Genomic DNA, 115,343 nt, shown 5'->3' with positions numbered 1-115,343 from the left:
TCAACCCATTTTGAAATGATGGGACAACTTTTAGCACAAATGATTTTAAAAGGTAAAAAAGAGCAAATAGAAAACAAAAGTGATTTGATATTGAGGAACTCGTTGTGATATAAAACAAAAAAACCGCTTCTTTCGAAGCGGTTTTTGTACCCGGAGCCGGAGTCGAACCGGCACGGTTTCCCACAGGTGTTTGAGACCAGCGCGTCTACCAATTCCGCCATCCGGGCTTAGCAGACAGAAACGACAACAGTCGCTTCACGCAATAAAGAGATATTTAGTAGTATCTAACTATCTTTTCCTTTAACACGGTGCAAATGTAAAAAAATTAATTAAATGTTCAACTAAAAATACTTAATTTTTTCCTTTCAGTGTTAAATATATTTTATAAATTTGCACCTCGTTAAAAAACGAAACACACAACTAACTACATCTTAGGTAAATAGATTTATTTTTAGTTTAAGCAACAGCTTAAGTCAAAACTATCTTGCAACCACAGATAAAAACAACACACAATAATGTCACACCTAGAGCCAGAAGCTAAAATTTTTGCTTGTTCACAAAGTGTTTATCTTGCTGAAAAAATTGCAAAAGAATACGGAATACCACTAGGTAAAATCACTACATCAAAATATAGTGACGGGGAATTTCAGCCTTCTTATGAGGAATCTATAAGAGGATTGCGCGTATTCATAGTATGCTCAACATTTCCTACTGCTGATAACTTGATGGAATTACTGTTAATGATTGACGCCGCAAAGCGTGCATCAGCTAGGCACATAACAGCTGTGATTCCTTATTTTGGATGGGCAAGACAAGATAGAAAAGACAAGCCAAGAGTTCCGATAGGAGCTAAACTTGTAGCAAACTTACTAGATGCTGCAGGTGCAACAAGAGTAATGACCATGGATTTGCACGCAGATCAAATTCAGGGTTTCTTTGAAAAACCTGTAGATCACCTTTTTGCCTCAACTATCTTTTTACCATACGTAAAAAGCTTAGGACTGGACAATTTAACGATTGCTTCGCCTGATATGGGAGGTTCAAAAAGAGCTTATGCGTATTCTAAATTTTTAGAATCAGATGTGGTTATTTGTTACAAGCAGCGTAAAGTTGCAAACGTAATCGATACCATGGAATTAATTGGTGAGGTTAAAGGTCGTAATGTGATTTTGGTAGATGACATGATTGACACCGGAGGAACATTGGCGAAAGCCGCAGATTTGATGATTGAAAAAGGAGCTTTGAGTGTAAGAGCTATTTGTACGCACGCTATACTATCAGGCGATGCTTATGAAAAAATAGAAAACTCAAAATTAAGTGAGTTGATCGTAACAGATTCAATTCCGCTAAAGAAAACATCAAGCAAAATACGCGTATTGAGTTGTGCACCTCTATTTGCTGAGGTAATGCACATGGTTCACCACAACAACTCAATAAGCGGAAAATTTATAATGTAATGCACTAGGCGCTGAGTCAAATGCCATATATTATAACGAGTGCTGAAAGCCAAAAGCTTGACGCCAAATAAATAATAATATTATTTAATAACTATATTTTTTTTACAATGAAATCGATTACAATTAAAGGATCAGAAAGAGAAAGCGTGGGCAAAGTAGCTACTAAAGCCTTACGTAATGCTGGATTGGTTCCTTGCGTATTATACGGAGGAAATCAAGCAGTTCATTTCTCAGCAGAAGTTATGGCTTTCAAAAACTTGATTTACACTCCAAACGCTCACACAGTTGAGATCGATCTTGGTAACGGAAAATCATACAACGCTGTACTCCAAGACATTCAAGTACACCCAGTATCTGACAAAATTTTACACATTGACTTCTTTCAAATCTTTGAAGACAAAGAAATTACTATTGAAGTTCCAGTAAAAATTGTTGGAAAATCTAAAGGTGTTATGGCAGGTGGTGATTTACGTATGAACAACCGTAAATTAAAAGTAAGAGCGCTTCCTAAAAATCTTCCTGATTTTGTTGAAGCTGACATTACTCCACTTGATATGGGTAACAAATTATATGTTACTAAAGTACCAGCTGAAAACTTCAAAATCATGCACCCAGACAACACTGTTATTTGTCAAGTGAAGATTTCTCGTGCAGCTATGAAAGCAGCTCAAGAAGCAGCAAAAGCAGCAAAAGCTCCTGCAAAAGGAAAGAAAAAATAATTTTTTTCAATCAAAATTCAAGAAAGCGTCAGTTACACAACTGGCGCTTTTTTTTGCCTTTATTTTTTTTATATATAAGAAGCAGCTAAAATACTTTTAAAACTATTTTGTCCCGCTTTCCGTTGCAATCTTTTTGCACGCAAAAGAAGCGTACAAAAAGGATTTTCACTACAATCGGGGCTATTACACCCTATTTTTTGCATCTCAGACATGAGCCACATAAACCCTTAAAATATTAGCTACAACATAGTCATTTTATTGAATTAAGCTTACTTTTGTACCATGATAAAATGGATTTCAAACCTATTCGCAACCACAAAATCAGAGCACAGTAGCACCATCATGAAGAAATTTTTAATAGTCGGACTAGGCAACATCGGGGCTGAGTACGTAAACACAAGACATAACATCGGGTTTAAAATCGTAGATTTTCTAGCCCGCAAAGAAGGAGTTTCTTTCGAAACCGTAAAACTTGGCGCACTAGCTGAATACAAATTTAAAGGAAGAACCTTTTTACTTTTGAAACCCAACACTTATATGAATTTAAGCGGGAAAGCGGTTCAATATTGGATGGAAAAGGAGAATGTTCCACTTGAAAACATTCTGGTTATTACAGATGATTTAAATCTGCCGTTTGGAGCCATCCGCATTAGACAAAAAGGAAGTGACGGTGGACATAATGGACTTAAGAATATTAACTTGGTACTAAACACACAAAACTACGCACGATTCCGTTTTGGCATAAGCGATGAATTCAAAAAAGGAAAACAAGTTGATTATGTCCTTGGTGACTGGGACGATACTGAAAAAACTACACTTCCGGAACGATTAGAAATAGGATCAGAGATTATAAAATCTTTTGGTACTGCGGGATTAGAAAACACCATGACTTCCTTTAACGGAAAATAAAAAAAGGGAAACGTTTGTAAAAACACTTCCCTTTTTTAGTAATTCTATTTTACTTATTCAATTACAATCTTTCTGATTTGTTTTCGCTCTCCTTCAATAACTGTTAACATATAAACTCCTGGATAAAGATTTTTCAATTGTATATTTTCATTAAAATTTGACTTGCTTTTAAAGTCATTTTCAAAAAGCTTTCTTCCTAATAAATCATTAACCATCACCTTTACTTCTGCATCGGATTTGGTGGTGAATTGAATATTAAAATTCCCTTTATTTGGATTAGGAAAAACAACAAAATCATTGAGTTCAAAATCCGGTGTTGCTAAGGTGTATGTTTTTGTGCAAATTGTTATTGATGCTGAATCTATTGTGCCAAAGTCACCGGAATCTAAATCACGTACACGCAACGTCCAATTTCCTTGCGGACTTAGCCCATTAAATTTAGACAATAATTCAAATGGCGCTACGGTTTGGGCTGTTTTCACTGAGCAATCAAGAGCAACTCCCAAATCATCATAGCTCAATACTAAACTATTGCTTGTTGACCCACAACTTCTTTCAAATAATTTCACAACAGTCCCTTGTGGATTTAGCACTTCTATTTGCACATCACTCAAATAAGTATGAGTAAAAGCAATAGCTAAATTCACATCAGAAATCACTTCAGTTGTAGCTGGAACAGTTGTTGTTACAGCACGATACGTTGTTGATTCTGGTATAGAAAATGGTGTTGCAAAAGCATACGTATTACAAGATGAAACAACAGAATACCCAATTGCAAAAGATGTACTGTTTACTGCATAATAAATATTTGCCGTAGGCTCAATTAAGATTCTGCAATCTCTAGCCGTTACATTTGGAACCATAATTGTTTGCGAGCCGTCATTCGGAGTATTTGCAGCCAAAACGGTATTGAAATTTAATCCACCATCCGTTGAAAGTTTGATATTCACATTCGCAGAACCGGTTAAAGTATTAGAATTATTTACGTTCCATGTAATTGTTTGCGTTGATCCCTGCAACCAACTTGAATTTTCAGTATTTTGTGATGTTACTTCAAATGGACCAGCTGCCCCACTTACGTTTACCATCATCACATCAGTATTTGTTTGCGCTGTTCCAAGAGCAGCATTGTCCCTTCCCGTTAAAGTAAAAGCAAGTGCTCTTTCAATTGTAGAAACGGATTCCCAAGTCGTTGTTAATTCATTAGCCAAAACCGAACTTAAAGCAGGCATGTATCGAACCGGTGAACTACTTGGATAAAAAGATCTAAAGTTTGGCCCAAAGCGTTTTGTAGGTGATGCAAAACTGAAATTACCATCTTCGTTTACCGCAGGGTCTACTGTATTTATAGCCGTATCATTTTGCTCCCAACAATAAGTAATCACATCACCATTCAAATCAGAACCAGAACCTTTTAAGATAAATGCTGTCCCTTTAGGAATAGTGTAATCTATACCTGCATTGATTGTTGGTGGACTATTAGTAAGAAGAGTACTTACAGGACAGGTTTTAGTCGATAGATTATCTTGTATTTGCTTTATGCTTGCATAGGCAAAATAATCATCTGAATTATTTTGGACATTATAACCCGATGTAATTCCTGCATACGCCATAATGGTAGAACCACTTCCTGGCTCCACATTAACACCAGTATCCTCAATATCGAAAGAAAATGTATGGTTTGCTCCTAATTGATGTCCCATTTCATGGGCTACAAAATCAATGTCAAAAGTATCTCCTTGAGGTATACCATCACTTGGCGAAGTAAAAGCACTTCCTTTTCCCTCAGGAACAACATCATTAGGATTAACACACACACAGCCTATACAACCAGCATTTCCACCACCACCATTTGCCCCAAACAAATGACCTATATCATAACCAGGATTTGTTATTGTAGCGGTTAAATTTTCTTGCAATTCCAAGTTCCATGTACCCGCCGCTCCTTCTGTGGAAGCTGAATACGGATCTGTAGCGGCATCCGTATAAATTATAAGATTGTTATTGGCAATAATACTCAGTTTTATGGCTAAATCTTTATTGAAAATACCATTAACCCTTGTCATGGTAGCATTCATGGCAGCCAAAGCATTTGCAACAGTCCCTCCATGAAATGCGGTATACTCGCCAGTACAAGACAACGCTAATCTAAACGTTTTGAAAACTTTATTATTTGCAGCTATTTTACCTGTTTTGTTTAAAAGTTCTTTATTCAAAGCTACATCTTCTGTTTTGCAAGTGAAAGGCAAACTTCCGCGAACTCTACTTTTTGAATCAAATAGAACATAAACAGTATGATCTTTCGAATAGGGCTCTATAAATTCAGAGCCGCTTTCCCCTCTAAGAATCATAGTCTGAATACCTTTTGGTGACAAACTAAAATACAACGAAGCTTTTCGATCAGTAATCCCAATACCGTTGTAGGCTCTTATATCTGGATTCTGTGCTTGCAATTCGGGTTCAAAATTAGAAGATTCCCAAACCCAAAATTTTTCTAACTCACCTTTCATGTTGGGTATCGTAATTTCAATTCTGCTCTGTTTTGAAGTCTTATTCTGAAGTGTTTCTAAAGATTTTTTTATTGCAACTTCGTTTAAATTAAACAACAACTGCTTTTCAGTAAGAGGTTTATCATTAATTCTATCATAAACTGCAACTTTCTCTTGAACAATTCTTTTCCAAAAAGAGCCATCTTGTGCATGGATTGCAGCACTGGAAAAAATAATTATAAAAAATAGTATAATTCTTTTCATAATATCGTGATTTTAAGTTTCAAAATTAAAGCATTTATAGTAATGGTTGCTTCAAAATATTTAATAATTTAAGTCAAATAATAGAAAATTAAGTAGTTTACTGTTTTAAATCCCATTTTTTATATTTTAATAAAAAATTATATATAATTCAATTAGTCATACCGCTTCTTTTAAATAAGATACCTTAAATTTGCACGATTATAAAACACTTGCTTTGAAGATTTTTCATTCTATAAACGACTTCCTGATTACCAAAAAAACAATTCTAACACTTGGTACGTTTGACGGTGTACACATAGGTCATAAAAAAATCCTGCAAAAGCTCACGCAAAATACGCCTAATGAAGAGTATGAAAGTGTTGTTCTTACTTTCTTTCCCCATCCAAGAATGGTTTTACAAGAAGACTCCAACATTAAACTACTCAATACGATTCAGGAAAAACAAGAATTACTGGAAGAAATTGGGATAGAAAACCTAGTCATTCACCCATTTGACGAAGCGTTTTCACAATTAACCGCCGAGGAGTTTGTAAAAACAGTACTGGTAGAAAAATTTCATATTAAAAAAATTATCATTGGGCATGACCATCGTTTTGGGAGAAACAGGACCGCTAATATTGATGATTTAATAGATTTTGGAAAAGAATATGGTTTTGACGTAGCTCAAATATCTGTACAAGAACTCAATGAAATTTCAGTAAGTTCAACAAAAATTCGCAACGCAATTCTTAATGGGAAGATACAACTTGCCAACGACTATCTTGGCTATTCCTATTTTATTACGGGGACTGTCGTACAAGGAAAACAACTAGGACGCACTATAGGTTTTCCTACCGCTAATATCAAAATAGAGGAGAACTATAAGCTGATACCACAAAACGGAGTATATCTTGTACAAGCAAGTATCAATTCTCAAATTATAAATGGCATGATGAACATAGGCACAAACCCTACTGTAGGCGGCCAAGAACAGTCAATAGAAATTCATTTTTTAGACTTTCAGGCTGATTTATACCATCAAGAATTAAAAATTTCAATTTTACATCGAGTTCGAGACGAAGAAAAGTTTAGTTCCATACAATTACTACAAGAACAATTGCAAAAAGATAAAATAGTTGCAAAAAATTATTTTAAAAAATAATAGGTTAACATATTTATTGACTTTTTTTAATTAAATTTGAGTGTTACACTTTGTTTATCAACATGATATATTAATTTAAAAATTTGCAATATGAAACTTCCAAAAGAATTATTAAACGGATTGATTATTATTTTAGGAATAGGCCTTTATTTTTTAGTGATGGAGCTACTAGGATTAGCAGACAACCCTATATTGAGAGTTTTTAATGTCCTTTTTATTTTTTATGGCACCAATAAAACTTTAAAAGAAAATTACGCTGAAGGAAACATAGTTTTGGTTTCTAATGCTGCATCTGCCTTTGGAACTGCATTCACAGGGGTTATTCTTAGCATTGCAGCACTTATTCTATACAGCTATGCAAAAGGGGGAGAAGCCTATATTGGATCACTATCAAAAACATTTCTATTTGGTGGAGAACCTACCGTTATGACGTATTCCATTTCTCTTTTATTTGAAGGAATCAGCTCAGCTGTCATAGTAACATTTATGCTGTTATTGTACTGGGATACCCGATACTCCAGCGATAAACATGGAGCTAAATCATAAAAAAACATTCTTTATAAGTACAGGAACAGTAATGATTAACTTTTTTAAATCCAGCAAAGTACTGAATTGAGAGGTAAATTAGTATGTTTTTACGTTTATTGTAAACAACTTCAAACAAATTTTGAGTCAACGAATTGCTTTTCTCTTTTCGAAAGGTAAGCATTGTTACTTTAGAACAATTTAACTACTTTTGATGCATCAAAAATATGTATCGATGAGCATTAAAAGACACAATTGGACAAAAGACGAAATAATCGCAATATATAACAAACCCTTAATGGATTTGCTTTATGAAGCAGCCACTATTCACAGAGAACATCATGACCCAAATGTAGTTCAAGTATCTACACTATTATCTATAAAAACTGGTGGATGCCCTGAAGATTGTGGTTATTGCCCACAAGCAGCACGCTACCACACTGAGATTGAAGGTAACGACTTAATGTCTGTAAGCCAAGTAAAAGCACAAGCATTACGTGCAAAATCTAGTGGTTCATCAAGAGTTTGTATGGGAGCTGCTTGGAGAAATGTAAAAGACGGACCTGAATTTGACCAAGTTCTTGAAATGGTTCGTACAATTAACAAACTTGACATGGAAGTTTGTTGTACCCTTGGTATGATCACTGAAAATCAAGCCCAACGCCTTGCTGAAGCAGGATTATACGCCTACAATCACAATCTTGACACTAGTGAAGAATATTATAAAGAAGTAATATCTACACGTGGTTTTGAAGACCGCATACAAACCATTGAAAACGTTCGTAAAACTAACGTTACAGTGTGTAGCGGTGGTATTATAGGAATGGGAGAAAGCATTGAAGACAGAGCTGGTATGCTTGTCGCGCTTTCTACATTAAATCCGCAACCAGAATCGGTGCCAATAAATGCGTTAGTTGCCGTTGAGGGAACTCCGATGGAGGAAGAAAAACCAGTAGAAATTTGGGAAATGATACGAATGGTAGCCACTACCAGAATCATCATGCCAGAAACTCAAGTACGACTATCAGCAGGTAGAATGAATATGAGCCGTGAAGGTCAAGCCATGTGCTTTTTTGCGGGTGCCAATTCTATTTTTGCGGGTGACAAATTATTAACAACACCTAATCCTGATGTAAATGAGGATATGAAAATGTTTGAAATGTTAGGTTTAAATCCTCAAAAACCATTTACGAAAGTTTCACAACCTCAAACAGTAGAGGCCGAAGACTCTCAATATGCACCTCTTGGAGAAAAACCTAAATGGTCAAGACCAGGACACACTATAGAAAGAAACCTTGAAGCTTCTGGAAAAGAAAAGTAACAAGTTACATATTATTTTTACCCATAAAAAAACTCCATTTCTTAAGAAATGGAGTTTTTTTATATGAAATATTCAATGTGTATTTTTTTAGTAGACAATTTTATTAGTGATTACATTTCCGTTTTGTAAAACTGTTTTTACAATCAACACTTGCTGAGCTACAGGCAAACTTGATATAGAAAACGTCAAGGCATCTACTTTTTGTTTTTCATAGATAGCAGTTCCTGATACAGTGTACACATAAATCTTATCAATAGACTCTATTCCCGAGTCTACTTTGATTACCTTATTCTTTACTGAAACAAGGACTTGATTTGACTTAACATCAACATCATCAACACCTAGCGTTTTATCAGTGTAACGCAATACAAATCTTTCGTTAAAAACACCTTTAGCGGTTTCAAAAGTGTAAGGCCCTTGATTTAAATTATGTGTTGTGTTTTTAATTTTATCTTCAAGATAAATTTTTCTAGAAGCCAATAACCCATCAACCTGATCTATACTTATTGAAAAAGTCCCCTCAATTGTTGAGCTATACCCTAACGGAATTTCGTCATTTTCCTCAAAAGGCAAAGCTCTTCCTTGTATCGTTAATTTTTTGTTGTCATTAACACTGTAAAAATCTACAAATCTATTCCCATTATAACTTACACCATCATATGTGGTATCATAACTATTTGTAGCACCTGTAATATAACCCACAAGCATTTGCTTGAAAGCACCTTGTGTATTGGTTAGATTCAACCATAAACGGTGTTTTTCAAAACTTGAAGCAGTATTTGACTTCTTTGAAGCAATTTTAAAAAACTGACTATTATCTAAGATTGCGTTAAGGGCACCTAAGCGCATCCTATTGTTAAAAACAATTGTCGAACTAGTCATGTTTTCTAGAGTACCAGCAAAAAAGGCCTGTCCTGCGGCAATTTTCCCTGTTGGCCTATAAGGGTTTGTTACTGCTTTGTTCGGATCACTCTTTGCAACAGCAACTCCTCCTGTGGTATTGTAAGTAGCGTAATCATCTGCTGAATAAGCATAAAAACCTGTTCCTGGGTTACTTACATTCTCGCCACGAGCAGTATTATGTGTCCAAAAATATAAGGTTCCAAAAAGTGCTTTAGAATTTGCTGCTAAGAACGCATCTGCATCAATCGCTGATGGGTAAGGATTGCCTATCAAATAAGGTTTATTAGGTACAACAGCACTAACTGATATCGGTCCGTTATCAGGAACGCCAATAAAAGATGCTATAAATGAACCAAGCGGTGTAGGAGGCATTGCTGTGCCCTCTGGAGCTCTAATGATGTAACCCACTCCCCTTTTCATTTGATTTTGCGGATTTTCAGAAAAATAATTATCCGTAGAAGGATCAAATGAATAGTAACTACCCGGGTCAGTATTAGGTGAAACATCAATTAACTTCTGGCCTAGAACTGGAGATGACCAATACGTATAATCAAATCTTTTTATCGGTGTTGTCTCTCTTATATATGTTATGTTACCAATATTAGCAACATCATTTATTTGTATTAAACTAGCGTTATTTTGAAAGGTTAGTGTACCATTAACGGTAAGTTTGTCCTGAAGTATTACACTAACTCCTGTTGACACAACTGCATTTATACCCGTGTTAACAGTACAGTTACAAAGCTGAACATTAGCCGTTATTGGCGTATTTGAGTTGATAACACCTATCATATCAATTGTAGGTGATACTGACCATGTAGATCCTGTGTATGTAGTAGTAGTTACCGGATCAATTACTACATTTCCGGTAGGAGATGAGGTACAACTCCCACTTTTAACAGCAAATTGATAGGTTCCTGGTGCTAAACCGGATATTGTAGTTTCTGAACCTGTACCATTAATTGACAGGCCTGACGAACCAGTTCTTATTAATGTCCAAGAACCCGAAGGTAAACCACTTAATCTTACGCTTCCTGTGGGTGTAATACAATTTGGCTTTGTCATTACTCCAATTAAAGGAGTTGTAACATTATTTGTAGCACCAACAGTAAAAGGAGTTGTTCTTGAACACCCTTGATTAACTGTAATGTTTAAATTATATACCCCAGGTTTAAGTCCTGTTAAAGACTTACTTGTTGAAGGAGTAAAACCTGATACACTAGATGTCCAATTGTAAGAACTTTGATCTACCCAAAGAGGCAATGTTACTCCACTAAAAACTCCATTACTAGGAGCGGGTGTTGTACTACTTATTGGAGCAACAGTTGTTCCCGTACCTTCAGTAAAATTATATCCAGCCAACAATCCTACTTGTTTAGAATTATATAGTATAAACCCCGAAGCCAAACCTTTTATTTCATCAATAGAGAGTGCTCTACCCCAAAAACCTACATTTGAAATCTCACCTACAAAACCAACACCACCAACATCTAAAACCCCCCAACCTATTTTTGTTGAATAGGCTGTGTTACTTCCATAATTTGACGTTGTACTATTTACAGATCCAACTTCATTTCCATCAACATAAAGCTTTAAAGATGTACCATTCCCCACAGCTGCAATATGATGCCAAGCGTTATCACTTGGATAATTTGCTAATGGAGATGTAACAGTTCCACCTCCAGCAGTATAACACAATAAATTATTACCCTCAAAGCCAAACTCAACAACATCGTTTTGCCCAAATAATGACATTCTGTTTCTATACTTGGTCTTATCAAATTTTATCCAGCCTTCTGCTGAAAACCGGCTTCTATTAGATAATAATCTGCCACCCAAATCAACGTGAGGATCTGCTGGAGTTGCAGCTGTTGTTGTCTTCACACCATTAAACAATAAAGATGATGGATAAAATTGATTCGTAATAGCTATACTACCATTAGAATCATCAGGACAAGAGGCATTAGTTATGTTTGCCGTAGGAACGGCTGGAACTTTATAAAACAAAACACTTGTATTTGGATTTTGTAAAGTAGCTGGACAACTGTTACTTGCAGTTACCGAAACCAATGTAAATGGTGTTGTTTGAGTAAGTACATCATTGATAATGATATCAGAATTGCTTGTGTAATTAAGAACCGTAGTCTGTACATTTGTTATTTCATTTCTATAAACTACTGTAAAAGGACTTACCCCACCCAATATTGTAACTTTCAATTTAATTGCTCCAGGAGAAATTATATTGCAAGATGAATTTGTACTTGAAATTGAAGCTGTATAACTAACACATTGTCCAAAAGCTGGAAGTAAAATAAAAAGGAAAAAGATTGTGCTGAGTATTTTTTTATTCATGTGGTATTATTATGAGAGGTTAATCTTATTTTATATTAGCGCTCAGAATTTAATAAAATCTAAATTTTTTAAATATACAATCACGTTTTAAATTAAAAACAAATTAATCGATATACTACTTGTTTTAACGATGAAGTGCTCTAAATTCAACATTAGTAATACCTTATCAAAGCCTCCATTTAATTAAGGTTATCTAAATAATAAATTTAGAATTTGATACAAAAAAATGCTCCTCGATATCTCTTAAAATGAATTCAAAATTGTTTTAAACTTAATCTTATTTACGAATAATTTTACCAATCGGATTTAGAATGGAATCGCTGCCATTAAAATCTATTTCTAAACAATTTATAGTTTAATCACATCTTTTTTTATGTAAGGTTATCACATAAAGTTAGTTTTTACAAAATTTGATGCGCTAGGTTATTAGATACTATTGTTGCATTTTTGTTTACAAATTAACCTCAATCATGAAAGAAGTATTCTCTATAAAAGAAGCTATTAAAAAGATAGAGCATTATTGCGCTTATCAGGAACGATGCCATGACGAAGTAGTTCAAAAACTGCGAACCATGAAAATGGATTCTGACGAAATAGACATCATCATTGTAAAACTTATACAGGATAATTTCTTGAATGAGAGTCGGTTTGCCTGTAGCTTTGCTAGAGGAAAGCATCGCATAAAATTTTGGGGTAAAAACAGAATTGTAAATGAGCTCAAATTCCGAAACATTGGTCAATACAACATCAATCTCGCGCTAAAAGAAATATCAAATGAGGAATATTTAGACACTTTTGAAAAAATAGCCATAAGAAACTGGGACAGCATCAAAGAAACTAATCTTCAAAAAAAGAGAAAGAAATTTTGTGATTACTTACTCCGAAAAGGATTTGAAAGCAACTTGATTTATGAAAAAGTAAAAGAATTAGAGGCTCAATAAAACACTTACCGCATTACCGCCAAAACCTACTGCATTCACTAAAACTTTTTGTACGGGCCTTTTTTGTTGCTGCGCTTTCGCAAAAGGAACTCTGACAAACGTATTGTGCTGCATCATTAAAATAGCGAACTCCATGCTTAGAATTCCTGATGCACCAAAAGTGTGACCGATTTTCCATTTATTAGTAGTTAATAATGGCAAGCTTTCGCCAAAGACTTTTTGGATCGCTTTATACTCTGTCAAATCCCCTTTTATAGTTCCTGGCGCATGCATGACAATTACATCAACGTCTGACAAAGCAGTATCTTTTAAAGCCATTGCCATCGATTTTTGAAAGCAAACAGCTTCAGCAGAAATGGAAATATTATGCTCTAAAATTTCAGTGGCATAACCAATTCCTTCAATGTATGCTAATGCGTTTTCTTTTTTACCCATTTCAAGACAACAAACTCCTGCACCTTCACCTAGAATCATGGTGTTTTGTGTTTTATCTAAATCTAAAGCGCGGTTTGGGTATAACTCATTAGATCTGGAATAAATCTTTAATGCTTTCATTTGGGCAATTGTAAAATCAGTCAATGGAGCTTCACTACCTCCAACCAAAAATTTATCAACCATTCCTGATCTCAGCCATGCTACACCATTTAAAACAGCGTGCAAAGCAGTAGAGCAAGTAATTGAATGCGAAATTTCAGGTCCTGCACTTTGTAAATCATGTGCTACCCACGAAGAAATATTACCCAAAGTAGTGGTTGGTGATGCTAGGGTTTGCGCTTTACCAGTTTCTAAGTATTCTTGATGGTGCTTTTCAAATAAATCAGTTGCACCACGTGATGATCCAATATTGATTCCGAATACATCATTTTCACCCCAGCCCGCTTGCTGTATTGCGGCTCGGGAAGCTTCAATAGCATATAAAACTGATTTGTCAAGGAATTTATATTTTGGATCAGACTGTTTTAATTGCTCCACTTTATCAGCCGAAACGCTATCTAAAGGCGCTACAAAAGCTGGTGTTTTATCAATTACCTTATGTACAAAACAGTGTTGTTCCTTTAGATAATTCTCCCACACCATTTTAAGATTATTCCCTAACGGGGAAACGGACGAAAGCGCTGTAATGGATATAATTTTTGACAAGATACTATTGATTTGATTGCAAAGGTCGCAAAGTTTTATACAAACTTCGATAAGGTTTAGGCCTAAATAACAATTTCGAAGCTTTTTGTGACTTCATTTATAATTAAGAAAAACATTTACCCCATACCTATACTATTTCTAGGACTTCTTCTACTACGTGATAAATTTTTTGCAACTGTTCATCACTGATGATGTAAGGAGGCAAAATATAAACAATGTTCCCAACAGGTCTTAAAATCACACCATTTTCGATAAAAAAATCATAGAGTTTGTTTCGCAATGATCCATAGTAACTAGCTTCACCCTCTGTTTTGATTTCTAAAGCAAATATAGTACCCAAGACTCGCGTAGTTGTTACCTTAGAGTGTCCCTTGATTTTACTTTGAAAATCCAAATGTTTTTGATTCACCCGAACCAAATTAGCTTGCATCTCGAGAGTATTTAACAACTCTAAACTGGCTAGAGCAGCAGCACAGCCCGTAGGATTTGCTGTAAAGGTGTGTCCGTGAAACAATGCCTTATTAATATCATCATCATAAAAAGCTTCGAAGATATCTTGTGTAAAAGTTGTTATTGCCATAGGAATGGTACCTCCAGTCAGCGCCTTAGACAAGCACATGATATCTGGTTTTGTTACCACATAATCCATTGCGAAGTTTTTACCTGTTTTTCCAAAACCAGTCATGACTTCATCAGCAATGGTCAAAACCTGGCTTTCATTACAAATTTGCAACAATACATCTAGTGTTTCCGGTTCATACATCACCATTCCCGCAGCACCTTGCACTAAAGGTTCAAAGATAAAAGCGGCACACTTGTTATTTTTTAGATGCTCGCGTAAAGCTTGGTAACTTTCTTCCTCTTTTCCGGGAACGGGCACAGGAATTCTCACTACATCAATAAACATTCCTTCAAATGCTTGAGTGTAAAATGAAATTCCGCTAGCAGCCATCGCCGCAAAAGTATCACCATGAAACGCATTTTCAAATGCAACGATCGTAGTACGTTGCTCTCCTTTGTTAAAAAAATATTGCAACGCTACTTTGATACCAACTTCAACAGCAGTAGAGCCGTTATCTGAAAAGAATACTTTTTGTTGATTTTTCGGCAAAATCTCAAGTAACTTTTCCCCTAAAATAATGGCGGGTTCATGAGTAAAACCGCCAAAAAGAACATGTTCTAGAGTTGTTAATTGCTTGTAAATAGCATCGGCAATAAATGTATTACTATGTCCATAAGGATTCACCCACCATGAGGCAATAGCATCGATGTATTCTTTGTTATTTTCGTCCCAAAGCAAAGCTCCTTTTCCTGTTTTAATAGCAATAGGAACCGCGGCCGTTTTGTGTTGTGTATAAGGATGCCAAAGATGTTTTTGGTCTCTTTCAGTTAATGTCATTTCAAATAATATATTTCGCAAAGATACATAGAGAAGGCAACGTGTTTTACAAAAATGTTACAAACTCAATAGCTTTTCCCTGAACATATCAGCGTATTCTTTAATTACATTTTGATCAAAATAAGGTTCTTGTTCAATTCTCCCAATACAGTTTAAACCTGTTTTAGAAAGAATAATGGTTTCGGTAGCTTTATTCTCATCACCCGAAAACAGAATTCCCGCCACTTCAATTTTCCTGTTTTGAAGCGCCTCAATCGTTAACAATGTGTGATTGATACTCCCTAGATAATGTCTAGAAACTAGAATAACTTTATAGTCAGGTTGAATCAAATCTATCACACAATCTGAATCATTTATTGGAACAAATACGCCACCTGCACCTTCTACCACAAGGTGATTTTCAGTTTGTGGCTCTACTATTTTTTGTAAATCAATAACAACACCATCACAAGCTGCTGCATAATGAGGACTTGCTGGAGTTTTTAAAGCATAAGCATTCGGGTGAAGTACTGTTTTAGAATTTGACAAAAAGGATTGTACTTTATGACTGTCTGAATGGTCTAAATCTCCGGCTTGAATTGGCTTCCAATAATCAGCCTCAAGCGACTCTGTTATGATAGCTGCTGCAATAGTTTTACCTACATCGGTTCCTATTCCTGTTATAAATAGTTTCATAGATTATGAATTTTTACAAAAATAGAAAACCCATCATAAAGATGGGCTTATTTCTAATATTCTTTTAAATCTTATAACACTTATCATCGATTTACGGTAAGCATTCAACTCTTATATTAACACAAAAAAATTGAAAATCATTGTTTTTGTTTTACTAATCTAAAAATTACTATTCGATTTAAATTCAACTTTAGTTCAATATCGGTTTAACAGTATATCCTGCTTTTTTTAGCAAGTTGATCACTCCTTTTTCACCTAACAAATGCCCTGCTCCTACTGCAAAGAATGAACTTTTATCTTTCATAATACCTGGCATTTTCTCAACCCAATTGGTATTGCGTTCTTCAAGCAACCATTTTTTTGAGTTTTCATCTAAAAATTTAGGGTTTGTAATTTGGTTGTACAATTCTACTAAGTTTTCATCTTTATAAGACTGAACCATTTTCTGGGTATCTTCAAGTTTTGATTCCTTTAACATAGCAATCATTTGGTCATCATTATAGGCTTTACCCATGAATTGCATTTGCGCCTCACCCGTTTCTAATCCTCCTAATTTTTTATTCCCCGCTTTAGCAATACTTGATAGTTCCATCTCATAAAATTTCAAATTGGTACACCCAAAAGATTTCATGGTAATCAAACTCATCACCGTAAACAAACTAAAATTATCTACCTGTTGAACAGTCATACCTGTTTTTTCTTTTAAGATAGAATCCAGATCTGCAAGTTGTTGAGCTGTAAGTTTTTTGCTTAAAGGCTCTGAACCCATTGCCGATTTTTGCAAAAAAGCCATTTCATTAGGATTATTCAAATCAATTTCAAGAAACAAGTTATCGGCATTATTCAACGCTTTTTTTGTTTTATCAGTAAGAAAATAATCCTCATTACAAATCATGTGTACTGTACCATAAAGATAAGACGGTTTTGTATTTCCGTTACCTGAAATCTCCCATAATAAAGAGTTTTCATTTTCTGGAATTGCTGCTTTTTTATTGTTTTGCGCTATGCATACTTGGGATATTAAAAGTATTGCAAGAGCTGATAATGATCTTCTAATTACGTTTTTCATTTTTTTTATTTGTATATCTAGTTACATGAAGTAAGTATTTATATCTACAAAACGTTACAAAAAAAATGAAACTAAATTACAAAAGTGAGTAGATACAATGCATCAAAGCCGAAATTTGTTCTGTAGAATTATAACTATGTAAACAAAAACGAAGTCGCTCTTGACCCTCTGGCACGGTAGGTGAGAGAATCGCTTTTACATCAAATCCCTTTTCTTGCAATTGACCTGCAATAGCTTTTACTTTTTCATTCCCCGGAATAATAGCCGATTGAATTGCTGACTTACTACGAACAAAGAGAGGTTTTAATCCCAGGACATTTTTTTCTTGATTGAAATGAACAATGTTCTCTTTGAGTTTAACAATAGACTCTGACTCGTTTGTCAAACATTGGTACGCTATAAAAATGGCCGCTACAGCATGAGGTGAAAGTCCAGTAGTGTAGATAAAACTTCGAGCAAAGTTTATCAAATAATCCCGTAAATTTTGCGATCCTAAAACAGCAGCACCGTGACAGCCCAAACCTTTGCCAAATGTCATAATCCTCGCAAAAACATGATCTTGCAAACCAAGCATTTGCACATATCCTTCTCCTTTATCTCCAAAAACGCCAAGCGCATGCGCTTCATCAACAACAAGATAACAGTGGTGTTTATTTGAAACCTTTACCAATTCCTCAAGATTAGGACAATCCCCATCCATAGAAAAAACCGATTCGGTAACGATATAAATAACTGTATTAGGATTTCGTAGAATTAATTTTTCTAAATCTTCAAAATCATTGTGATTGAATTTATAGGCCTTGGCTCTTGATAATTGAATCCCATCACGTATAGAAGCATGGCTCAACTCATCATATAGAATTAAATCTCCCTTTTGCGGCACCGAACCAAAAAAACCAAGATTAGCATCATAACCAGAATTGAAAAGTAATGCCGCTTCTGATTGATGAAACGTAGCAATGTACTCCTCTGTCGTTTTATAAAGCTTGTGATTTCCAGAAATTAATCTTGATCCTGTGGCCCCGTTTTGAATGATTTTGTTGGTAATTAAATACTGATGCGTCTCGTTAAAAATAATTTCTGATTGTGAAAACCCCAAGTAATCATTTGATGAAAAATCAACTTCTCTTCGCAACGTAGGTAATGTGCGCAAGGCATTATGCTCCTTTCTAATTTCAAGTTTTTGAGATAAATGCTCTGGAATTTTTTTCATAGAACACAAAATTAAGCATTTTAAGTGAATTAGTTTATTATAAACAATGTGCTAAATGATGAACTTACCATATAGCGAACGACTCAAAAAAAGTAATATTTGTTTTTTAATGCAACAGGCTTTATAATCAAATGGAATACACCAATACTATAAAACTCAATTTACATTTTTGAATTACAAAAAATAAATTTACACAACTACAGTTTTTGAATACACGACAACAAAGGACAAATAAAATCCTGAGCCCATTTATTTCACTAAACCTCAATTCCTTAATAAACGATGAAGCAAATAAGTTAAATATCAACTTAAACACATTGCTTAATAAATAAGATTATTACTGCAATAAAAACACTATCTTAATGATAATTAACAAACAGCTCAATTAAGGATGCATTTTGTCGAGTATTTTTTTACTTCAACGAGTATTTAACCATACCTATTCTCCAATAGATTTAAACCTATACATTTGCATCGAATTGTAATTTTTTGTTAAAATAAAGTCATATTAAATATTTTGTCTGTCACAATAATTCATTAATTACAAAAACCATATTTTCAAAAAGAAAATTTTAAATCAATACAATTTAAATAAAATTAAACTCAAATAAACAGCAATGAATATTAACAGTATATCTTCTATGAAGAATAAAATACAAACAGCAACTGCCATAGTTGTTTTCATGTTCGTAAACAACATGATTGCTCAATCCAACAAAGATTTGTATGCAGGTATAGAAATTGGTAGTAAAGGAGTAAAAGTTTCTGTTTTAGATGTAGATAACATCAAGAGAGGGAATTATGAAGTAAAAAAGTTTTGGACAGAAAATGTAGGTATTGCAAAAGGAATTTCTATTAATGGAAATCTTGGAGAAGAAGAAATTCTTAAAACAATCAAAGTGGTTAAAGAAAACCTAAAAACAATAGAAACCGAATTCAAAGTACCAAGCGAAAATGTTTTCTTAATAGGTTCATCTGGAGTTGCAATGGCAAAAAACCATAAGGACTTAATAGGTAGAATAAAAACCGAAACTGGCAAAGACTTGGATTTTATTGATGCAAGCCAAGAAGGAAAAATGTTAATGAAAGGATTAATTCCACCTAATAAATACAAAAACTCATTGGTATTAGATATCGGAGGAGGAAATACAAAAGGAGGTTACGTAGATGTATCTGCCATGGAAGAATTTGTATTTTTCCCTGTAAGCTTAAATTACGGTTCTATCACACTAACTGAAATTGTAAACAAAAAAACAAAATCAGAGGAAATAAGCGATTATAATTCAAAATCTTTTGAATATATGCCTGAGTTACGTGCACAAACAACAGCAATGTTTAATTCTAAGCCAAAAGCTATGGACAAAAGTTCTGTCTATTTTTCTGGTGGTGCTGTTTGGGCTTTCTTTACTCTAAGCATGGACAAAACAGATGAAAATTTTTGCGAGTTTACTATGGACGATGTTATTAGTTACGATGTAGTTATCAAAAACAATTACACCCGATACAAGCAAATGGCAGCTACTGATAAAGAAATAGAGAGAGTACTGAATACGTACTCACAAAAACACCTCATTTCTGGAAACAATATTTTAATAACGCTACTAGAAAACATTCCAGATGTAAAAAATAAAAAATTATATTTCAGTAAAGAAGGACAAATAGCTTGGCTTGTTTCCTACATAGCAGATAGATCAAAGAGAGTTAAGAAAATAATGTAATTTTCAAAAGCTCCTACTTAAAATAGAATCGAAATCGTAAACTACTCTTTATGATTTCGATTTTTTTTATTTTAATCATTTGATACAAATTTAAAATATACGCCAATAAAAATAAAAGAACCTATAAAAATTTAAAATTCAATACACTAAAAATCAACAATAAAACAAAACATACTTTAATATCTTTAACTTGCATGGGCACTATCTATTAAACCGTAAGACCATGAAAAATATTCAATTCACAAGAGCAACAACTTCAAAAGAATTACAAGAGATTATCACCCTACAACAGCAAAATGTATCCAATAACATATCTGCAGAGGAGAAAAAGAAAGAGGGTTTTGTTACTCTTCAGCATACTTTTGAATTATTAGAACAAATGAATAATGCCTGTCCGCATTGTATTGCGAAAGCAAATGATACCGTAATAGGTTATGCACTTGTGATGAAACCAAGTTTTAAGGACACTATCAAAGCCTTAGAGCCACTGTTTGATGAAATTCAAAACCTAGTGCCGCACTATAAAAACTATATCATAATGGGGCAAATATGTATTGCAAAAGAATACCGAGGATTAGGTATCTTTAAAAAACTGTACCATTTTTACAAAGATCAATTGAGTTATCAGTATGACTGTCTTATTACCGAAGTAGCGTCCATAAATATGAGATCGTTAAATGCGCATCAAGCTGTTGGGTTTACAACCTTAAAAACATATCAGGAGCAAGACATTACTTGGCATATTATGATTTGGGATTGGGTATAAAAAAACCCCGCATGTAGCGAGGTTTTCTATTTCTTTTGAAATCATTTTAGTCAACTAAAACAATAACTTTATTGTCTTTCATTTCTATGGTACCCGAGTTAATTTCCAAAGTATAGTTTTGAGCATCTACCATAGTAAATTTAGCCGCAACTTCTTTTGCAAATTTAAAATTTGAAGCTGTAATTTTCACAAGTCCTTTTTCTAAAATAGAAACTATTGGAGCGTGATTATTCAATATTTGAAAACTACCATCAACTCCTGGCAACGTTACTGAGGTAACTTCTGCTGAGAACAATTTTGCTTCTGGTGAAACTATTTCTAATAACATATCTTTTAGTTTACAGTCTCAGTTAACAGTCTCAGTACAAAATACTGAAACTGAACACCGAATCTTAATTTATGCTTCCGCTAACATTTTTTCTCCAGCTTCTATAGCTTCTTCAATTGTACCTTTAAGGTTGAATGCTGATTCTGGCAAGTGATCTAATTCACCATCAATAATCATATTAAATCCTTTGATAGTATCTTTGATATCAACTAAAACTCCTTTTAACCCTGTAAATTGCTCAGCAACGTGGAAAGGTTGAGATAAGAAACGTTGTACACGACGCGCTCTCGAAACGGCTAACTTATCTTCTTCAGATAACTCTTCCATACCAAGGATCGCAATAATATCTTGTAATTGTTTGTATTTTTGTAAAATTTCTTTTACTCTTTGTGCGCAGTCATAATGCTCATCACCTAAGATTTGAGGAGTAAGGATTCTTGAAGTTGAATCCAATGGATCAACCGCAGGATAAATACCTAACTCAGCAATTTTACGAGACAATACTGTTGTTGCATCTAAGTGAGCAAAAGTTGTAGCCGGAGCTGGATCTGTTAAATCATCCGCAGGAACGTAAACCGCTTGTACAGATGTAATAGACCCTTTGTTTGTAGATGTGATACGCTCTTGCATCGCTCCCATTTCTGTAGCTAATGTTGGTTGGTATCCTACCGCAGATGGCATACGACCTAAAAGTGCCGACACTTCAGAACCTGCTTGTGTAAAACGAAAGATATTATCCACGAAGAACAATACATCTTTACCTTGATCAGTTCCTGCTCCATCACGGAAATACTCAGCGATAGATAATCCAGAAAGTGCCACACGAGCACGAGCTCCTGGAGGCTCATTCATTTGTCCGAAAACGAAAGTAGCTTTAGACTCTCTCATTCCAGGTAAATCTACTTTTGATAAATCCCATCCTCCATTTTCCATAGAATGCATGAACTCATCACCATATTTTATAATTCCTGACTCTAACATCTCACGAAGCAAGTCATTTCCTTCACGTGTTCTTTCACCTACTCCTGCGAATACTGAAAGTCCACCGTGACCTTTTGCAATATTGTTAATCAACTCCTGAATTAGTACTGTTTTACCAACACCAGCTCCACCAAACAATCCAATTTTACCCCCTTTTGAGTAAGGCTCAATCAAATCAATTACTTTGATACCCGTGAATAAAACTTCAGAAGAAGTTGATAAGTCTTCGAATTTAGGTGCTTGACGGTGAATTGACATTCCGTTTTCACCTGTTTTAGGTAATTCTGGCAAACCGTCAATAGCGTCACCAATTACGTTAAACAAACGTCCATAAACATCTGCTCCAATTGGCATTTGGATAGGATTTCCTGTTCCAACTACTTCATAACCTCTACTCAAACCATCTGTTGAGTCCATCGAAATGGTACGAACCGTGTTTTCACCAATGTGAGATTGTACTTCAAGTACTAATAAAGTACCATCTTTTTTTGTGATTTCTAACGAATCATAAATTTTTGGAAGTTCAACATCCTTACCGTTGAAAACTACGTCAACTACTGGTCCAATGATCTGGGCAACTTTTCCTATTACTTTCGACATTACTTATGTATTTATTAAATAGCTATTTAGGTTTATGAAATAGTTCCAATCGAAACGTATCGATTAAATGCTTTTTTCAGTGTGCAAAGATAATTTTTTAAAATATAAAATCAATTATTTTTTAGAAAAAATGGATATTTTTAGTAGATCCCACAGAAACAACTAAAAAAAAGAAAAATGACAACATTATTCTCAAAAAAAAGAAAGACCACTTACAAAGCGTAAGTGGTCTTTAAAATATCATTTTAAATTAGAATTTATAATGTTGCTGGATATAAAATACGATACAAACTTACGTCCTTGTTTTTAAAATTTGAACCAAATTTTGCATTTATAGCATCTGTAAATAAATTAGCTATAATTGCATATCCTCTTGGACTTGGATGCACACCATCTAACGAGAACATCCCACCTGTTACAAAGGCCGAAGTTACTCGGTAATTATTATAGACTATACCTCCATTTGCCAACTGATCCGTTACTGATTTTAGTTCAACAAATGCCAAACCTTTAGCATCAGCAACAGATTTTATTGTAGCATTATAAGCATCTGTAGCTACTTTCACTTCAGCTACTTCAGCTTTGGTTAATACATGTACATCTTGCATTGGATATGTTACACCAAAAACATTCAATGGCGCAGGAACTCCTGCAGGTGCAGATGCAATTACAGATTGAGCCGTTAATACTACAAGATCTTCTTTTGTAGCCTGTCTAGCTTGACCAAAAACTTGCCCGTAGAACGCAGCAGTCTGAGCTCCTAAAGTAGGAGTAAACGCTAAAGTTAATTGTGCAGAAAGATTTGGCAAACTCTCATCAACTATCAGCAAAGGGTTTGCAGCAGTAGTAGACAATAATTCTATCCTGGATCCAGCACCAAATGCAGTTAAAGCTTGTTTTAATGGCCCGTATAATTGCAGATTCAAACCTTGAATAGTAGCTGTTCCAACAGCAACATTTCCACGACCTAAAACTGATGCAGTCAATGGATTAAAAGGAACTGTTGTAAAATAAGGCAATGCCGTTACATATGGTAAATTTGCCACAACACCTTTCGCTCCCTTTGCCGTCATTGCATTAACGATATTGTTGTAAGCACTAGCAAAAACAGTTGGATCTGTAATATCATTGCTTAGATAGGTTCTTGGATCTAAATTTCCAGTTCTATTAACCCCACTTCCTCCAGACGTAGCATAACCTAAAACATCATTCCCTCCAATCCACAAGGAGAAAAAGGTAGGGTCTTGAGCAACTGCATCAGCGACAACAGAAGTTGTAGCCGACGTCGCAAATCTCGCAAAATATGGACTTGCTTGACCTGTAGCTATCTTAGCCACATTTCCATATTCTGGCGTTACCAAATGGTAACTTTTTGCACCTGGTACACCCAAATTACTAAAAGGGCCCGTAAGTTTTGTAGTTACTTCTGTAGAAGGCCTTCCTGATACCGGAACAGGTGCTGATCCATTAAAAAACAAACGTTGTCCTAGAATTACATTACCACCTAATAAAAGTCCTCCAACATTGTCAGCCATTAACGGTGTCTTAAATTCTCCGCTACCTTTTAACGCAAACTGCTGCGCTATAATGTTAGCATAGGAACCTTTTTGTCCTTCAATAAATAAAGCATTATCACTAAAACCTGCGGCATAAGAATCTCCCAGCGCTACATATTTAGTAACCACCGCAGTACCAGCAGTCAAGGCTTCTCCATTTGAAGAATTAGCGTCTATTACGACTTCATCCTCATTATTACACGCTACAAATGCTAGCGAAGCAAATAATAGCCATTTGAAATTTTTTATCATTGTTCTTTAATTTTACTGTTAATTTAATCCTTACGGGTTGATTGTCCAAGAGGCAAAATACTGTTGTCCAATAAGACCCGCTCCTAATACCTGACCATATTCTTTACCTCCTATGTTTGAAGCCCCTACTTTTAGGGTAGATTTCAAAGCAGGAAAGTTATAATTCAATTGAGCATCAATAACAGTTGCAGCATCTATGGTTCCATCAGCAAAAGAAGATTGCCATAAATATTCACTGTTCCAACGTCCGCTTACATTAAATCCGAAATTTTTGAATAATTTCTCATTTCCAATAGAAGCCTTAACTCTGTGTTTTGGAGTATTGAACCCTGCTTCAAAACTAGCATCTTTAGACTGATCAAAATCAAACTCAGCATAGTTGTAGTTAGCACCTACTTCAAAATCTTTATATACTTTTCTAGACAATCCTATACCAAAACCTAATGATTTTATTTCTAAAGATGTGTTGGTATACAATTGAAAAACTCTAGTATTTCCGTTTGCAAGCGCATGGATAGCTTGTTGACCTGCTACACTTGTAAGTCCTCCACCATCAATAGCTGTTCCGTACAACGGAGTAACTACATTTAAGTTTCCAATAAAATTATTATATACATTATAATATCCATTTAAATCTATAGAAGTTTTATTGATAAATGAACGGTACCCCAATTCAATTGCTTTAACCTCTTCTGGTTTAACTAAGCCAACATTAGTTTTTTGCAACAATGCTGGATTTTGTGCAGCCGCAAAAGCTGCTGCAGAAGTAGCGGTAAAGGAATTATTATAAGCGTTAGTACCATTAATTGTAACTGTACTTCCGCCAGCAAATCCCTGTCCTACAGCTCCTGAAATAGGCAATGTCTCTACAAATCGAGTCAAGTTATCAGGCGCTGAACCTAACAAGATTGCACTACCAACATTAAATCCGATGTATTGATCTTGTGTAGAAGGGTTTCTAAAACCTGTTTGAAAAGACCCTCTAAAATTATGATTTTTGTTTTGTCCTGCAGAATACACAACAGAAACTCTAGGAGAATAATTCCCAACAAAATTTTGTGCCTTGTCATAACGTAGTGAAGCCGTTAGTTTCAAACGATCGTCAATCATTTTTTTCATCACTTGCGTGTACGCTCCGTATTCATTATATTTTATAGGGCCATTAGCATCTGTATAAATTCGACCAAATGAATTTAACTGATATTCTCTGTAAGAACCACCCACTTGAATTTCAGCAAATTTGATTAAATCTTTAAAATTATAATTGGCATCAGAGTGATAAATCTTTGAATTATCAACAAGTTTTGATCCTGTTAAAACACTCGCTTCGTTTGTTACTTGATTGAACGCATTTTTAAATTCAGGAGTTCCCGGCAAGAATCTTCCTGTATCTGCTTTTACTCTAGCGGCTCTATGAGCATCTGCAGGCAACATACCACCTAATGTTGATTGTACATATGAATTGGCATAATCACCAAACCATTGTTGATCCGACTTCCACTTACGATTTATGTTAATCCCCGTAAACAACATGTCATAGGACTGACCTCCATCCTCAGTAGTTGTATATCCTCTCAAAAAGAAATTCTTTCCTTTGAATTCTAATTTATGCTGCTGCATGAAAAAGTTATTCAGGTAATAACGGTTAGCACCTTGATAAACAGTATTACCATAACCAAATTTACTTTGAACTATTACTTCTAATCTTTCGTCACCAAAAGGGCGAATATGCAAAGATGCATCTATTTTAGTATTTGAAACTTTGTTGTCAGTTAGATCAACCTCATTATAACCTGTTCTTGAAACTTTATCAGTTGGCAAAGTAGGAGCAGGAATTACAGTTGACACTTCGTCACCATAAACATTGATACCATCATATCCGTAATGAGTTCTATCTCTACCAGCTACCGTTTTATCATCATAATTTACAGCATGCCATTCTGTTCCTCGCATGTAAGCAAAGTTGGCTTTAGCAGCAAAATACTTATTAAAAGCTTTAGCCATACGAACTCCATAGTCTACATAGTCATTTGTTCCGGCTGCTTTTTGGCTGGTTTGACCAAATTTAGCATACGCTCGAATTCCTTCACTAGTAAATGGACTTTTACTAGTCATGAATAATATACCATTAAATGCATTGGCACCATATAATGCAGAAGATGCTCCTGGTAACAACTCCACTGATTGCACATCAATTTCAGAAACACCGATTAAGTTTCCTAAAACAAAGTTTAATAATGGTGAAGAGTTATCCATACCGTCTACTAACTGCATAAATCTTGTATTTGCTACTGTAGCAAAACCTCTAGTGTTAATAGACTTAAAAGACATACTTGAAGTGTTCATTTGAACTTCTTTCATGTTCTCTAAACCATCGTAAAAGGAAGGAGAAGCCGTTTTCTTGATTTCAGCGATTCCCATTCTCTCAATAGTAACTGGTGATTCAAGAACGCGCTCCGGAGTTCTAGACGCAGAAACTACGATTTCATCAAGCTTGTTCTCCTCATCTAGTAATTTCACAGCAACCTTTTGGCTACTTGAAGTAATAGATACTCTTTGTGAAGTGAAACCAACAGTAGACACCTCTATAACAAAGGGCGCTCTTTTTGTTGTTTTTAAGGTAAATGCACCTGTTACATCACTTGTGGTTCCTGCAGACTCTCCAACAACCTTGATGTTGGCTCCAGGAATTGGCTGGCTGTTACTGTCTGTAACAACACCTGAAATTGTGCTTTGCGCAAAAGATAGGCTGCAAAAAAACAATGTCAAAAAAAGTAAATACACTCTCATTGGTCTATAATTTGTTGGTTTATATAGCCAAAGTACAAATATTTTTGATATTATTAAAAAAGTAACAAATAAATTTCATATTTAGCATATATTTTAATGGAATTAAGATTAATTCACATTTTGTTATTGTTATTATTCTGTTAATTTTTATAGTCTAAAAATAGGTTTTCATTATGCATGCATACAAAAAATGAATATTTCACAATTATTATCTTAATTTTTAGCTATTTCGTAAAAGTGTAAAAAACCAGAAAAATCAAGTGCTAAAAGAATTTATATCATATCATAAAACAAAAAATATTGACCATAAAAAAACCCCGAAAAATTAATTTCGGGGTTAAACATATATTGTATTAGAAACTATTTATTCAACAGTAACAGATTTTGCTAAATTCCTTGGTTGATCCACATTACAACCGCGCATTACTGCAATATGATAGGATAGCAATTGTAAAGGTATAGTTGTAATTAATGGCGATAAAGCATCTGATGTTTCAGGTATCTCAATCACATAATCAGCTAATTCTCTAACTTGCGTATCCCCTTTTGTAACTACTGCTATAATCCTTCCACTACGGGATTTAATTTCCTGTATGTTACTTACAATTTTGTCATAATGACCTTGTTTTGGCGCAATAACAATAACCGGCATTGATTCATCTATCAATGCGATAGGTCCATGTTTCATTTCAGCGGCAGGATACCCTTCAGCATGAATGTATGAAATCTCTTTTAACTTTAAAGCTCCTTCTAGTGCAACTGGAAAATTATAGCCACGACCAAGGTATAAACAATTAGGTGCATCTTTAAACACTGCTGCAATTTCTTGAGCTTTAGCATTCGTTTCAAGAGCCTCTTTTACTTTTTCAGGTATAATTTCAAGCTCTTCTAAGTATGCGTGAAACGCCGAGTGTGACAATGTTCCTTTGGCTTTTGCTAATCTCAAAGCAATCATTGTTAAAACAGTAATTTGAGTAGTAAACGCTTTGGTAGAGGCAACCCCAATTTCTGGACCAGCATGTGTGTAAGCACCTGCGTGAGTTTCTCTTGAAATAGAAGAACCCACTACATTACAAACTCCAAAGACAAAAGCACCATTTTCTTTGGCCAATTTTATTGCAGCCATTGTATCAGCAGTTTCACCAGACTGTGAAATTGCAATAACGATATCTTTTTTGTTTATAATTGGGTTTCTATATCTAAATTCTGACGCATATTCCACCTCTACAGGTATTCTTGCAAATTCTTCAAAAATATATTCAGCTACTAATCCTGCATGCCAAGATGTACCACATGCAACGATGATAATACGATCTGCGTTTAAGAATTTTTCTAAGTTATCCTCTATACCTGCCATTTGAATCAAACCTTCATTAGCATGCAAGCGACCACGGTAAGTATCTTTTATTACATTTGGCTGTTCGTAAATTTCTTTCATCATAAAATGATCGTAACCTCCTTTTTCAATTTGCTCTAAATTCATTTGGAGCTCTTGAATAGTCGGATTTACGAGTGAATCATCTTTTATTTTACGAACTTTCATAGGCTTGTGCAACCTGATATTAGCCATTTCACCGTCTTCTAAATAAATAGCATTCGATGTAAATTCTATAAATGGCGATGCATCTGAAGCAACAAAAAATTCACCTTCACCCACACCAATAGCAAGTGGACTACCTAAACGGGCAGCAACAATTTCATTTGGGTTTTTCTTATCGAATACAGCAATTGCATAAGCACCTACAACTTGGTTTAAAGCAACTTGAACTGCTTTACCTAGTTTTAATTTATCTTTTTTCTGTACTTCCTCAATCAAATTTACTAAAACTTCTGTATCTGTATCAGAATAAAAAACGTATCCTCTTTTTAAAAGCTCTGCTTTTAACGGAGCATAATTTTCAATAATTCCATTGTGAACGATAGCTAAATCTCCTGAATTTGAAAGATGAGGATGAGAGTTTACATCATTTGGAACACCATGCGTAGCCCAACGAGTGTGCCCTATACCTATACTTCCGTTGGTGGTTATTTCTTGAGATGCTTTTTGTTCTAAATCTGCTACTTTACCTTTTGTTTTTGAAATTTTTAAATTTTCTCCATCAAAAAGCATAACACCAGCACTATCATAACCTCTATATTCTAATCTTTTTAGTCCTTTAATTACTATAGGGTAAGCCTCTCTATATCCAATATATCCAACGATTCCACACATATTTTTTTCTTAATTAGGTTTTGTAAAATAAATTTCAAACTTCAATCTCTTATCTGCCGGCACTGTACTTTTACCTCCATACAAAACAGTCCCTAATGGATTCATAACTGATCCCGTAGGTACTTCACGTACAAATGAATTGGCTGATTTTACTTTGTATGAGGTAGATTTATTAATATCCTCAGTAACAACAAGTCCAAGTTTCACATTAGTAGAGTCTTTGTTGTTGATTAAATTCCGAATATGGTTTGTAATTCTAATCTTGTAAGTAGCACCTCTTTTTGTTGTAGCATCTTTAACTAATTGACCTCCATAAATAACTTTTCCTTTCTTGGCATCCAAAGTATTACCAGAATCATCTACAGCATAATCAAACATCACTCGGTTGTTTGTAAAATCATACAAATATACTCTTTGAGGTTCCACACCACTAGCCATTGTAGCAGCATCTATGTGAAATACTAAATTAGCTTCATTGACCAAAAGTTTTTTCCCATCAGCAGGAAATCTTAAATCATCTAACTGATCAGATATTCCGTTTGCACCCGTAAGAGTACCCGCAGCAGTGTAGCCTTTGACATCGGTTTTATCAAAAAGTTCTACTACAGCAAGAGAACCTTCTCCTCCTCTTAAGAAAAGCTTATCATCACCAGTAGTCGTGTTTCCAGTAAAAGGCAAATTATTGTAAGCAGAACCACTAGTAGAAAAATCATTACTCAATAAACTAACGGTATTACCCGTCATATTAAGTTCGATTGTCTTTTTAACACGAGTAGTTGTGGTTACTCCGCCTGTCGTAGTGACTAAATCCTCATTGTATTTAATGGTAATCTTACCACTTTTAAAATTAAGCATAGCTAGATTTCCTGGACTAGTTCCTGCTTTTTCAATTTTAAAATACAAGCCTCTAAAATAATTTTTGAAAACATCATTATTAGCTAATTTTCCCGAGTTTATAGCATCAATAATTCGGGTTTTAAAATAACTTTTATTCAAATTCAACTGCATTTCAGGCGGACCATAAGTAGTTGTTTCAACCTTTGTAACTGTGTCTTTAGTTATGGTCTTTTTTGCAGTAGCATCAAAGAAAAACTCATCGTTTTGCGCTTTCTCTGAACTATCGTTTAAACGATTTGGTTTTTTAAAGTTATCGAAGTCTGCATTTTGATCTGAAAAATATCGTTGTTGTTGCTGAAAACCTCCGCTAGGATCGGCATCACGCATAAAAAACCCTGTTTCATAAACACTTAGCTTCATTTTAGCTTTTTCCGGCCCATAAATAGAATCTAAAACATACGTGCGAGAACCATCGGTATTATTTTTAGTCTGGTTATTATCAACAAAATAAGGAACCGTTAACACCACGCTTTCTACATAAGGATTTGTACTAACTGAGGTTACCACAGCAGCTAATGTAAGTTGCGTATTAAAATTGGCAGTAGTTTCACCAAAATTGGTACTGTTATATATTCCAAGCGGATTTATATCTAAATTATTAGACTGTACAACTCCCGTTTTTTGATTGTAGCCAGATACTCCGAACGATTGTTTATTGAGTTCAAAATTGTTATCTCCTAATAAATCACCACCTATTTCATTGAAATCTTTATCGCATGAAGCCATAAAAATCACAGTTAAACCAAGGAAAACTTTCTTGAATAAAGAATTATTAATCATATGTATTAAAAAGGGTTAATTTAAAGCATTTCGTTTATGTAGAAATTTGTATACGCCTCGGCGAATGCATCTTTCGGTGCGAAAGGTAAAAAAGGTTTTCCTGAAGATTCTATAAATTTTGTTAAACTTGGCGTCAGTGAATCAGAAGCGATAATCACTGCATCAGAATGCTTTATGGTGGTTTTAATAATATTCTCGTAGTTAGGGATTTCAAGATCAGCTATTGCATCTTCTGGAACACCATCAAATTTTACTTTATTAATCATTTCAACATCAAGAGTACCATCAAAAGACTGACTGTACACAGATGTTACAATCTTTGTTTCTGAAAATAAAGCTTCGTTTTTGTAAAAATGCTTCATATAAACAGGCAACATCGCTGCTAACCATCCATGAACGTGAATGATATCTGGAACCCAGTTGAGTTTTTTTACTGTTTCTACTACACCTTTTGCAAAGAAAATAGCGCGCTCATCATTATCAGGATACATAACACCTTCTTCGTCAGCAAAAGTTGCTTTTCGTTTAAAGTAGTCATCGTTATCAATAAAATAAACTTGTATACGCTCTTTTGGTATCGATGCAACCTTAATAATTAAGGGCATATCCAAATCATTTACTACCAAATTCATCCCCGAAAGTCTAATTACCTCGTGCAATTGATGTCTTCTCTCGTTAATATTTCCATACCTTGGCATAAAAATTCTTATTTGTCCACCTTGATCATTAATCATTTTTGGAACGTCATAAGACATTAAAGAGACCTCGTTTTCAGCGAGATACGGCACCACTTCAGATGATACATATAATATCCTCTTATCTTTCATATTGTAATTTACTTTATTTATTGGCAATAAAAACCACGCAAAATTACAAAAATTTATGCAGTTATTAACTAAAATAGTAAGTTTGCATTTAATTTTAATAATACTGCCATGCCAATTTTCTATGGAAAAGCACCTTTGATGGACTATTTAAAATCTATTAAAGATAGTCAGAAGACTATTGGATTTGTTCCTACAATGGGCGCTTTGCATGAAGGTCACCTAGCTTTGATGAAAAAATCATTACAAGAGAATGACACTACAGTAGTTAGTATTTTTGTAAATCCAACACAGTTTAACAATCCAGAGGACCTAGAAAAATATCCTAGAACACTGGAAGAAGATATTAAAAAGCTTACAAATCTAGACGACAGCATTATTTTGTACGCGCCAACTGTTGAAGATATTTATGACGGAAAACCAACTTCCCAATCATTTGATTTTGATGGACTAGAAAACCAAATGGAAGGCAAATTTAGACCTGGTCATTTTAATGGTGTAGGTACCATTGTAAAACGTTTGTTTGAGATTGTTACTCCTAATAATGCTTATTTTGGCGAAAAAGATTTCCAACAACTACAAATTGTAAAAAAAATGGTTTCTAAAAATAAACTTCAAGTAAAAGTTGTAGGTTGTCCCATACACAGAGAAGCCAACAATCTTGCTATGAGTTCTAGAAACGAACGTTTAACGCCACAAGAACGAGAGCAAGCCTCACTGATTTACAAAATTTTGAGAACTGCAAAAGAAAAATTCTCAAAAGACAGCACGCTTACGATTTCTAAATGGGTTCAAAAAGCGTTTGAAAATAACACGCAATTCACTCTTGAATATTTTACCATTGCAGACGAAGCAACACTTTTAACCTGCACTCGAAAAAATAAAACTAAAAAATACAGAGCTTTTATAGCGGTAATAGTCAACAATATTAGATTGATTGATACCATTTCATTAAATTAATTTACCTTTGTAGCATGCAAATCCAAGTCTTAAAATCAAAAATTCACCGCGTTAAGGTAACCGGAGCAGATTTAAATTATATCGGCTCTATTACTATTGACGAATCCCTGTTAGAAGCATCTAATATTATTGAAGGTGAGAAAGTTTCAATTGTAAACATCAATAACGGAGAACGTTTTGAAACCTACGCCATCAAAGGAGAAAAAAACTCCGGAACCATTACACTAAACGGTCCCGCTGCCAGAAAGGTACAAAAAGATGATATCATTATTATTATTTCGTATGCAGGTATGGACTTTGAGGAAGCAAAAACATTTAAACCATGGGTTATTTTCCCTAACGAAAACGACAATTCACTAACATAAACCCGCTAGCACAAGTAGGTTATAATGACACTACCACAAACACCCAACTTAGTTATAGGCAGTGTTTGTGGTTTTTTTGTGAAAAATATTATAGAAATCTAATTGAAACGTAAACCAATTAAAAACCTAAAGTCACAGCTACTTCACGACTTACAACATAAAAAAAGGGAACACCTGCAATAAAAAACAAATATTATAGTATCTTGCTTAGTAAATTACACTTAACATAAGACCCTACCAAATCTAGCCTGATAATGAAAAAAACACTATTATTCTTGTTATTTAGCGTGACCGTTTTTTCTCAAAAAACATCCTTTACATTCGATTCTCAAATACTCGGCGAGAAGAGAGAATTGACTATAAGCCTACCGCTATCAATAGAAAAAAATCCAAATAAAAAATACCCGATCTTGATACTTCTAGATGGAGATTATCTATTTGATCCCTTTTATGGCGCGTTACAATATGGCGCCTACTGGGATGATCTTCCTGAAAGTATAATTGTAGGCATTCATCAAAATCAAAAAAACGAACGCATAGATGACTGTATGCATGATGACATAGAGGATGAACTAACCGGTAAAGGTGCCCAATTTTTTAATTTTATAGGAGGAGAATTGATCCCATATCTTGAAAAAAAATATCCCACCGCACCGTTTAGAATCATTGCTGGACATGACACTACCGCAGGTTTTTTAAACTATTTTCTGTACAAAGAAAATCCGATGTTTCAAGCCTATATTTCACTTGCACCTGAACTTACAAAAGGTATGCAGGAAAGATTACCGGATGAAATTTCAAAAACCAAAAAATCTATTTTCTATTATCAGGCAAATGGAGATGGTGACATCCGCAAAATTCAAAATGGAATCAAAAACCTAGATGCTGGCTTACAGGAGGTTAAAAACCCATTGGTACACTATAAATTTGATAATTTTAAAAACACATCACATTATGCTGTGGTACTTCAAGCAATTCCTAATGCGCTTTACCATTTCTTTGAATCTTACAAACCAATTTCTTCATTAGAATTTAGTGAGAAAATAGCCAGTTTACCCTCTGGTTATGTAGACTATTTAGTGGCACGCTATGACACTCTTTATGAAAATTTAGGTTTAAGAACACTAGTAAGACTCAATGATTTTAAAGCCATTGAAGCCGCAATACTAAAAAATAAAGCCTACTCAGAACTGGGACAACTAGCAGAAATTGCAACGGTTAATTACCCAAAATCCATGCTTTCAGATTATGAACTAGGTTTGATGTATGAAAAATTAGGTGAGCCCAAAAGAGCAGCAAAATACTATCAAACAGCTTCACAACAAGAAGAAATAGGTGATTTGACTAAAACGATGATGCTTGAAAAATACGAGAATATGATTACTCAAATACCAAAAAAATAATGTCAAAAGTAAAAACTACTTTTTTTTGCCAAAACTGTGGTGCGCAATATGCCAAATGGCAAGGACAATGCAACTCCTGTAAAGAATGGAATACTATTGCCGAAGAAATAATTCAGAAGCAAGAAAAAGTGGCTTGGAAAAGCGAACCCACGCCAACTAGCAAAGCACCAAGACCCCTGCGTATTAATGAAATTGATTCAGCAAAAGAGATTCGCATGGATACTACTGATGGCGAATTGAACCGCGTTTTAGGTGGTGGTATTGTACCTGGTTCTTTAATTCTTTTGGGAGGTGAACCAGGCATTGGAAAAAGTACTTTGCTTTTGCAAATATCACTCAAACTGCCTTATAAAACCTTGTACGTATCAGGAGAAGAAAGTCAGAAACAAATAAAAATGCGTGCCGAGAGGATTACGCCAAGCGGAGACAATTGCTACATCTTGACCGAAACCAAGACACAAAACATCTTCAAACAAATTGAAGCCATTCAGCCAGAGATTTTAATTATAGATTCCATTCAAACTTTGCATACGGACTATATTGAATCAACACCTGGGAGTATTTCTCAAATTAGGGAAACTACCGCCGAATTGATCAAATTTGCCAAAGAAACCAATATTCCTGTCATTCTAATTGGACACATCACCAAAGACGGAAACATTGCAGGTCCTAAAATTCTGGAACACATGGTCGATACCGTTTTACAGTTTGAAGGAGACCGCAATCACGTTTATCGAATTTTACGCTCTCTCAAAAACCGTTTTGGCTCTACGGCCGAAATCGGAATATATGAAATGTTAGGTAGTGGCTTGCGAGAAGTAGCCAACCCATCAGAAATATTAATTTCGCACAAAAACGAGGAATTATCAGGTACGGCAATTGCCTCAACTCTGGAAGGCATGCGCCCTTTGATGATAGAAATTCAAGCACTCGTAAGCACTGCAGTGTACGGAACGCCGCAACGAAGTACAACCGGATATAATGCAAAAAGGCTCAACATGATTTTGGCAGTACTCGAAAAAAGAGCTGGTTTTAGGCTTGGCGCCAAAGATGTATTTTTGAATATTACAGGAGGAATTTCAGTAGATGATCCTGCAATTGACTTAGCCGTAGTAGCAGCCATCTTATCTTCAAATGAAGACATTCCCGTCAACAAAGATTTTTGTTTTGCTGGTGAGGTGGGACTTTCGGGTGAAATACGTCCTGTTAATAGAGTGGATCAGCGCATTCAGGAAGCTGAAAAATTAGGATTTTCGACCATTTTTGTATCCAAATACAATAAAATCACTTTGAAAAACACGGGTATACAAATTAGGATGGTCGCTAAAATAGAAGATGTAGCTAGTGAGTTGTTTGGATAACTATATTTATTGTAGAAAAATTTAAATTATAAAATGGAAATTCAATATTTACCTGAGCAAATAGAAACCAACAGCGATAGTGAACTACAACTGTATGAATATTTTATTTCAAAAAGCATCAATAAAAACAAGGTGCAGCTTTCCAAAAATGTTTTTAGTTTTTTACTCAACGGAACCAAAGAACTCATTACCCAAAACCATACAACGCGCATAGAAAATGATAAATTTGTCATTATCAAATCTGGTAATTGCTTGATGAGCGAAAGCATTTCTTTGAGCCAAAATTACCGCAGCATGTTGCTATTTTTTTCAGACAAAGCCGTTGAAGACTTTCTAAAGAAATACGATTATAAAAACAATACAACTCAAAATAACGATCCATTTATCATAGCCGAATATGATCGTGTCATTCAAAATATTGTTAAAAGTTTAATACACCTTCAGTCGCAACCTATTGACTTTGTCAACAAAATGCTGCCGTTGAAATTTGAGGAAATATTATTGTATCTCGTTCAAATGAAGGGAATCGATTTTTTATTGAATTTTGTACATCACCAAAATCCATCGGCAAAAACATTTGTAGATACGATGCACAAAAATGCTTTGAACAATTTAAGCATCCAAGAACTTTCGTTTTTATGCAACATGAGCGTTTCAACTTTTAAACGCAACTTTGATAAAGAATTTCAAACAAGCCCAATCCGATGGTTTCAAGAAAAAAGACTTGAACATGCGGCTTACTTGTTGCAAACCAAGAAAATGCGCGCCTCTGATGTGTACGAAGAAATAGGCTTTGAAAATTTGTCTAGTTTTGTTCAAGCTTACAAAAACAAATTTGGAACCACTCCCAAACAATCACAAATCAACATTTGAACTTTTAACAACATTTTTTGAACTTTTTAGTTTTAGAGTTAACCTCCATATTAATGACTTTTGCATTGTAATTTAAAACCATTCACCATGCAAAAATCAATTTTATTTTTATCAGCAGTACTTCTATTTACAAGTACGCTTTTTGCTCAAAAAACATTTACACTAAGCAGTAAAGATATGGGCGGATCCTTTACCATTCAAAATGAATTTAATGGATTTGGCTGTAACGGAAACAATGCATCGCCACAATTAAGTTGGGAAAATGCTCCTGAGGGAACTAAGAGTTTTGCCATTACTTGTTACGATCCAGATGCACCTACAGGAGCAGGATGGTGGCATTGGGTAGCCTTTAACATTCCTACCAATGTGAATGAAATTGTTTCAAAAGCAGGAAATCCAGCCTTAAATTTAATGCCAGCAGGAACTGTACAAAGTACTACAAGCTTTGGGGCAACTGGTTTTGGTGGTCCATGTCCACCGGTAGGTCATGGCATACACACCTATATTTTCACCGTTTACGCACTAAAAACAGACAAACTAGGACTAGACGCTACTGCAAACCCAGAGTTAGTTGGTTACAACTTATGGGCCAACACCCTAGCAAAAGCAACAATTGTAGCGCACTATAAAAGATAATAAAATTGAGGTCAAAGTAGCACTCGACGCTGCTTGCGATAGATTTGAAATCTCCGTAACCAAACTACATTTAACGGGTGAAGTTAGCGGTAAAACTTGGATGCCCAATCAGCAAAGCTTTAAGTGCAACTCCAACGGAATTAATTACCCAATTTACAACCAAATAAGTATAAAAAATGAACATTACATTACAACAAGCAGAAGCAGTAATCGCTGCAGCAAAAATCAAATCAGAAGAAATTGGAACTAAAATGGACATTTGCGTAGTAGACGCAGGTGCAAATTTAGTAGCATTCGCCAGAATGGATGGCGCTTGGATAGGATCTATTGACATTTCATTCAAAAAAGCAAAAACATCTGCATGGTTCACAATGGACACTGCAACTTTAACGCCGTTAGTAAAACCTGAAGCTCCGCTATACAACATTGAGCACAGTAATGGCGGATTGATTACATTTCCAGGAGGTGTTGTTATCAAAAACAATGCTGGTGAAGTAATAGGAGCTATTGGAGTAAGCGGAAGCACCGTAGAAGACGATCACCTTGTAGCTGATTTTGGAGCCAAAGCGATCCTGTAACCTACAAAATCAAATAGTATTACAGCCTAACAATCGTTTGCTTTGTTAGGCTGTTTTATTTGTAGTCATAATAACTAGACTAGGAATAAAAATAAACTGCGTTTTGGACACATCCTATTTAGTAAAAACAATTTAAAGTATATATTTACCATTCAATTGCATAACTAAAAAACTAAAACAACTTTACTACCACCCTACAATGAAAACCTATCAAGACCAACTACAAATTGTAAACTCCTTTCATGAAATGGGAGAAACTATTGCTGCAGCACAGTTCTTGATGGAAGAATACGGCCTTACACACCCTAACTTTAAAGGTTTTGAACTCAGAGAAAAAGCCAAGCCTGAATTCATCCTAATGACTACCGAAGGTGCTTTGGGTGAACCACAAATTATTCGGATACCAGAGAACACTTTTGAATATCCGCTTCATTTAATGCTCAACTTACTCCTGCATGAGATGATTCACGTGGCACAAAAAATGCCTGAAAACACTATTCATGATAAAAATGAGAGAGAATGGCAGGCTTATTATGAAATGCTTTTTCATGAACAATATCCGCAAGTTCCTGAACTTTCTCATTTTCACAAACGCTTTTTTGCCAATAAAGCACTGGAATATTACAACCGAATGGGCGAAGCCTCTCCACTGCAAATAAAATACGGAACTCAAAAACAAAATGTAGATTTACTGCTGCTAGAAATAGCAGAGGAATTACAAAAAAAGTAGTTTGTAGCCACAACTGCTTTCAAAAGTAAAATAGCCCTAAACAATCTATATGCTAATGGTTTATTAAACTTTAGGTTAACCGTATACAAAACAAGGGAAAAGTTGCTATTTTAGCCACCCCAAATCAATACAGTAAACATGAAAACCACAAAACAAAAAATTGGTCTTTTTTTTAAGATACTCCTCGTGGTAATATGCCTTATTGTTGGAGGTTTTTTTATTTTTAGAGATGCCGTTTTACAACAAACTCTAGATAAAATTTCAAATGAAATGACGGTAGAATACAACAGTAGTTTCACCGTTAAAAAAGCCTCATTTGATGGTTTATCTGGCCTTAGCATGACTGGAATTACGCTCGTACCTAAAGATGCTGATACTCTTTTTAAAATTGAAAAAATAAAAACAACGGTGAACCTCTTGAAACTAATTTCGGGCGAGGTGCAACTGGGAACATTAGACATACAAAACGGTTACATTCAACTGGTAAAAAAAGGAAAAAAAAGAAACTTTGATGCGTTCTTGAAAAAGGATCCCTCAGCGGAAAAAACCAATGAAAAAAGGGATTACGCCGAATTCGCTTATGCTCTAATTACCAAAATATTGAATTTAGTTCCTACAGATATGGTGCTAGACAACCTTGCTTTTAAAATAGATGATAACGGCAATAAAACAAACATCAATTTTCAAAAACTACGTTTAGCGAATAAACAATTGGAGACATCCATAAAAGTAGAAACCAATACCATCTCACAACGGTGGAAACTTAAAGGTTTTGCAGATCCAAGAAATAAAAAAGCAGATATTCAGTTTGTAAACATTGATACTGGCGCCATTAAACTCCCGTATTTTGATGAACGTTTCAACTTGAAAACTAGTTTCAACACCATACGATTAAATCTTGAAAACATTGACAAAGATGGCGATGAGCTACACATTGCTGGCTTTATGGCTATTGCCAATTTAAAAATCAATCATCCTAAAATAGCCAATAAAGATGTAGTGTTGCAAAATGCTAAGTTTGACTACCGTTTTTTATTAGGTTCCGATTTCATTTCTATTGACAGTACCTCAACCGTACAACTCAATAAGATAAAATTCCATCCTTACCTTGCCTATGACACTGCTCTTGACACGCTATACAAACTAAAGGTAAATATCCCAAAAATGAAAGCTCAGGATTTCATAACCTCCTTACCTGAAGGCTTGTTTACGCATTTCAAAGGCATGGAAGCAAGCGGAACTTTCTCCTATAAATTGGATTTTGCTTTCAATCAAAACAAACCCAACCGTTTGGTTTTTGACAGTACTTTAAAGAAAGAAAACTTAAAAATTACAAAATATGGCGACGCCAACTTAACCAAGCTCAATGGAGAGTTTGTATACCGCGCCTTGATTAATAACGTCTTGCAAAGACCTGTTCTTGTGGGTACCGCAAACCCTAACTACACCTCATTAGATCAAATTTCTCCTTACTTACAAAAATCAGTTTTAACTACTGAGGATCCTTCGTTTTTCTCACATCGCGGCTTTATCAGTGAGGCCTTCAAACAATCGATTGTAAAAAACATTAGAACCAAAAAGTTTGCTCGTGGTGCTAGTACTATAAGTATGCAACTCGTGAAAAATGCTTTTTTGAGCAGAGAAAAAACGCTTTCGCGAAAGCTTGAAGAAATATTATTAGTTTACATCCTTGAAAACAATAGGATTGTGAGCAAAGAACGCATGCTGGAAGTGTATTTTAACATTATCGAATGGGGTCCAAATGTATACGGAATTGGCGAAGCAAGTCAGTTTTATTTCCAGAAAACACCAGCGGAGTTGTCACTAAACGAATGCTTATACTTGGCACGAATTATTCCGAGTCCAAAGAAATTCATGTATCAGTTTAACGACCAAGGATTATTAAAAGATTTTGCTACAAAACAAGAGCTTTTTTTAACAAAAATAATGCTTCGAAGAGGACTCTTGACTCCAGAAGACACCTTGTATACTTCAATACCTATTTTTATCTCAGGACCTGCACGCTCTTTTATAAAGTTCAAAGTACTAGATTCAACCTTGATAAAAGTAGATTCACTTGCCGAAGGGACTGAGTTTGATTTCTAAATCTCTCCTAGAAACTAAAAAACTCCAGCAGAAAAGATTCATTTTCTGCTGGAGTTTTGTTAAGGAAGTCGCAATACAAATGGTTGTTCTTAAAAAAATACTATTTTTAAACTAAGGAGCCGGATCCGGAACTGCAGCTTGTACTGCATCAATGGCTTTTAAAACCTCCTCCGAAAGTGTCACTTGAATCGTGTCAATGTTTTCTTTTAACTGTTCTAATGTTGTAGCCCCAATGATCGTGCTAGTTACAAAAGGCTGTTGTTCTATAAATGCCAAAGACAGTTCTGTTAAGGTCAATCCGTTTTTAATTGCAATTTCATGATACAAACGAGTGGCTTGAGTACTTTGCTCGCTGTTGTATCTAGAGTATTGCGGGAATAAAGTAAGGCGTGCTTTTGGATGTGATTCACCGGTTAGGAATTTTCCAGATAAAATACCAAATGCCATCGGGGAATACGCCAATAAACCTACATTTTCTCTCAGGCAAACTTCAGCGGAAGCATTTTCAAAAAGACGGTTTAACAATGAATAGGGATTTTGAATCGTTTTTACTCTTGGCAGATTGTTGTATTTGCTTTCTTCCAAAAAACGCATGATTCCCCATGGATTTTCATTTGACAACCCAATATGCTTGATTTTTCCAGCTTTTACAAAACTGTCCAGAGTCTCCAAGACAGCGTGAATGTTATCTTCCCAAGCATCCTCTTGTACTGTATAGCCGCGTTGCCCGAAATAATTCGTTTTGCGCTCTGGCCAGTGTAATTGGTACACATCCAGATAATCGGTTTGCAGTCGTTTTAGACTTTCGTCTAAAGCAAACTTTATGCTAGCAGGCGAGAAATCTAACTTTTCTCTCATATACCCAAAATTAGGATTAGGACCCGCGATTTTGGATGCCAAAACAATCGATTCTCTTTTGCCTGATTTTTTAAGCCAAGTCCCTATAATTCTCTCAGTACTACCATAGGTATCTTTATTCGCTGGAATAGAATACATCTCCGCAGTATCAAAAAAATTAACTCCGTTTTCTAGTGCATATTCCATTTGGGCGTGACCCTCAGCCTCAGTGTTTTGTTGACCAAAAGTCATTGTACCCAAACATATTTTACTGACTTTTATATCAGTATTGGGTAAAGTAGTGTATTTCATAAAGTCGTAACGTTAAAAAGTCAAAAGTCATAAAGTCAATTGTTTTACTTGACGACTTTATGACTTTTGACTATGGAAAAATTAATTTATATCATTCAACATCTCTGCGATTGCATCTAATCTTGGAGTTAAAATAATTTCAATCCTGCGATTTTTTGCTTTACCCTCAGCAGTTGCATTACTTCCTAATGGTGAAAATTCACCTCTTCCAGCAGCAGTTAGATTTTGCTTGTTTATTTTTTTGTTTTCGCTCAAAATACCAACAATTGAAGTAGCTCTTTTTGTAGACAAGTCCCAGTTATCCGCAATAGGACCGGATGCTGTAAAGGCATCATCATCTGTGTGACCTTCAATCAGTACAGAAATATCTGGATTATCTCCCAATACTTTCCCTAGTTCTACAACCGCTTTTTTACCTTCAGATCCTACAGCCCAACTTCCAGAGTTAAAAAGGAGTTTATTCTCCATAGACACGTACACTTTCCCGTTTTTTTGCTCAACGGTCAAGCCTTTTCCTTCAAAACTATTCAAGGCTTTAGACAAAGTTTCTTTTAGTTTTTTCATGCTTGCTTCTTTGGCAGCAATCAAATCTTCAAGTTCTTTCAGTCTTTGTGCACTTTTACTCAAACGCTCTTGCTCTAGTGCTAGTGCTCTCCCTTTTTCATCTAGTTGGTCCAGCAAATCCCTGTTTTTCTTCATGTTGCTTTGTAGCGCATCACCACTATTTTTTTCTAGCGCGGTATAGGAATCTTGAAGCATTTTATACTTGTTTTTACTTGCTTCTAAATCTGCTGCTGCTCTGGCAAGAGCAACTGTAGATTTGTCAAGATCAGCTTTTAAGGCGTCTCGGTCTATTTCTAGTTGGTTTTTAGCTTGCGATAGAGCAGCGTTTTCATCAGCTAAAGTTCTATTTTCTTTTTTAAGATCAGTAAATTTACTTTCTAGATCATTGTATATTTTCTTGGAAACACAAGATGTTGATAATGCGAGTACCAACAATCCGATTGAAATTTTTTTTATCATTTGTTTTAGTATTTATGTTGATTCAATTATTTAATACCCCGAAGTCATTAAGCTAAGAGCATTCCTCAAGCCCCAATAGCAGTAAAAATCCTTGTTGTTGTTTTTAAAAACAATAAGATTACTTCACTCAATTTTTATAAACGCAGGAGTTCAGTGAATTACATTTATAGCGAGAGCGGGAACAAGCTCCTGATCCTACTACTCTATTTCAACCAGAATAGGGCAATGGTCTGAGTGCACAGCATCGGCTAAAATTACAGCTCTTTTTAATTTATGTTTTAAATTTTCACTTACAAGATTGTAATCAATCCTCCATCCTTTATTATTTCCTCTTGCTCCAGCACGGTAACTCCACCATGAATATTGATGAGGCTCCTTGTTAAAATGTCTAAAACTATCTACAAATCCTGATTTCATAAACTGATCAAGCCAAGCTCTCTCTTGAGGCAAAAATCCAGAAACATTTTTATTTCGCACTGGATCATGAATATCTATTGCTTCATGACAAATATTATAATCGCCGCAAATTACTAGATTGGGAATTTCTTTTTTGAGTTCGTTGATGTAGTTTTGAAAATCATCCATAAACATAAATTTATGATCCAATCTATCCATATTTGTTCCAGAAGGCAAGTATAAACTCATAACAGATACCGAATCAAAATCAGCTCGAAGATTACGCCCCTCAAAATCCATATGCTCAATTCCCGTACCATAAAAAACAGAATTAGGTTTTGTTTTAGACAAAATTGCCACACCACTATACCCCTTTTTTGTAGCTGGATAGTAATATTGATAGGGATAACCTGCTTGTGTAATGGCATCAACTGGAATTTGATCTTCAGTAGCCTTAATTTCTTGTAGGCATATAACATCAGGATTTGCATGCTGTAACCATTCTAGAAAACCTTTTGTAATGGCTGCTCTAATACCATTTACATTGTATGAAATAATTCTCATCAGGAAAAAAAATTGAAATTAACATTAAAATCATCAGGCTTAATTTAGAACCTAAATACCCAATTTTATGTATTACTTTTAAAATCTTGTTTAAAAATATACGTTTCAAATGTAACAAAAAAGTAGAAGTTTGATGTAGAAAAATAGAGAAAATGGAGTTTTTTGCTATCTTTGTTTCTTGCACTAAAATAAAGAAAAAAAATACATGGGTCTAGTTACCGCGAAAGAAGTTGCAAAAGCAATTAATGCAGACAAGTACGGCGTTTTGGGTACGTTTTCTGGCTGGATATTAATGAAGGTGCTAAAAATCTCTACCTTGAATAAAGTATACAATAGAAACAAACACCTAGAAGATGTCGCTTTTTTGAATGGAGTTCTTGATGATTTAAAAATAAAATTCGAAATCCCAGAAGAAGACTTAAAAAGATTACCAAAAGAAGGCGCCTATATTACCATCTCAAACCACCCACTTGGCGGAATTGATGGCGTTTTGTTATTAAAATTAATGCTAGAACGCGAGCCAAATTTTAAAATTATCGCTAATTTTTTATTACACCGCATAACTCCGTTAAAAAAATACATCATGCCTGTAAATCCTTTTGAAAATCATAAGGATGTAAAATCAAGCGTGGTAGGCATTAAAGAAACACTGCGTCATTTAAGTGATGGCAAACCTCTAGGTATGTTTCCTGCAGGTGAGGTTTCTACATATAAAGATGGTAAATTAATGGTGGACAAACCTTGGGAAGAGGGCGCTATTAAAGTCATTAGAAAAGCACAAGTTCCTGTTGTCCCTATCTATTTTCATGCAAAAAACAGTAGGTTGTTTTACTTGCTTTCTAAGATTAGTGGGACTTTTAGAACAGCAAAATTGCCATCTGAAGTTTTTAGTCAAAAACGTAGAGTAATCAAAGTTCGTATAGGCAAACCAATCTCTGTAAATGAGCAAAACGAGCACACTACTCTTGAGGAATACTCTGAGTTTTTAAGGAAGAAAACCTATATGCTGGCTAATCCTTTTGAAAAGGAAAGTCCATTTTTACCTACTCCTACCTTAAAAATTCCTAAAAGTCCAAAAACGATTGTTACTGCTGCAAGCCAAGACAAAATGATCAAGGAAGTAGAAGGATTACGTACAACGGATTGCCGGTTATTACAAAGCAAAAACTACGAAGTGTTTTTTGCAAGAGCTTCAAAAATTCCAAATATTCTTCATGAAATTGGTCGTCTTCGCGAAATTACTTTTAGAGAAGTAGGTGAAGGTACCAATGAATCGATAGATCTTGACAAGCACGATCAATATTACCACCACTTATTTTTGTGGGATAATGAAGCTAACAAAATTGCGGGAGCATACCGCATGGGATTAGGAGCCGAAATTTACCCTAAATATGGTATAAATGGTTTTTACCTCAACGATTTATTTAGATTTGAACCTGAATTATATGATATGATGCACAAATCCATAGAAATGGGTCGCGCGTTTATCATTAAGGAATACCAACAAAAACCAATGCCTCTTTTCTTGCTTTGGAAAGGAATTATGCACACTACTTTGCGTTATCCAGAGCATAAATTTTTATTGGGTGGTGTGAGTATTAGCAATCAATTTTCTGATTTTTCAAAATCGTTAATGATTGAGTTCATGAAATCAAACTATTACGATCCCTATATTGCGCAATATATTCATCCTAAAAAAGCATATAAAGTCAAGCTAAAAGATGCCGATAAAGATTTCATTTTCAACGAGACTGAAGCTGATTTGAATAAATTTGATAAAATAATTGACGAATTGGAACCTGGCAGTTTGCGCTTACCTGTTTTGATTAAAAAATATATCAAACAAAACGCCAAAGTTGTGGCCTTTAATGTAGATCCACTATTTAATAATGCGGTAGATGGCCTCATGTACATAAGAATAGCTGATATTCCCGAAAGCACTATGAAACCAGTAATGGAAGAATTTCAGGCCGAACTAGAACGAAAATTAGCAGAAAAAGAAGATTAATATCAGTAGCATTATATAAATCCCGTCTCGTCCTAAAAAGATAAGACGGGATTTTTTTATGTTTTAAAACCATGCCTTTTTACCTACTTGATACGTTTGATAAAACTCTTCATCTGATTTTGTCAAATAAATAATCCCTTCAATAAGTCCTAACAAAGTCGTTACGGTTCCACAAGTAAACAAACTAATCAACAACCATATAATCCCTTCGGTGGTGTAACCCAAAAAAAACTTATGAATTGCTAAAGGTCCTAAAAGTATAGCAAGCAACCCTGCTGGAAGTTTCTTATTGTCTTGTCGGTAAGGTTGTGGTTGATTCCAAGTTTCGTGTTTTTGATTTTCCATTGTTAGTCAATATTGGTTAATTAAGTAGTTTATGTATTCTCATTTATAAAAAAGCAGCGTCAATAGGTTCCCAGAGTTCAATTTTATTTCCTTCGCAATCCAGTATCCAAGCAAATTTTCCGTACTCGTAAGTCTGCATATCACCCACAATTGTTACACCTTCTTGTATTAATTTTTTCAATAATACCTCTAAATCATGCACTCTAAAGTTTTGCATAAACTCTTTTTTGCTAGGCTCAAAGTAAGTAGTATCTACTGCAAATGGAGACCATTGCGTAGAACAATCCGCGCCGTTCTTATCTTTCCACCAAAAAGTAGCTCCATATTGATCTGTTTTTAAACCCAAATGCTTTTCGTACCAAGCCGTTAAACCTTTAGGGTCATTGGACTTAAAAAAGAAACCTCCAATTCCAGTTACGAGCTCTTCTGGCTCGATATTTTTGGCTTGACCAAAATACTTTGCTTTTATTTTATCTACAATAACTTGTGCTAATCGTTCCTTACTTTCCACAGTCCAACCGGCAATATGAGGTGTTAAAATTACATTTTTAGCTTGCAGTAAATATTGAAACGCTTCGGGAGTATTTTTGTCACTGAAAAGAGTTTCAAAAGAAAGTTTTTCATATTCCAAAACATCAAGTCCAGCACCAAGAATTTTTCCTGCTTGTAAAGCTGCTACCAAATCTTGGGTGACTAGATTGTTCCCGCGTGAGGTGTTGATAATCCAAAATGGCTTTGCAAAGTTATTGATAAAGGATGCGTTGATCATTTTATCAGTTTCTGGAGTCCAAGGAACGTGTAAGCTCAACACATCAACTTCTTGTTGAAAAGTATCGAGTGTTACTTGTTTCGCATTGACATCGCCTACGTTTTCTAGAATGTCGTAGCAAAGTACTTTTACATCAAAACCTCGAAGTTTTTTGGCAAAAGATTTCCCCATATTTCCGTAGCCAATAATTCCTACCGTTTTACCATCTAGCTCATGACCTCTATTACTTTCACGGTTCCACTGCCCTGCTCTAACTTCTTGATCGGCTTGATTCAAGTTATTGAACAATGACAGAATCATTCCTAACGAATGCTCTGCTACTGCATTCCTATTACCTTCGGGTGCGGCTATAAGCGCAATGCCCTTTTGCGTAGCATAATCACAATCAATACTTTCTAATCCAGCACCCACACGTGCTATAAACTGTAAATTTGTTGCCTTGTCTAAAAATATTTTGTCAATCTTAAAACGACTTCTAATCACGATTCCGTGATAATCCTGAATTTTAGATTCAATTTCCTCTTTTGAAGAAACATAATCACTGTGATTATGAAAACCAGCAGCTTGAAGTTGATCCCAGAGTACAGGATGATTGCTGTCTATGTGAAGGATATTGATAGCCATATGTTCTAAATTTTGATTACTCAAATAAACAAAAAAAATACGGTTTATGGAGTAAACTGATGCCATAAGCCTTTAAAATTGTAAATTTGTGCTTTGTATTTTTCACACTCCTACAAAACAAACTCAAAATAAATAATGAAAGTAACTAAAACATTTAAAGCCTTTTTTGAAAGTGAAAAAGCAGGAGGTATCTTATTACTTTTTGTAACTTTACTTTCCATTGCATTGGCCAACTCAGCAGTTCAAGACAATTATATTGCATTTTGGGAAACCGAAGTGGCAAGCCATTCCATTACCCACTGGATTAATGATGGTTTAATGACCATTTTCTTTCTCTTAATTGGATTAGAATTAGAAAGAGAAATATATCAAGGAGAATTATCGAGTATTAAAGATGCTACTTTGCCTATTTTTGGCGCTTTGGGCGGTATGCTGGTACCTGCGGGGATTTTTTTACTACTAAACTTTGGTACGGTTACACAAAACGGAGCCGGAATTCCTATGGCTACAGACATTGCGTTTGCAATAGGAATTTTATCGCTTTTAGGCAAAAGAGTTCCTACTTCATTAAAAATTTTCTTAACCGCATTGGCAGTCATTGATGATTTGGGAGCCATAATAGTCATTGCTGTATTTTACACTGAAAGTATTGACTACATCAATCTAGGAATTGCATTTGCCATTATGGGAGTTTTATTCATTTTTAACAGACGCAACGTGCATCAACTCTATCCATACTTGATAGGAGGAGCAGCCATGTGGTACTTCATGCTAAATTCAGGAGTACATGCTACCATAACAGGAGTATTATTGGCCTTTGTGATCCCGTTTGGAGATGGAAGCAAAAAAACTTCTTCTTACCGTTTGCAACACTTTTTGCATTATCCTGTAGCGTTTTTTATCCTACCATTGTTTGCTATTGCCAATACAGGAATTGCAATTAGTGCTAACTGGCAAGAAGGTTTAAATCATGCCAACACGATAGGAATCATTTTAGGACTTGTTATAGGAAAACCTTTGGGAATATGGTTGTTCTCATTCCTAGCGGTAAGTATGGGTATTTGTACACTGCCAAAGGATTTAAAATGGAGCAGTATTCTAGGCGCAGGAATGCTTGGCGGCATAGGATTTACCATGTCTATCTTCATCACATTACTGGCTTTCAAAAACGATGGTGAAGAAGTAATTACTTACTCTAAAATTGCTATTTTAATGGCCTCTTTTGTTGCAGGAACAATTGGGTTTTTATGGCTAAAATTTAATTTAAAACCCCTAAAAATTAAAAAAGCTACATAGGATTATGTAAATATTTCAAAAATAAAAGCCCTCATATTTCGAATGAAAAATGAGGGCTTTTATTTTAAAGGTCATATGGTTAAAACTATTTGGTAGTTCTATCCTTTAATTTGTTTCAAAGAAGTTTTAATCCCTCGAATCAATGAAGAACTAAAACCGTGCATTTCCATTTCATTCAAACCTGCAATTGTACAACCTTGTGGTGTAGTAACTCTATCAATTAATTGTTCCGGATGTATATTTTCTTCCAAAAGCATTTGCGCCGCCCCTTTAACGGTTTGTGCTGAAATAGCGAGGGCAGTTTGCCAATCAAAACCTATTTCAATACCCGCTTGCATAGAAGCACGAATATAACGCAACGCGAATGCAGTTCCGCTGGCTGCAAGAACCGTTGCTGCATCCATCAATTTTTCGTCAATAATTGGAGCTGTGCCTAATGTTTGGAATAGCGATACAACTTGCTGTGCTTGCAGTGTATCTTTTTCATGAAAAGCAATACAGGTTGCTGAAGCTCCGAACTGTGCCGCTATATTAGGCATTATCCTAATAGCACTATTTGTATTCCCTATTTTTTCTTGCAATTTCTCTATACATAATCCACTTACTGCTGATGCTACAATTTTTTGAGATACATAAGGTAGAATTTCACTTAACACCATATCTACTTGGTATGGTTTTATGGTCAAAATAATGACATCAGCCTCTTCTATTTCATGTACATTATTATTGGTAACAGTGGCACCTAATTTTTCCAGATACGTAATTGAAGTCACATTTCTTCTAGTTATTGTAATCTTGTTTTCTGGTGAAAACTGAGACAAACCCAATGCAATTGCTACGCCTAGGTTTCCCCCTCCAATAATATGTACTTTCATGCTAGTTATGGTTTTCCTCTCCCAAACCCTCTCTAAAAGAAAGGGAATTATCATGGAAAAGTGTTGGTTAGTTAAATGACTATATTTTTTTAGAATCCTAAAATCATTTTTGCTATCGAAAAATAAATTAAAATTCCGCAAATATCGTTGCTAGTGGTAATAAAAGGTCCTGTTGCTAGAGCTGGATCAATCCCAAATTTATCTAACAATAAAGGAATAGAAGTCCCAATTAATGACGCAATAATAATTACTGAAATTAGCGCAGTGGTTACAATGATACCAATAATAATCTCAACATTTAATAAAAAATGACTTCCTATAAACAATATAGACGCCAGTATTACGCCATTTAATAAGCTCAATGAAACTTCTTTTATCAACCTGTTAAACAAGGAACCACTCAAGGTATTATTAGCCAAACCTTGCACAATAATAGCCGAAGATTGTACACCTACATTTCCCGCCATAGCCGCAATAAGTGGTGTAAAAAAGAACAAGTTTCCGTGTTGTAGCATGGCACCTTCAAAAAGTCCCAATACTTTTACCGAGATAAAACCACCTAAAAGCGCTAAAACCAACCATGGTAACCTCGCTTTTGTGTGCTCAAATATGCTATCATCAGCTTCTACATCTTGTGAGATACCCGCTGCTAACTGGTAATCTTCATCAGCTTCGTCCTTGATTACATCTACAATGTCATCAATGGTAATTCTACCTACTAACCTTCCTAATTCATCCACAACTGGAATCGCTTCTAAATCGTACTTTTGCATGATACGAGCCACCTCAACATCCTCAGTATCTACTTTTACCGAGTTTAATTTTCGAATATAAACATCATTGATAGGTGTTCTAGACGAAGTAGTCAACAAATCCTTAAGTGACAAACGCCCTTTTAAACGATCTTCATCATCTACCACATAAATAGAATGTACTCTGGAGATATTTTCGGCCTGAATGCGCATTTCTTTCACGCACGTAAGTACATTCCAGTTTTCATTGACTTTAACCAACTCTTTGTGCATGATTCCACCAGCGGTGTCCTCATCATAGCGCAATAAATCAACAATATCTTTGGCATGCTCCACATCTTGGAGTTCTGATATTACTTCGGCTTTTAAGTCTTGCGAAAGCTCTGCAATAATATCCGCAGCATCATTGGTTTCAAGTTCATCTAATTCTTCTGCAATTTCCTTTGGCGAAAGCCTGCTTAATATGTTTTCACGCAAATCATCTTCTAGTTCTAGAAGAATTTCGGCGGTTTTCTCACTGTCTAAAACTTTAAAGATGTAAGTAGCTTCGTTAAAGTCCAGCTCATCTAGAATTTCGGCAATATCAGCATGGTGCATGTCATTCAATAACACTTCCAACTGCTGGTCGTTCTTGTTTTGAATGAGTTGCTCTAATTCTTGTATTAGTACTTTGCTGATTTTAAACTCCATCGGCTTCTATTTTTTGTGTGAGGGAAATAAATTGTGCTACATCTAATTGTTCTGGACGAAGGTTTAAAATTTCATCCTCACGTAAAACATCAGACAAATTCAAGGTCTTTAAGCTATTACGTAACGTTTTACGTCTTTGCTGAAATGCGGTTTTAACTACTGTGAAAAATAATTTTTCGCCGCAAGGCAAACTAAAATCTTTTTTACGGCGTAACCTTAAAACCCCTGATTTTACTTTGGGTGGCGGATTAAAAACATTTTCGTCTACGGTAAACAAATACTCTGCATCATAAAAAGCTTGCACCAGTACCGAGAGAATTCCGTAGGCTTTTGTTCCTTTCTTTTCACAAATACGTTCTGCAACTTCTTTTTGAAACATACCAGCAAACTCTGGTATTTGTTCTTTGTATTCTAATGTTCTAAAAACAATTTGTGTTGAAATATTATACGGGAAGTTCCCAATTATAGCAAACTGCTTCCCTTCAAAAATTTCATTGATGTTGTATTTCAAGAAATCTTTAGAGATAATTTTATCTTTCAATTTTGGATAATTAGCATCCAGATAGGTTACTGATTCGGTATCAATTTCAATAACGTATGTATTTACAGGTTTATCCAATAAATATTTTGTCAAAACTCCCATTCCCGGACCTATTTCTAAGACATCATCATACCCTTCTAGGTTTAGCGTGTCAGCAATATCCTTAGCTATACTTTCATCTTTGAGAAAGTGTTGTCCTAAGTGTTTTTTGGCGGTTACTTTTTCCATTTTTTTGCTGAACTTATTTCAGTATGTATTTATTTTGCCACTAAGGCATAAAGTTTATATTGTATCTGTGATCCGATTTTTAATCTGGATACTAGGTGTTTACAAGATTACGCTATTTATTTATAATCCCCAATTAACTCAAGTTCAGTTCTAAAAGCTAGCATTTTATCTCCAAATAATCGAGCGCCCTCTTCACGGAAACCAGGTGCATACTCTTGATAATAGCGCTGCAAGGTCTCCTTACTTTCCGTTTCATATTGTACAGAGTAGGTTACTCCTCCCATTTCTTCTTCAACCAATACGCGAACCAATCGGGCTGATGAAAACAATCCAGTTGCCAAGATTTCAGGAATGTGTTTGTGTTGCATCCAGATCATCCATTGATCGTGTACGCTTTCATGTATATTTGTAGTGACATTGTATATAATCATAAACTGACCCTGACCCTAAAAAAAGGGAAAACCTACCAGGGATAGTAGGGTTAAAAAAAATTAATATTCTAGAACAACGGTTGCCATCATGTAAAGCCTAGTTTTGCACCCATCATTTACTGTATTACAGTATCTCCTCTTAGCATGCGATATTCTTTGCGGGCCGGCACAAAATGGATACTATCTTGATGATTAAAAATTATTTTCTCATACAATGGCTTAGCAATTTCGGGTTGTTGTAGTTTTTTATTGTTTATTTCGGCCGCATAAAATAAGGCTTCGTCAATGTAAATGCTTTCTTTGTGTGCTTCTATTATTTTTTGGTATTGGCTTAAAGCCAAAACAAAATCGGATTTTTTTTCATAAATTTTACCCAATCTCAACAACGTAATCGCTTCAATTTCATCAGCTTGCTCACCTGCCTTTTTTTGTAACAGTGACTGAAATTGAACAATGGCTTCCTCATCTCTATTTTGATACAATAGGTAATCACCTTTTGCAAATTGTTTTAAGGCCGTTTGAGTAGAATCAGCAACGGTATTGTCATTTATCAGCAAGTAATACTCTAAGGCATCATTTGCAATCAACTGTGTATTAGCTGCTTTTAACTCCTTAAATTGTTTCAAAGCCCATTCAAAATCAGTTTTAAAATAGCTTGTTTTTGCTGCTTTCAAACTGGCTTCATGAGCTACAACATCATTTTTTAAATCCAATTCAATTTGAGAATAGTACAATAATGCTTGGTTGAATTTTTCTTCATAAAGTAAAATATCAGCCAACTCCATTTTTGTTTGTGCTATTTCATATTCATTCAGTTGCATTTCTAGGGCATACTTAATAATTTTTTTAGCCTCCTCTGGTTTTTTTAAATTGAATGCTGTAAAATGAGCTTGAATAAGCTGCAAAGATAGCGTAAAAGGACTTATTCCAAATTGTTTTAGCAAATCCTCTAGTGCCAGATTAATTGCTGGGTAATCAGTAGCTGTTGCTTTTTCAATTTTCATTCGTATTAAGTACGTATTGGCTTGCACCAATAACTCTTTGTCCTGTGAATTTTGCAACACAAAATTTAAAATCTCAATAGCGGCATCGGTTTTTTCTTCTTGGATGGCTTGTTGTCCTAGACTTACAATGTTAGCAAGCGTTTCGGGATTGCGTTTGTAAATGGCTTTTTCTTGTATAAATGCCTTATCAAATTCTTTTTGCTGCACATAAAACCAACTTAAAAAACGATTCCAGAAAATATCTTGTGTTTTTTGAGTTCTTACTATCAATGCTTTGCGCAAAATATCATTGAAATTAGCATCACCTTCATCAACCATGAAACGTACTAATTGGTTTTGGATTCGGATGGAGTTTTCTGGATTCGTATACGCTTCATCTAGAAAAGTAGCAACCATGAGTTCCATATTTGCCATTTGACCGTAGAGCAACCCTATTTGATAATTGAAATTGAAATTTTCCTGCGTTCCAGAGACCATTTTATATGCTTTCAATGCATATTCAAGGAGTACTTTACGTTCAAACGCATTGGCAACACCGTAAACATCATTTGGATTTTTCTTTATGGATTCTAAAGCTCTTTCGTAGTACGGCTTTGCCCTACTTTCGTTTTTTTGCAACTGATAATTATAACCTAGTTCCACCAAAATGGTTGGCTGCTGGTACTTATCATACCTGAGCTGAAGTGCAGTTTGTGCGCTTTCAAACTGCTGCAATTGTTGCAAACAATCTATTGACCTTAAAAAATAAAGCGAATTTTGAGGTGTCTCTTTTAATAGTTCTTCATAACTGATTTTTGCTTTTTCAAAATCGCCTTTGTCATAATAATACTGTGCTAATTGCTCGTTTTGGGCAAAAGCAAATAGCGAGAATGACAAACTGATATACAGAAAGAGCTTTTTCATTATCAATATTCGTGTTTAGTTGCAGTCACAGTTTTCAGTCACAGCGTTGTCAACTGTGACTGATAACCGCAAACTAATTAATTTATAATATCAAATCCACAGTAAGGACGCAATACCTCTGGTATTACAATTCCCTCAGGAGTTTGGTAATTTTCTAATATTCCAGCCATAACTCTTGGTAAGGCCAGCGCGCTTCCGTTTAAGGTGTGTGCCAATTGGTTTTTTCCATCTTTGTCCTTGAAACGCAATTTCAAACGATTGGCTTGAAAAGTCTCAAAATTAGAAACTGAACTAATCTCTAACCAACGGTCTTGTGCCGTAGAAAATACTTCAAAATCATACGTCAATGCTGAAGTGAACCCCATATCCCCGCCACAAAGACGTAAAACACGGTACGGTAATTTCAAATCCCTCAAGATATCTTTTATATGTTCTACCATTCCGTCAAGTGCTTCGTAAGACTTATCAGGATGCTCTACACGTACAATTTCGACTTTGTCAAATTGGTGCAAACGGTTTAAACCACGTACATGAGCACCGTAAGAACCTGCTTCACGACGGAAACATGGCGTATAAGCCGTAGTCAATACTGGCAATTCATTTTCGTTAAGGATTACATCACGAAACAAATTAGTAACAGGAACCTCAGCCGTTGGAATCAAGTACAAATCATCGGTTTTATCATGGTACATTTGCCCTTCTTTGTCTGGCAATTGACCTGTTCCATAAGCAGATGCTTCATTGACCATATGCGGAACCTGAACTTCATTGTAACCCGCTGCCGTATTTTTATCTAAGAAATAATTGATCAAGGCACGTTGCAAACGAGCACCTTTACCTTTATACACTGGAAATCCTGCTCCAGTGATTTTTACTCCCAATTCAAAATCAATGATATCGTATTTTTTTACCAAATCCCAATGTGGTTGTGCACCTTCATGTAAAACCGGAACGGCACCTTCTTCAAAAACGTTTACGTTTTCCTCTGGAGTTTTACCCTCTGGAACAATATCAGCTGGAAGATTAGGTAATGTATATAATTTTTCTAAAAGTTCAGCAGCTAGTGCTTCAGCTGTTTCGGCTAGCGCTTTGCTTTTCTCTTTGTTTAAAACTGTTTTTTCTTTTAGGATTGCGGCTTTTGATTTCTCACCCGCTTTCATCAATTCGCCAATATCTTTGGATAATTTATTAGATTCAGATAAAATAGTGTCCAGCTCTACTTGCGTAGCACGACGTTTTTCATCTAGTTGTACCACTTCTTCAACAACACTCTTGGCATCCAAATTTCTTTTGGCCAAAGCATTGATTACTTTTTCTTGATTCTCTCTAATAAATGCAATTTGTAACATAGCTTGATTTTTTTGCGCTAACTTATATGATTATGGAAGCAAATTTAAGGAAATGTTTGATAAGATTGGGACAAAGTTTTTTAGGAAAATTTATTTCACGAAGATTCGCATAAAAGCCACAAAGATTCACGGAGTTTTTTATTGAAATCTTTGCGTTGCTCTGTATTTTTCTTAGTGTGTCTTTGCGAAATAACGCTACTCTTTTTTAATAGGAAAGGCTATTTAACGAAGATTCGCATAAGAGCCACAAAGATTCACGAAGTTTTTTGCAGAAATCTTTGCGCTACTTTGTGTGTCTTTGCGAAATAACTCTACTCTCTTTTAATCTCGTGACCTACAAAAGCTTCAAGAGTTGCAAACATATCGTCTATAGAAAGCACTTCAAGATCAGGGTGCGACATTAAAAAAGCAGCATTAAGTTCTACTATATTTTCTTCTATTTCGAAAAAAGTATCGGTGTTGAGTGCGTCTCTAGTGAGATTAACTCCTTCTAATTTTCCTTGTAAAAATTTATTGAGTTTCACACTACTCATTAAACTCACTTTTTTAGACTGTTGCTGGAATAATTCTAGATGTTTTGGTGCTTCAATCAAAGCTAAACCTTCTTCTATAAGTTCGTTTAATTCCTTATTCCATCCGGAGCGGTGAACGAATTGTGCAAAGTTACCATCAACATGTTGCGCTACATAAAAATCCAAATAATAACTCATCAACGCATCTTCGTGAATCAAATCGTCATCAATTTTCTCTTCACGCATTAAGTTGATTACCGAAATGTTTGAGTTAATAATATCTTGTGGGTTTTCACTTTGAGCAGCGTTTTCTGAGATGATGATTTTTCCGAATTCCATTTGAGTTTTGTGTTAGGATGTATGCTGCAAATTTCGGGTAAAATACTGAGGAATCGAAATATTTGTTTTAACCACAGATTGCAAAGATTAGCACAGATTTATTTACGCTTTAAATTAAATAACATCGGATTCATTATTGTTCTTTTTCTGATTCATTTTGGTTACCAATGCCTTTAAGCGTGCTGCTTTTGCTGCTTTCTCTTCTTGCAATTTTGCCTTTTTCCTATTGAGGAGCTTGGTGTGCAACGCTTTATTTTTGGTGTTTTTTTCGGGTCCTTTGGGCATGGTTTTATATTGTTTTGATTTAGCTAAAAACCTGATGTATTAAAATCTTCATGTATGGCATCGAAAATAAAAAAACTCTAATTTTTAATCTTACCGTCAAGTTTTAATTCTAATTCTGGTTTTATTCGCTTCTTTAAAAATAATATTTGACCTAAATGACTAGATTGATGCTCCATAACATGAAACCAACAATATTGATTACTAATTCCATATTTTTTTTGTACCTCAGCAAACCAAGCATCGTCTTTCTTTTTTAATTCACTAATAGTCTTTGCTCTTACCTCATTATAAATATCAAGATAATATTGAATATCATTCCCTTTGAAATCATCTCTACCCCCTTGATCCAAAGCTAATGCTGCGCCCCACTTTTTCTCTTCTTCTGCATTAAACTCCCTATTTTCAAATGTAAAAACCTGATAATAGGCCTCAGCTGCAGCCAAATGCATTACTAAAGCTCCTATTCTATTTGCATCCTTATCTAGTAAATAATCTACTTCATATTTACTCATATTTTTTACTGTATTTTCTACTCGGTTTTTTAAATCCTCCAACATGGATATCATAGCCCCAATTTGAGGAGAAGCACCCTCAACCCCACCTATTTTTCCCGATTCTATAAATTTAATACCGCTACCTTCAATTAGTAAACTGGCAACACCATCTTTCTTATCTGGTTCAGAACTGATTTTATACTCTTTAACCTTAATATTTTGATTGTTTCTAGTACCTAAATTCCATTTTGGAATTTCATTATTCTTTGTTTGCATCTCAAAACTAGCATTAGGAATTTGCACCGGTGTTAAAACTCCTTTATCATTCTCGATGAACAATTCAAACTTGTCAAAATAGAATTTTCCGTTATACGAACACAAGCCGCCAAAACTTAGCGATTTTGAGTTGGAATCAATGGTTCCCTCAACGGAATAAGATTGCCATTGATTAAGTTTTATGGACCTATCGCTCATATTATCGAAAAAACCCATTTTGTCCTCTTTTGTATCTACTCTAGCCCATACACCAGCCCAAGCATGTGAATCTTGAGTGTCTACTTTTACATAAGCTATTACCTTGAATTTTTTTGGAATAGCTGTTTGAACATCTATTGTTTGATTAAAAGAGGTCCAATCTCTTGAAATTTCTCTATTGGTTTGCGAATAAATCGAAGCGTAAATAAATGCAAGAGCTACTATAAATGCTTTTTTCATGTTATAAAGTATCAAATATTAATGTTGGTATATTCTATTTTAGGTGTAAAAATACTATTTATTTTATTTGTAAATCATTAGATACAAATAGTTTTTTGATGCACCTTGTACAAACTATTACAAATAAATTGCAATACTTTACCTGACAAAAACTAAAGACAAAAAGACCAGCATGATTCAATTCATTTTCGACCTAAATTTTATTTCCATTTACAGCACTTAAAAAAGATTACTTCAACTTTGGTTATTTAGACAGTGGAGCTCACTGAATTTTGTTTGAAACGGATATCAGGACATGACAGATTCAACGGCTGTAAATAGCTTCAAATAAAATTCTATTGCTTATTTTTGCACTCAATAAAATTGAATCATGATACAGAATCCAAAAAGATATACGATTACAGCGGCATTGCCGTACACGAACGGACCGATTCACATTGGCCATTTGGCGGGTGTTTACGTACCGTCCGATATTTATTCTAGATATTTAAGATTGCAAGGAAGAGACGTTCTGTTTGTTTGCGGAAGCGATGAACACGGTGTGGCTATCTCTATGAAAGCCAAAAAAGAAGGCATTACGCCTCAGCAAGTAATTGATAAATACGATGGTATTATCCGTAAATCGTTCTCTGATTTTGGAATTTCATTTGATAATTATTCGAGAACTTCGGCTAAAATTCATCATGACACGGCTTCGGAATTTTTCAAAAAACTGTATGAACAAGGCGATTTTATTGAAGAAGTAACCGAACAATTGTATGATGCTAAAGCAGATCAGTTTTTAGCAGATCGTTTTGTAATGGGAACTTGCCCAAAATGTGGCAACGAAGAAGCATACGGCGACCAATGCGAAAAATGTGGATCTACGCTGAATGCTACCGATTTGATTAATCCAAAATCAACCATTACGGGAGAAACTCCCATCATGAAATCTACAAAACACTGGTTTTTACCTCTAGACCGTTACGAAGATTTCTTGAAAGAATGGATTCTGGTAGGACATAAAAACGACTGGAAACCGAATGTTTACGGACAAGTAAAGTCATGGATTGACGGCGGTTTAGAGCCTCGTGCCGTAACGCGTGACCTTGACTGGGGAATTGATGTTCCTGTTGAAGGTGCCGAAGGCAAAAAATTATACGTATGGTTTGATGCTCCTATTGGATACATATCAGCTACCAAAGAATGGGCTTTGCGCGAAGGAAAAGATTGGGAACCGTACTGGAAAGATCAAGACACAAAACTGGTTCACTTTATTGGGAAAGACAATATTGTATTTCATTGCGTGATTTTCCCGGCAATGCTAAAAGCTGAAGGAAGTTACATCTTACCGGACAATGTTCCTGCTAATGAGTTCTTGAACTTGGAAGGAAACAAATTATCTACGTCTAAAAATTGGGCGGTTTGGTTGCACGAATATTTAGAAGAATTCCCAAATCAGCAAGATGTATTACGTTATGCCTTAACATCAAATGCTCCAGAAACGAAGGATAATGATTTTACTTGGAAAGACTTTCAAGCTAGAAACAACAATGAACTGGTAGCGATTTTTGGAAATTTCATCAATCGTGTGGTGGTTTTAACCAATAAATATTACGACGGAATTGTCCCTACTCCTAACGAATTATCTGAGGTAGACGAACAAACTTTGGCTGAATTGAAAGCCTATCCATCAGTAATTTCAAGTTCTATCGAAAGATACAGATTTAGAGAAGCGCTTGGTGAAATGATGAATGTAGCAAGACTCGGAAATAAATATTTAGCCGATGAAGAGCCTTGGAAGATGATTAAAACTGATGAAGAACGTACAAAAACTCAAATGTATGTTGCTTTGCAAATTGCTGCAGTTTTGAGTTCGCTTTGTGAGCCGTTCTTGCCTTTTACTTCTGTAAAATTGTCAAGAATGTTGAATATCAACATCAACAATTGGAATTTGGAATTTGAAGATTGGAATTTATTACCCGCTGGTCACCAAATTGGTCAAGCCGAATTACTTTTCTCTAAAATTGAAGACGAAGAAATCCAAAAACAAATCGATAAATTAGAAGCAACCAAAACCGCTAACAAAGCCGAGAATAAAGTAGCTGAACCACAAAAAGAGCTTATTCAATTTGAGGATTTCGCCAAAATGGATATCCGTACAGGAACCATTTTAGAGGCTGAAAAAATGCCAAAAGCCAACAAACTTTTAATTTTAAAGGTAGATACTGGAATTGATATTCGAACAATAGTTTCGGGAATTGCCGAAAGTTTCAAACCAGAAGATATCATTGGGAAACGCGTAACTGTTTTAGTGAATTTGGCACCAAGAAACTTACGTGGCGTAGAAAGTCAAGGTATGATTTTGATGACTTCAAATGCTGAAGGAAAACTAGTGTTTGTAAATCCAGATACGGATGGTGTAGGGAATGGCGAGACGATAAATTAAAAAAATAACCACAGATTCGCAGATTCATTAATTAAAGCTACGAATCTGTGGTAATACACAATTAAGAATGAACTTAAAAGTAATTGCCTTCGACGCTGATGACACCTTATTCATCAACGAAACCTATTTTCTAGAAACCGAAGAGAAATTTTGTGCACTCATGAGTGATTATTTGTCACATCAAGGATTGTCGCAGGAATTATTTAAGGTAGAAATTGCCAATTTAAAATTATACGGCTACGGAATTAAAGGATATATTTTATCCATGATTGAGGCTGCAATGAAAATTTCGAACAACACGATTCCTATTGAAATAATTGAAAAAATCATTCTGTACGGCAAAGAACTTTTAGAAAAACCTATTGTTTTACTAGATGGTGTTCAAGAAACCCTACAAGCGTTACACGGAAAATACAAACTGGTGGTGGCCACCAAAGGTGATTTATTAGACCAGCGTAGAAAATTACACAATTCAGGTTTAGGTCATTATTTTCATCATATTGAAGTGATGTCAGACAAGCAGGAGATTGATTATACAGACTTGATTAAACGATTAGAAATTCAACCCTCTGAATTTTTCATGATAGGCAATTCATTGAAATCCGATGTTCTTCCTGTTTTAGCCATAGGCGGATACGCCGTTCATATCCCATTTCACACCACTTGGGCACATGAAAAAATTGATCACAAAGTAGAGCATGAAAACTTTAAAACCATTGAAAAACTTACCGACATCTTAGAATTCATAGCTTTGTAAGTGTTAAAATATCCATATTTTAAATTAACATCCCTTTGTTTTAGCTTATTGATTCCTTTTTTTGGAGTTAAATAAAAAAACATGCTAAATTTTTAAAGCTAAATTTTTGCTGATTTCTCAATATACCCCGCAATTTATAGAATTAAAAGTAAATATTGTATAATTAACTGATTGAAATTTCTCATTTAAATATATGTTGTAAATTTGCAAAGAATTTAAAAATCATAAAATAATGAAAAATTTAATGTTTGCATTAGTTTTTGCAGGTGCAGTTTCTTCTGTAAATGCTCAAACTGAAACTAAAGAAGTAAAAAGTACAGATTACAACAAATGGTCTATTGAATTAGCTGGTGGTGTTAACAAACCACAAAGACCATTAGGATCAGGTTACTTTACTTCAACTCCAAGCCCTTATGTTGCAGATCTAGGTGTACGTTACATGTTTAACAATAAATTTGGTTTGAAAGCTGATTTTGGATACAACAGTTTTGAAGGAAAAAGCAACTCTGCTAATTTTGATACAAAATATTACAGAGCAAACCTTCAAGCAGTAGCAAACTTAGGTAGAATTATGAGCTTTGAAACTTGGACTAATACAATAGGTTTATTAGGTCATGCTGGTTTTGGTTTAGCTCAATTAGAGGATCAAAATTCTGCTTTAAAAGACAGAATGGGTAATTTTATGGCAGGTATTACTGGTCAAATTAAATTATCAAACAGAATTGCTCTTACAGGTGATTTCACAACTATCCTTAATGCTGCACAAGATGCAACTTTTGATGCTTCAACAACTAGAAACGCAAGAGGATTCTCTGGAATTTTGTTTAATGGTACTGTAGGTTTAACAGTTTACTTAGGTAGTAATGAAAAACATGCTGACTGGGTACTTGACAACAACAGCGAAATTGACAAATTAAAGCAACAAATTGCTGATATTGAAACTTCAATGTTAGATACAGATAAAGATGGTGTTGCTGATTATTTAGATCAAGAGCCTAACACTATTGGTGGTGTAATGGTTGATACTAAAGGTAAATCTATTGACTTGAACAACAACAATGTTCCTGACGAATTAGAAAGCTATTTATTGAAAACTTACGGAAACAACACTGATAAATCAGCTATCGTAAACAACAGTACATTAATCAAAAACTTAATCAACGAAGGTTACGTAAGTACTTATTTTGATTATAACAAATCTACTCCAACAAACGTTTCTACTGAAGGAATTGATTTTATCTTGACATACTTAAGAAACAACCCATCTGCATCAGTTGACATTATTGGTCATGCTGACGAGTTAGGAAGATCTGAGTACAACGATAAATTATCTACAGCTAGAGCTAATAGTGTAAAAGCTGTTTTAGTAAAAGCTAATATCGACGCTTCAAGATTGAACGTTGTTGCAGCTGGTGAAGATGCTTCAGTAGCAAAAGATTCAGATGCAGCTAGAAAATTAGTAAGAAGAGTTACTTTCAGAGTAAAATAATTCTCCACTTATAATTGCATAAAAGCCCTAAAGGAAATTCTTTTAGGGCTTTTTTTATATTTAACAATCAAAGAAATTAGAAGTGCATGGCTGAATTAAAAATTAGCAATACTTTTGAAAAAAAATTAATTCCATTCCCTTTGAAACAACTTTTAAACATCGATAATTGGGCGCGTAAAGAACATTTTCAATTCTTTAAACAATTTGAAGAGCCTTTTTTTGGGGCAACCGTGCAAATTGATTGTTCACTGGCTTACGCCAAAGCTAAAACGTTAAACACCTCCTTTTTTAGCTACTATCTTCATAAAACACTTTTGGCTGTTAATGCCATAGAACCTTTTAGATATCGCATTGACGGGGAAACCGTTATAATACACGATCACATCAATGCATCAGCAACAATAGGAAGAGAAGACGGGACTTTTGGCTTTTCCTTGATTGAATTCGACCCAGATTATACTGTTTTTGAAACCAGTACCGCAACAGAAATTAAACGTATTCAAACCACCACTGGACTTTTTACCCGGAATTTTAATGATGATAACGTCATCCATTTCTCGGCAGTTCCTTGGTTAGACTTTACTTCTCTATCACATGCAAGAAGTTTTAGTTTTGCTGACAGTTGTCCAAAAATCTCCTTTGGTAAAATGACCGTTGATGATTCAGGAAAAAAAACCATGCCCATGTCTGTGCACGTACATCACGGGTTAATTGACGGCTTACACCTAGGACAATTTGTAGATTACTTTCAAGAATTGATGAACCAATAAGCTAAGCATCGCTTGAGTTTAATAAATTAACTAAAAGTCATTTTCCGCCATGTTCCCAATAGCATTTCATCCTATTTACCAGCATCCATTGCCAGAAGGGCATCGGTTTCCCATGCTTAAATACGAACTGCTTCCACAACAATTATTGCATGAAGGAACCGCTTTACCAACTGATTTTTACCAACCCGAAATTTGCGATTTAGCTCCCGTTTTAGCTATTCATCAAAAAGAATATGTCACAGATTTACTAGATCTCACCTTAAACGCAAAAGCAGTGCGTAAAATTGGTTTTCCCCTCTCCAGAGAACTAGTAGAACGGGAACTCATCATTGCACAAGGAACTATTTTTGGCGCACAAAAATCATTTGATTCGCAGGTCTCATTCAATATTGCAGGGGGTACGCACCACGCTTACACAGATCATGGCGAAGCATTTTGTTTATTAAACGACCAAGCCATTGCAGCGCAGTTTTTATTGGACACTAAAATGGCCAAAAAGATTTTAATCATCGATTTAGATGTACATCAGGGAAACGGAACTGCTGAGATTTTTCAAAACAATTCAAAAGTATTTACGTTTTCTACACATGGCAAAACAAATTATCCGTTCAAGAAACAAACGTCAGATCTAGACATTGCATTTGACGATAGAACAACCGATGCGGAGTTCTTGCAAACCCTTGCAACTGTAATTCCGCAATTGATAGAAACGCAAAAACCTGATTTCATATTTTATTTGGCGGGTGTGGATATTTTGGCCACAGATAAACTAGGGAAATTAGGTTGTACCCTTGATGGTTGTAAAAAACGAGATGAATTGGTTTTTGAATTGTGTTCCAAATTCCAAATTCCAGTACAAGTTTCTATGGGTGGCGGCTACTCTCCCGATATAAAAACCATTATTGAAGCCCATGCCAATACCTATCGAGTGGCAAAAGATATTTTTTAAAAGTATTCCAATAATTCAAAACAATAAGAACTGATTTATGCTTTTTTAATTACAAAAAAAAACACGAACCTCAATTAAGAAATCCGTGCCTTTTAAAAAGTTAGGAATACTATTTTCCTAAAAGCAATACTTCACTTGCTACTATTTCAGTAATATAACGCTTTTCTCCGTTTTTATCCTCGTAAGTTCTGTGTGATAATTTTGCTTCCACTCCTATTTCTCTTCCCTTTGTAACATATTTTTCAATAATCTCAGCTGTTTTTCCCCAAGCTGTAACTCGGTGCCATTCTGTTTGCTCTACTTTGTCTCCGTTTTCTTTGTAATACACATCATTTGTAGCGATGCTCACGGTGGCTAATTTTTTTCCTCCTTCAAGTGTTTTAACTTCTGGATCTTGACCTACTCTTCCGATTAATTGTACTCTGTTTTTCATGGCGTGTAAATTTAATAATTGGTGTATATGTTTATTTGTCAAAACGTTCATTCGAATCAACAGGGCAAAGATGCGACAGTTTCAAAACAAGAATCGGTTGCTAACTATTTACTTTCGGTTGTAACTATTTGTAACCGTTTGTAAATGTTAAAAAAAAAGCTATATTTGCTGTAAATCAATTTATTATGCAAGCCAAAATTAACAAAGTAGAATTACGAAATCTGAAATTTGACGACTACAAAGAACTTAAAAAATCTATGGTAGAGTCCTATCCAGAAATGACTGGTTCTTACTGGCGAGAACATCACATTGAGAAATTATTGAGTATTTTCCCAGAGGGTCAACTCGTGATTCTAGTTGACGGTAAAGTTGTTGGCTCCGCATTATCCCTTATCGTTGATGAAAGTTTAGTCGATAAAAATCATAATTATTCAGACATTACTGGAAAATATACCTTTTCTACCCACAATCAGAAAGGCGATATTTTATACGGAATAGATGTTTTTATTCACCCCAATTACAGAGGTCTCAGACTTGGAAGAAGACTTTATGACGCCCGAAAAGAGCTGTGCGAACAATTGAACCTGAAGGCTATTGTTTTTGCAGGACGAATACCTAATTACGGAAAACACGCCGACACACTTAGTCCAAAAGATTATATAGATAAAGTGAAAAGAAAAGAAATGCACGACTCAGTGCTATCTTTTCAGTTAAGTAATGATTTTCACGTAATTCGGGTCATGAAAAATTATCTCGAAGGCGATACAGATAGCAAAGAATTTGCTGTTTTACTAGAGTGGAACAACATTTATTATGACGAAAGCCCTAAGCTAATCAACCTTGCAAAAAGCGTAATCCGTTTAGGACTTGTACAATGGCAAATGCGCCAATTGAATAATCTTGAAGCCTTGTTTGAACAATGTGAGTTTTTTGTAGATGTTGTATCCGGTTACGGTAGTGATTTTGCGTTGTTTCCAGAACTTTTTACGGCTCCATTAATGGCCGATTACAACCATTTATCTGAGGCCGAAGCCATACGAGAACTAGCCAAACATACAGATCCCATTCACAAACGCTTTCAAGAATTAGCCATTTCATACAACATCAATATCATTACGGGTAGTATGCCGTACCTGGATAACGGTACTTTATATAATGTTGGTTTCTTGTGTAAAAGAGACGGAACCTCTGAAATGTATGCCAAAATCCACGTTACACCTAATGAAGTACAGCATTGGGGAATGACGGGTGGCTCTACCATTAAAACCTTTGATACGGATTGCGGCAAAATAGGAATCATGATTTGCTATGATGTGGAATTTCCAGAACTCTCCCGCTTGATGGCTGATGAAGGTATGAACATCTTATTTGTTCCTTTCTTAACCGATACACAGAATGCTTACACACGCGTAAAGCATTGTGCACAGGCAAGAGCCATTGAAAATGAATGTTATGTTGCCATTGCTGGTTGTGTGGGGAATTTACCAAAAGTGAATAATATGGATATTCAATACGCACAATCTGCCGTTTTTACGCCATCAGACTTTGCTTTTCCTAGTAACGGAATCAAAGCCGAAGCGACACCAAATACCGAAATGACCCTTATTGTAGATGTAGACTTAGATTTGCTGAAAGAATTGCATGAGCATGGCAGTGTTCGCATCCTTAAAGACCGTAGAACTGATTTATACGATATCAAAAAAATAAATCCATGAATAAAACCTGTTTAGAATGCGGAGAAAAAATTGTGGGACGCGAGGACAAGAAATTTTGTAGTGATGGTTGTCGCAATGCTTACAATAATAAAATAAACAAGGATAGCACCAATTACATGCGCAACATCAACAACAGGTTGCGCAAAAACTATCGCATTTTATCAGAACTAAATACCGAAGGAAAATCTAAAACTACACGTTCAAAACTCGTAAGTAAAGGTTTTGATTTTGGATACTTTACCAATATTCTTAATACAAAAACGGGCAACACTTATTATTTTTTATATGACCAAGGATACATGGTCTTAGACAATGATTTTTATATGCTTGTCAAAAAAGACATCTAAATACCACAACCCCAAAACCTATTAACCAAAAATGAAAAAAGATTTTTCTTCAATTTACATGAGTGTTTTTATTCTTATAGTACTTGCGGCACTATACTACACAATGATGCCGCAATTTACTTCAAACAAGGACACATCACTAGTTGATTTTTCTGCAACACGGGCTTTTGAACAAGTAAAAGCTATCGCTCAAAAACCGCATTATGTAGGATCTAAAAACCATGAAATAGTTGCCAATTATTTGCAACAAGAGCTTGAAAGTTTGGGTCTAGAAACCACCATTCAAGAAGGTTATACACTAAGTGATTGGGGAAATCTTGTATATTCTAAAAATGTTTTAGCACGAATAAAAGGCTCTTCAAACTCAAAAGCGCTTTTGCTGCTTTCTCATTATGATAGTGCACCACATTCTTACTCACCAGGCGCTAGTGATGCTGGCTCTGGTGTAGCAACTATTATTGAAGGAATAAGAGCTTTTTTGTATACCAAAACACCTCATAAAAATGACATCATCATCATGTTTTCTGATGGTGAAGAATTAGGGCTAAACGGTGCAGCACTTTTTGTAAACCAACACAAATGGGCCAAAGATATAGGAGTCGTTCTAAACTTTGAAGCTCGAGGGACATCAGGACCAAGTTATATGCTCATGGAAACCAATGCTGGCAATGGTTCATTAGTAAAAGAATTTGCCGAGGCCAAAACCACATTTCCAGTATCAAACTCTTTGATGTACAGCATTTATAAAATGTTACCTAACGATACTGATTTGACTGTGTTTAGAGAACAAGGAAACATACAAGGGTACAATTTTGCTTTTATAGACGATCATTACAATTACCACACCGCTCAAGATGACACTGCCCATCTTGATATAAACACGCTTGCCCACCAAGGTACGTATTTGATGCCTTTGCTAAAACATTTTTCCAATACAAATTTAAACAAACAAGCATCTCAAGAGGATTTTGTTTATTTTAGTTTGCCTCACACCTTTGTGTACTACCCATTTAGCTGGACTATTCCAGTGGTCATAGGTTGCTTTGTGATGCTGGTATTTTTTATATTTATAGGAAGAGCTAAACATCTATTAACATTTCAAGATATTGGAAAAGGATTTATTCCTCTTTTTGGATCGCTAGTTACAGCAGGAATTGTGACCTTTTTAGGTTGGAAACTTCTACTCGTACTCTATCCTCAATACAACGATTTGCTTAACGGGTTTACCTATAACGGTCATGAATATATAGCAGCTTTTGTATTCTTATCACTTGCAATAACGATGGCGTTTTACGGTCATTTTTCAAATAAAAAGAGAACCATGAGTCATTATGTAGCACCACTAACATTGTGGATACTTATCAATGGTTTATTAGCGATATATTTACCTGGGGCTGGGTTTTTAATTATTCCTGTATGTTTTGGATTGTTAGTTTTTGGACTATTTGTAATTACTCAAAAATCAAGTAAAACAGTCAATTTAATACTTAGTATTCCTGCATTATTAATTATAACTCCATTTATTCAAATGTTTCCTGTTGGACTAGGATTAAAGATTCTTTTTGGTAGTTCAATATTAACGGTTTTAACGGTGGGAATTCTCTATTTTGTTTTTGGGGCATACGCCAAAAAAAGAATTTGGACTATATGCTTTTTATTTATATCTATCGGTTTTTTTGCAAAAGCACATTATGATTCTGGTTATGAATTTGGAAAAGCAAAATCAAATAGCCTACTTTATGTATATGATTCTGATAAAAAAACAGCAAAATGGGCTACTTATGATAGTAATCTTGACACTTGGACCAAAACGTATTTGGGCAATAATCCAGAAAAAGCCTCAACGCTCAACGAGCTTCCCTTATTTAGCAAATACAACTCTGGTTTCACCTTTACTACCGCTGCACCCGTAAAAAACATTGCTCCGCCTACTGTTACTTTTATTTATGATAGAACTATTGGATCAAGAAGGTATTTAAAAATTCAGATTGCTCCAAATAGAAATGTAAACAGGTACGATGTGTTTGCCAATGAAGGCATGAAAATCAAAAATTTTATAGCTAATGGAACAACAGCTGTCGATAACAAAAAAGGAGCATACGAACGAAAAGGTAAAAAAATTGTTAGCTATTATGTGGTAAACAATGCTCCGCTTGTTCTGCAATTTGACATAGAATCTGGAAATAAATTTGACATGGAATTGCTAGAAAGCTCTTTCGATTTAACAACAAACCCAGTATTTGAAATGTCAAAAAGAGAAAACTGGATGATGCCTACACCTTTTGTATTGAATGATGCAGTTGTTATTAGGCAAAAAATAAAACCTAGTCCTGTTGTTGTAGTTCCACCAGTGAAGCTCACGGCACCAGTTGGCTACAGCAGGTACAAAAAACAATCTTTACAAGACAGCTTGTCAACAAAGTAAGCACAAAATCATGAAAAAAATTAGCATTCTCGGTTGCGGATGGTTGGGCTTGCCATTGGCGAAAGCCTTAAGACAAAATGGGTATTTAGTAAAAGGCTCGACTACCTCAACTGAAAAATTACCACTTTTGGACCAATGGGGGATAACGCCTTATTTAATTTCATTATCAGAGGATAAAGTCATAGGCAACATGACCGATTTCCTGCAGGATTCCGAAACCCTTATTATTGACATACCTCCAAAATTACGAGGAACCGAAAAAGAGAATTTTATTTCAAAAATTAACAATACAATTCCCTTCATACAAAATTCAGCTGTTGATAAGGTGCTTTTTGTCTCGTCAACATCTGTCTATAAGGATGAAAATGAATTGGTAACAGAAGAAACAATTCCTATGCCAGATACCGAAAGCGGCAAGCAATTGCTGGCAACCGAACAACTTTTACAAAGCTATATTGATTTTAAAACTACAATAATTCGTTTTGGAGGCCTCATTGGTGCCGATCGTCATCCCATAAAATTCCTAGCGGGTAGAGAAAATTTAGAAAACCCAGATGCTCCCATAAACTTAATTCATCAAGAAGATTGCATAGGGATTATCAACGCTATTTTGTCACAACAGGTTTGGGGCGAAACCTTTAATGCAGTTACACCATATCATCCTAGCAGAAAGGAATATTACACTCAAAAAGCGGTAGACTATGATTTGGCTTTGCCAAAATTTGAACAACAAGGTCAAATTTCTGGAAAAACTATTTCAAGTTCTAAAACCGAATCGGTTTTAAAGTATACTTTTGCACAACCAAATTTATAAAGTGAAAACTAAAATTAAGAACGCTTTTTCGTCAAGAGTAAACGCTATTGGATTGCCTATTTTGGCATTATGTTGGATTAGTTTTTTTTGGGGAACCACTTGGATTGCCTCAAAAGAAGGGGTAAAACACATGCCTGCCTTGCAGCTAGTAGCCATTAGACAATTTTTGGGTGGTGTTATTTATATTTCCTATTTCTTGTTTAAAAAAACGCCTTGGCCAAAAGGCAAACAATGGAATACCATCATTATACTGAGTATTCTAAACTTTGTTCTGAGTAATGCATTAAGTACTTGGGGCGTTAAGTACATCAGCAGTGGTCTTGGTGCCATAATTGGTGCGTGTGTCCCGTTGTGGATTGTCATTATCTCTTTCTTTCAAGGAGAGCGCTTGTCTAAGTTTTCTATTCTGGGTTTGATTATAAGTTTTAGTGGTGTTTGTATTATTTTTTATGATCATTTAAGTGATTTTTTGATTCCAGATTTTAAATTTGGTATCATAATCTCCATCATTTCCACTTTGACATGGGCATTTGGAACCTTGTATACAAAGCAAAAAGCAGCTAGTTTTAATCCGTACTTTAGTTTAGGAATTCAAATGTTCTTGTCTAGTATTTTAGTGTTTGCTTATACGGGTGCAGCAGGAATATCGGTTCCATTGCATGAGATACCAGCTATTTCATGGTGGTCTATTGCGTATTTAGTTATTTTTGGATCGGTACTTACCTTTATTGCCTTTATTTATGCGCTGCAACATTTACCCGCATCTATCAGTAGTGTCTACTCCTACATCAACCCTATTATTGCTGTTTTGCTTGGTGCTATTATTTTTGGGGAAACCCTAAATGCAGCCATTGCCATAGGTGGTAGCGTAACTTTATTTGGGTTGTATTTAGTTAATTACGCCTTGCGAAAAGCACGCGCAAAAGAATAAAACCACCAATAATTTACAACAATTATTCTTGATTTTAGGAGCAGGCATGCATCTTAGCCAGTCGTTTTGTCCTGCTGTACGCTACAATCTCCTGTGCCATCCCGAAGTTTCGGGATAACAAAGCAGGATTTCCACTCCCATCAGGGCTATAAAGGACATATAGGTTTTCAGTACAAAGGTAAACCCAAGCGCCCCACTATGGCACGATACAAAATCCGAAGAAGGTCATCGTTAGGTACGAAAGCGAGACACCTAACCCGTTTTAGAAACCTGTTAGGTGTTCATAAATCCCATTTGCTGTTTTTGTAATGAAAATGAAACAGACTCTCGTAGCCCCGATGGAAGCGGCATCTCCCGATTTAGAAAAACAAGGCTTTTTTGCCGTAGTTTTTATTTATCGGGAATACAGCGCACAGCGGGACGAGTTGTGTACGGAGCAAAAAAATGCTGCTCCTAAAAAACAACAGCGTTCCTCTCTTTAAAATTTGACTTTTAGGCACAAAAAAACCCATTCGCCTTAACGAATGGGTTTTGCATTTATAAGATACTGAATTACCAGATTCTTACACGTTTTTCAGGTGCAATGTACATACCATCATTTTCTTTGATATCAAAAGCTTGATAAAAAGTATCGATGTTTTGCAAAGGCACATACGCACGGTACATTCCTGGAGAGTGCGGATCTGTTTTTACTTGGTTTTTCAAAGCCTCATCACGCATTTTAGAACGCCAGATCGTTGACCAAGAAATGAAGAAACGCTGCTCCGGTGTGTAACCATCAATCAAGCCTGGATTTCCGTTTTCTTTCAAGTACAATTGTAAACCGTCATAAGCCGCATTTACACCTCCTAAATCACCAATATTTTCTCCCAATGTAAATTTACCATCTACAAAAGTCCCTGGAATTGGCTCCAATGCGCTGTACTGTGCCGCTAAAGCTCCTGTTAAAGCCGAGAATTGTTTTAAATCGTCAGCAGTCCACCAATCAACTAAGTTTCCGTCAGCGTTGTAACGTGATCCTGAATCGTCAAAACCATGTGAAATTTCGTGACCAATAACGCCACCAATTCCGCCATAATTTACAGCTTCATCAGCTTGGTAGTTGTAAAACGGTGGTTGTAAGATAGCTGCTGGGAAAACAATCTCATTATTTGATGGGTTGTAATAGGCATTTACCGTTTGTGGTGACATGCCCCAACGCTCTTTATCAACTGGTTTGTTCAACTCAGCGATATTTTCTTGAAAACGCCATTTAGCCATGCTCAAAGCATTTTCAAAATAGCTTCCGCCTTCTTCTGGACTCTTGATTGTTAAAGCAGAATAATCTTTCCACTTGTCAGGATATCCAATTTTGATTCGGGATTTGTTCAATTTAGCCAAGGCGCTTACCTTAGTTTCAGCTGACATCCATGACAAATTGTTAATTCTATTTTCGAAAGCACGGAAGATGTTTTTGATCATTTTTTCTGCTTTGGCTTTGGCCTCAGCTGGAAATTTTTTCTCTACATATAATTTTCCTAAAGCTTCACCTACAGCACCATTGATGGTTTGCAACGCTCTTTCGTCACGTGGTCTTTGGCTTACCGCACCTGTTAAGGTTTTCCCGTAAAACTCAAAGTTGGCGTTTTCAATATCGGTAGACAATTGGCTTGATGCTCTGTTCAATAAACTCCAACGCATGTAAGCTTTCCACTCATCAACTTTGTTTTCTTTCAACATAGTTTCAAGCGCCACCATGTATTTAGGTTGTGATACAATTACGGTATCAACTTTAGCCAAACCAATTTTTGTGAAGTAATTATTCCAGTTGATTGATGGCGTTAATTTACTTAATTCAGCCAAAGTCATTGGGTTGTATGACTTACGACGGTCTCTGCGCTCTACTCTGTCTAATCTTGGTTTAGACATGGCAATTTCAAGCGCTAAAATTTTCTCTGCATTTGCTTGAGCTACCGCTGGCTTATCGCCAAGAAACTGTAACATTTTAGCAACGTGAAGGACGTATTTTGCACGTTTTTCTTTAGAATCGGCATCTTCAGAAACGTAATAATCTCTATCTGGCAAACCTACTCCACCTGGACCTACATTAATTACATTTCGACTGCTATTTTTAGCATCAGTACCTACACCTGCTCCCATAAACCCAATACCACCTATTGGCTCCATTTCGATCAATAATGCTTCAAGATCTTTTGCATTTTTAACCGCATCAATTTTTTTAAGGAAAGGTTTCAATGGCGCAATTCCCATTTTGTTACGACCAACTGTATCTAAAATAGACTTGTACAAATTAATCGCTTTACCTTGATCGGTATTTGATTTGTAAGTTGGGTTTGTAGCTGCTTCTTTTAAAATAGCTAACGCATCCGCATCTGTTCTTTGACGTAATTCATCAAAACTTCCCCAACGGGTTCTGTCCGCAGGAATGGCAGTGTTGTCTAACCAAGTTCCATTCACATAACGAAAGAAATCGTTACTTGGCTTTACCTTTTTATCCATGTAATTCACATTAATCCCTGGTTCTTTAACCGTAGGATTACTTTGGGCTTGACCCACTGCAAAAGCCATCATTGCAGGAATCACAAAAAGCAATTGCTTATTGTTGGTTTTTTTCATTTTATTTAGTTTTTTAGTTAAGTAAACAAAGCTATTAATAAATAGTATGATAATATAAGTTCCCAAAGATTATCACAAAACATTTCTTTTTGACACAAAAATTTGAAAAAGGTTTAAACCCTGCAGCCTTTTTTTTATCTAAAAACAAGTTTCCACTAAAAATAAAACTCTGTTAATTACAATACAAAACAATTTACGATTGTGTATTTTTGCACCAAAATAAAACCATGTTAGAAATCTTAAAAAAATACCGATTATTTATTGGGGTTTTCATTGTGCTTTCAGCAATCATTTTATCCCTTTTCTACTCGGCATTAAAGCCTGCAAAGTCACTTCCCATTTACAATCCAGCTGATGTGAATCCAGAGTTGGTAGATAGTACCGTACAATACAAAAGTAAATACCACACCATAGCTGATTTTTCATTTGTAAACCAAAATGGAAAAACCATTACACAAAAAGATTATGAAGGAAAAGTCTATGTAGCTGATTTCTTTTTTACAACTTGTGGCTCCATTTGCCCAAAAATGTCAGTGAATCTAGAGGGAATTCAAAAAGCTTTCGCCAACAATCCTAAAGTGAAATTATTATCTCATACCGTTTTCCCAGAGACGGATAGCGTTCCTGTTTTAAAGGCTTACGCCAAAAAACATAATGTGGACGATGCCAAATGGAATTTAGTTACCGGTGATAAAAAAGAAATCTATGCCATGGCTAGAAAATCCTACTTGGCTGTAAAACTGGGTAAACCAAGTGAATTATACGATATGGTGCATACTGAAAATTTTGTTTTAGTTGACACCAAAAAAAGAGTTCGGGGCTTTTATGACGGTACTAATAAAGAGGATATGAAGCGCTTGATAGAAGATATTCATTTTTTAATCCAAGAATAATTTTAATCAATCTTACATTTACACACACAATACATTTAATACAACTGTTTTAGGCTAGCTATTGAAGGTTAATAATTGTTACTTCAATAAGTTGTGTTTGCTGTAAAATGTGTATTTTTGCAATCTTAATTCAATCTAAATAAGTTTTGCTTACTACCATATATTCCTTAAAAAAAGGCGAAAAAGCCATAATTAAAGACTTTGATATCGATGCCGTTCCATTAAAATTATTGGAAATGGGTTGCTTACCAGGGAATCAAGTTGCGTTGTTACAAATTGCTCCATTTGGAGATCCTTTGTACTTAGACATCAATGGTTCACATGTAGCCATACGTATAGAAACAGCCAAAGAAATAGAAGTTGACATTATAAAAACCAACTTATGATAAGCAAGCAAAACATTAACGTTGCATTGATAGGCAATCCTAATGTTGGGAAAACCTCGGTATTCAATCAGCTAACGGGATTAAACCAACAGGTAGGAAACTATCCTGGAATAACTGTTGAGAAAAAAATAGGTTTCTGCAAATTACCTAATAATATCAAAGCTAATATCCTAGACTTACCCGGCACCTACAGCCTTAATGCAAGCTCTATTGATGAAAATGTTGTTATCGAATTATTGCTAAATAAAAACGACAAGTTATATCCTGATGTAGCGCTTGTGGTTACAGATGTGGAGAATTTAAAACGAAACTTGTTACTTTTTACGCAGATAAAAGATCTTGAAATTCCGACGATTCTTGTCATCAATATGGCTGATAGAATGAAGTTTAAAGGAATCTCACTTGACATACCGTATTTAGAGCAACATTTAAACACCAAAATTGCCTTAGTTAGTTCACGTAAAGGCTACGGAATTGAAGAATTGAAGCAGTTAATTGTGAGTTTCAAAACCATTTCGAGCGAACCTTGTTTGAATGCTTCGGTTATTGATCCGGATTATTTCAATAGTTTACGCAAAGCATTTCCCAATCAGCTTTTATACAAATTATGGTTGGTGATTACGCAGGATGTGAACTTTTTGAACTTGGATAGAAATGAAATTCGAAGTTCTTTTACCAAATCACATTCTGATTTAAAGCGTTTACAGCAAAAGGAAACCATCAAACGCTATCAATTTATTAACGATGTTTTGAAAGTAGGTTTAAAAGTAGATAGCAGCGTTGCCAAAGATTACCGCAGCCAGCTTGATCGCGTACTTACGCACAAAGTTTGGGGATATGCGATTTTCTTTTTGATTTTGTTTGTTATCTTTCAATCTATATTTGAATGGTCAAAAATTCCGATGGATTTTATTGACGCCTCTTTCGCATCTTTGAGTTCACTTGCCGCAGAACAATTACCAGCTGGAGTTTTAACCGATTTGATTTCGCAAGGAATTATTCCTGGTATTGGAGGAATTTTAATTTTTATACCCCAAATTGCCTTCTTGTTTATGTTTATTTCCATCCTTGAAGAAAGCGGTTACATGAGCCGTGTGGTGTTTTTGATGGATAAAATCATGCGCAAATTTGGCCTTTCAGGTAAAAGTGTAGTGCCACTTATTTCTGGAACTGCCTGTGCTATTCCAGCAATTATGGCAACCCGTAATATCGAAAACTGGAAAGAACGATTGATCACCATCTTAGTTACACCATTTACCACTTGTTCAGCTAGACTGCCCGTTTACGCCATTATTATTGCACTTGTTATTCCTGACGAACGCTTGTTTGGTTTCTTGAACATGCAAGGAATGACCTTGATGTTGCTGTATTTGTTAGGATTTGGAATGGCTATTTTCTCGGCTTACATCTTGAATAAAATATTGAAAATTCAAAGTAAAACGTATTTTGTAGTTGAAATGCCGAATTACAAATTGCCTTTGTTTAAAAATGTAGGTATCAACGTAATCGAAAAAACGAAAGCGTTTATATTTGGCGCGGGTAAAATTATACTTGCCATTTCGATAGTGCTTTGGTTTTTAGCTTCATACGGACCGGGAGAAAAATTCAACAAAGCAGAACAAATTGTTACCCAAAACACCATCAACAAACCATTATCGCCTGCTGATTTTGAAAATGCAGTTGCCTCACAAAAGCTAGAAAACTCCTATATTGGAATCATGGGAAAAGCAATCGAACCAGTTATTTCACCGTTAGGTTACGACTGGAAAATAGGTATTGCTATTATCAGTTCGTTTGCAGCTAGAGAAGTTTTTGTGGGAACATTAGCCACCATTTACAGTGTAGGCGGTAGCGAAAACGAAGTCACGATCAAGAACAAAATGGCTGCCGAAATCAATCCGGTGACTGGAGAAAAGATTTTTAACTTTGCCTCCGGAATCTCATTACTATTGTTTTACGCCTTTGCCATGCAATGTGCCAGCACGCTTGCGGTAACTAAAAAAGAAACCAATTCATGGAAATGGCCTGCAGGACAATTAATTTTTATGTCTGGTTTTGCTTATGCGGTAGCCCTAGTTGCCTATCAGATCCTAAAATAAAATAGTGAACAAACGTTAAACTTCTATTTTTTATTATTCTTAATTTGTCTAAATAAGATTTGCATTTTACCTTTGCACCGTAGAATTAATCTAAATAAAAATGACAAGAAATTTAGTAACACTTGCACTCTTAGCTTCGGTAACCATATTTGCGCAAGAAAAAGAGCTAACTCAAGCACAAAAAGACAGCATTGCAAGAGCATCTTCCTTAAGCATTGATTTGCAGCCAGTTATTATTACCCCTTTTAAACAAAGTCCCGAAAGACAGCCAGAGGTAAAAGGAACAGTTATTTTTTCGGGAAAAAAGAACGAAGTTTTAAAATTATCTGCCTTTACCTCTAACTTGACTACCAACAATGCGCGCGAAGTGTTCTCACGTGTTCCAGGTGTTACTGTTTGGGAAAATGAAGGATCTGGAATTCAAATTAACATCGGAGTTCGTGGTTTAAGTCCAAACCGTAGCTGGGAATTGAATACCAGACAAAACGGTTATGACATTTCATCAGATGTATTTGGCTACCCAGAAGCGTATTACAACCCACCTTTAGAAGCAGTAGAAAATATTGAACTAGTTCGTGGTGGTGCTTCGTTGCAATTTGGACCTCAGTTTGGCGGAATGGTGAACTACGTTTTAAAACGCGAGCAAAACAAAAAATTCAGCTTTGAAACTCAAAACACAGCCGGAAGCTATAACTTAATGAGTAGTTACAACGCTATTGGTGGTAAAATAAACAAGTTTTCTTATTATGCATACAACCACTCTCGTAGTGCCGATGGATGGAGAGAAAACAGCCAATATAAAGTACGTAACTCACATGTATTTTTAGAATATGCCTTCACAGAAAAAACCAAACTAGCAGCAGAATACACCAATATGGATTACCAAATGCAACAAGCAGGTGGTTTGACTGATGCGCAATTTTCTGAAAATTCCAGAAAATCTTTTAGAGAAAGAAACTGGTTTGGAACTCCTTGGAATTTGTTTGCGTTAACACTAGATACGCAATTATCTCCTTCTATTAAATCGAATACTAAACTTTTTGGTTTAATTGGAGAAAGAAATAGTGTTGGAAATACAGCAACACCAAACATTCCTGACGCTAACGGCAATAGAAGAGTTGACCGCGATTTTTACAAAAATTTCGGAATTGAAAACAGAAACACTTATACCTACACCCTAGGCAAAAATAAAAACACTTTGGCATTTGGAGTTCGTGCTTACCAAGCACAAACACAAAGACAACAAGAAGGAGCAGGAACTACAGGATCTGACTTCGACTTAAGTACTTCAGCAAAATACCCAAGAGACTTGCAATTTAAAACTCAAAACATTGCTTTTTTTGCCGAAAACCAATTTAAGGTGACCGATAAATGGAGTGTTGTTCCTGGAGTTCGTTTTGAGCACATCACCGCTGATGGAGAAGGTCGTTTTACAGTTAATACTGCCGGAAATGACGTTCCATTTGAAAGCAAACAAATGGTTAGAAACAAACCCTTATTTGGATTAGGAATGGAGTATAAATTAGGAGCAACAAACTTGTACGGAAATATTACACAAGCATATAGACCTGTTTTATTCTCAGATATTACACCACCTACTATAACTGATGTGATAGACCCAAACTTAAAAGATGCTTCAGGATATAATGCTGATTTAGGATATCGCGGTGTTGTAAAAGGATTTTTGAACTTCGATTTTAGTGTGTTCTACTTGAGCTACAACAACCGTGTTGGTGGCGTAAGACAATTTAAAAATAATGATGTCCCATCACAAGGTACTTTCTTGTTTAGAACGAACCTAGGAGAAACCATAAACAAAGGAATTGAAGGTTTTGTAAACGTAAATATCACTAAATATTTTGGTGTCGAAAAAACTTTCGGAAACGTTGATTTATTTGTAACGACTAGTTTTATTGATTCTCGTTATATTGATTTTCAAGTACCTTCTGGACCTGGATCAGCTATTGCAACGACTAACTTAAGAGGTAATCGTGTTGAAAACGCGCCACGTTACATTCACAATGTAGGTTTGAGCTATAGTACTGACCACTTTTCGTCTACCTTGCAATACAAAACCTCAGGTAAAGTGTTTACAGATGCTAACAACACAGTAACTCCATCTGCAAATGGTTTAACAGGGCTTTTAGACGGTTACCAGATAATGGATTTATCAGCAGAATACAAGTTCCTAAAGAACTACAATATTAGATCTGGAATTAACAACGTATTGAACAAAGATTATGCAACCAGACGTGCGGGAGGTTATCCTGGACCGGGTATATTACCTGGTGAAGGAAGAACTTTCTTTATATCGGTTGGGGCAAAATTCTAGTTCTAAAGCGTTACTAAAACAATAAAAATCAAGGAATACAGCAAAACTTTGTATTTCCTTTAACTCAAAAAAGCAACCGGTATCGGTTGCTTTTTCTTATTTTTACAAAATGGATATTCAAGAAATTTTAGCTTTTTGTGCGCTAGCTGTAGCACTGGGTTTTCTCATCAAAAAATTCTTTTTCAAAAAGAAAAGATCGGATAAAAATTGTGGAAGTGGCGATTGCGGCTGTAGTTAATTTTATTTTAAATATTCAATTTTTAAGTAATAATCTTCTGGATCAACCTTGCTTCCTTCTTTTGGATATGGCAAAATACTAACACTTTTTAGATTTCTTTGCTTTTCAGGTAAATATTTACAAAACCATAATTTATTTTCTTCTTGATTTTTCATCGAAAAATTCATGGTACTCTCCTCTACTATTTTTGAATCTTTATAAACCGAAATTATCGCAGTTGCCTCTCCCGCCCAAATGCAGTTGAGTCCGTCTGGGCAACGAGAATCAGAGATTACTTCTTTCAATACCAACTGAAATCCTTTCTGATTAGGACATACTTTTTGCTTTATGCTCACGGACTTAACCTTTTCAGATTTTGGGCTTTGCGCCAAAGCCAAACAACTAATCAACATAAATAGGTATAGAATTGACTTTTTCATACGTTACGTATTTAAAATTACTAATTTGTAAAACTACTAAATTCCTAACCTAAAGCCACATCCAAAACCATCATTACGATAAATCCACCAACGAAGCCCAGCGTGGCAATATCGGTGTTCTTATCCTGTTGTGTTTCCGGTATCACCTCTTCTACCACTACAAAAATCATCGCACCCGCTGCAAAAGCTAATGCATACGGCAAAATAGGTGTAAAAAAAGTAACTGCAAATGCACCTAAAACTGCGGCAACTGGCTCCACTAGTGCTGAAGATTGTCCATACATAAAACTTTTCCATCGGCTCATTCCCATTCGTCGCAACGGCATAGCAACGGCGATTCCTTCTGGAAAATTCTGAATTCCAATTCCTATCGCTAAAGTTACAGCTCCAGCAATAGAAGCTTCTGGAATCCCAGCGGCAACACCACCAAAGAGAACTCCAACCGCCAATCCTTCAGGAATGTTGTGTAAGGTGATAGCAGAGACTAACAAAGTAGTACGTTGCCATGGTGATTTGATTCCTTCGGTAACTTTAAAATTGATGTGCAAATGCGGTAACACTTTATCAATTCCGAAAATGAAAAGCGCACCAAGAAAAAAACCAAAAGCTGCTGGAATCACTTTTGCGAATCCTTCACCACCTGTCATCTCTATGGCTGGTGCCAATAAACTCCAAAAACTGGCCGCAACCATAACGCCTCCAGTAAAACCAAGCATTCCGTCAAGAACGGTTCTATTCATAGTTTTAAACATAAAAACAAAGGAAGCTCCTAACGCGGTTAGAAACCAAGTGAACAAACTCGCATACAAAGCGGCTAATATTGGATCGATACTCGTGAAATAATCTACTATAGATTGAAACATAATTATTTGATATATAAATTACTGGCTATTTTATTTGAAATGGTTATTTCTTTGGTTCCAACGCGAATTCGGAAAGAGGAATCAAAACTTTCCTTTTCCATAATTTCAATTTGGGAACCCAAAGCAATTTCCTGTTTGTCTAAATATTTTAAAAAATCAGAAGAAGTATCTTTAACACCCACACAAATCCCAATTTGGTTTTTCTCAAATTCAGAGAGCAGTTGTTTTTCTACTTTTATAATTCTTCCATTAGCATCAGGAATGGGATCGCCATGCGGATCTTCGGTAGGATTTCCAAGGAAATCATCTAATTTATTGATCAGTTTTTCCGACTTAATGTGTTCTAATTGTTCAGCAATGTCGTGTACCTCATCCCAAGAAAAATCCAATTTCTCCACGAGAAAACATTCCCAAAGTCGGTGTTTTCTAACGATCATCTTCGCCGCTAATTTTCCTTTATCAGTAAGGGAAACGCCTTGGTATTTTACGTAGTTTACAAAATCTTTTTCGGAGAGTTTCTTGAGCATATCAGTAACGGATGATGCTTTGGTTTCCATTTTTTCAGCAATGGCATTGGTGCTAACATCAGCATCTGAAACCCAAGTTAAGTGGTAAATGGTCTTGAGGTAATTTTCTTCTGAAAAAGTCATTTGATTTAAATTGAATGTATACCTTTTTTTGATTTCATATTTCTAAAAATACAAATTAAGTTATTGACACAAATGTAATTAAAAAATTTGTTTTGCAAAATATAATTTTTAGGTTTGTCTAAAATTTAATTTATAAACAATGAAAATATTAATTCCAATCCTCTTATTGCTAGTCTTTAACTTTGGCTACAGCCAAGAAAAGACAAGTGTTTCCGGATATGTTTGGTCAGAAAAAAAAGGAATTACGGATGCTCGTGTTTTTCTAATTGGGACAAAATACATCACCGAAACGGATAGCTTGGGGCAGTTCAGTATTACAAATATTGCTGAAGGAAATTATAAAATTCAAATTATAGCTGAAGGTTTTCAACCTTTAACAAAGAATATAATCGTCAAAATTAATGCAAACAACGTTTTGAATTTCGAACTTGAAAGTACTGAAAATCAACTAGACGAAGTGGTGGTTTCAGGCACGCTAAAACCTGTTAAAAGGTTGGAAAATCCTGTTCCTGTTGAGATTATTTCGGCTGCTTTTTTAAAACAAAACCCAACCAGCAATGTTTTGGATGCCTTGCAAAACGTAAACGGTTTAAGACCTCAAAATAATTGTAATGTTTGTAATACGGGTGACATTCGCATTAACGGACTTGACGGTCCGTACACCATGGTAACTATTGACGGGATGCCTATTGTGAGCGCTCTCGGCACCGTTTACGGGCTTTCGGGCATTCCTAATGCAATGATTGATAATATAGAAGTGGTCAAAGGCGCTGCGTCTACCCTGTATGGCAGTGAGGCAGTAGGCGGTTTGATTAACATTATTACTAAAAAACCGTTTGCAGTTCCTTTATTTACAGCTGATGTTTTTACTACATCTTGGCTCGAAACGAATGTTGACCTTGGTTATAAAACCAATATTGGCTCCAAGACTACTGCTCTATTTGGTGTAAATTACTTCACTTACAACAATCCCATTGACAACAACAATGACAATTTTACCGATGTTTCTTTGCAAAACAGAGCTTCTTTTTTCTCTAAAATAAACATCAACAGAGCTTATAAAAAAGAACTTAGCCTTGTATCTCGCTACCTTTATGAAGACCGCTGGGGCGGAGAAATGCAATGGAACAAGAGTTTTAGAGGCGGAGACCAAGTGTATGGCGAAAGCATTTACACTTCGCGTTACGAATTTCTAGGAAAATACGAGCTTCCTGTAGCCGAAAAAATGTTCTTTCAATTTTCAGTTATTGGTCATGACCAAAACTCCGTTTATGGCAATTCTACTTTTTTGGCCAATCAGAAAATAGCATTTGGCCAATTCATTTGGGACAAAAACTGGAATAACCACTCCGTACTTTTTGGTACGGCACTTCGATATCAATTCTATAATGACAACACGCCCGCAACAGCAAGCGGGAATCATTCTAAAATCTACAGTGCTTTTGCTCAAGATGAAATCACCCACAACGAAAAAATCAGCACACTAATTGGCTTACGTTACGATTACAATGACAATCACGGCTCCATTTTTACACCTCGTTTTGCATTTAAATTCAAACCAACGCCAACAGCTATTTTACGATTCAATTTTGGTACAGGTTTTAGAATCGTAAACCTTTTTACCGAAGATCATCAAGCTTTGTCTGGCGCTCGAGAAGTCGTGATTCAATCTAACCTCAAACCAGAAACCTCATACAACCTAAACTTAAATTATCTGAAAAAATTCAAATTGACCAATGCAGGCGTGGTTAATCTTGAATTGGCGTCTTGGTACACTTATTTCACCAACCGAATTTTTGCGAACTACGACATCAACCCAAATCAAATAATTTATGATAATTTAAACGGCAACTCTACTATTTTCGGACTCAGCGCCAATGCTGATTGGGTTAGCCCGTTTGGGCTCAAAGCCAACCTTGGAACCAGTTATTATGATGCCATGACCACACAAGATGGCGTTAATTTGAGACCATTATTTACAGAAAGATACAGTATAAGTTGGGGATTTAGTTATGATATTACAAACTGGTTTTTATCTTTTGATTATACAGGAAATCTAACTGGACCCATGCGTTTGCCGTTACTAAGCGAACTAGACCCGCGTCGAGAAATTTCTAGACCATATAGTATTCAGAACATACAAATGACTTTCAAAAAAATTCATAATCTGGAGTTGTACACCGGTATCAAAAACCTGCTTAATTGGACCCCAAACCGCGGAAATCCGTTTTTGATAGCTCGCGCCAATGATCCTTTTGATAAAAATGTACAAGTTAACAATTCAGGAGCGGTAATCCCTACGGCCGATAATCCATTCGCACTCACTTTTGACCCTACTTATGCATACGGACCCAATCAAGAAAGACGTTTTTTTATCGGTCTGCGTTATCATTTTGATTAATTTTTTGCTCCTAAAGTTGTATTTTTGAGCCATGAGACACTACGATTATATTTTTACTGGCGCGGGACTTTCGGCTTTAATGACGGTTTACAAAATGATTCAATCAGAATCGTTTGCAGATAAAAGTATTTTATTATTGGATGAAAACTCCAAAAAAACCAATGACAGAACCTGGTGTTTCTGGAAAACAACCGATTCACTTTGGGAACCAGCTATTTCTAAAAAATGGAATTCGGCTTTGTTTGCTAATGCAGTTTTCCGCAGGGATTTAGACTTGCAACCGTATCACTACAATATGGTGAAAGGACTTGATTTTTACAATCAAGTTTTTGATTTGCTTTCGAAACAAACAAACGTCACTTTCTTGAATCAGAAAGTCTTGACTATTGAAGAATCCGAAACTATAATTTTAGTACAAACGGAAAGCGAATCTTTTTCGTGCTCTAAATTATTCAATAGTATTTACCACAAACAAAAAGCAGAAAGCCAGACTAAATATCCCGTTTTACAACAGCACTTTATAGGTTGGTTTATTAAAAGTGAGCAGGCTGTTTTCAATAATGAGCAAGCCACGTTCATGGATTTTTCGGTAGCACAAAAAGGAAATACCCGTTTTATGTATGTGTTGCCCACCTCTAAAACCGAAGCTTTACTGGAATACACTTTATTTTCGCACCAACATTTAAAAAAAGAAGAATACGAAAACGAAATCCAACAATACATCGAAAAGCTGGGGATTACGAACTACGAAATCGTTGAAAAAGAACAAGGCAGCATCCCGATGACGTGTTATCCTTTTTGGAAAGCCAATACTAAAAACGTGATCAACATTGGTACTTCTGGCGGTTGGACCAAAGCAAGTACGGGTTACACGTTCAAAAATTCCGATAAAAAATCAAGTGAATTGGTAGCCTTTTTACAAAGAGAAACCGACTTTACTAAATTTCATAAAAAAACCAAATTCTGGTTTTATGATTTGCTGTTGTTAGACATTTTAGATAGAAACAACGAATTGGGTTCTCACATTTTTTCTTCGATGTTCAAAAAAGGAAATCCAGCCGTTATCTTTAAATTTTTGGACGAAGAAACCACTTTAATTGAAGATATTCAGGTTATTTTAAAATGTCCGAAAATGTTGTTTATCAAAGCCATTTTTCATGTGGCCGCCAAAGCCCTAAAATAACAATCAAACTATAACAAAACTTTATAATTGAAGTTCTGTTCTTGAATGTAAACTTTGTAACTTTGCAGGACTTAATTACTAATGATTTAAAATAAAAGATATGTATCCAGAAGAAATGGTAAAACCAATGCAGGCAGAACTTACTGCAGCAGGTTTTCAAGATTTACATAGTGCCGAAGCAGTAGAAAACGCATTAAAAGCAGAAGGAACAACCCTTGTAGTTGTAAACTCGGTTTGTGGTTGTGCTGCACGTAATGCACGCCCCGGAGCAAAAATGAGTTTAGAAGGTGGTAAAAAACCAGATCAATTAATTACTGTTTTTGCAGGAGTTGATAAAGATGCCGTTGATGCTGCAAGACAACACATGTTCCCTTTTCCTCCATCATCGCCAAGTATGGCTTTGTTCAAAAACGGAGAATTAGTACACATGCTAGAGCGTCACCACATTGAAGGTCGCCCAGCAGAACTAATTGCTGAAAACCTAAGAGACGCTTTCAACGAGTATTGCTAATACCTGATAAAGTATAGATTTTAAAACCACGTTTCGGCGTGGTTTTTTTATTTGGAGCTACTTCCAGCTATTCGTTTCAATCTTTTTTTCCGCTAAAAAGCGGATAAAAAAGGATTTCCACTGCTATCTGGGCTATAAGATATTTTGTGCTAAAAAGATGTATATATTTGCTGAACTTAACTAATTTTTTACAAATTTAAAAAACCACAATGGAGAAAATAAAATGCAAACATTTGGATTGCAAAGACACAGTTTATTCGAATGATTTATGTAAGTTTCACATTGATGGAGGAGTATTTGGTACAGGCGAAACTTATGAACAATATCAAGTTTTAGAAGAAGATTTTATAAATTTCATAAAAATCATTCCTCTGAGTGACAATAGGAATATGATAGTTTGTTCTCCCGTACTTAGAGATTTAATTATTCGGTGCTGTGTTCAAATCGAAATTTTTTTTAAAGAATGGGCAAAATTTGAATGCGCTAAAGATGATACTTTAGAATTAGCTCATATTTATAATAAAGGAGGTAAAGGTGTTCGAAACTGGAACATAAGACACTACCATTATTTTAAGAATAAATATATTGATGAAAGGGCACTTTACGTTCGAGAGCTCAACATAAAAATAAACCCTTTTAGTACATGGGAAGTCAATTCACCTCCACAATGGTGGCAAGTTTATAACTCTATAAAACACGGTGGCTTAAATAGTGGAAATGAATGTAATTTAGATAATACGCTTAAATCTTTATCCGCACTATTTTTATTACACTGCGCAAACAACTATTCCAGAAGATATTTAGAACAATTTAATTCTATCAAAGCAGTGCAGAAAACTTTTGGTAAGATAATAATCAATTTTGACCGAATTAAAACTCCTTTAGACTCAAAAAAATATCTTTTCCAAGATGTGTTTGGCTCTGCTAGATCATTAGAAATCAGTGATGCAGAAGAAATACTATTGCGGGCAAATAGAAATGGAAAAAATGTTTAAACAATTTATCTCTATTAACCACAACTCCGCTAGCCCAGATTGAAGCGGCATCCTGTTGTTGTAGCGATAGCGAAAACAAGAGATATAGCGGAAAGCTGGAAATAGCTCCAAGAAAAACAAACCAATAAGACTTTTAGGAAAATTGAGAATCTATTTATTGATTGCGAACCTTAGTCCCTTTAAAACTTTGCGCCTCTGAACCTTTTTAACTACTTTTGCAAAAAATATATTTCTCACTTAAACTGTTTATAGCATGCAACTGTACAACACCTTAAGCGCAGAGGAAAGAGCCATCATGATTGATGATGCCGGAAAACAAAGACTCACTTTGTCGTTCTATGCTTATGCGCAAATTCAAGATCCAACTCAATTTCGAAACGATTTATTCCGCGCTTGGGATCCTTTAGTAGTTCTAGGCCGAATTTATGTCGCCAAAGAAGGTATCAATGCACAATTATCATTGCCTGCCGATAATTTTTATGCTTTCAAGGACACGCTTGAAGCATACGATTTCATGAAAGGGATGCGCTTGAATATTGCGGTGGAGCATGACGATCACTCGTTTTTGAAACTAACGATTAAGGTGCGTGACAAAATTGTAGCTGATGGCTTGAACGATGAAACTTTTGATGTAACCAACATAGGCGTACACCTAAAAGCGAAGGAGTTCAACGAAATTCTTGATGATCCCAACACAATTGTAGTCGATTTTAGAAACCACTACGAGAGTGAAATTGGCTACTTTAAAGGCGCCATCACTCCTGATGTAGATACGTTTAGAGAATCGTTGCCAATTATTAATGAGCAATTAAAAGACTTTAAGGAAGATAAAAACTTGGTGATGTATTGCACTGGCGGAATTCGTTGCGAAAAAGCATCGGCTTACTTTAAACACCAAGGCTTCAAGAATGTTTTTCAGCTGGAAGGTGGTATTATCAACTACGCCAAGCAAATAAAGGAAGAAAATCTAGAGAGCAAATTTATAGGTAAAAACTTTGTTTTTGACCACCGCTTGGGCGAACGCATTACAGATGATATTGTTTCGCAATGCCATCAATGTGGTACGCCTTGTGATGTGCATACCAATTGTGAAAATGAGGGTTGTCATTTGCTTTTTATTCAGTGTGATTCTTGCAAAGAAAAAATGTACGGTTGCTGTTCTGCTGAATGCGCTACGATTATTCACTTGCCCGAAGAGGAGCAAAAAGCCATTCGTCGCGGTATTAAAAATGGAAATAAGATTTTCAAAAAAGGAAAATCTGACAAGCTCCTTTTCAAAAATAATGCAGATCCTTTGGCAGCTATTCCCGACTTGAGTGAATTGGCAAAAATAAAGCCGATTGCAAAAAAAGCAGTAAAAATCAAGAAAGAATATCTCGGTAAAGGCGCTCATTTTTTCCCGAAGTCAAATGTTGGACAATTTTTCATTGAAGAAAATGAGTTGAAAATTGGCGATACCGTATTGATAAAAGGGAGTACTACTGGAGAACAAATTCTAAAAATCGAGAAAATGATGGTCAATGACACCGCACAACAAAAAGCCGTTGCTGGCGATACGTGCACGTTTCAACTCCCATTCCGAATTCGATTGTCTGATAAATTATACCGCGTTTTAGAGTAAACCTCGAACGCTACATGGACTATTACCAACCCATTACAATTTAAATTGTAATGGGTTTTTTAGTATAAATTTATGAATTATTGCTCTAAATTGGCGTTGTTCCATAAAATTAAAAAATACTATCTTTACACATTAAACGTTTTAAGAACTTAAGTTGTGCTCGTCACAACACTACATATAAGATTATGGCATGTACAAGTTGTTCAACTTCTGATGGTGGCGCACCTAAGGGTTGTAAAAATAATGGGACTTGCGGCACCGATAGCTGCAATAAATTAACGGTTTTTGATTGGCTTTCGAATATGAGTTTGCCTAATGGCGACGCCCCTTTTGACTGTGTTGAAGTACGTTTTAAAAACGGACGAAAAGAATTTTACCGCAATACTGAAAAATTAACCTTGAGCATGGGAGACATCGTTGCTACGGTTGCTTCTCCGGGTCATGATATTGGAATTGTTACCTTGACAGGTGAGTTGGTTCGTATTCAAATGAAGAAAAAAGGAGCTAATCCTTCTAGCAATGAAATCCCAAAAATTTACAGAAAAGCATCTCAAAAAGACATTGATATTTGGTCTACTGCTCGCGATAAGGAAGAGCCTATGAAAGTTCGCGCACGTGAACTTGCCATTGCTCAAAAACTAGAAATGAAAATTTCGGATATTGAATTTCAAGGAGACGGATCAAAAGCTACTTTTTATTACACCGCAAATGATCGTATTGACTTTAGAGCATTAATCAAAGATTTCGCAAAAGAATTCAGCACCCGTATTGAAATGAAACAAGTAGGTTTCCGTCAAGAAGCTGCGCGTTTAGGCGGGATTGGCTCTTGCGGAAGAGAGTTATGTTGCTCGACTTGGTTGACTGATTTTAGAAGTGTAAATACCTCAGCTGCACGTTACCAACAACTGTCTTTGAATCCACAAAAACTAGCAGGACAATGCGGTAAACTGAAGTGTTGCTTGAACTATGAGCTAGACACGTACATGGATGCCTTGAAGCATTTTCCTGATTTTGACACGAAACTAGTTACTGAAAAAGGAGATGCGATTTGCCAAAAACAGGACATCTTTAAAGGGCTTATGTGGTTTGCCTATACCAATAATTTTGCTAATTGGCATGTACTAAAAATTGATCAAGTCAAAGAAATCATTGCCGAAAACAAGTTAAAAAACAAAGTTTCCTGCCTAGAAGATTATGCTATTGAAGTTATTGTTGAACCAGAGAAAAACTTTAACAATGCTATGGGTCAAGAAAGTTTAACGCGATTTGACCAACCTAAACCAAGGAAGAAAAATAATAAAAAACGCAAACCTACTAGCGAAAACGCCATTGTAGCAAATGCAGGTAAACCGGCTGCTAACAAAATAACCAGCAATAAACCAGCAAATACAACAAATACAGCAAAACCTGCTAATAAAATAACCAATAACAAACCCGCAAATACGGCAAGACCTAACAATAACCGTCCTGCTCCTGCTGATAAAAAACCAGCAGAACCCCGCAAACCAATAATTATTACAAAAAATGTGGATAAGAAATAGCACCATACTCTTTTTGGTTACGATACTCTTCTTTTCTTGTGACAAAAAAAGGAGTTTTGATGAATACCACTCAGTGGGCAATGCATGGCATAAAGACAGTACTGTTACCTTTAACTTACCTATACTTGACTCTACGAAACGCTACAACTTGTTTGTAAACTTGAGGGCAAATAACAATTATCAATTCAATAATTTGTTTTTGATTGTTGCCATGGAATTGCCTAATGGATTTACCAAAGTTGATACACTAGAATACCAGATGGCTGATGTTGATGGAACACTTTTAGGAGATGGGTTTTCGGATATTAAGGAAAGTAAACTTTTTTATAAAGAGAATGTGAGGTTACGTTCAAAATACAAAGTACACATTAAGCAAGCAGTACGAGAAAACGGAAAAGTCCCTGGTGTAACAGCCCTTAACGGAATTACCGAAGTAGGATTTAGAATTGAAAAAAAAGAATAAATTAGTATTATGGCTATCAAAAAAAACAACAACCCAACAAGAAACGATGATAAAAGCATCGCGTATTATCAAAAGAAATTTTGGAAAATATTCTTCATAGGTTTAGGAAGCGTAGGCTTATTTTTCCTCTTTGCTTCTTGGGGATTGTTTGGCTCCATGCCTTCCTTTGAAGACTTAGAGAATCCGGATTCTAACCTAGCTACCGAAGTTATTTCGGCTGATGGTGTGGTCATTGGTAAGTATTTCGAAAAAAACAGGTCTCAATTAAAATACTCTGATTTACCAAAAAACCTGGTTCAGGCCCTAGTAGCTACTGAAGATGCTCGTTTTTACGAACATTCTGGAATTGACGGTAGAGGAACCTTAAGAGCCATTTCAAGTTTTGGAACAAGCGGAGGAGCGAGTACGTTGACACAGCAGTTAGCCAAACAACTTTTTCATGGTGAAGGTTCAAAATTTTTGCCATTTCGAATTGTTCAAAAAATAAAAGAATGGATTATTGCTATTCGTTTAGAAAGACAATACACAAAAAATGAAATCATTGCCATGTACTGCAATGTGTATGATTTTGGAAACAATTCTGTTGGAGTAAGTTCTGCTGCCAAAACGTATTTTTCTAAGGAGCCAAAGGATCTAACAATTAGTGAATCAGCAATATTAGTGGGAATGTTTAAAAATTCTGGTTTGTACAATCCTATCAGAAATCCAGAAGGTGTGACAAACCGCAGAAATGTAGTGCTTTTGCAAATGGAAAAAGCCAATATCATCTCTACATCAGAAAAAGAAAGATTGCAAAGCTTACCTATAAAATTAAACTTCAAACTCGAAACACACAAAGACGGAACTGCTACCTATTTTAGAGAGTACTTGCGTGATTACATGAAGAAATGGGTTGAAGAAAATAAAAAACCAGACGGTACTGATTACGACATTTACAAAGATGGTCTTAAAATTTATACCACTATTGATAGCAGAATGCAGTTGCATGCCGAAGAAGCTGTAAAAGCGCACATGGCCAACTTGCAAGAGGAATTTTTTATTCAATCAAAAGATAATAAAAACGCACCATTTGTAAACATTTCAACTGTAGAAACGCAGCGTATTATCAACCAAGCTATGAAATCTTCTAGCCGCTGGTCTATCATGAAATCATTGGATAAAACCGACGAAGAAATCATAAAGTCTTTTAGCGAAAAAACTAAAATGAAAATCTTTACCTGGAAGGGCGAACGCGATACCATCATGACGCCGCTTGACTCTATCCGTTATTATAAACACTTTTTACAAGCTGGGTTAATGGCCATGGAGCCACAAACCGGTAACATCAAAGCTTGGGTAGGCGGTATTAATTACAAATATTTTCAGTACGATCACGTGGGTCAAGGAGCTAGACAAGTAGGATCTACTTTCAAACCGTTTGTTTATGCTACTGCTATCGAACAGTTGAATATGTCGCCATGTGACTCTATTGTTGATGGTCCGTTTGTGATTCGTAAAGGGCGTCACCACGTAACCGAAGATTGGGAACCAAAAAACTCTGATAACAAGTACCGCGGAATGGTAACCTTAAAAAGAGGTTTGGCAAACTCAATCAATACCGTATCAGCTAAATTAATTGACAAAGTTGGTCCTGAAGCCGTTATTGATTTAACGCATAAATTGGGAGTAAAATCAGAAATTGTTACCCAGCCATCTATAGCACTTGGTGCCGTAGAAATAACCGTTCAAGATATGGTAGCTGCATACAGTACCTTTGCTAATCAAGGTGTGTATAGAAAACCTCAATTTATAACTAAAATAGAAGATAAAAGTGGTGTAGTAATTTACGAACCTATTCCAGAATCACACGATGTACTGAATAAAGACATTGCATATGCTGTTGTAAAATTACTCGAAGGTGTAACCGAAGGCGGTTCAGGTGACCGTTTGCGTACAACCGGAGGTGGTAATGGAGACAACCGTTGGACGGGTTACCCTTATTCATTCAGAAACCCAATTGCTGGAAAAACAGGAACTACACAAAATCAATCTGACGGTTGGTTTATGGGAATGGTACCTAACTTAGTTACCGGAGTTTGGGTAGGTTGCGAAGACCGTTCTGCACGTTTCAAGAGTATCACTTATGGTCAAGGAGCAACAGCAGCTTTACCAGTTTGGGGTTATTTCATGAAACTTTGTTACGAAGATCCAGCGCTCAAAGTATCCAAAGAACCTTTTGAAAGACCAAACAATCTTTCTATCAAAGTAGATTGTTATGTGCCGAAAAAAGTAGTAGACACGACTGCTGTAGAGCAAGATACAGAAGAATTTGAATTGTAAAATTTTCATTTGGAGCTAATCCAGCAATACGTTGCAATCTTTTTAAAAGCGATGAAAAATCACTTTTAAAAAGGATTTTCACTATTATCTGGGCTAGGGCAATCGTACTTAAAACTCAATTCATCAATAGATTAAAATTCGATAAATAGCACCTTATTTTTATGATTAACAAAAAAGTAAATACCGTTCAAGATGCACTTCAAGGCATTGAAAATGGCATGACTATCATGCTAGGCGGTTTTGGATTATGTGGAATTCCAGAAAATAGTATTGCCGAATTGGTTCAAAAAAATGTAACCGATTTAACCTGTATTTCAAACAATGCCGGTGTAGATGATTTTGGACTTGGACTGCTTTTGCAAAAGCGCCAAATCAAAAAAATGATCTCATCGTATGTGGGTGAGAATGCCGAGTTTGAACGTCAAATGCTATCAGGCGAACTAGAAGTAGAATTGACACCTCAAGGAACTTTGGCAGAAAAGTGCCGTGCTGCACAAGCCGGAATTCCTGCTTTTTTTACGCCAGCAGGTTACGGAACTGAAGTGGCTGAAGGAAAAGAAGTTCGCGAGTTTAATGGTAAAATGCATATCATGGAACTCGCTTACAAAGCTGATTTTGCTATAGTAAAAGCTTGGAAAGGTGATGAAGCAGGGAATTTGATTTTTAAAGGAACTGCCCGTAATTTTAATTCTAGTATGGCTGGAGCTGCAAAAATTACCATTGCCGAAGTAGAAGAACTTTTGCCCGTAGGCGCATTAGACCCTAACGAAATCCACATTCCTGGAATTATGGTACAACGCATTTTTCAAGGAGAAACGTTTGAGAAAAGAATTGAACAACGAACTGTGAGACAAAAGTAGTATTCAGTATGCAAAGAATTATATGGACTTCATTTTATGATTTAAGTATACTCAAATTATAAAAACCTTACCAGTTTCAAAAATAAAATTATGGCTTTAACAAAAGAAGATATAGCAAGAAGAATTGCCAAAGAAGTACAAGACGGCTATTATGTTAACCTAGGAATTGGAATTCCTACCTTGGTGGCTAATTATGTACGCACAGATATTTCGGTTGAATTTCAAAGTGAAAATGGCGTATTAGGCATGGGACCATTCCCTTTTGCAGGAGAAGAAGATGCCGATATTATCAACGCAGGAAAACAAACTATCACGACCTTGCCTGGAGCATCGTTTTTTGACTCGGCTTTGAGTTTCGGGATGATCCGCTCTCAAAAAGTTGATTTAACCATTCTAGGCGCTATGGAAGTTGCCGAAAATGGCGATATCGCCAACTGGAAAATACCAGGCAAAATGGTAAAAGGAATGGGTGGCGCAATGGATTTAGTGGCTTCTGCCGAAAATATCATTGTAGCCATGATGCACGTAAACAAAGCAGGCGAATCAAAAATCTTAAAAAAATGCTCTTTGCCATTAACGGGCGTAGGCTGCGTTAAAAAGGTAGTAACCGAACTTGCAGTACTAGAAGTTACCTCGGCAGGATTTAAGCTTTTAGAGCGCGCGCCAGGTGTTACTGTAGAACATATCATTGCCTCAACAGAAGCAACACTAACCATTGACGGAGAAATTCCAGAAATGAAAATAGATTAAATTTTTAAAAAAAGTAACCGCAGATTCACAGATTTTAAATTTCAAAAACTTTGAAATAATCTGCGAATCTGCGGTTTAAAATATCCTCATAATTAGAAGCTTAGCATCTTTATTATAAATTTTCAAAGAAATCATTTCCTTTATCATCTGTAATGATAAAAGCAGGGAAGTTTTTCACTGTGATTTTACGTACCGCTTCCATACCTAATTCTTCAAAGTCTACTACTTCTACTTTTAAGATGTTGTCTTGAGCCAAAATAGCCGCTGGACCACCTATAGAACCTAGGTAGAAACCACCGTAAGTTTTACATGCATCCATTACTTGTTTGGTTCTATTTCCTTTGGCAAGCATAATCATACTTCCGCCCGCTTTTTGAAATTCCTCCACATACACGTCCATTCTACCAGCCGTAGTTGGACCAAAACTTCCCGATGGCATTCCGTCTGGAGTTTTTGCTGGACCAGCATAATACACGGGATGATTTTTAAAATACTCCGGCATAGGTTTACCAGCATCTAATAATTCTTTGATTTTAGCATGTGCAATATCACGCGCTACAATCAAAGTTCCGTTCAGTTTTAAACGCGTTTTTATAGGATATTGTGATAACTTTTTAAGAATATCAGCCATAGGTTGGTTCAAGTCTATTTCGACCGCTGGTTCCAAATGTGGCGGAGTAGCAGGCAACAAACGCCCTGGATTCACCTCAAGTTGTTCTACAAAAATACCGTCCTTAGTAATTTTTCCTTTTATATTTCTATCGGCAGAACACGACACTCCTAATCCAACAGGGCAAGAAGCAGCATGACGTGGTAAACGAATTACACGTACATCATGCGTGAAATATTTCCCACCAAACTGCGCTCCAATGGCACTTTCTTGGCAAATTTGTTGCACTCTTTGCTCCCATTCTAAATCGCGAAATGCTTGACCAGCCATGTTTCCTGTAGTTGGCAAGTGATCAAAATATCCAGCAGAAGCTTTTTTCACTGCCGACAAATTAGCCTCAGCCGAAGTACCACCAATAACAAATGCCAAGTGATACGGCGGACAAGCAGAAGTTCCCAAATCCATGATTTTAGCACGTACAAATGCATCCATCGACTTTTCGTTCAAAAGGGATTTCGTTTGTTGGTACAAATAGGTTTTATTGGCAGAACCGCCCCCTTTTGCTAAAAACAAAAACTCGTACGTATTTCCTTTTTTGGCATAAATATCAATTTGAGCCGGAAGATTAGAACCAGAATTCTTTTCTTCGAACATACTGATTGGCACAATTTGAGAATAGCGCAGGTTTTTCTCTTGGTAGGTGTTGAATATCCCTTTTGAAAGCCACTCGGCATCATCTACACCTGTGTATACGTTTTCTCCTTTTTTAGCCACTACAATCGCTGTTCCGGTGTCTTGACAAGAAGGCAATTGTCCGTCAATAGCTACTGCAGCATTTTGCAATAAATTATACGCCACAAAACGATCGTTATCGGTTGCTTCTGGATCATCCAAAATAGCACGTAATTTTTCTAAATGTGACGTACGAAGCATAAAAGAAACGTCTTTCATGGCCTCTTGCGAAAGCAACTCTAAACCCTTTGGATCAACGGTTAAGATTTCTCTGTCGCCTAATTGCTCTACTTTTACAAAATCGGATGTGATTTTTCGATACTGTGTATCATCTTTTAAAATTGGATAGGGATCCTGGTATATAAAGTCCATTGTTTTATTGTTTTTTTTAGAATCCAAATATAAGAATTGTACCAGAAACTACTATTAATTTATATCATCTTATGACTTAGAATAATTATAAATAGAAGGATTTTTGTGTATTGTAACTATTTAAGTTGCTATTCGAATTGTAAAAAAAGTACTTATTTACATTAAATTGGAAACAAGATATTAACGTTTTATAAGGAAATGCATTAAAAAGAGTATTCTTTTAAAACATTATTTCAACAATTGAAAGTGATTTAAAAGTAAATAAATTCAAAAAAATGAATATGTTTCGACACGCTCCTTGCGATAATTACAATTGCTTTCAGTTACAATATGTAACTTCTAGCAGAATATTTAAAATATAAAACTGTAGTATTTTTTTGTAATCAATAATTAAAAAATACACATACTACAGTATTATTAACAATAAAAAGCATTTATTTTACATTTTTTTAACATAAAATATACATCGTATTGTTTTTTTGTTAATTTCGTCTCCAGTTTAAATCATTTTTTTTAAACAACTAACTAAAACCCAAAATCAATGAAAACAAAATTACTAGGTAAAATTGTGCTCTTTGCATCCGTTTCCTTATTAACAATCGAGGGATACGCACAAGATGCCTCAAAATTCGTGAAACAAAAAACTACAGATGAAAAAGGAAAGCCATCGCTAATTGTTTTTAATAAACAATCCACCTACAAATCATCAGATGCAGAAAAGGTATTCACAGAACAATTAGGTCTAAAAAGCAACTCTAATTTTCATAAAACAAGGTCAGAAACTGATAAATTAGGATATTCGCATGAAAAATTTCAATTGTACCATCAAGGTATTAAAGTGGAATTCTCTACGTATACCTTACACTCTAAAGAAGGAAAATTAGAATCCATGAGTGGTGATTTTTATTCCCCAGAAAAAACCAACACTAAAGCGGCTTTAAGCAACCAACAAGCTTTTGAAAAAGCACTACAAAAAATAGGAGCTAAAAAATATCTTTGGGAATCACCAGAAGATGCTAAAATGATGAGCTACGAAAAACCTACTGGAGAATTAGTTTTTCTTCCAGCGGGAATAAGTTTACAATCAAAACAAAAGGACAACAACTTGAGGCTGGCTTACAAATTTGACATGTATGCTTCATTCCCTGTAAGTCGTGGGGATGTTTACATTGATGCCGTTACAGGAGAAGTTTTGCTTTATAATGCTACCATCAAACATTTAGGAGAATATAGTCATGGTCGTCAAACTAATTCTACTGAAAGAGCAACTGCAAAAACTACCTCTAGTGCGGCTGTAATTGCAAATGCTGCAACACGATATAGCGGTACTCAATCTATTCAGACAGCTTTGAGCGGTTCATCTTATATATTATCTGATGCTACCCGAGGTTTAGGTGTACAAACTTATAACTCAGCTAGAACAGCCACTTATCCTACCACTAATTTTACCGATGCAGATAACAACTGGACTGCAGCAGAATTTAACAATACCAACAAGGATAACGGAGCTCTAGATGCGCATTGGGGAGCCGAGAAAACATACGATTATTTTTCAACGAAACATGGACGTAATAGTTATGATAATGCAGGAGCAAAAATAAAAAGTTATGTTCACTACAACCTAATTGCAGCTGGATATCCTGATAACAACAATGCTTTTTGGAACGGTTCAGTGATGACTTATGGCGATGGAAGTGGTACTGGCGGATTTGATGTATTAACAGCATTAGACGTAGCGGGTCACGAAATAGGCCACGCCGTTTGTAGCAACACAGCTAACTTAACGTATCAAAACGAGTCTGGAGCAATGAATGAAGGATTCTCAGATATCTGGGGAGCTTGTATTGAGTTTTCAGCAGCACCAACAAAATCAACATGGCTTATTGGAGAAGATATTGAAAGAAGAACTGGTCATTTATCACTTCGTTCAATGAGTAATCCAAATGCTGAAGGTCAACCAGATACCTATAAAGGAACTAACTGGTATGCAGGAACCGCAGATTCAGGCGGAGTACATACCAACAGTGGAGTTTTAAATCACTGGTTTTATATTTTATCTATCGGAAAATCTGGTACAAATGACATTGGAAGTGTTTTCAATGTAACGGGAATTACGATTGCAAAGGCAGAAAAAATAGCATACCGTTTAGAAAGTGTTTACTTATCTGCAAATTCAAATTATGCTAATGCAAGAACATACGGCATTCAATCAGCAGTAGATTTATATGGAGCAGGTTCACCAGAAGTAATAGCAACAACAAATGCATTTTATGCTGTAGGAATTGGAGCTGCTTATGCTGGCACAGCGGATACAGTTGCACCATCTACACCAGCAAGCTTAGCAGCTTCTGGAACAACTGCAACCTCAACCAACTTGACTTGGACTGCCTCAACGGACAATGTTGCGGTTACTGGCTATAATGTGTACCAAGGAACAACCTTGCTAACTACTGTTACAGGAACATCCTATACCGTTTCAGGATTAACAGCAGCTACTGCTTATACTTTCACCGTAAAAGCTAAAGATGCCGCAGGAAATCTATCAGCTGCTAGTAATGCAGTAAACGTTACTACAACTGGAACTGCTGTAACGTACTGTGTTTCTAAAGGAAGTAATGCAACTTCAGAATACATTGATTATGTTGCATTAGGAGGAATTACCAATACATCTGGTGCAAATGCAGGATACGGAAACTTTACAGCTTTGACAGGAAATGTACCTTACGGATCAAATACAATCACTTTTAGTGCAGGTTTCAGTGGATCTGCTTACACTGAATATTGGAAAATCTGGATTGATTATAACAAAAATGGTGTTTTTGAAACCACAGAACAAGTTGTTTCTGGATCTTCGTCAAGTAGTACAAACCTAACTAGTACCTTTACGGTTCCTACAACAGCGTTATCTGGACCTACCCGCATGAGAGTTTCCATGAAATACAACGCAGCACAAACAGCTTGCGAAACTTTTTCATATGGTGAAGTAGAAGACTACACAGTAAATATTGGTGGAGCTGCAATAGCAGGGTTTGCTACAAGTATTGCAGATGGTCTAGGAAATGAAAACAATATTTTTGATTACACTATATCTCCAAACCCGTCTTCAGAATTTTTAAATGTTAAAATGGTAGATAATCGCAAAGCTAGTTACACCATTTATAATTTATTAGGAAAACAAGTAGAAATAGGGAAAGTTTCTGAAAATGCAATTAATGTAAGTAAACTAGCTTCTGGGGTTTACCTTTTAGAAGTAAATGACGGTCAAAAAACAATGACCAAAAAATTCATTAAGGAATAAATTATCTCATACATTGATCAAAAAAGGGGTTGTCTATTGTAGACAACCCCTTTTTAATTTCTATTTCTACCAACATTTACATGATAAAAAGATAATCCTGAAACACTATAAAGCATTATCTACAGCTCAAATGATTTTGTTATATGCTCCAAAACAAATCTCCTTGCTAAATAATACTAGTATCAAAAAACGGATCTAGCTAATCGTCTTAAAAACATCCAAAAACCTTAGTTCGGAATGTTGTTCAAGCACTATTTATACAATCCTACACTTAGGCAAAAAAAGGGTTTTAAAGATTATATTTAAATCTTAGAAAAAAACCTGTATGCAAAATATTTTAGTACGTAGATGAAACTATTTTTTAAAAAAACCAGCTCGCCACAAAAATAGCCGTAATTACACATATAACGTCTACCAGCAACATGGTTCCTAAAGCGTAACGCGTATTTTTGATGTTTACCGAACCAAAATAAACTGCAATTACGTAAAAAGTACTTTCGGCGCTACATTGAAAAATACTACTCAAACGAGCCGTTAAGGAATCTGGACCAAAAGTATTCATAGAATCAATCAAAAACCCTCTAGAACCTGCAGAGCTAAATGGACGTAGCAAGGCTACTGGCAACGCATCTGTGATTTCTTTGCTTACGCCCATGTTAGAGAAAATAAAAGCAATCCAGTTGCTAATTATTTCAAATAAGCCACTGTTTCTAAACAAGGAAATTGCCACAAGCATACCTAACACATAAGGAAATATGGTAACTCCTGTTTTAACACCATTGTTAGCACCTACCACAAAGGCATCAAATACCGTAGTACTTGCATCGGTAAATTTCTTTTCGTTTATGAAAGCAAAAATCAAAGTAAAAGCGATAATAGCTATCAATATCAAAGCAGAAAGATTAGAAGTAAAGTAATTTTTACCAATTAAATCCAACTGGTTCACGTACATCAACAAACCTATTATAGCTGCAATTAACGTAATTAAAACCAGTACTAAAGAAGCACTCTTGAAATTGATTTTTTGCTTAATTCCAACAATCAAAAAAGCAGCAATCGTACCTATGAATGATGTAATGATGCAAGGCAACATCACATCGGCTGGATTGCTTGCATTTGCAGCAGCACGGTAGCCAATGATTGAGGTAGCTATCAAAGTAAGACCTGAGGCATGCAAGCACATGAACATAATTTGCGCATCACTGGCTTTGTCTTTTTCAGGATTTATTTCTTGTAAACTTTCCATGGCTTTAAGGCCAAAGGGCGTTGCAGCCGAATCTAAGCCAAGAAAATTAGCTGCAAAATTCAACGTCATATAGGATATCGATGGGTGATTTTTGGGAATACTCGGAAATACTTTTACAAATACAGGACTTAAGGCTTTGGCCAATTTTCCAGAGGCGCCTGAAATTATTAACAGCTCCATCAACCCACAAAAGAAAGCCAAATAAGCCATTAATGGCAATACTAAATCCAGCAAAGTACTTTTACAGGTTGGCAACAATCCATCTGATTTTTGTACGCCGCTATATACTTTTACAGTCTTATTTTTAAAAACATAAGTGGTATCGGCATTAAGCGTATCTCTATTGACAATCATGGTTTGCTCTGGAGCAAGTTGTATACTGTCTTTTATAAATGGTGGTAATTTTTCTAAAAATTGCTCAGAAACTAAAATAGGATCGTCTTTCTTTCCGTTCAAAACGTGGTCAATGGTATAATTGTCTCCAGAAAACAAACTAAACACCACAAAAACAATTGATGAAATAAAAATAACCAGCCAAAATCTACTCAATACCATAACTTATAATTTTTGTAAATGTAATAAATCAATGTTCAATGTCAATTGCAATGTCAATTTCAGTAAAAGAATTTTAAAATTGTATTTGCCATTGAATTTTGATATTGTCATTGAAGTTACTTACACATGAATAATCTCGTCTTCAATCAACAACTCTTCTCTACGCAAACGCAGAAAAATTTGCGCTACAGCTATTGTATCTCGCTCACAATAATTTACAATACGGTCAATGTCTTTTTCCACATAAAACACATGACCTACTTGACTACCATCTATATCGCCTTTTGAAGAAGGAATGCCGAGTACTTTACACATCAATTTCAAAGACGTAAAATGTTTGTAATCGCCAAATTTCCATAATTCTAAAGTATCCAAATGCGGAATTTCCCAAGGTTTTTTTCCAAATAAATTCAGCTTGTTTGGAATTGCAATATTGTTGATAATCATTCGCCTGGCCAAAAAGGGAATATCAAATTCCTTGGCGTTGTGACCGCACAAAACATGCTGTGGTTGATTGAAGTGATTGTTGAGCAAATTATTAAAGTCGAGAAGTATTTTTTTCTCATCGCCAAAAAAACTCGTTACTCGAAAATTACGAATGTCACCTTTGATGGTAAAATAACCTACCGAAATACACACAATTTTACCAAACTCGGCCCAAATACCTGCTCGATCATAAAAATCTTCGGGAGAATACTCTTCTTTGCGTTGGTATTGGGTTTTATGTTCCCAAAGCGATTGCATTTCCGGATCTAAAGCATCGTAATTTTCAGATTCAGGAACGGTTTCTATATCGAGAAACAGAATGTTGTTGAGATTTATTTTTTCGATCATAGCATGGCACGCAGATGACGCAGATTTAAAAGATTTACACAGATATTCCTAAACGAATATAAAAAAAATATTCATAACCAACTAAAATAAACTATGTTGCGGGGAAGGATTTTCGTGTTCTAATAACCATTTTTTGCGCCATAAACCTCCTGCATAGCCTGTTAATGAACCATCACTACCAATTACTCTGTGACAAGGAACCACAATCCACAACGGATTTTTCCCGTTGGCGGAAGCCACAGCCCGAATAGCTTTTGGATCACCAAGAAATTTGGATTGTTCTAGATAAGTCCTTGTTTTCCCATACGGAATATCAAGTAATGCGTTCCACACTTTTTGTTGAAAATCAGTTCCTTTTGGATTGAGTTTAAATGTAAAATCAGTTCTTTTGGAATTGAAATATTCTTGAAGTTGCTGTACAGCCTCTTGTAAAAAATCGGGAGTTTGCGCTGATACTTCACCCTCTTCTAACACTGTTATTTCAGAAACACCATGCACATCACCAGTAATGGCAGCAATTCCTAACGGTGTTTTAATGTAGACTGTTTCCATTTTTTAAAGGTAAAAAAATAATCATTGTAGACTACATACGGTCATAAAAAAACCATTCGCACTTGTGAATGGTCTTTGATTTTAGCCCTGATAGAAGCGGCATCCTCTTGTGGTAGCGCTAGCGAACACAAGAGATATAGCGGATAGCAGGATAAAGCTCCTAGAAAAAAGCAGCTTTATTTTACATGAGAATATACGTAGGCTTCTAGCGCATTCAATTCCTCGTCAGACATGGCTTTTGTGAGTGCAAAATTAGCTTTCATTACCTCGTATTGACTTGGGTCTACTATTGGTTCACCTTCGCCTTTTAAAAAGGTGACCATATCTGCATTTTTACTTTTATAAATACCTGCAATGTCTTGTAAGCTGGGACCGATTACCTTTTTGTCAATTTGATGACAGGCGATGCAATTTCCCTTTCCTTCAAAAATTTCTTTTCCTAATTCTACTGGAGTTTGAGCAACTTCTTCAGTAGTTGTTGGGTACAAGGATTCTTTCTTTGTTTCTTCTTTTTTACAAGATAAAAAGCAACATACGGCTACTAAGCAAAGGATCTTTTTCATTATTTTTTATTTAAAAGTATTGCGGCTTCTTTGGCAAAATAAGTCGAAATTAAACTAGCTCCTGCACGCTTGATGCACATTAACTGCTCCATCATGGTTTGGTCGTGATCTAACCAACCTCTTTCGGAAGCGGCTTTGATCATGGCATATTCGCCAGAAACATGATATACCGTTACAGGCACATGAACTGCATTTTTTACTTCGCGAACGATATCTAAGTATGCAATTCCGGGTTTTACCATGACCATATCAGCGCCTTCTTCAACATCCCAAAGTGCTTCTTTGATGGCTTCTAGACGATTGGCATAATCCATTTGGTAGGTTTTTTTGTCTTTTGGTACCACGACATCTGCTTCTTTTGGAGCAGAGTCTAAAGCATCCCGAAAAGGTCCGTAAAATGCCGAAGCATATTTGGCTGAATAGCTCATGATTCCCACATTGTGAAATCCTGCAGCATCTAAACCTTGGCGCAAGCGTAATACACGTCCGTCCATCATATCGCTTGGGGCTACAAAATCAGCACCGGCTTGAGCGTGAGACACGGCCATTTTTACCAAAGCTTCATTCGTCGAATCGTTTTCTACATCACCGTTTGCAATGATTCCGTCATGACCATAAATAGAATAAGGGTCTAAAGCCACATCAGGCATGACAATCATTTCCGGGCAAGCGGTTTTGATGGCACGAATGGCGTTTTGCATGAGTCCGCTTGGGTTCCAAGCTTCAGTACCGGCATTGTCTTTTAGATTTTCATCAACTTTTACATAGATGTTTACTGCTCGAATTCCTAAATCGAACAATTCTTTCACTTCTTTTACCGTTAAATCAATAGAACGGCGGAAAATTCCAGGCATAGATGGAATTTCTACTTGTACGTTTTCGCCTTCGGCAATAAACATAGGAAACATAAAATCACTTGGACTTAATGTAGTTTCACGAACTAAGGAACGAATGGATTCGTTGACTCTTAAACGACGACCTCTTTGTAATGGGAACATATTTTTAGTTTTTCAAGCTCCAAAGGAGCGTAATGTTTATAGTAATTTATTTTATCGTGACCTATTTAAGCCCGGTAAGGGCGATATATTAATCTCTAATTAAACATCATCAAAAAGATATTCATTTTTAAAATCTACATTATATAATTTTAAAAATTCTACATATTCTTCTTTGAATGTTTTTGATATATGATGTTCTTCTTGATTTTGTATATAATTGATAACATTTGTCAATTGCGAATGGCTGTAGGTGAATGCTCCGAATCCTGTTTGCCACTCAAATTTACCATTTATCCAAGCTTTTTCATTAATGAATCTTGATGAATTGGCTTTTATATCTCTGACCAAATCTGATAAGGCTTTATTTGGCTTTAAGCCAATTAGAATATGAACGTGGTCTGGCATTCCATTGATCGCAATTAATTTTTGACCTTCATTTGTGACAATACCAGTGATATATTTGAACAAATCATCTTTCCATTTCTTAGAAATTAGATTTTGTCTTCCCTTAACGGCAAAGACAATTTGGATGTAGATTTGCGAATAGGTGTTTGCCATTATAAATTGATGTTGGTTAAAGATGTCATCCCTACAGGATTCAATTTCAATTACATAAATTATTTGCTATAAATATAGCGCTCCTACGGAGCTAAATCAAAACAATATTATTTATCCAAATATAACGTGACGCTATAAATATATCGCAACGATGGCTGCTGTAAATATAGCGCTCCTTCGGAGCTAAATAAAAACAATCTTATTTATCCAAATATAACACGGCGCTATAAATATATCGCAACGATGGTTGCTATAAATATAGCGCTCCTACGGAGCTAAATCAAAACAATCTTATTTATCCAAATATAACACGGCGCTATAAATATATTGCACCGATGGTTGCTATAAATATATCGCACCGATGGTGCTCCGTTACAACAATACAATCACCTATACAAATTGCGCTCCTTCGGAGCTAAACTATCCACTCAACAGGATTCTCCAACACTTTCAATAATTTCTCCTCTTCACTTCCTGATTCTGGATGATGATCGTATACCCACTGAACATGTGGTGGTAATGACATCAAAATAGACTCAATTCTTCCATTGGTTTTTAAGCCAAATAAAGTGCCTTTGTCATGCACCAAATTGAACTCAACATAGCGACCTCTTCGTATTTCTTGCCAGGTTCTTTGTTCTACGGTATATGGTAAATTTTTTCGTCGTTCTAAAATTGGAACATAAGCGGTAAGAAATGAATTACCAACTTCGGTTACAAAATTGTACCAGTTTTCCATTGACATTTGTTCGGTTTCTTTGCAGTAATCGAAGAATAATCCGCCTAGTCCACGAGCTTCATTACGATGTGCGTTCCAAAAATAGGCATCGCATTGTTTTTTAAACTTGGGATAAAAATCTAGATTGTGCTTATCACAAGCCGTTTTACAAGTTTGGTGAAAATGAATCGCATCTTTTTCAAATAAATAATAGGGAGTTAAGTCCTGCCCACCACCAAACCAACTGTTGATTACATTTCCGCTATCATCGTACATTTCGAAATAACGCCAATTAGCATGAACGGTAGGTGCCATTGGATTTTTAGGATGGATAACCAAACTCAATCCGCAGGCAAAAAAATCAGCTTCGCCTACGTTAAATAATTTCTGCATCGAATCGGGTAATTTTCCATGCACTGCCGAAATATTGACACCGCCTTTCTCGATAACATTTCCGTTTTCGATAACGCGTGTTCTTCCTCCGCCGCCTTCTGGACGTTCCCAAAGATCTTCCTTGAATTTGGCTTGACCTTCAACAGCTTCTAGGCCAGCAACAATCTGGTCTTGCAGGTTTTGTATGTATTGGTAAAATTTATTTTTCATTGTACAATTCATATAATTCCATGTCTAATGACTTATCATTAGTTGGAGTAAATTCATTTTGTAAAGTTTTTTGCCAAACAAAACCATTATTTTCAGCTACTTTCACACTTCCTAAATTACTTTTATGAGCTATAATCTGAAGTGTTTTCAAACCTAAATTCTCAAAAGCAAAATTTGTCATTTCTTTTACCGCAAATGAAGTCAAACCATTTCCTTCATATTCCGAACCAATGCAATAGGCAAATTCTCCTTGGTTTTTATCCCAATCGAGTTTTTTGATAATAATTAAACCTACAATTTGTTGGTTATTTTTATCTCGAATAGCAAAAGTGAAATTTGTCTTCTCTTCTATTTCTTTATTTTTAATTGAAATATAGGCTTGTGTTTTTTCTAAAGTACTATTCATTTCCAATGTTACTGGAAAAAATAATTTTAATCGTTCCTTATTATCCAACATGAATTGATACAACTGATTGGAATCAATTGGTTGCAGTTTGTCAACTATGTAATTTTCAAATTTCAAACTATTGTTTATACTCCTTCACCGCATCAATAAACGCTTTGGCATGATCTACCGGAATATTTGGTAAAATACCGTGGCCTAAGTTTACAATATATTTGTCTTTTCCGAATTCGTCAATCATTTCATGAACCATTTTCTTAATCACTGGAATTGGAGAAAATAATCGAGAAGGATCAAAATTACCTTGTAAAGTGATGTTTCCACCTGACAAATAACGTGCATTTCTTGGCGAGCAAGTCCAGTCTACACCTAGCGCAGAGGCTTTACTTTTACCCATTTCGTTCAAAGCAAACCAACATCCTTTACCAAAAACAATAACTGGAGTTACCTCAGCTAAGGCATCAATGATTTGGTTGATGTATTTCCATGAGAATTCTTGGTAATCAACTGGCGACAACATACCGCCCCAAGAATCAAAAATCTGAACTGCATTTACACCTGATTTTACTTTTTCTAATAAGTATAAAATAGTAGTATCGGTGATTTTTTGTAATAAAGTGTGCGCCGCTACTGGATCAGAGAAACAGAATCCTTTGGCAGTATCAAAACTTTTAGACCCCTTACCTTCAACAGCATAACAAAAAATAGTCCATGGCGAACCCGCAAAACCTATTAAAGGCACCTCATCGTTCAACATTTCTTTTGTCAACTTAACCGCATCAAAAACGTAACCTAAAGTTTCATTTACATCCGGAACAAAAACTTGGTTTACTTGTTCCATCGTACGAATAGGATTTGGGATAATTGGTCCTAAATTGTCTTTTAATTCCACGTGAATTCCCATAGCACGTGGCACAACAAGAATATCCGAAAACAAAATCGCAGCATCTGGAGCAATTCTTCGAATAGGTTGCACCGTAATTTCGGCAGCTAATTCTGGTGTTTCGCAACGGGTAAAAAAATCGTATTTGTCACGCAATGCTCTAAATTCTGGTAAATACCTACCCGCTTGACGCATCATCCAAACTGGCGGACGCTCTACTACTTCTCCTTTTAACGCTCTTAAAAACAGGTCATTTTTAAGTACTTTTGCTTGATTATCGGTATTGTTCATTTTAATATGCTTTGTGACTTTTAGGTTGTCTAATTTTTAAATTTATGATCTTTACGTAAACATTCCGCAGTGGGAATTACGATTCTTTATAATATGCAATCACTTCCTCAATTACTTCTTCGATAATAGGAAATTCAGGTATGACAATGTTCTTAATTTTCTTTGATTCTAATGACGATGCTGTTGTGGTGCCAATACAAAAACAAACTTCGTCTTGAATTGTATTATTAGTGAAATAACTTTCTACAGCCGATGGACTAAAGAAAAGAATACCATCAAATTTTTCCTGACTTGAAATCTTAAAAGGAGTAAGTGTGGTTTGATACACCTCAATCTCATTAAAAATGATTCCAGCATCTTTTAACGCAGCAGGTAGTGTTTCCTTACGCAGGTTCCCACTCAAAAAAGTAAAATGCTCTTTATTATAAATCAGCGTAATTATCTCTGCAAGTTCAGAAGCGTAATCCATATACACATCTACCGTAAAGCCATGTTGCTCTAGCAATTCTTTGGTTTTTATGCCTACACAAAACACAGGTTTAGTTTTTAAAACCTCCCAACCATTTTGTTCTATTAAACTCAAAACTGCATTTTGACTGCTGAAAATCAAATTCGCATTGATACTTTTCAAGTCAAACAAATTGTTTTTTATTTCGATAAAATCTTCTTCTAAAAGATCAAAATCAGCATCAATAAAAACTTTTCTTTGAGCATCTGTTAGTGTTCTGGTCGATAAAATACTTTTTTGACTCATTATTTTTTTAATTTCTCTTTTATAGATTTCATCAACGCTACACCACCATTTTCAAGAATTTCTTGTGCGCAAAAGTACCCCAACTTTTTCCATTCTTGCATCGGAACGGTTTTTTCTACTTCGATTTTTTCTTTTCCGTCAATAGAAAACAAAACACCTTTAAAAACAATATCATCCTCTACAAAAACGGCTAAAGCACCAATAGGTGCCGTACAACCACCTTCTAAAGTTTTAAGAAATTGTCTTTCAATGTGGGTACATATTTCAGTGTCAATATCATTCAGTTCGTGTAATGCCTGTCGAGAATACTCATCATTTGCCATTGCTACAACAAGCATAGCTCCTTGCGCTGGTGCTGGAATCATCCAGTCTAGATCAATATAATCTCTTGGTTTAAGATTGATTCTTTCTAGCCCTGCTGCTGCAAATACGGCTCCACTCCAGTCGCTTTCTTGTAGTTTTTTCATGCGTGAATTTACATTTCCACGCAAATCAACTACAGTATGATTGGGGTATTTATTAAGCCATTGTGCTTGACGGCGTAAACTACCCGTAGCGATTATTCCTGTTTGATTTAAAAAATCTAGATTTCCTTTGTGAACTAAAATATCGAGTGTATTGGCTCTTTCAAGAACTGCAGCTTGAACAATTCCTTGTGGCAAAGCAGTAGGAACATCTTTCATAGAATGTACCGCAATATCAACATCGCCATTAATCATAGCAACATCCAGTGTTTTGGTAAAAATTCCGGTGATTCCTAATTCATAAAGAGGCTTATCAAGAATAATATCACCTTGAGATTTTACGGCTACAATTTCGGTTTTGTATCCTAAATCGTTTAACTTATTTTGAACAGTGTGGGCTTGCCAGAGTGCGAGTTCACTATCACGGGTTCCTATGCGTATCGTTTTGTTCACTATTTTATTTTTTTCAAACCCATGAGAAATGAAGTTATCTCCTGATTTGATTTTAATGGCGCCAACTTTATTTAGCCGTTGCTCCTATTTTAAAAACTTTCTCAATCCATTCAATACTTTCATCCACCATAGTGTTATCATCTTTTAAATGATTGGCAAAATGGGTTGTAATTTTTTGGATAATGCGGTTGCTGATTATTTCCGCTTGTTCTTCATTGAAGTTAGATATTTTCTTGCTTTGAAAATCAAGTTCAGATGCTTTTATCGCATTCAATTTTGCTTTCAAAGCATTAATTGTTGGCGCAAACTTTCTACCTTTGGTCCAAGTGATGAACTCTTCCTTAATTTCTTCGATAATCGCTTCGGCAGCGGGAATGTGTTTTTTTCTATTTTCCAAGGTTTCATCTGTCAACTGTGACAAATAATCCATGTGAATTAAAGTTACTCCATCCAGTTCTTCCACGTTTTCATGTGCATTTTTTGGAATTGACAAATCTAAAATCAACAGTGGTTTTTTCAAATTCAAAATCGCTTTATCAATTGTTGGATTTTGTGCGCCGGTGGCAACCACAACAACATCAGCTTTTTGTAATTCAAGATGCAATTCTGAGTAATCCTTAACAATAAGATTTAATTTCCCAGCCAGTTTTTCTGCCTTTTCTTTAGTTCTATTGATCAAGGTTATGTGTTCGTTTTTAGTATGTTTTACTAAATTTTCACAGGTATTTCGACCAATTTTTCCCGTACCAAAAAGTAATATGTTTTTATTACCAATGTCTTCAACATTTTTGATAATGTATTGCACTGCCGCAAAAGAAACAGATGTAGCTCCGGAACTTATCTCGGTATCCGTTTTTATTTTTTTACTAGCTTGGATAACAGAATTGACCAATCTTTCCATAAAAGCATGCGCTAAGCCCAATCCTTTTGACTGTGAAAAACTAGATTTAATTTGGGCAATAATTTCAAAATCTCCCAGAATCTGACTATCAAGACCTGTTCCCACTCGAAATAAATGACTAATGGCTTCTTGATTTTTATAAACAAATCCTACCTTTTGAAAGGATTCAACAGAACCTTGACTGTTCTCACAAATCAATTTGATCAATTGAAATGGATGTTCTGCAAAACCATAAATTTCAGTACGGTTGCAGGTTGAAGTAACTATTAAACTTTCTATTCCTTCATTCTTAGCTTGCTCTAACAAACGTGTTTTTGCAACACCATCTAAACTAAACTTCCCTCTGATCTCTGCATCGGCTTTCTTGTAGCTTAACCCAACCGCGTAAAAATACTGATGCTTTGATGTGTTATTGTTTTCCATATTTGCACTTTTCCAAAAAGTGAAACAAAATTAGCACTACAGTAGTTATAAAAATAACGCTAGAAGTTCTTTTTGTATCGCTTAATGATTTTTTGATTCTAATTGTATTTATTAACCAAAAAAACTTATTTTTGTAATGAAATCAAGTGCTTTGAATCTCTTTATTTAGAGTTGTTCTAAATAAATACGTTTCCTGAATATGATTTTTATATTAAAAAAATACCGCTATGAGTTCTCAAGAAATTATAAAAATTGAAGACGATTTTACGCTAATTCGGTTTCAAAATGATGGTATAAACCCTTTCCATGCACAACGCGAGGTGAGCAGCGGATTGATTCAGTTTCATTTTGGACTAAAAGGAAGTGCTAAATTTATTTTTAATCAAGGAAACTATGCGCTAGAACTCAAAGAGGAAAAATCATTATTACTTTATAATCCACAAAAAGAATTACCTCTTAACTTAGAACTAGCTCCAAATTCTTGGGTGATATCTGTCATTATTTCTATCAAAAAATTCCATGCGCTATTCTCTACCGAGGCAGATTATATTACTTTTTTGAGCGCTGATAATAAAGATAAAAAATATTATAACGAAGGAAACATTAGCCCATCAATGGCAATTGTGCTATCACAGTTGTTTCATTACAGCTTGCATCCATCCATAAAAAACTTGTATTACAAAGGCAAAGGGTACGAGTTATTGAGCCTTTACTTTAATAGAACAGAAGATCCAAATGCAGAGCAATGTCCTTTTTTAATAGATGAAGACAATGTGATCAAAATAAAAAAAGCAAAAGAAATCATTATTGCTAACATGGCTGAACCGCCAGGTTTACAAGAACTAGCAGATGAAATAGGTTTGAATTTAAAAAAACTCAAAATGGGTTTCAAACAAATTTATGGTGATACCGTGTACGGATTTTTATTTGACTATAAAATGGATTTTGCTCGAAAACTACTAGATAGTGGCTCCTATAACGTAAACGAAGTGGGGTTGAAAATAGGGTACAGCACCGGAAGCCATTTTATTACAGCATTCAAAAAGAAATTTGCTACCACTCCCAAAAAATATTTGATGTCCATAAACCCTAATATGCAGTAAACGATTGTTTTCGTATATTAAACAATAAATAAAAAATAGTTAATCGCAAAGTATAAAAAAGCAGGTTTAGTTACTTTTGCTTCATAAAAAAAAGACAAGATGAAAGGTGTATTATTAGTAAATTTAGGTTCTCCCGAAAGTCCAACTCCAAAAGATGTAAAACCTTATTTAGATGAGTTTTTAATGGACAAATATGTAATTGACGTTCCGTTTTTATTACGTGCATTACTAGTACGCGGAATCATTTTACAAACAAGACCTAAAAAATCAGCGGCGGCGTATGCTAGAATTTGGTGGGACGAAGGTTCTCCACTTGTAGTAATATCAAGAAGAATGCACGAAAAAGTACAAAAACTGGTAGATGTTCCTGTTGCTCTGGCTATGCGTTACGGCAATCCATCGCTTTTATCTGGATTACAAGAATTACACGATAAAGGGGTGACCGAAGTATTGCTTTTTCCATTGTATCCGCAACACGCAATGGCTTCAACTACGACTATTCTAGAACTAGCAGAGGAACACCGCAAAAAGTATTTCCCTGAAATGAAATTCACAATTGTTCCAGCTTTTTACAATAAACCTGATTATTTGAAAAATCTAGCTGATTCTATAAAAGGGCATTTAGAAGGTTTTGATTACGATCATTTGTTGTTTTCATACCACGGAATTCCAGAACGCCACATTCGCAAAACAGACATCACCAAATCACATTGTAAAATAGATGGCTCTTGCTGTAATTCACCATCACCGGCACACGAATTTTGTTACCGTCACCAATGTTACGAAACTACAAAACAAGTGGTTAAGTTGTTAGGAATCCCAGAAGGAAAATACAGCCAGACGTTTCAATCGCGTTTAGCGGGTGACAAATGGTTGACTCCCTACACAGACGTCGAAGTTAACAAAATGCCAAAAAACGGCATTAAAAATCTAGCCGTAGTGACACCTGCATTTGTATCAGACTGTTTAGAGACTTTAGAGGAAATTGCTATGGAAGCCAATGAAGAATTTTTACACCACGGTGGCGAAAAATTCATGGCCATTCCTTGTTTAAATGACGATGAAGATTGGTGTAAAACAGTAGGAAACTGGATTACTAGCTGGACAGGCGTATCTACAACAGCAACGCTAGAAAAAACTACTGCATAAATGAATACCAGAACCGATGAGTTGGGAACGCAACCAATCAAAACACTCTTGATTAAACAAGCGGTTCCTTCCTCTATTGGGATTCTCTTTATGTCTGTTAATATTTTGATAGACACCATATTTGTTGGGCAATGGATCGGTTCACTTGCAATAGCTGCAGTAACCGTTGTATTGCCCATCACTTTTTTAATTTCGTCATTAGGCATGGCTATTGGCGTAGGAGGCGGATCAGTTTTGTCACGTGCTTTGGGTGCAAACAACAAAGAAAAAGCATTGCAAACTTTTGGGAACCAAATAACGATGACTTTCATCCTAGCCTCGGTGTTTGTGGTATTCGGTTTGGTATTTAGTGATGAAATGCTTTTGCTTTTTGGGGCAAAAGGAGCCATTTTTAAACCCGCGCAAGAGTTTTATTTTCCTATTATCATAAGCGTTCCCTTTCTAGCATTGTGCATGATGGGCAATAATGTCATTCGGGCTGAAGGAAAGGCAAAATTTGCCATGGTAGCCATGATCATTCCCGCATTTGTAAACATTGCTCTGGATATTCTTTTTATAAAATACTTGGACATGGGTATTTTTGGAGCAGCATTGGCCACAGCCATATCCTATACTACTTGTTTTTTATTTGTAGTGTGGTACTTTGTTTTCAAGAGTGAATTGCGATTGCAACTCAAACATTTTTTATTCAACGCATCCATTGTCAAGCAAATAACTTCCCTTAGCATTGTTACGTTTTCCAGACAAGGTGTCGTTAGTCTTTTATCAATTTTGTTAAACCACACATTGTATACCTATGGCGGTGAACACTCTGTTGCCATTTATGGGATTATCAGCAGAATGTTAATGTTTGCTTTGTTTCCTATACTTGGAATCACACAAGGATTTTTGCCTATTGCAGGTTACAATTATGGAGCTTCTAATTTTGCTCGTGTTAAGGAGAGTGTTCAGTTATCTATATTATATGCGGCGGTTTTGGCTTCTATAATATTTGTGGTCATCTTGGTCTTTGCGAAACCAATTGTATCAGTTTTTACCACTGATCCCGAGGTTATAGCCCAAACGCCCAATGCCTTGCGCTGGGTTTTTGCTGCTTCACCTATTATTGCTATTCAGCTGATTGGTGCAGCTTATTTTCAAGCGATTGGCAATGCCAAAAAAGCTTTACTTTTAACGTTAAGCAAACAAGGATTTTTCCTCATCCCGCTAGTGCTCATTCTACCAAATTTTTTAGGTATTTTTGGCGTATGGATTGCTTTTCCTATTGCCGATGTTTTATCAACAGCATTGACTGGCTATTTATTAAAAAAAGAAATACATACTAAACTACTATAACGGTACTATGGAATACTACAATTACATAAAATCATTACACCTCATCTTTGTAATCACTTGGTTTGTGGGGCTTTTCAATATTGTTCGCCTTTTTGTTTACCAAATTGAAGCTGCAGATAAGCCTTCACCCGAAAAAGAGATTTTACAAAACCAATACAAAATAATGACGTATCGCATGTGGTACATTATTACTTGGCCATCGGCAATATTAGCCAGTATATTTGCATTTTGGATGTTGTTTTTCACGGATTTAGGTCGGGCGTGGCTTCAAATGCCTTGGATGCATGTCAAACTAGGATTTGTGTTTTTATTGTATTTGTACCATGCTAAATGCCACCAAATCTTTAATCAATTGCAAAGAAACGAAGTTAGATACACCTCTAATTTTATGCGATTATGGAACGAAGGCGCCACAATTATACTTTTTGCCGTAGTATTTTTAGTGATTTTAAAAAATGCTTTCAATTGGATTTACGGAGTAATTGGGATCATTTTGTTCTCTGTCATTTTAATGCTGGGTTTCCAATTCTACAAAAAAATTAGAGAAAGAAAATAGTTGAATTTTTAGTTCCCAACCGGTACTGAGACTGAGACTGTAAACTAAAAAACATGTTCAAAAGCTTCAAAATAGCAATGCTTTCCTTGCGGATTAGGATTTTCCTGTCCATGATTGTATTGATATTAATGGCCTCCGTTATATTAGCTTCGATTTCGATCATTCAATTTAAAAACGAAGCCAAAGAATACCATCAAGAACGACTGGAACGTAACGAAAATGCGGTTAAACAGCACATCAATTTTATTCTTTCAACCACTACTTATC

The 115,343-nt window shown here is 35.5% G+C and carries 97 protein-coding genes, 1 tRNA gene and 1 pseudogene (2 of these 99 only partly in view); 52 read left to right on the top strand and 47 right to left on the bottom strand.

The genetic code is table 11. From position 1 onward, the window contains the following. A protein-coding gene (locus tag K5V07_RS01175; RefSeq protein WP_221916027.1) for a GntR family transcriptional regulator crosses the window boundary here: on the top strand, window positions 1-108 show its end. The gene continues 891 nt to the left of window position 1, outside the view; the window shows 108 of its 999 coding nt (coding positions 892-999); its start codon lies off the left edge, out of view; it ends in the stop codon at window positions 106-108. Between the two features lie 39 nt (window positions 109-147). On the opposite strand, the gene K5V07_RS01170 is transcribed toward K5V07_RS01175, so the two are convergent. After that, window positions 148-227, bottom strand: a tRNA-Leu gene (locus K5V07_RS01170). A 288-nt stretch (window positions 228-515) separates the two neighbouring features. Between K5V07_RS01170 and K5V07_RS01165 the strand changes: the two genes are divergently transcribed. The 3 genes from K5V07_RS01165 to pth all read left to right on the top strand — a co-directional run bounded on the left by K5V07_RS01165 (window position 516) and on the right by pth (window position 3,085). Further along, entirely contained in the window at window positions 516-1,457 is a 942-nt protein-coding gene (locus tag K5V07_RS01165; RefSeq protein WP_144893376.1) for a ribose-phosphate pyrophosphokinase, read from the top strand. A gap of 107 nt (window positions 1,458-1,564) precedes the next feature. Next, window positions 1,565-2,176: a 50S ribosomal protein L25/general stress protein Ctc gene (locus K5V07_RS01160; protein ID WP_182650088.1), complete on the top strand. Its 612-nt coding sequence runs from the start codon at window positions 1,565-1,567 to the stop codon at window positions 2,174-2,176. 282 nt (window positions 2,177-2,458) lie between these two features. Continuing rightward, window positions 2,459-3,085 (top strand): aminoacyl-tRNA hydrolase, encoded by a 627-nt coding sequence (gene pth / locus K5V07_RS01155; protein WP_221916026.1) that lies wholly within the window; start codon window positions 2,459-2,461, stop codon window positions 3,083-3,085. A gap of 53 nt (window positions 3,086-3,138) precedes the next feature. On the opposite strand, the gene K5V07_RS01150 is transcribed toward pth, so the two are convergent. Next, on the bottom strand, window positions 3,139-5,838 hold the full coding sequence (locus K5V07_RS01150; RefSeq protein WP_221916025.1) for a reprolysin-like metallopeptidase: 2,700 nt from the start codon (window positions 5,836-5,838) through the stop codon (window positions 3,139-3,141). Between the two features lie 214 nt (window positions 5,839-6,052). Here K5V07_RS01150 and K5V07_RS01145 point away from each other — a divergent pair, with 214 nt between their 5' ends. The 3 genes from K5V07_RS01145 (at window position 6,053) to bioB (ending at window position 8,825) form a co-directional block, all read left to right on the top strand. After that, complete coding sequence (locus K5V07_RS01145; protein ID WP_144893578.1) at window positions 6,053-6,979, top strand: bifunctional riboflavin kinase/FAD synthetase; 927 nt, start codon at window positions 6,053-6,055, stop codon at window positions 6,977-6,979. Between the two features lie 90 nt (window positions 6,980-7,069). Next, window positions 7,070-7,525 (top strand): hypothetical protein, encoded by a 456-nt coding sequence (locus tag K5V07_RS01140; protein ID WP_221916024.1) that lies wholly within the window; start codon window positions 7,070-7,072, stop codon window positions 7,523-7,525. Window positions 7,526-7,739: 214 nt separating this feature from the next. After that, the gene (gene bioB, locus K5V07_RS01135) at window positions 7,740-8,825 is read left to right on the top strand and encodes a biotin synthase BioB (protein ID WP_144893386.1); all 1,086 of its coding nucleotides are present in this window, start codon (window positions 7,740-7,742) and stop codon (window positions 8,823-8,825) included. A gap of 87 nt (window positions 8,826-8,912) precedes the next feature. Here bioB and K5V07_RS01130 read toward each other — a convergent pair whose 3' ends face one another. Then, a complete protein-coding gene (locus K5V07_RS01130) occupies window positions 8,913-12,080 on the bottom strand; it encodes a LamG-like jellyroll fold domain-containing protein (RefSeq protein ID WP_221916023.1) in 3,168 nt (1,055 codons plus the stop codon). A 470-nt stretch (window positions 12,081-12,550) separates the two neighbouring features. Here K5V07_RS01130 and K5V07_RS01125 point away from each other — a divergent pair, with 470 nt between their 5' ends. After that, complete coding sequence (locus K5V07_RS01125; protein WP_221916022.1) at window positions 12,551-13,021, top strand: regulatory protein RecX; 471 nt, start codon at window positions 12,551-12,553, stop codon at window positions 13,019-13,021. Here the strand turns inward: K5V07_RS01125 and K5V07_RS01120 are convergent. The 5 genes from K5V07_RS01120 to K5V07_RS01100 all read right to left on the bottom strand — a co-directional run bounded on the left by K5V07_RS01120 (window position 13,007) and on the right by K5V07_RS01100 (window position 18,517). Continuing rightward, window positions 13,007-14,161, bottom strand: coding sequence for a beta-ketoacyl synthase N-terminal-like domain-containing protein (locus K5V07_RS01120; RefSeq protein ID WP_221916021.1), 1,155 nt, complete (start codon window positions 14,159-14,161; stop codon window positions 13,007-13,009). The two genes, K5V07_RS01125 and K5V07_RS01120, sit on opposite strands and share 15 nt — an antisense overlap. A 127-nt stretch (window positions 14,162-14,288) precedes the next feature. Next, window positions 14,289-15,560 (bottom strand): adenosylmethionine--8-amino-7-oxononanoate transaminase, encoded by a 1,272-nt coding sequence (gene bioA, locus K5V07_RS01115; RefSeq protein WP_221916020.1) that lies wholly within the window; start codon window positions 15,558-15,560, stop codon window positions 14,289-14,291. Window positions 15,561-15,617: 57 nt separating this feature from the next. After that, window positions 15,618-16,235 (bottom strand): dethiobiotin synthase, encoded by a 618-nt coding sequence (gene bioD, locus K5V07_RS01110; RefSeq protein ID WP_221916019.1) that lies wholly within the window; start codon window positions 16,233-16,235, stop codon window positions 15,618-15,620. Between the two features lie 190 nt (window positions 16,236-16,425). Then, window positions 16,426-17,304 (bottom strand): TraB/GumN family protein, encoded by an 879-nt coding sequence (locus tag K5V07_RS01105; protein WP_221916018.1) that lies wholly within the window; start codon window positions 17,302-17,304, stop codon window positions 16,426-16,428. A 76-nt stretch (window positions 17,305-17,380) separates the two neighbouring features. Further along, complete coding sequence (locus tag K5V07_RS01100; protein ID WP_221916017.1) at window positions 17,381-18,517, bottom strand: 8-amino-7-oxononanoate synthase; 1,137 nt, start codon at window positions 18,515-18,517, stop codon at window positions 17,381-17,383. A gap of 641 nt (window positions 18,518-19,158) precedes the next feature. On the opposite strand from K5V07_RS01100, the gene K5V07_RS01095 reads away from it, so the two are divergent. Then, window positions 19,159-20,235 (top strand): exopolyphosphatase, encoded by a 1,077-nt coding sequence (locus K5V07_RS01095; RefSeq protein ID WP_221916016.1) that lies wholly within the window; start codon window positions 19,159-19,161, stop codon window positions 20,233-20,235. 223 nt (window positions 20,236-20,458) lie between these two features. Beyond that, complete coding sequence (locus K5V07_RS01090; protein ID WP_221916015.1) at window positions 20,459-21,001, top strand: GNAT family N-acetyltransferase; 543 nt, start codon at window positions 20,459-20,461, stop codon at window positions 20,999-21,001. 46 nt (window positions 21,002-21,047) lie between these two features. Here K5V07_RS01090 and K5V07_RS01085 read toward each other — a convergent pair whose 3' ends face one another. The 7 genes from K5V07_RS01085 to K5V07_RS01055 all read right to left on the bottom strand — a co-directional run bounded on the left by K5V07_RS01085 (window position 21,048) and on the right by K5V07_RS01055 (window position 32,224). Further along, window positions 21,048-21,329: a F0F1 ATP synthase subunit epsilon gene (locus tag K5V07_RS01085; protein WP_144893406.1), complete on the bottom strand. Its 282-nt coding sequence runs from the start codon at window positions 21,327-21,329 to the stop codon at window positions 21,048-21,050. A 69-nt stretch (window positions 21,330-21,398) separates the two neighbouring features. After that, window positions 21,399-22,910 carry a F0F1 ATP synthase subunit beta gene (atpD, locus tag K5V07_RS01080; protein WP_086454109.1) on the bottom strand — a complete coding sequence of 504 codons (1,512 nt, stop codon included), beginning with the start codon at window positions 22,908-22,910 and terminating at the stop codon, window positions 21,399-21,401. 257 nt (window positions 22,911-23,167) lie between these two features. Beyond that, the gene (locus K5V07_RS01075) at window positions 23,168-24,718 is read right to left on the bottom strand and encodes an SGNH/GDSL hydrolase family protein (RefSeq protein ID WP_221916014.1); all 1,551 of its coding nucleotides are present in this window, start codon (window positions 24,716-24,718) and stop codon (window positions 23,168-23,170) included. 30 nt (window positions 24,719-24,748) lie between these two features. After that, a complete protein-coding gene (locus tag K5V07_RS01070; RefSeq protein ID WP_221916013.1) occupies window positions 24,749-27,508 on the bottom strand; it encodes a TonB-dependent receptor domain-containing protein in 2,760 nt (919 codons plus the stop codon). 364 nt (window positions 27,509-27,872) lie between these two features. Beyond that, window positions 27,873-29,720: a glutamine--fructose-6-phosphate transaminase (isomerizing) gene (gene glmS / locus K5V07_RS01065; RefSeq protein ID WP_221916012.1), complete on the bottom strand. Its 1,848-nt coding sequence runs from the start codon at window positions 29,718-29,720 to the stop codon at window positions 27,873-27,875. 9 nt (window positions 29,721-29,729) lie between these two features. Next, window positions 29,730-31,397, bottom strand: a complete 1,668-nt coding sequence (locus K5V07_RS01060; RefSeq protein WP_221916011.1) for a DUF4270 domain-containing protein — start codon at window positions 31,395-31,397, stop codon at window positions 29,730-29,732. 20 nt (window positions 31,398-31,417) lie between these two features. After that, the gene (locus K5V07_RS01055) at window positions 31,418-32,224 is read right to left on the bottom strand and encodes a glycogen/starch synthase (protein WP_086453098.1); all 807 of its coding nucleotides are present in this window, start codon (window positions 32,222-32,224) and stop codon (window positions 31,418-31,420) included. 108 nt (window positions 32,225-32,332) lie between these two features. On the opposite strand from K5V07_RS01055, the gene panC reads away from it, so the two are divergent. From panC to K5V07_RS01010, 9 genes are all read left to right on the top strand, one after another. Then, on the top strand, window positions 32,333-33,181 hold the full coding sequence (panC, locus tag K5V07_RS01050) for a pantoate--beta-alanine ligase (RefSeq protein ID WP_221916010.1): 849 nt from the start codon (window positions 32,333-32,335) through the stop codon (window positions 33,179-33,181). Between the two features lie 14 nt (window positions 33,182-33,195). Beyond that, entirely contained in the window at window positions 33,196-33,546 is a 351-nt protein-coding gene (panD, locus tag K5V07_RS01045) for an aspartate 1-decarboxylase (RefSeq protein ID WP_086453096.1), read from the top strand. Window positions 33,547-33,800: 254 nt separating this feature from the next. Next, complete coding sequence (locus tag K5V07_RS01040; protein WP_221916009.1) at window positions 33,801-34,949, top strand: alpha/beta hydrolase-fold protein; 1,149 nt, start codon at window positions 33,801-33,803, stop codon at window positions 34,947-34,949. Further along, on the top strand, window positions 34,949-36,310 hold the full coding sequence (gene radA, locus K5V07_RS01035; protein WP_221916008.1) for a DNA repair protein RadA: 1,362 nt from the start codon (window positions 34,949-34,951) through the stop codon (window positions 36,308-36,310). Before K5V07_RS01040 ends, radA begins: the two co-directional genes overlap by 1 nt. A gap of 33 nt (window positions 36,311-36,343) precedes the next feature. After that, window positions 36,344-37,183, top strand: a complete 840-nt coding sequence (locus K5V07_RS01030; protein WP_221916007.1) for an AraC family transcriptional regulator — start codon at window positions 36,344-36,346, stop codon at window positions 37,181-37,183. 87 nt (window positions 37,184-37,270) lie between these two features. After that, a complete protein-coding gene (locus K5V07_RS01025; protein ID WP_221916006.1) occupies window positions 37,271-37,819 on the top strand; it encodes a YbhB/YbcL family Raf kinase inhibitor-like protein in 549 nt (182 codons plus the stop codon). Between the two features lie 176 nt (window positions 37,820-37,995). Then, on the top strand, window positions 37,996-38,397 hold the full coding sequence (locus K5V07_RS01020) for a heme-binding protein (protein WP_144893426.1): 402 nt from the start codon (window positions 37,996-37,998) through the stop codon (window positions 38,395-38,397). A gap of 199 nt (window positions 38,398-38,596) precedes the next feature. Then, the gene (locus K5V07_RS01015; RefSeq protein WP_144893428.1) at window positions 38,597-39,127 is read left to right on the top strand and encodes a hypothetical protein; all 531 of its coding nucleotides are present in this window, start codon (window positions 38,597-38,599) and stop codon (window positions 39,125-39,127) included. Window positions 39,128-39,265: 138 nt separating this feature from the next. Continuing rightward, entirely contained in the window at window positions 39,266-41,233 is a 1,968-nt protein-coding gene (locus K5V07_RS01010; RefSeq protein ID WP_221916005.1) for a transglycosylase domain-containing protein, read from the top strand. Window positions 41,234-41,344: 111 nt separating this feature from the next. On the opposite strand, the gene K5V07_RS01005 is transcribed toward K5V07_RS01010, so the two are convergent. The 3 genes from K5V07_RS01005 to K5V07_RS00995 form a co-directional block, all read right to left on the bottom strand. Further along, window positions 41,345-42,382, bottom strand: a complete 1,038-nt coding sequence (locus K5V07_RS01005) for an aldo/keto reductase (protein ID WP_221916004.1) — start codon at window positions 42,380-42,382, stop codon at window positions 41,345-41,347. Window positions 42,383-42,463: 81 nt separating this feature from the next. Then, window positions 42,464-43,405 (bottom strand): OmpA family protein, encoded by a 942-nt coding sequence (locus K5V07_RS01000; protein ID WP_221916003.1) that lies wholly within the window; start codon window positions 43,403-43,405, stop codon window positions 42,464-42,466. A gap of 198 nt (window positions 43,406-43,603) precedes the next feature. Beyond that, window positions 43,604-44,365: an exodeoxyribonuclease III gene (locus tag K5V07_RS00995; protein WP_144893436.1), complete on the bottom strand. Its 762-nt coding sequence runs from the start codon at window positions 44,363-44,365 to the stop codon at window positions 43,604-43,606. 205 nt (window positions 44,366-44,570) lie between these two features. Here K5V07_RS00995 and K5V07_RS00990 point away from each other — a divergent pair, with 205 nt between their 5' ends. Then, window positions 44,571-46,373 carry a lysophospholipid acyltransferase family protein gene (locus K5V07_RS00990; protein WP_086453085.1) on the top strand — a complete coding sequence of 601 codons (1,803 nt, stop codon included), beginning with the start codon at window positions 44,571-44,573 and terminating at the stop codon, window positions 46,371-46,373. A 63-nt stretch (window positions 46,374-46,436) separates the two neighbouring features. Here the strand turns inward: K5V07_RS00990 and K5V07_RS00985 are convergent, their stop codons facing one another. Both K5V07_RS00985 and K5V07_RS00980 read right to left on the bottom strand, forming a co-directional pair. Then, window positions 46,437-46,718: a TM2 domain-containing protein gene (locus K5V07_RS00985; protein WP_182650136.1), complete on the bottom strand. Its 282-nt coding sequence runs from the start codon at window positions 46,716-46,718 to the stop codon at window positions 46,437-46,439. Between the two features lie 454 nt (window positions 46,719-47,172). Then, window positions 47,173-48,111, bottom strand: a pseudogene (locus K5V07_RS00980) (2-hydroxyacid dehydrogenase); the annotation flags it as partial. A gap of 135 nt (window positions 48,112-48,246) precedes the next feature. On the opposite strand from K5V07_RS00980, the gene nhaA reads away from it, so the two are divergent. Next, the gene (nhaA, locus tag K5V07_RS00975) at window positions 48,247-49,407 is read left to right on the top strand and encodes a Na+/H+ antiporter NhaA (RefSeq protein WP_221916002.1); all 1,161 of its coding nucleotides are present in this window, start codon (window positions 48,247-48,249) and stop codon (window positions 49,405-49,407) included. Between the two features lie 98 nt (window positions 49,408-49,505). On the opposite strand, the gene proC is transcribed toward nhaA, so the two are convergent. From proC to K5V07_RS00930, 9 genes are all read right to left on the bottom strand, one after another. Next, window positions 49,506-50,282, bottom strand: a complete 777-nt coding sequence (proC, locus tag K5V07_RS00970) for a pyrroline-5-carboxylate reductase (RefSeq protein ID WP_221916001.1) — start codon at window positions 50,280-50,282, stop codon at window positions 49,506-49,508. 89 nt (window positions 50,283-50,371) lie between these two features. Beyond that, complete coding sequence (gene mgtE, locus K5V07_RS00965) at window positions 50,372-51,724, bottom strand: magnesium transporter (protein ID WP_221916000.1); 1,353 nt, start codon at window positions 51,722-51,724, stop codon at window positions 50,372-50,374. Then, on the bottom strand, window positions 51,714-52,493 hold the full coding sequence (gene rsmA, locus K5V07_RS00960) for a 16S rRNA (adenine(1518)-N(6)/adenine(1519)-N(6))-dimethyltransferase RsmA (protein WP_221915999.1): 780 nt from the start codon (window positions 52,491-52,493) through the stop codon (window positions 51,714-51,716). Before rsmA ends, mgtE begins: the two co-directional genes overlap by 11 nt. Before the next feature lie 116 nt (window positions 52,494-52,609). Next, entirely contained in the window at window positions 52,610-52,924 is a 315-nt protein-coding gene (locus tag K5V07_RS00955; RefSeq protein ID WP_221915998.1) for a DUF4286 family protein, read from the bottom strand. 116 nt (window positions 52,925-53,040) lie between these two features. Continuing rightward, the gene (locus tag K5V07_RS00950; RefSeq protein WP_221915997.1) at window positions 53,041-54,831 is read right to left on the bottom strand and encodes a hypothetical protein; all 1,791 of its coding nucleotides are present in this window, start codon (window positions 54,829-54,831) and stop codon (window positions 53,041-53,043) included. 77 nt (window positions 54,832-54,908) lie between these two features. Then, window positions 54,909-56,180 (bottom strand): serine--tRNA ligase, encoded by a 1,272-nt coding sequence (gene serS, locus K5V07_RS00945; RefSeq protein ID WP_221915996.1) that lies wholly within the window; start codon window positions 56,178-56,180, stop codon window positions 54,909-54,911. Between the two features lie 311 nt (window positions 56,181-56,491). Then, window positions 56,492-57,031 (bottom strand): hypothetical protein, encoded by a 540-nt coding sequence (locus K5V07_RS00940; protein ID WP_158730104.1) that lies wholly within the window; start codon window positions 57,029-57,031, stop codon window positions 56,492-56,494. Between the two features lie 114 nt (window positions 57,032-57,145). Beyond that, window positions 57,146-57,316, bottom strand: a complete 171-nt coding sequence (locus tag K5V07_RS00935; protein WP_199250929.1) for a hypothetical protein — start codon at window positions 57,314-57,316, stop codon at window positions 57,146-57,148. Between the two features lie 77 nt (window positions 57,317-57,393). Continuing rightward, window positions 57,394-58,524 (bottom strand): DUF664 domain-containing protein, encoded by a 1,131-nt coding sequence (locus K5V07_RS00930; protein WP_221915995.1) that lies wholly within the window; start codon window positions 58,522-58,524, stop codon window positions 57,394-57,396. 370 nt (window positions 58,525-58,894) lie between these two features. Here K5V07_RS00930 and metG point away from each other — a divergent pair, with 370 nt between their 5' ends. From metG to K5V07_RS00905, 5 genes are all read left to right on the top strand, one after another. Next, on the top strand, window positions 58,895-60,952 hold the full coding sequence (gene metG, locus K5V07_RS00925; RefSeq protein ID WP_221915994.1) for a methionine--tRNA ligase: 2,058 nt from the start codon (window positions 58,895-58,897) through the stop codon (window positions 60,950-60,952). Window positions 60,953-61,019: 67 nt separating this feature from the next. Further along, entirely contained in the window at window positions 61,020-61,709 is a 690-nt protein-coding gene (locus tag K5V07_RS00920; protein ID WP_221915993.1) for an HAD family hydrolase, read from the top strand. 232 nt (window positions 61,710-61,941) lie between these two features. After that, complete coding sequence (locus K5V07_RS00915; protein WP_221915992.1) at window positions 61,942-63,198, top strand: OmpA family protein; 1,257 nt, start codon at window positions 61,942-61,944, stop codon at window positions 63,196-63,198. Between the two features lie 140 nt (window positions 63,199-63,338). Next, complete coding sequence (locus K5V07_RS00910) at window positions 63,339-63,968, top strand: chloramphenicol acetyltransferase (protein ID WP_221918118.1); 630 nt, start codon at window positions 63,339-63,341, stop codon at window positions 63,966-63,968. 49 nt (window positions 63,969-64,017) lie between these two features. Then, complete coding sequence (locus tag K5V07_RS00905; protein ID WP_221915991.1) at window positions 64,018-64,917, top strand: histone deacetylase; 900 nt, start codon at window positions 64,018-64,020, stop codon at window positions 64,915-64,917. Between the two features lie 109 nt (window positions 64,918-65,026). Here the strand turns inward: K5V07_RS00905 and K5V07_RS00900 are convergent, their stop codons facing one another. Continuing rightward, window positions 65,027-65,350, bottom strand: coding sequence for a single-stranded DNA-binding protein (locus tag K5V07_RS00900; protein WP_086453410.1), 324 nt, complete (start codon window positions 65,348-65,350; stop codon window positions 65,027-65,029). A gap of 185 nt (window positions 65,351-65,535) precedes the next feature. Here K5V07_RS00900 and K5V07_RS00895 point away from each other — a divergent pair, with 185 nt between their 5' ends. From K5V07_RS00895 to K5V07_RS00870, 6 genes are all read left to right on the top strand, one after another. Beyond that, a complete protein-coding gene (locus tag K5V07_RS00895) occupies window positions 65,536-67,065 on the top strand; it encodes a bifunctional GNAT family N-acetyltransferase/carbon-nitrogen hydrolase family protein (RefSeq protein ID WP_182649795.1) in 1,530 nt (509 codons plus the stop codon). Continuing rightward, complete coding sequence (locus tag K5V07_RS00890; protein WP_221915990.1) at window positions 67,062-67,412, top strand: hypothetical protein; 351 nt, start codon at window positions 67,062-67,064, stop codon at window positions 67,410-67,412. The genes K5V07_RS00895 and K5V07_RS00890 overlap by 4 nt, the downstream gene beginning before the upstream one ends. Window positions 67,413-67,443: 31 nt before the next feature. After that, window positions 67,444-69,837: a M28 family peptidase gene (locus K5V07_RS00885; protein ID WP_255577398.1), complete on the top strand. Its 2,394-nt coding sequence runs from the start codon at window positions 67,444-67,446 to the stop codon at window positions 69,835-69,837. Between the two features lie 10 nt (window positions 69,838-69,847). Then, window positions 69,848-70,651, top strand: a complete 804-nt coding sequence (locus tag K5V07_RS00880; RefSeq protein WP_221915989.1) for an SDR family oxidoreductase — start codon at window positions 69,848-69,850, stop codon at window positions 70,649-70,651. 1 nt (window position 70,652) lies between these two features. Then, complete coding sequence (locus tag K5V07_RS00875; protein WP_255577397.1) at window positions 70,653-71,582, top strand: DMT family transporter; 930 nt, start codon at window positions 70,653-70,655, stop codon at window positions 71,580-71,582. A 314-nt stretch (window positions 71,583-71,896) separates the two neighbouring features. Further along, the gene (locus K5V07_RS00870) at window positions 71,897-72,064 is read left to right on the top strand and encodes a hypothetical protein (RefSeq protein ID WP_221915988.1); all 168 of its coding nucleotides are present in this window, start codon (window positions 71,897-71,899) and stop codon (window positions 72,062-72,064) included. Window positions 72,065-72,134: 70 nt separating this feature from the next. Here K5V07_RS00870 and K5V07_RS00865 read toward each other — a convergent pair whose 3' ends face one another. After that, window positions 72,135-74,198 (bottom strand): M13 family metallopeptidase, encoded by a 2,064-nt coding sequence (locus K5V07_RS00865; protein ID WP_221915987.1) that lies wholly within the window; start codon window positions 74,196-74,198, stop codon window positions 72,135-72,137. A gap of 227 nt (window positions 74,199-74,425) precedes the next feature. Between K5V07_RS00865 and K5V07_RS00860 the strand changes: the two genes are divergently transcribed. From K5V07_RS00860 to K5V07_RS00845, 4 genes are all read left to right on the top strand, one after another. After that, window positions 74,426-75,091, top strand: coding sequence for an SCO family protein (locus tag K5V07_RS00860; protein ID WP_144893474.1), 666 nt, complete (start codon window positions 74,426-74,428; stop codon window positions 75,089-75,091). A gap of 146 nt (window positions 75,092-75,237) precedes the next feature. Further along, window positions 75,238-75,477 carry a FeoA family protein gene (locus tag K5V07_RS00855; RefSeq protein ID WP_144893476.1) on the top strand — a complete coding sequence of 80 codons (240 nt, stop codon included), beginning with the start codon at window positions 75,238-75,240 and terminating at the stop codon, window positions 75,475-75,477. Beyond that, window positions 75,477-77,576, top strand: coding sequence for a ferrous iron transport protein B (feoB, locus tag K5V07_RS00850; RefSeq protein WP_221918115.1), 2,100 nt, complete (start codon window positions 75,477-75,479; stop codon window positions 77,574-77,576). The genes K5V07_RS00855 and feoB overlap by 1 nt, the downstream gene beginning before the upstream one ends. Before the next feature lie 100 nt (window positions 77,577-77,676). Then, window positions 77,677-79,908 carry a TonB-dependent receptor gene (locus K5V07_RS00845; RefSeq protein WP_221915986.1) on the top strand — a complete coding sequence of 744 codons (2,232 nt, stop codon included), beginning with the start codon at window positions 77,677-77,679 and terminating at the stop codon, window positions 79,906-79,908. 240 nt (window positions 79,909-80,148) lie between these two features. On the opposite strand, the gene K5V07_RS00840 is transcribed toward K5V07_RS00845, so the two are convergent. The 3 genes from K5V07_RS00840 to K5V07_RS00830 are packed head-to-tail and all read right to left on the bottom strand — an operon-like array spanning window position 80,149 to window position 82,078. Further along, on the bottom strand, window positions 80,149-80,565 hold the full coding sequence (locus K5V07_RS00840) for a hypothetical protein (RefSeq protein ID WP_221915985.1): 417 nt from the start codon (window positions 80,563-80,565) through the stop codon (window positions 80,149-80,151). Between the two features lie 44 nt (window positions 80,566-80,609). Next, window positions 80,610-81,428, bottom strand: a complete 819-nt coding sequence (locus K5V07_RS00835) for a ZIP family metal transporter (protein WP_113635924.1) — start codon at window positions 81,426-81,428, stop codon at window positions 80,610-80,612. Window positions 81,429-81,430: 2 nt separating this feature from the next. Then, complete coding sequence (locus K5V07_RS00830; protein WP_221915984.1) at window positions 81,431-82,078, bottom strand: metal-dependent transcriptional regulator; 648 nt, start codon at window positions 82,076-82,078, stop codon at window positions 81,431-81,433. A 139-nt stretch (window positions 82,079-82,217) separates the two neighbouring features. On the opposite strand from K5V07_RS00830, the gene K5V07_RS00825 reads away from it, so the two are divergent. The 10 genes from K5V07_RS00825 (at window position 82,218) to K5V07_RS00780 (ending at window position 94,722) form a co-directional block, all read left to right on the top strand. Then, on the top strand, window positions 82,218-84,479 hold the full coding sequence (locus K5V07_RS00825) for a TonB-dependent receptor domain-containing protein (RefSeq protein WP_221915983.1): 2,262 nt from the start codon (window positions 82,218-82,220) through the stop codon (window positions 84,477-84,479). 31 nt (window positions 84,480-84,510) lie between these two features. Further along, window positions 84,511-85,662 carry a lycopene cyclase family protein gene (locus K5V07_RS00820; RefSeq protein WP_221915982.1) on the top strand — a complete coding sequence of 384 codons (1,152 nt, stop codon included), beginning with the start codon at window positions 84,511-84,513 and terminating at the stop codon, window positions 85,660-85,662. A gap of 100 nt (window positions 85,663-85,762) precedes the next feature. After that, window positions 85,763-86,173, top strand: coding sequence for a BrxA/BrxB family bacilliredoxin (locus K5V07_RS00815; protein WP_114753830.1), 411 nt, complete (start codon window positions 85,763-85,765; stop codon window positions 86,171-86,173). A 209-nt stretch (window positions 86,174-86,382) separates the two neighbouring features. After that, complete coding sequence (locus K5V07_RS00810; protein WP_221915981.1) at window positions 86,383-87,168, top strand: hypothetical protein; 786 nt, start codon at window positions 86,383-86,385, stop codon at window positions 87,166-87,168. 253 nt (window positions 87,169-87,421) lie between these two features. After that, window positions 87,422-88,789, top strand: coding sequence for a rhodanese-related sulfurtransferase (locus K5V07_RS00805; protein ID WP_182649772.1), 1,368 nt, complete (start codon window positions 87,422-87,424; stop codon window positions 88,787-88,789). A gap of 185 nt (window positions 88,790-88,974) precedes the next feature. After that, a complete protein-coding gene (locus tag K5V07_RS00800) occupies window positions 88,975-90,330 on the top strand; it encodes a regulatory iron-sulfur-containing complex subunit RicT (RefSeq protein ID WP_221915980.1) in 1,356 nt (451 codons plus the stop codon). Further along, window positions 90,314-90,793: a gliding motility lipoprotein GldH gene (locus K5V07_RS00795; protein WP_144893501.1), complete on the top strand. Its 480-nt coding sequence runs from the start codon at window positions 90,314-90,316 to the stop codon at window positions 90,791-90,793. Before K5V07_RS00800 ends, K5V07_RS00795 begins: the two co-directional genes overlap by 17 nt. Window positions 90,794-90,802: 9 nt before the next feature. After that, the gene (locus K5V07_RS00790; protein WP_221915979.1) at window positions 90,803-93,112 is read left to right on the top strand and encodes a penicillin-binding protein 1A; all 2,310 of its coding nucleotides are present in this window, start codon (window positions 90,803-90,805) and stop codon (window positions 93,110-93,112) included. A 161-nt stretch (window positions 93,113-93,273) separates the two neighbouring features. Further along, entirely contained in the window at window positions 93,274-93,972 is a 699-nt protein-coding gene (locus tag K5V07_RS00785) for a CoA transferase subunit A (protein ID WP_221915978.1), read from the top strand. A gap of 90 nt (window positions 93,973-94,062) precedes the next feature. Beyond that, window positions 94,063-94,722, top strand: coding sequence for a 3-oxoacid CoA-transferase subunit B (locus tag K5V07_RS00780; protein WP_221915977.1), 660 nt, complete (start codon window positions 94,063-94,065; stop codon window positions 94,720-94,722). A gap of 112 nt (window positions 94,723-94,834) precedes the next feature. Here the strand turns inward: K5V07_RS00780 and K5V07_RS00775 are convergent, their stop codons facing one another. Then, window positions 94,835-96,436 (bottom strand): fumarate hydratase, encoded by a 1,602-nt coding sequence (locus K5V07_RS00775; RefSeq protein ID WP_221915976.1) that lies wholly within the window; start codon window positions 96,434-96,436, stop codon window positions 94,835-94,837. Window positions 96,437-96,977: 541 nt separating this feature from the next. Here K5V07_RS00775 and K5V07_RS00770 point away from each other — a divergent pair. Continuing rightward, window positions 96,978-99,734 carry a M4 family metallopeptidase gene (locus tag K5V07_RS00770; protein WP_221915975.1) on the top strand — a complete coding sequence of 919 codons (2,757 nt, stop codon included), beginning with the start codon at window positions 96,978-96,980 and terminating at the stop codon, window positions 99,732-99,734. Between the two features lie 361 nt (window positions 99,735-100,095). Here K5V07_RS00770 and K5V07_RS00765 read toward each other — a convergent pair whose 3' ends face one another. The 12 genes from K5V07_RS00765 to hemA form a co-directional block, all read right to left on the bottom strand. Next, the gene (locus tag K5V07_RS00765) at window positions 100,096-101,535 is read right to left on the bottom strand and encodes a nucleoside recognition domain-containing protein (protein WP_221915974.1); all 1,440 of its coding nucleotides are present in this window, start codon (window positions 101,533-101,535) and stop codon (window positions 100,096-100,098) included. Window positions 101,536-101,655: 120 nt separating this feature from the next. Next, complete coding sequence (locus K5V07_RS00760; protein ID WP_221915973.1) at window positions 101,656-102,369, bottom strand: 3'-5' exonuclease; 714 nt, start codon at window positions 102,367-102,369, stop codon at window positions 101,656-101,658. 81 nt (window positions 102,370-102,450) lie between these two features. Further along, complete coding sequence (locus tag K5V07_RS00755) at window positions 102,451-102,921, bottom strand: methylated-DNA--[protein]-cysteine S-methyltransferase (RefSeq protein ID WP_221915972.1); 471 nt, start codon at window positions 102,919-102,921, stop codon at window positions 102,451-102,453. A gap of 176 nt (window positions 102,922-103,097) precedes the next feature. After that, window positions 103,098-103,484: a c-type cytochrome gene (locus K5V07_RS00750; RefSeq protein WP_221915971.1), complete on the bottom strand. Its 387-nt coding sequence runs from the start codon at window positions 103,482-103,484 to the stop codon at window positions 103,098-103,100. Then, window positions 103,484-104,482 carry a porphobilinogen synthase gene (gene hemB / locus K5V07_RS00745; RefSeq protein ID WP_221915970.1) on the bottom strand — a complete coding sequence of 333 codons (999 nt, stop codon included), beginning with the start codon at window positions 104,480-104,482 and terminating at the stop codon, window positions 103,484-103,486. Before hemB ends, K5V07_RS00750 begins: the two co-directional genes overlap by 1 nt. Before the next feature lie 99 nt (window positions 104,483-104,581). After that, entirely contained in the window at window positions 104,582-105,040 is a 459-nt protein-coding gene (gene tnpA / locus K5V07_RS00740; RefSeq protein ID WP_221915969.1) for an IS200/IS605 family transposase, read from the bottom strand. Between the two features lie 415 nt (window positions 105,041-105,455). Further along, on the bottom strand, window positions 105,456-106,361 hold the full coding sequence (hemF, locus tag K5V07_RS00735) for an oxygen-dependent coproporphyrinogen oxidase (protein ID WP_221915968.1): 906 nt from the start codon (window positions 106,359-106,361) through the stop codon (window positions 105,456-105,458). Continuing rightward, the gene (locus tag K5V07_RS00730; protein WP_255577393.1) at window positions 106,351-106,884 is read right to left on the bottom strand and encodes a GNAT family N-acetyltransferase; all 534 of its coding nucleotides are present in this window, start codon (window positions 106,882-106,884) and stop codon (window positions 106,351-106,353) included. Before K5V07_RS00730 ends, hemF begins: the two co-directional genes overlap by 11 nt. 1 nt (window position 106,885) lies before the next feature. Continuing rightward, window positions 106,886-107,938 carry a uroporphyrinogen decarboxylase gene (gene hemE, locus K5V07_RS00725; protein WP_221915967.1) on the bottom strand — a complete coding sequence of 351 codons (1,053 nt, stop codon included), beginning with the start codon at window positions 107,936-107,938 and terminating at the stop codon, window positions 106,886-106,888. Window positions 107,939-108,014: 76 nt separating this feature from the next. Next, window positions 108,015-108,692: a uroporphyrinogen-III synthase gene (locus K5V07_RS00720; protein WP_144893537.1), complete on the bottom strand. Its 678-nt coding sequence runs from the start codon at window positions 108,690-108,692 to the stop codon at window positions 108,015-108,017. Beyond that, entirely contained in the window at window positions 108,692-109,612 is a 921-nt protein-coding gene (gene hemC / locus K5V07_RS00715) for a hydroxymethylbilane synthase (RefSeq protein WP_221918113.1), read from the bottom strand. Before hemC ends, K5V07_RS00720 begins: the two co-directional genes overlap by 1 nt. Before the next feature lie 64 nt (window positions 109,613-109,676). Next, window positions 109,677-110,933: a glutamyl-tRNA reductase gene (gene hemA, locus K5V07_RS00710; RefSeq protein ID WP_221915966.1), complete on the bottom strand. Its 1,257-nt coding sequence runs from the start codon at window positions 110,931-110,933 to the stop codon at window positions 109,677-109,679. 227 nt (window positions 110,934-111,160) lie between these two features. Between hemA and K5V07_RS00705 the strand changes: the two genes are divergently transcribed. The 5 genes from K5V07_RS00705 to K5V07_RS00685 form a co-directional block, all read left to right on the top strand. Continuing rightward, complete coding sequence (locus tag K5V07_RS00705) at window positions 111,161-112,036, top strand: helix-turn-helix transcriptional regulator (RefSeq protein WP_158981019.1); 876 nt, start codon at window positions 111,161-111,163, stop codon at window positions 112,034-112,036. 99 nt (window positions 112,037-112,135) lie between these two features. Continuing rightward, a complete protein-coding gene (hemH, locus tag K5V07_RS00700) occupies window positions 112,136-113,185 on the top strand; it encodes a ferrochelatase (RefSeq protein WP_221915965.1) in 1,050 nt (349 codons plus the stop codon). Beyond that, window positions 113,186-114,520, top strand: coding sequence for an MATE family efflux transporter (locus tag K5V07_RS00695; protein WP_221915964.1), 1,335 nt, complete (start codon window positions 113,186-113,188; stop codon window positions 114,518-114,520). Window positions 114,521-114,527: 7 nt separating this feature from the next. Next, window positions 114,528-115,076, top strand: a complete 549-nt coding sequence (locus K5V07_RS00690; RefSeq protein WP_221915963.1) for a CopD family protein — start codon at window positions 114,528-114,530, stop codon at window positions 115,074-115,076. Window positions 115,077-115,129: 53 nt separating this feature from the next. Continuing rightward, window positions 115,130-115,343 carry the 5' end (the start) of a PAS domain-containing sensor histidine kinase gene (locus K5V07_RS00685; RefSeq protein WP_370632439.1) on the top strand. It continues 1,259 nt past the right edge of the window, so the window shows 214 of its 1,473 coding nt (coding positions 1-214); the start codon lies at window positions 115,130-115,132; its stop codon lies off the right edge, out of view.

Origin of the sequence: Flavobacterium sp. CHNK8, from assembly GCF_019774515.1 — a bacterium.
Taxonomy (GTDB): domain Bacteria; phylum Bacteroidota; class Bacteroidia; order Flavobacteriales; family Flavobacteriaceae; genus Flavobacterium; species Flavobacterium tiangeerense.
Note: the sequence above shows the minus strand (reverse complement) of the source record. Positions and strands in the feature narration are given on the sequence as shown.

What these genes read in the sequence shown, in the direction of transcription:
- K5V07_RS00880 (WP_221915989.1), top strand. Translation starts at nt 69,848, where the DNA reads ATGAAAAAAATTAGCATTCTCGGTTGCGGATGGTTGGGCTTGCCATTG.
- K5V07_RS01015 (WP_144893428.1), top strand. Translation starts at nt 38,597, where the DNA reads ATGAAAACCTATCAAGACCAACTACAAATTGTAAACTCCTTTCATGAA.
- K5V07_RS00770 (WP_221915975.1), top strand. Translation starts at nt 96,978, where the DNA reads ATGAAAACAAAATTACTAGGTAAAATTGTGCTCTTTGCATCCGTTTCC.
- K5V07_RS00885 (WP_255577398.1), top strand. Translation starts at nt 67,444, where the DNA reads ATGAAAAAAGATTTTTCTTCAATTTACATGAGTGTTTTTATTCTTATA.
- K5V07_RS01025 (WP_221916006.1), top strand. Translation starts at nt 37,271, where the DNA reads ATGCAAAAATCAATTTTATTTTTATCAGCAGTACTTCTATTTACAAGT.
- proC (WP_221916001.1), bottom strand. Translation starts at nt 50,282, where the DNA reads ATGAAAGTACATATTATTGGAGGGGGAAACCTAGGCGTAGCAATTGCA.
- bioA (WP_221916020.1), bottom strand. Translation starts at nt 15,560, where the DNA reads ATGACATTAACTGAAAGAGACCAAAAACATCTTTGGCATCCTTATACA.
- metG (WP_221915994.1), top strand. Translation starts at nt 58,895, where the DNA reads ATGATACAGAATCCAAAAAGATATACGATTACAGCGGCATTGCCGTAC.
- hemE (WP_221915967.1), bottom strand. Translation starts at nt 107,938, where the DNA reads ATGAACAATACCGATAATCAAGCAAAAGTACTTAAAAATGACCTGTTT.
- K5V07_RS01130 (WP_221916023.1), bottom strand. Translation starts at nt 12,080, where the DNA reads ATGAATAAAAAAATACTCAGCACAATCTTTTTCCTTTTTATTTTACTT.
- K5V07_RS00835 (WP_113635924.1), bottom strand. Translation starts at nt 81,428, where the DNA reads ATGTTTCAATCTATAGTAGATTATTTCACGAGTATCGATCCAATATTA.
- K5V07_RS00790 (WP_221915979.1), top strand. Translation starts at nt 90,803, where the DNA reads ATGGCTATCAAAAAAAACAACAACCCAACAAGAAACGATGATAAAAGC.
- K5V07_RS00805 (WP_182649772.1), top strand. Translation starts at nt 87,422, where the DNA reads ATGCAACTGTACAACACCTTAAGCGCAGAGGAAAGAGCCATCATGATT.
- K5V07_RS00695 (WP_221915964.1), top strand. Translation starts at nt 113,186, where the DNA reads ATGAATACCAGAACCGATGAGTTGGGAACGCAACCAATCAAAACACTC.
- glmS (WP_221916012.1), bottom strand. Translation starts at nt 29,720, where the DNA reads ATGTGTGGAATCGTTGGATATATTGGATATAGAGAGGCTTACCCTATA.
- bioD (WP_221916019.1), bottom strand. Translation starts at nt 16,235, where the DNA reads ATGAAACTATTTATAACAGGAATAGGAACCGATGTAGGTAAAACTATT.
- K5V07_RS00900 (WP_086453410.1), bottom strand. Translation starts at nt 65,350, where the DNA reads ATGAAAAACAGAGTACAATTAATCGGAAGAGTAGGTCAAGATCCAGAA.
- K5V07_RS00935 (WP_199250929.1), bottom strand. Translation starts at nt 57,316, where the DNA reads ATGCCCAAAGGACCCGAAAAAAACACCAAAAATAAAGCGTTGCACACC.
- K5V07_RS00940 (WP_158730104.1), bottom strand. Translation starts at nt 57,031, where the DNA reads ATGGAATTCGGAAAAATCATCATCTCAGAAAACGCTGCTCAAAGTGAA.
- K5V07_RS00785 (WP_221915978.1), top strand. Translation starts at nt 93,274, where the DNA reads ATGATTAACAAAAAAGTAAATACCGTTCAAGATGCACTTCAAGGCATT.
- hemF (WP_221915968.1), bottom strand. Translation starts at nt 106,361, where the DNA reads ATGAAAAATAAATTTTACCAATACATACAAAACCTGCAAGACCAGATT.
- K5V07_RS01140 (WP_221916024.1), top strand. Translation starts at nt 7,070, where the DNA reads ATGAAACTTCCAAAAGAATTATTAAACGGATTGATTATTATTTTAGGA.
- K5V07_RS00990 (WP_086453085.1), top strand. Translation starts at nt 44,571, where the DNA reads ATGGGTCTAGTTACCGCGAAAGAAGTTGCAAAAGCAATTAATGCAGAC.
- K5V07_RS00690 (WP_221915963.1), top strand. Translation starts at nt 114,528, where the DNA reads ATGGAATACTACAATTACATAAAATCATTACACCTCATCTTTGTAATC.
- K5V07_RS00750 (WP_221915971.1), bottom strand. Translation starts at nt 103,484, where the DNA reads ATGAAAAAGATCCTTTGCTTAGTAGCCGTATGTTGCTTTTTATCTTGT.
- K5V07_RS00755 (WP_221915972.1), bottom strand. Translation starts at nt 102,921, where the DNA reads ATGGAAACAGTCTACATTAAAACACCGTTAGGAATTGCTGCCATTACT.
- K5V07_RS00950 (WP_221915997.1), bottom strand. Translation starts at nt 54,831, where the DNA reads ATGAAAAAGCTCTTTCTGTATATCAGTTTGTCATTCTCGCTATTTGCT.
- K5V07_RS01070 (WP_221916013.1), bottom strand. Translation starts at nt 27,508, where the DNA reads ATGAGAGTGTATTTACTTTTTTTGACATTGTTTTTTTGCAGCCTATCT.
- K5V07_RS00905 (WP_221915991.1), top strand. Translation starts at nt 64,018, where the DNA reads ATGTTCCCAATAGCATTTCATCCTATTTACCAGCATCCATTGCCAGAA.
- K5V07_RS00860 (WP_144893474.1), top strand. Translation starts at nt 74,426, where the DNA reads ATGTTAGAAATCTTAAAAAAATACCGATTATTTATTGGGGTTTTCATT.
- mgtE (WP_221916000.1), bottom strand. Translation starts at nt 51,724, where the DNA reads ATGGAGTTTAAAATCAGCAAAGTACTAATACAAGAATTAGAGCAACTC.
- K5V07_RS01075 (WP_221916014.1), bottom strand. Translation starts at nt 24,718, where the DNA reads ATGATAAAAAATTTCAAATGGCTATTATTTGCTTCGCTAGCATTTGTA.
- K5V07_RS01030 (WP_221916007.1), top strand. Translation starts at nt 36,344, where the DNA reads ATGGAAATTCAATATTTACCTGAGCAAATAGAAACCAACAGCGATAGT.
- K5V07_RS01100 (WP_221916017.1), bottom strand. Translation starts at nt 18,517, where the DNA reads ATGAAAAAAATTCCAGAGCATTTATCTCAAAAACTTGAAATTAGAAAG.
- K5V07_RS01060 (WP_221916011.1), bottom strand. Translation starts at nt 31,397, where the DNA reads ATGATTAATAATTCTTTATTCAAGAAAGTTTTCCTTGGTTTAACTGTG.
- K5V07_RS00780 (WP_221915977.1), top strand. Translation starts at nt 94,063, where the DNA reads ATGGCTTTAACAAAAGAAGATATAGCAAGAAGAATTGCCAAAGAAGTA.
- K5V07_RS00795 (WP_144893501.1), top strand. Translation starts at nt 90,314, where the DNA reads ATGTGGATAAGAAATAGCACCATACTCTTTTTGGTTACGATACTCTTC.
- K5V07_RS01150 (WP_221916025.1), bottom strand. Translation starts at nt 5,838, where the DNA reads ATGAAAAGAATTATACTATTTTTTATAATTATTTTTTCCAGTGCTGCA.
- K5V07_RS00815 (WP_114753830.1), top strand. Translation starts at nt 85,763, where the DNA reads ATGTATCCAGAAGAAATGGTAAAACCAATGCAGGCAGAACTTACTGCA.
- K5V07_RS00810 (WP_221915981.1), top strand. Translation starts at nt 86,383, where the DNA reads ATGGAGAAAATAAAATGCAAACATTTGGATTGCAAAGACACAGTTTAT.
- K5V07_RS00930 (WP_221915995.1), bottom strand. Translation starts at nt 58,524, where the DNA reads ATGAAAAAAGCATTTATAGTAGCTCTTGCATTTATTTACGCTTCGATT.
- hemB (WP_221915970.1), bottom strand. Translation starts at nt 104,482, where the DNA reads ATGTTCCCATTACAAAGAGGTCGTCGTTTAAGAGTCAACGAATCCATT.
- hemH (WP_221915965.1), top strand. Translation starts at nt 112,136, where the DNA reads ATGAAAGGTGTATTATTAGTAAATTTAGGTTCTCCCGAAAGTCCAACT.
- K5V07_RS00765 (WP_221915974.1), bottom strand. Translation starts at nt 101,535, where the DNA reads ATGGTATTGAGTAGATTTTGGCTGGTTATTTTTATTTCATCAATTGTT.
- panD (WP_086453096.1), top strand. Translation starts at nt 33,196, where the DNA reads ATGCAAATCCAAGTCTTAAAATCAAAAATTCACCGCGTTAAGGTAACC.
- K5V07_RS00820 (WP_221915982.1), top strand. Translation starts at nt 84,511, where the DNA reads ATGAGACACTACGATTATATTTTTACTGGCGCGGGACTTTCGGCTTTA.
- K5V07_RS00915 (WP_221915992.1), top strand. Translation starts at nt 61,942, where the DNA reads ATGAAAAATTTAATGTTTGCATTAGTTTTTGCAGGTGCAGTTTCTTCT.
- K5V07_RS00720 (WP_144893537.1), bottom strand. Translation starts at nt 108,692, where the DNA reads ATGAGTCAAAAAAGTATTTTATCGACCAGAACACTAACAGATGCTCAA.
- K5V07_RS00870 (WP_221915988.1), top strand. Translation starts at nt 71,897, where the DNA reads ATGAAACAGACTCTCGTAGCCCCGATGGAAGCGGCATCTCCCGATTTA.
- K5V07_RS01055 (WP_086453098.1), bottom strand. Translation starts at nt 32,224, where the DNA reads ATGAAAGATAAGAGGATATTATATGTATCATCTGAAGTGGTGCCGTAT.
- K5V07_RS01165 (WP_144893376.1), top strand. Translation starts at nt 516, where the DNA reads ATGTCACACCTAGAGCCAGAAGCTAAAATTTTTGCTTGTTCACAAAGT.
- K5V07_RS00890 (WP_221915990.1), top strand. Translation starts at nt 67,062, where the DNA reads ATGAATAAAACCTGTTTAGAATGCGGAGAAAAAATTGTGGGACGCGAG.
- K5V07_RS00800 (WP_221915980.1), top strand. Translation starts at nt 88,975, where the DNA reads ATGGCATGTACAAGTTGTTCAACTTCTGATGGTGGCGCACCTAAGGGT.
- K5V07_RS01010 (WP_221916005.1), top strand. Translation starts at nt 39,266, where the DNA reads ATGAAAACCACAAAACAAAAAATTGGTCTTTTTTTTAAGATACTCCTC.
- K5V07_RS00995 (WP_144893436.1), bottom strand. Translation starts at nt 44,365, where the DNA reads ATGAGAATTATTTCATACAATGTAAATGGTATTAGAGCAGCCATTACA.
- tnpA (WP_221915969.1), bottom strand. Translation starts at nt 105,040, where the DNA reads ATGGCAAACACCTATTCGCAAATCTACATCCAAATTGTCTTTGCCGTT.
- K5V07_RS00895 (WP_182649795.1), top strand. Translation starts at nt 65,536, where the DNA reads ATGCAAGCCAAAATTAACAAAGTAGAATTACGAAATCTGAAATTTGAC.
- radA (WP_221916008.1), top strand. Translation starts at nt 34,949, where the DNA reads ATGTCAAAAGTAAAAACTACTTTTTTTTGCCAAAACTGTGGTGCGCAA.
- K5V07_RS00955 (WP_221915998.1), bottom strand. Translation starts at nt 52,924, where the DNA reads ATGATTATATACAATGTCACTACAAATATACATGAAAGCGTACACGAT.
- K5V07_RS00760 (WP_221915973.1), bottom strand. Translation starts at nt 102,369, where the DNA reads ATGATCGAAAAAATAAATCTCAACAACATTCTGTTTCTCGATATAGAA.
- K5V07_RS01005 (WP_221916004.1), bottom strand. Translation starts at nt 42,382, where the DNA reads ATGAAATACACTACTTTACCCAATACTGATATAAAAGTCAGTAAAATA.
- panC (WP_221916010.1), top strand. Translation starts at nt 32,333, where the DNA reads ATGCCAATTTTCTATGGAAAAGCACCTTTGATGGACTATTTAAAATCT.
- K5V07_RS00845 (WP_221915986.1), top strand. Translation starts at nt 77,677, where the DNA reads ATGACAAGAAATTTAGTAACACTTGCACTCTTAGCTTCGGTAACCATA.
- K5V07_RS01090 (WP_221916015.1), top strand. Translation starts at nt 20,459, where the DNA reads ATGAAAAATATTCAATTCACAAGAGCAACAACTTCAAAAGAATTACAA.
- K5V07_RS01085 (WP_144893406.1), bottom strand. Translation starts at nt 21,329, where the DNA reads ATGTTATTAGAAATAGTTTCACCAGAAGCAAAATTGTTCTCAGCAGAA.
- K5V07_RS01040 (WP_221916009.1), top strand. Translation starts at nt 33,801, where the DNA reads ATGAAAAAAACACTATTATTCTTGTTATTTAGCGTGACCGTTTTTTCT.
- K5V07_RS01125 (WP_221916022.1), top strand. Translation starts at nt 12,551, where the DNA reads ATGAAAGAAGTATTCTCTATAAAAGAAGCTATTAAAAAGATAGAGCAT.
- nhaA (WP_221916002.1), top strand. Translation starts at nt 48,247, where the DNA reads ATGAAAGTAACTAAAACATTTAAAGCCTTTTTTGAAAGTGAAAAAGCA.
- K5V07_RS00775 (WP_221915976.1), bottom strand. Translation starts at nt 96,436, where the DNA reads ATGGACTTTATATACCAGGATCCCTATCCAATTTTAAAAGATGATACA.
- K5V07_RS01020 (WP_144893426.1), top strand. Translation starts at nt 37,996, where the DNA reads ATGAACATTACATTACAACAAGCAGAAGCAGTAATCGCTGCAGCAAAA.
- K5V07_RS01000 (WP_221916003.1), bottom strand. Translation starts at nt 43,405, where the DNA reads ATGATAAAAAAAATTTCAATCGGATTGTTGGTACTCGCATTATCAACA.
- K5V07_RS00705 (WP_158981019.1), top strand. Translation starts at nt 111,161, where the DNA reads ATGAGTTCTCAAGAAATTATAAAAATTGAAGACGATTTTACGCTAATT.
- serS (WP_221915996.1), bottom strand. Translation starts at nt 56,180, where the DNA reads ATGTTACAAATTGCATTTATTAGAGAGAATCAAGAAAAAGTAATCAAT.
- atpD (WP_086454109.1), bottom strand. Translation starts at nt 22,910, where the DNA reads ATGTCGAAAGTAATAGGAAAAGTTGCCCAGATCATTGGACCAGTAGTT.
- K5V07_RS00985 (WP_182650136.1), bottom strand. Translation starts at nt 46,718, where the DNA reads ATGGAAAATCAAAAACACGAAACTTGGAATCAACCACAACCTTACCGA.
- K5V07_RS00830 (WP_221915984.1), bottom strand. Translation starts at nt 82,078, where the DNA reads ATGACTTTTTCAGAAGAAAATTACCTCAAGACCATTTACCACTTAACT.
- K5V07_RS00865 (WP_221915987.1), bottom strand. Translation starts at nt 74,198, where the DNA reads ATGAAAAAAACCAACAATAAGCAATTGCTTTTTGTGATTCCTGCAATG.
- K5V07_RS01095 (WP_221916016.1), top strand. Translation starts at nt 19,159, where the DNA reads ATGAAGAATAAAATACAAACAGCAACTGCCATAGTTGTTTTCATGTTC.
- K5V07_RS01160 (WP_182650088.1), top strand. Translation starts at nt 1,565, where the DNA reads ATGAAATCGATTACAATTAAAGGATCAGAAAGAGAAAGCGTGGGCAAA.
- K5V07_RS01105 (WP_221916018.1), bottom strand. Translation starts at nt 17,304, where the DNA reads ATGAAAAACGTAATTAGAAGATCATTATCAGCTCTTGCAATACTTTTA.
- bioB (WP_144893386.1), top strand. Translation starts at nt 7,740, where the DNA reads ATGAGCATTAAAAGACACAATTGGACAAAAGACGAAATAATCGCAATA.
- K5V07_RS00825 (WP_221915983.1), top strand. Translation starts at nt 82,218, where the DNA reads ATGAAAATATTAATTCCAATCCTCTTATTGCTAGTCTTTAACTTTGGC.
- K5V07_RS00920 (WP_221915993.1), top strand. Translation starts at nt 61,020, where the DNA reads ATGAACTTAAAAGTAATTGCCTTCGACGCTGATGACACCTTATTCATC.
- rsmA (WP_221915999.1), bottom strand. Translation starts at nt 52,493, where the DNA reads ATGGAAAAAGTAACCGCCAAAAAACACTTAGGACAACACTTTCTCAAA.
- hemA (WP_221915966.1), bottom strand. Translation starts at nt 110,933, where the DNA reads ATGGAAAACAATAACACATCAAAGCATCAGTATTTTTACGCGGTTGGG.
- pth (WP_221916026.1), top strand. Translation starts at nt 2,459, where the DNA reads ATGATAAAATGGATTTCAAACCTATTCGCAACCACAAAATCAGAGCAC.
- K5V07_RS00840 (WP_221915985.1), bottom strand. Translation starts at nt 80,565, where the DNA reads ATGAAAAAGTCAATTCTATACCTATTTATGTTGATTAGTTGTTTGGCT.